This window comes from Hymenobacter sp. UV11, from assembly GCF_004684095.1.
In the GTDB taxonomy this organism is placed as follows: domain Bacteria; phylum Bacteroidota; class Bacteroidia; order Cytophagales; family Hymenobacteraceae; genus Hymenobacter.
In genome coordinates this window covers 1-115,343 of record NZ_SRII01000010.1, presented here as the reverse complement: position 1 = coordinate 115,343, position 115,343 = coordinate 1, and the positions used below count along the sequence as shown (strand labels likewise).

General features: G+C 62.4%; 90 protein-coding genes and 1 other RNA gene (1 of these 91 running past the window's edge). 49 read left to right on the top strand and 42 right to left on the bottom strand.

The features are described 5' to 3' along the window. The 3 genes from E4631_RS18850 to E4631_RS18840 form a co-directional block, all read left to right on the top strand. Nucleotides 1-216, top strand: partial view of an outer membrane beta-barrel protein gene (locus E4631_RS18850; RefSeq protein WP_166648228.1) — the 3' end only. It extends 2,277 nt beyond the left edge of the window; 216 of the gene's 2,493 nt are visible here — the last part of the coding sequence; its start codon lies off the left edge, out of view; the stop codon is at nt 214-216. Between the two features lie 119 nt (nt 217-335). Beyond that, entirely contained in the window at nt 336-1,172 is an 837-nt protein-coding gene (locus E4631_RS18845; protein ID WP_133659435.1) for a hypothetical protein, read from the top strand. 245 nt (nt 1,173-1,417) lie between these two features. After that, the gene (locus E4631_RS18840; protein WP_133659434.1) at nt 1,418-2,749 is read left to right on the top strand and encodes a serine hydrolase; all 1,332 of its coding nucleotides are present in this window, start codon (nt 1,418-1,420) and stop codon (nt 2,747-2,749) included. Nucleotides 2,750-2,788: 39 nt separating this feature from the next. Here E4631_RS18840 and E4631_RS18835 read toward each other — a convergent pair whose 3' ends face one another. Further along, on the bottom strand, nt 2,789-3,655 hold the full coding sequence (locus E4631_RS18835) for a transporter (RefSeq protein WP_133659433.1): 867 nt from the start codon (nt 3,653-3,655) through the stop codon (nt 2,789-2,791). A gap of 312 nt (nt 3,656-3,967) precedes the next feature. Between E4631_RS18835 and hisS the strand changes: the two genes are divergently transcribed. Further along, entirely contained in the window at nt 3,968-5,419 is a 1,452-nt protein-coding gene (gene hisS / locus E4631_RS18830; protein ID WP_133659432.1) for a histidine--tRNA ligase, read from the top strand. A 182-nt stretch (nt 5,420-5,601) separates the two neighbouring features. On the opposite strand, the gene E4631_RS18825 is transcribed toward hisS, so the two are convergent. Beyond that, a complete protein-coding gene (locus E4631_RS18825; protein ID WP_133659431.1) occupies nt 5,602-6,402 on the bottom strand; it encodes a bifunctional 2-polyprenyl-6-hydroxyphenol methylase/3-demethylubiquinol 3-O-methyltransferase UbiG in 801 nt (266 codons plus the stop codon). A gap of 218 nt (nt 6,403-6,620) precedes the next feature. Between E4631_RS18825 and E4631_RS18820 the strand changes: the two genes are divergently transcribed. From E4631_RS18820 to E4631_RS18790, 7 genes are all read left to right on the top strand, one after another. Beyond that, nucleotides 6,621-7,706 carry an aromatic amino acid lyase gene (locus E4631_RS18820; protein WP_133659430.1) on the top strand — a complete coding sequence of 362 codons (1,086 nt, stop codon included), beginning with the start codon at nt 6,621-6,623 and terminating at the stop codon, nt 7,704-7,706. A gap of 20 nt (nt 7,707-7,726) precedes the next feature. Next, nucleotides 7,727-9,742 carry a gliding motility-associated C-terminal domain-containing protein gene (locus tag E4631_RS18815; RefSeq protein WP_133659429.1) on the top strand — a complete coding sequence of 672 codons (2,016 nt, stop codon included), beginning with the start codon at nt 7,727-7,729 and terminating at the stop codon, nt 9,740-9,742. A gap of 145 nt (nt 9,743-9,887) precedes the next feature. Next, nucleotides 9,888-11,603 carry a hypothetical protein gene (locus E4631_RS18810; RefSeq protein ID WP_133659428.1) on the top strand — a complete coding sequence of 572 codons (1,716 nt, stop codon included), beginning with the start codon at nt 9,888-9,890 and terminating at the stop codon, nt 11,601-11,603. 177 nt (nt 11,604-11,780) lie between these two features. Further along, on the top strand, nt 11,781-12,422 hold the full coding sequence (locus E4631_RS18805; protein WP_133659427.1) for a sulfite oxidase-like oxidoreductase: 642 nt from the start codon (nt 11,781-11,783) through the stop codon (nt 12,420-12,422). Next, nucleotides 12,419-13,159 (top strand): ferredoxin reductase, encoded by a 741-nt coding sequence (locus E4631_RS18800; RefSeq protein WP_133659426.1) that lies wholly within the window; start codon nt 12,419-12,421, stop codon nt 13,157-13,159. The genes E4631_RS18805 and E4631_RS18800 overlap by 4 nt, the downstream gene beginning before the upstream one ends. A gap of 188 nt (nt 13,160-13,347) precedes the next feature. After that, nucleotides 13,348-13,686, top strand: coding sequence for a YbaB/EbfC family nucleoid-associated protein (locus E4631_RS18795; RefSeq protein ID WP_133659425.1), 339 nt, complete (start codon nt 13,348-13,350; stop codon nt 13,684-13,686). Between the two features lie 178 nt (nt 13,687-13,864). Next, nucleotides 13,865-14,902: a glycosyltransferase family 2 protein gene (locus tag E4631_RS18790; RefSeq protein ID WP_240735068.1), complete on the top strand. Its 1,038-nt coding sequence runs from the start codon at nt 13,865-13,867 to the stop codon at nt 14,900-14,902. 54 nt (nt 14,903-14,956) lie between these two features. On the opposite strand, the gene E4631_RS18785 is transcribed toward E4631_RS18790, so the two are convergent. After that, the gene (locus tag E4631_RS18785) at nt 14,957-15,175 is read right to left on the bottom strand and encodes a PspC family transcriptional regulator (protein ID WP_133659424.1); all 219 of its coding nucleotides are present in this window, start codon (nt 15,173-15,175) and stop codon (nt 14,957-14,959) included. 143 nt (nt 15,176-15,318) lie between these two features. Here E4631_RS18785 and E4631_RS18780 point away from each other — a divergent pair, with 143 nt between their 5' ends. Both E4631_RS18780 and E4631_RS18775 read left to right on the top strand, forming a co-directional pair. Further along, nucleotides 15,319-17,142, top strand: a complete 1,824-nt coding sequence (locus tag E4631_RS18780; protein ID WP_133659423.1) for a tetratricopeptide repeat protein — start codon at nt 15,319-15,321, stop codon at nt 17,140-17,142. A gap of 109 nt (nt 17,143-17,251) precedes the next feature. After that, on the top strand, nt 17,252-18,235 hold the full coding sequence (locus E4631_RS18775; RefSeq protein WP_133659422.1) for a pyruvate dehydrogenase complex E1 component subunit beta: 984 nt from the start codon (nt 17,252-17,254) through the stop codon (nt 18,233-18,235). 136 nt (nt 18,236-18,371) lie between these two features. Here E4631_RS18775 and E4631_RS18770 read toward each other — a convergent pair whose 3' ends face one another. From E4631_RS18770 to E4631_RS18750, 5 genes are all read right to left on the bottom strand, one after another. Continuing rightward, the gene (locus tag E4631_RS18770; protein ID WP_133659421.1) at nt 18,372-18,782 is read right to left on the bottom strand and encodes a hypothetical protein; all 411 of its coding nucleotides are present in this window, start codon (nt 18,780-18,782) and stop codon (nt 18,372-18,374) included. A 154-nt stretch (nt 18,783-18,936) separates the two neighbouring features. Beyond that, nucleotides 18,937-20,130 (bottom strand): hypothetical protein, encoded by a 1,194-nt coding sequence (locus E4631_RS18765; RefSeq protein ID WP_133659420.1) that lies wholly within the window; start codon nt 20,128-20,130, stop codon nt 18,937-18,939. 128 nt (nt 20,131-20,258) lie between these two features. Further along, on the bottom strand, nt 20,259-21,566 hold the full coding sequence (locus E4631_RS18760) for an aspartyl protease family protein (protein ID WP_133659419.1): 1,308 nt from the start codon (nt 21,564-21,566) through the stop codon (nt 20,259-20,261). A gap of 149 nt (nt 21,567-21,715) precedes the next feature. Continuing rightward, complete coding sequence (locus E4631_RS18755) at nt 21,716-22,786, bottom strand: o-succinylbenzoate synthase (protein ID WP_133659418.1); 1,071 nt, start codon at nt 22,784-22,786, stop codon at nt 21,716-21,718. Nucleotides 22,787-22,811: 25 nt separating this feature from the next. Beyond that, nucleotides 22,812-23,093, bottom strand: coding sequence for a KGG domain-containing protein (locus tag E4631_RS18750; RefSeq protein ID WP_133659417.1), 282 nt, complete (start codon nt 23,091-23,093; stop codon nt 22,812-22,814). 270 nt (nt 23,094-23,363) lie between these two features. On the opposite strand from E4631_RS18750, the gene egtB reads away from it, so the two are divergent. The 4 genes from egtB to E4631_RS18730 all read left to right on the top strand — a co-directional run bounded on the left by egtB (nt 23,364) and on the right by E4631_RS18730 (nt 29,041). After that, nucleotides 23,364-24,710, top strand: coding sequence for an ergothioneine biosynthesis protein EgtB (gene egtB / locus E4631_RS18745; protein WP_166648227.1), 1,347 nt, complete (start codon nt 23,364-23,366; stop codon nt 24,708-24,710). Between the two features lie 163 nt (nt 24,711-24,873). Beyond that, nucleotides 24,874-26,463, top strand: coding sequence for a hypothetical protein (locus E4631_RS18740; protein WP_133659416.1), 1,590 nt, complete (start codon nt 24,874-24,876; stop codon nt 26,461-26,463). 189 nt (nt 26,464-26,652) lie between these two features. After that, nucleotides 26,653-27,717: a purine nucleoside permease gene (locus E4631_RS18735; protein ID WP_133659415.1), complete on the top strand. Its 1,065-nt coding sequence runs from the start codon at nt 26,653-26,655 to the stop codon at nt 27,715-27,717. A 31-nt stretch (nt 27,718-27,748) separates the two neighbouring features. Beyond that, nucleotides 27,749-29,041, top strand: a complete 1,293-nt coding sequence (locus tag E4631_RS18730) for an NCS2 family permease (protein ID WP_133659414.1) — start codon at nt 27,749-27,751, stop codon at nt 29,039-29,041. Between the two features lie 164 nt (nt 29,042-29,205). Here the strand turns inward: E4631_RS18730 and E4631_RS18725 are convergent, their stop codons facing one another. Together E4631_RS18725 and argS are read right to left on the bottom strand one after the other, a co-directional pair. Then, entirely contained in the window at nt 29,206-29,787 is a 582-nt protein-coding gene (locus tag E4631_RS18725) for a TIGR00730 family Rossman fold protein (RefSeq protein WP_133659413.1), read from the bottom strand. A 152-nt stretch (nt 29,788-29,939) separates the two neighbouring features. Then, on the bottom strand, nt 29,940-31,736 hold the full coding sequence (gene argS, locus E4631_RS18720; RefSeq protein WP_133659412.1) for an arginine--tRNA ligase: 1,797 nt from the start codon (nt 31,734-31,736) through the stop codon (nt 29,940-29,942). A 155-nt stretch (nt 31,737-31,891) separates the two neighbouring features. On the opposite strand from argS, the gene E4631_RS18715 reads away from it, so the two are divergent. Beyond that, nucleotides 31,892-34,747 carry a gliding motility-associated C-terminal domain-containing protein gene (locus E4631_RS18715; RefSeq protein ID WP_133659411.1) on the top strand — a complete coding sequence of 952 codons (2,856 nt, stop codon included), beginning with the start codon at nt 31,892-31,894 and terminating at the stop codon, nt 34,745-34,747. Nucleotides 34,748-34,825: 78 nt separating this feature from the next. Further along, nucleotides 34,826-36,034: a S9 family peptidase gene (locus E4631_RS18710; RefSeq protein WP_240735066.1), complete on the top strand. Its 1,209-nt coding sequence runs from the start codon at nt 34,826-34,828 to the stop codon at nt 36,032-36,034. 68 nt (nt 36,035-36,102) lie between these two features. On the opposite strand, the gene E4631_RS18705 is transcribed toward E4631_RS18710, so the two are convergent. Further along, complete coding sequence (locus E4631_RS18705) at nt 36,103-37,077, bottom strand: arginase (protein ID WP_133659486.1); 975 nt, start codon at nt 37,075-37,077, stop codon at nt 36,103-36,105. A gap of 361 nt (nt 37,078-37,438) precedes the next feature. On the opposite strand from E4631_RS18705, the gene E4631_RS18700 reads away from it, so the two are divergent. The 3 genes from E4631_RS18700 to E4631_RS18695 all read left to right on the top strand — a co-directional run bounded on the left by E4631_RS18700 (nt 37,439) and on the right by E4631_RS18695 (nt 40,006). Further along, the gene (locus E4631_RS18700) at nt 37,439-38,860 is read left to right on the top strand and encodes an arginine decarboxylase (RefSeq protein ID WP_133659409.1); all 1,422 of its coding nucleotides are present in this window, start codon (nt 37,439-37,441) and stop codon (nt 38,858-38,860) included. 157 nt (nt 38,861-39,017) lie between these two features. Further along, a complete protein-coding gene (locus tag E4631_RS25995; protein ID WP_166648226.1) occupies nt 39,018-39,164 on the top strand; it encodes a hypothetical protein in 147 nt (48 codons plus the stop codon). 17 nt (nt 39,165-39,181) lie between these two features. Next, a complete protein-coding gene (locus E4631_RS18695) occupies nt 39,182-40,006 on the top strand; it encodes a DUF2625 domain-containing protein (RefSeq protein WP_205704270.1) in 825 nt (274 codons plus the stop codon). A 1-nt stretch (nt 40,007) separates the two neighbouring features. Here the strand turns inward: E4631_RS18695 and E4631_RS18690 are convergent, their stop codons facing one another. From E4631_RS18690 to E4631_RS18655, 8 genes are all read right to left on the bottom strand, one after another. Beyond that, a complete protein-coding gene (locus tag E4631_RS18690; protein ID WP_133659484.1) occupies nt 40,008-42,413 on the bottom strand; it encodes a transglycosylase domain-containing protein in 2,406 nt (801 codons plus the stop codon). A gap of 51 nt (nt 42,414-42,464) precedes the next feature. Further along, nucleotides 42,465-42,926, bottom strand: a complete 462-nt coding sequence (locus tag E4631_RS18685; RefSeq protein ID WP_133659408.1) for a hypothetical protein — start codon at nt 42,924-42,926, stop codon at nt 42,465-42,467. A 6-nt stretch (nt 42,927-42,932) separates the two neighbouring features. Further along, complete coding sequence (locus tag E4631_RS18680) at nt 42,933-43,337, bottom strand: hypothetical protein (RefSeq protein ID WP_133659407.1); 405 nt, start codon at nt 43,335-43,337, stop codon at nt 42,933-42,935. Nucleotides 43,338-43,407: 70 nt separating this feature from the next. After that, complete coding sequence (locus E4631_RS18675; protein WP_133659406.1) at nt 43,408-43,782, bottom strand: hypothetical protein; 375 nt, start codon at nt 43,780-43,782, stop codon at nt 43,408-43,410. Continuing rightward, nucleotides 43,779-44,576, bottom strand: a complete 798-nt coding sequence (locus tag E4631_RS18670) for a hypothetical protein (protein WP_133659405.1) — start codon at nt 44,574-44,576, stop codon at nt 43,779-43,781. The genes E4631_RS18675 and E4631_RS18670 overlap by 4 nt, the downstream gene beginning before the upstream one ends. Nucleotides 44,577-44,655: 79 nt before the next feature. Continuing rightward, a complete protein-coding gene (locus E4631_RS18665) occupies nt 44,656-46,266 on the bottom strand; it encodes a DUF4173 domain-containing protein (RefSeq protein WP_133659404.1) in 1,611 nt (536 codons plus the stop codon). A gap of 83 nt (nt 46,267-46,349) precedes the next feature. Continuing rightward, nucleotides 46,350-46,643, bottom strand: coding sequence for a transcriptional regulator (locus tag E4631_RS18660; protein ID WP_133659403.1), 294 nt, complete (start codon nt 46,641-46,643; stop codon nt 46,350-46,352). After that, nucleotides 46,640-47,320: a hypothetical protein gene (locus E4631_RS18655; protein WP_133659402.1), complete on the bottom strand. Its 681-nt coding sequence runs from the start codon at nt 47,318-47,320 to the stop codon at nt 46,640-46,642. Before E4631_RS18655 ends, E4631_RS18660 begins: the two co-directional genes overlap by 4 nt. A gap of 490 nt (nt 47,321-47,810) precedes the next feature. Between E4631_RS18655 and E4631_RS18650 the strand changes: the two genes are divergently transcribed. The 3 genes from E4631_RS18650 (at nt 47,811) to E4631_RS18640 (ending at nt 50,342) form a co-directional block, all read left to right on the top strand. Beyond that, a complete protein-coding gene (locus E4631_RS18650) occupies nt 47,811-48,578 on the top strand; it encodes a DUF4197 domain-containing protein (protein ID WP_133659401.1) in 768 nt (255 codons plus the stop codon). Between the two features lie 77 nt (nt 48,579-48,655). Continuing rightward, nucleotides 48,656-49,444: a class I SAM-dependent methyltransferase gene (locus tag E4631_RS18645; protein ID WP_133659400.1), complete on the top strand. Its 789-nt coding sequence runs from the start codon at nt 48,656-48,658 to the stop codon at nt 49,442-49,444. 19 nt (nt 49,445-49,463) lie between these two features. After that, on the top strand, nt 49,464-50,342 hold the full coding sequence (locus E4631_RS18640; protein ID WP_133659399.1) for a UbiA family prenyltransferase: 879 nt from the start codon (nt 49,464-49,466) through the stop codon (nt 50,340-50,342). On the opposite strand, the gene E4631_RS18635 is transcribed toward E4631_RS18640, so the two are convergent. Beyond that, a complete protein-coding gene (locus E4631_RS18635) occupies nt 50,339-50,845 on the bottom strand; it encodes a hypothetical protein (protein WP_133659398.1) in 507 nt (168 codons plus the stop codon). The genes E4631_RS18640 and E4631_RS18635 overlap by 4 nt on opposite strands. 101 nt (nt 50,846-50,946) lie before the next feature. Further along, nucleotides 50,947-53,235: a transcription termination factor Rho gene (rho, locus tag E4631_RS18630; RefSeq protein WP_133659397.1), complete on the bottom strand. Its 2,289-nt coding sequence runs from the start codon at nt 53,233-53,235 to the stop codon at nt 50,947-50,949. A gap of 429 nt (nt 53,236-53,664) precedes the next feature. On the opposite strand from rho, the gene serS reads away from it, so the two are divergent. From serS to E4631_RS18615, 3 genes are all read left to right on the top strand, one after another. After that, nucleotides 53,665-54,939 (top strand): serine--tRNA ligase, encoded by a 1,275-nt coding sequence (gene serS, locus E4631_RS18625; protein WP_133659396.1) that lies wholly within the window; start codon nt 53,665-53,667, stop codon nt 54,937-54,939. A 237-nt stretch (nt 54,940-55,176) separates the two neighbouring features. Then, nucleotides 55,177-55,659, top strand: coding sequence for a hypothetical protein (locus E4631_RS18620; RefSeq protein WP_133659395.1), 483 nt, complete (start codon nt 55,177-55,179; stop codon nt 55,657-55,659). A gap of 114 nt (nt 55,660-55,773) precedes the next feature. Then, nucleotides 55,774-56,655 carry a DUF2911 domain-containing protein gene (locus E4631_RS18615; protein WP_133659394.1) on the top strand — a complete coding sequence of 294 codons (882 nt, stop codon included), beginning with the start codon at nt 55,774-55,776 and terminating at the stop codon, nt 56,653-56,655. A 116-nt stretch (nt 56,656-56,771) separates the two neighbouring features. On the opposite strand, the gene E4631_RS18610 is transcribed toward E4631_RS18615, so the two are convergent. The 3 genes from E4631_RS18610 to E4631_RS18600 all read right to left on the bottom strand — a co-directional run bounded on the left by E4631_RS18610 (nt 56,772) and on the right by E4631_RS18600 (nt 63,169). Further along, nucleotides 56,772-58,739 carry a CocE/NonD family hydrolase gene (locus tag E4631_RS18610; RefSeq protein ID WP_133659393.1) on the bottom strand — a complete coding sequence of 656 codons (1,968 nt, stop codon included), beginning with the start codon at nt 58,737-58,739 and terminating at the stop codon, nt 56,772-56,774. Between the two features lie 186 nt (nt 58,740-58,925). Further along, nucleotides 58,926-60,302: an aspartate kinase gene (locus tag E4631_RS18605; protein ID WP_133659392.1), complete on the bottom strand. Its 1,377-nt coding sequence runs from the start codon at nt 60,300-60,302 to the stop codon at nt 58,926-58,928. A 266-nt stretch (nt 60,303-60,568) separates the two neighbouring features. Next, nucleotides 60,569-63,169 carry a PIG-L family deacetylase gene (locus tag E4631_RS18600; RefSeq protein WP_133659391.1) on the bottom strand — a complete coding sequence of 867 codons (2,601 nt, stop codon included), beginning with the start codon at nt 63,167-63,169 and terminating at the stop codon, nt 60,569-60,571. A gap of 623 nt (nt 63,170-63,792) precedes the next feature. Here E4631_RS18600 and E4631_RS18595 point away from each other — a divergent pair. The 3 genes from E4631_RS18595 (at nt 63,793) to E4631_RS18585 (ending at nt 72,889) form a co-directional block, all read left to right on the top strand. Further along, on the top strand, nt 63,793-66,906 hold the full coding sequence (locus E4631_RS18595) for a PD-(D/E)XK nuclease family protein (RefSeq protein ID WP_133659390.1): 3,114 nt from the start codon (nt 63,793-63,795) through the stop codon (nt 66,904-66,906). A gap of 143 nt (nt 66,907-67,049) precedes the next feature. Beyond that, the gene (locus E4631_RS18590) at nt 67,050-68,840 is read left to right on the top strand and encodes a chloride channel protein (RefSeq protein WP_133659389.1); all 1,791 of its coding nucleotides are present in this window, start codon (nt 67,050-67,052) and stop codon (nt 68,838-68,840) included. Nucleotides 68,841-69,214: 374 nt separating this feature from the next. Continuing rightward, on the top strand, nt 69,215-72,889 hold the full coding sequence (locus E4631_RS18585) for a gliding motility-associated C-terminal domain-containing protein (protein ID WP_133659388.1): 3,675 nt from the start codon (nt 69,215-69,217) through the stop codon (nt 72,887-72,889). 278 nt (nt 72,890-73,167) lie between these two features. Here the strand turns inward: E4631_RS18585 and E4631_RS18580 are convergent, their stop codons facing one another. Continuing rightward, the gene (locus tag E4631_RS18580) at nt 73,168-74,370 is read right to left on the bottom strand and encodes a sodium:proton antiporter (RefSeq protein ID WP_133659387.1); all 1,203 of its coding nucleotides are present in this window, start codon (nt 74,368-74,370) and stop codon (nt 73,168-73,170) included. A gap of 121 nt (nt 74,371-74,491) precedes the next feature. Here E4631_RS18580 and E4631_RS18575 point away from each other — a divergent pair, with 121 nt between their 5' ends. Further along, complete coding sequence (locus E4631_RS18575) at nt 74,492-75,733, top strand: TIGR03862 family flavoprotein (protein WP_133659386.1); 1,242 nt, start codon at nt 74,492-74,494, stop codon at nt 75,731-75,733. Between the two features lie 80 nt (nt 75,734-75,813). On the opposite strand, the gene E4631_RS18570 is transcribed toward E4631_RS18575, so the two are convergent. Next, complete coding sequence (locus E4631_RS18570; RefSeq protein WP_133659385.1) at nt 75,814-76,065, bottom strand: hypothetical protein; 252 nt, start codon at nt 76,063-76,065, stop codon at nt 75,814-75,816. 214 nt (nt 76,066-76,279) lie between these two features. On the opposite strand from E4631_RS18570, the gene E4631_RS18565 reads away from it, so the two are divergent. Beyond that, the gene (locus E4631_RS18565; RefSeq protein ID WP_135318622.1) at nt 76,280-77,749 is read left to right on the top strand and encodes a DNA integrity scanning protein DisA nucleotide-binding domain protein; all 1,470 of its coding nucleotides are present in this window, start codon (nt 76,280-76,282) and stop codon (nt 77,747-77,749) included. A 139-nt stretch (nt 77,750-77,888) separates the two neighbouring features. Then, entirely contained in the window at nt 77,889-78,734 is an 846-nt protein-coding gene (locus tag E4631_RS18560; protein WP_133659383.1) for an N-acetylglucosamine kinase, read from the top strand. Between the two features lie 176 nt (nt 78,735-78,910). Here the strand turns inward: E4631_RS18560 and E4631_RS18555 are convergent, their stop codons facing one another. Beyond that, nucleotides 78,911-80,104: an acyltransferase gene (locus tag E4631_RS18555; RefSeq protein WP_133659382.1), complete on the bottom strand. Its 1,194-nt coding sequence runs from the start codon at nt 80,102-80,104 to the stop codon at nt 78,911-78,913. 329 nt (nt 80,105-80,433) lie between these two features. Then, nucleotides 80,434-83,322 (bottom strand): alpha-amylase family glycosyl hydrolase, encoded by a 2,889-nt coding sequence (locus tag E4631_RS18550; protein ID WP_133659381.1) that lies wholly within the window; start codon nt 83,320-83,322, stop codon nt 80,434-80,436. Between the two features lie 255 nt (nt 83,323-83,577). On the opposite strand from E4631_RS18550, the gene E4631_RS18545 reads away from it, so the two are divergent. The 6 genes from E4631_RS18545 (at nt 83,578) to E4631_RS18520 (ending at nt 88,614) form a co-directional block, all read left to right on the top strand. Continuing rightward, entirely contained in the window at nt 83,578-84,780 is a 1,203-nt protein-coding gene (locus E4631_RS18545; RefSeq protein ID WP_133659380.1) for a Smr/MutS family protein, read from the top strand. A 237-nt stretch (nt 84,781-85,017) separates the two neighbouring features. Beyond that, on the top strand, nt 85,018-85,461 hold the full coding sequence (locus E4631_RS18540; protein WP_133659379.1) for a hypothetical protein: 444 nt from the start codon (nt 85,018-85,020) through the stop codon (nt 85,459-85,461). A 72-nt stretch (nt 85,462-85,533) separates the two neighbouring features. Beyond that, a complete protein-coding gene (locus E4631_RS18535) occupies nt 85,534-86,457 on the top strand; it encodes a metallophosphoesterase (protein WP_133659378.1) in 924 nt (307 codons plus the stop codon). 28 nt (nt 86,458-86,485) lie between these two features. Continuing rightward, on the top strand, nt 86,486-86,836 hold the full coding sequence (locus E4631_RS18530; RefSeq protein WP_133659377.1) for a cupin domain-containing protein: 351 nt from the start codon (nt 86,486-86,488) through the stop codon (nt 86,834-86,836). A 17-nt stretch (nt 86,837-86,853) separates the two neighbouring features. Beyond that, nucleotides 86,854-87,331: RNase P RNA component class A (rnpB, locus tag E4631_RS18525), an RNA gene on the top strand. Nucleotides 87,332-87,450: 119 nt separating this feature from the next. Further along, nucleotides 87,451-88,614, top strand: coding sequence for a sigma-54 dependent transcriptional regulator (locus E4631_RS18520; protein ID WP_133659376.1), 1,164 nt, complete (start codon nt 87,451-87,453; stop codon nt 88,612-88,614). Between the two features lie 130 nt (nt 88,615-88,744). Here E4631_RS18520 and E4631_RS18515 read toward each other — a convergent pair whose 3' ends face one another. Beyond that, the gene (locus E4631_RS18515; RefSeq protein WP_240735064.1) at nt 88,745-89,758 is read right to left on the bottom strand and encodes an acyl transferase; all 1,014 of its coding nucleotides are present in this window, start codon (nt 89,756-89,758) and stop codon (nt 88,745-88,747) included. A 153-nt stretch (nt 89,759-89,911) separates the two neighbouring features. Between E4631_RS18515 and E4631_RS18510 the strand changes: the two genes are divergently transcribed. Next, nucleotides 89,912-90,478: a hypothetical protein gene (locus E4631_RS18510; protein ID WP_133659375.1), complete on the top strand. Its 567-nt coding sequence runs from the start codon at nt 89,912-89,914 to the stop codon at nt 90,476-90,478. 125 nt (nt 90,479-90,603) lie between these two features. On the opposite strand, the gene E4631_RS18505 is transcribed toward E4631_RS18510, so the two are convergent. Continuing rightward, nucleotides 90,604-93,045, bottom strand: coding sequence for a thiamine pyrophosphate-dependent enzyme (locus E4631_RS18505; RefSeq protein WP_133659374.1), 2,442 nt, complete (start codon nt 93,043-93,045; stop codon nt 90,604-90,606). Nucleotides 93,046-93,220: 175 nt separating this feature from the next. Here E4631_RS18505 and E4631_RS18500 point away from each other — a divergent pair, with 175 nt between their 5' ends. From E4631_RS18500 to E4631_RS18485, 4 genes are all read left to right on the top strand, one after another. Beyond that, on the top strand, nt 93,221-93,991 hold the full coding sequence (locus tag E4631_RS18500) for a DUF1573 domain-containing protein (protein ID WP_133659373.1): 771 nt from the start codon (nt 93,221-93,223) through the stop codon (nt 93,989-93,991). A 113-nt stretch (nt 93,992-94,104) separates the two neighbouring features. Next, nucleotides 94,105-94,626, top strand: coding sequence for a VOC family protein (locus E4631_RS18495; RefSeq protein WP_133659372.1), 522 nt, complete (start codon nt 94,105-94,107; stop codon nt 94,624-94,626). A 121-nt stretch (nt 94,627-94,747) separates the two neighbouring features. Next, nucleotides 94,748-95,902 carry an alanine dehydrogenase gene (ald, locus tag E4631_RS18490; protein ID WP_133659371.1) on the top strand — a complete coding sequence of 385 codons (1,155 nt, stop codon included), beginning with the start codon at nt 94,748-94,750 and terminating at the stop codon, nt 95,900-95,902. Between the two features lie 122 nt (nt 95,903-96,024). Next, complete coding sequence (locus E4631_RS18485; protein ID WP_133659370.1) at nt 96,025-96,576, top strand: DUF4833 domain-containing protein; 552 nt, start codon at nt 96,025-96,027, stop codon at nt 96,574-96,576. Nucleotides 96,577-96,581: 5 nt separating this feature from the next. On the opposite strand, the gene E4631_RS18480 is transcribed toward E4631_RS18485, so the two are convergent. Beyond that, the gene (locus E4631_RS18480; RefSeq protein ID WP_133659369.1) at nt 96,582-97,070 is read right to left on the bottom strand and encodes a type I restriction enzyme HsdR N-terminal domain-containing protein; all 489 of its coding nucleotides are present in this window, start codon (nt 97,068-97,070) and stop codon (nt 96,582-96,584) included. 238 nt (nt 97,071-97,308) lie between these two features. Between E4631_RS18480 and E4631_RS18475 the strand changes: the two genes are divergently transcribed. Both E4631_RS18475 and E4631_RS18470 read left to right on the top strand, forming a co-directional pair. Further along, nucleotides 97,309-98,079 carry an AMP nucleosidase gene (locus E4631_RS18475; protein WP_133659368.1) on the top strand — a complete coding sequence of 257 codons (771 nt, stop codon included), beginning with the start codon at nt 97,309-97,311 and terminating at the stop codon, nt 98,077-98,079. 134 nt (nt 98,080-98,213) lie between these two features. Beyond that, complete coding sequence (locus tag E4631_RS18470; RefSeq protein ID WP_133659367.1) at nt 98,214-99,875, top strand: amidohydrolase; 1,662 nt, start codon at nt 98,214-98,216, stop codon at nt 99,873-99,875. Between the two features lie 131 nt (nt 99,876-100,006). On the opposite strand, the gene E4631_RS18465 is transcribed toward E4631_RS18470, so the two are convergent. From E4631_RS18465 to E4631_RS18455, 3 genes are all read right to left on the bottom strand, one after another. Then, nucleotides 100,007-100,525 (bottom strand): DinB family protein, encoded by a 519-nt coding sequence (locus E4631_RS18465; protein WP_133659366.1) that lies wholly within the window; start codon nt 100,523-100,525, stop codon nt 100,007-100,009. A 45-nt stretch (nt 100,526-100,570) separates the two neighbouring features. Beyond that, complete coding sequence (locus E4631_RS18460; protein ID WP_240735062.1) at nt 100,571-102,001, bottom strand: MFS transporter; 1,431 nt, start codon at nt 101,999-102,001, stop codon at nt 100,571-100,573. Nucleotides 102,002-102,093: 92 nt separating this feature from the next. Continuing rightward, nucleotides 102,094-103,425 (bottom strand): DUF2254 domain-containing protein, encoded by a 1,332-nt coding sequence (locus E4631_RS18455; protein ID WP_133659365.1) that lies wholly within the window; start codon nt 103,423-103,425, stop codon nt 102,094-102,096. A gap of 161 nt (nt 103,426-103,586) precedes the next feature. Here E4631_RS18455 and E4631_RS18450 point away from each other — a divergent pair, with 161 nt between their 5' ends. Beyond that, nucleotides 103,587-104,477 (top strand): NAD(P)/FAD-dependent oxidoreductase, encoded by an 891-nt coding sequence (locus E4631_RS18450; protein ID WP_133659364.1) that lies wholly within the window; start codon nt 103,587-103,589, stop codon nt 104,475-104,477. Further along, entirely contained in the window at nt 104,477-104,986 is a 510-nt protein-coding gene (locus E4631_RS18445) for a hypothetical protein (RefSeq protein WP_133659363.1), read from the top strand. Before E4631_RS18450 ends, E4631_RS18445 begins: the two co-directional genes overlap by 1 nt. A 63-nt stretch (nt 104,987-105,049) precedes the next feature. Here E4631_RS18445 and E4631_RS18440 read toward each other — a convergent pair whose 3' ends face one another. The 8 genes from E4631_RS18440 to E4631_RS18405 all read right to left on the bottom strand — a co-directional run bounded on the left by E4631_RS18440 (nt 105,050) and on the right by E4631_RS18405 (nt 115,127). Further along, nucleotides 105,050-105,655: an NTP transferase domain-containing protein gene (locus E4631_RS18440; RefSeq protein WP_166648225.1), complete on the bottom strand. Its 606-nt coding sequence runs from the start codon at nt 105,653-105,655 to the stop codon at nt 105,050-105,052. A 323-nt stretch (nt 105,656-105,978) separates the two neighbouring features. Continuing rightward, a complete protein-coding gene (locus tag E4631_RS18435; RefSeq protein WP_133659361.1) occupies nt 105,979-108,300 on the bottom strand; it encodes a xanthine dehydrogenase family protein molybdopterin-binding subunit in 2,322 nt (773 codons plus the stop codon). Between the two features lie 140 nt (nt 108,301-108,440). Beyond that, nucleotides 108,441-109,418, bottom strand: a complete 978-nt coding sequence (locus E4631_RS18430; RefSeq protein ID WP_133659360.1) for a xanthine dehydrogenase family protein subunit M — start codon at nt 109,416-109,418, stop codon at nt 108,441-108,443. Between the two features lie 4 nt (nt 109,419-109,422). After that, nucleotides 109,423-110,070: a 2Fe-2S iron-sulfur cluster-binding protein gene (locus tag E4631_RS18425; protein ID WP_133659359.1), complete on the bottom strand. Its 648-nt coding sequence runs from the start codon at nt 110,068-110,070 to the stop codon at nt 109,423-109,425. A 231-nt stretch (nt 110,071-110,301) separates the two neighbouring features. Next, nucleotides 110,302-110,712, bottom strand: coding sequence for a DUF983 domain-containing protein (locus E4631_RS18420; protein ID WP_240735060.1), 411 nt, complete (start codon nt 110,710-110,712; stop codon nt 110,302-110,304). 87 nt (nt 110,713-110,799) lie between these two features. Continuing rightward, the gene (locus tag E4631_RS18415) at nt 110,800-111,672 is read right to left on the bottom strand and encodes an AraC family transcriptional regulator (RefSeq protein ID WP_166648224.1); all 873 of its coding nucleotides are present in this window, start codon (nt 111,670-111,672) and stop codon (nt 110,800-110,802) included. 285 nt (nt 111,673-111,957) lie between these two features. Further along, nucleotides 111,958-114,384 carry a M1 family metallopeptidase gene (locus tag E4631_RS18410; protein ID WP_133659357.1) on the bottom strand — a complete coding sequence of 809 codons (2,427 nt, stop codon included), beginning with the start codon at nt 114,382-114,384 and terminating at the stop codon, nt 111,958-111,960. A 140-nt stretch (nt 114,385-114,524) separates the two neighbouring features. Beyond that, nucleotides 114,525-115,127: a HupE/UreJ family protein gene (locus E4631_RS18405; protein ID WP_133659356.1), complete on the bottom strand. Its 603-nt coding sequence runs from the start codon at nt 115,125-115,127 to the stop codon at nt 114,525-114,527. Nucleotides 115,128-115,343 lie beyond the last annotated feature (216 nt).

Below are 115,343 nucleotides of genomic sequence, written 5' to 3'. Positions count from 1 at the left end.
GGTGACCGCGCTGCCCTCACGCTGCGCGTCTCCGACCTGCTCAATACCCAGGTGCGCCGCACCGAGCTGGCCACGCCCGAGCTGCAAACCTCGCTCTACAGCAAGTACGAAACCCGCGTGGGCTGGCTGGGCTTCACCTGGTACATCGGCGCCACCAAGGCCAAGGCCGGCCGCATCGACTCGGCCCCCAGCGGTGGCGGCGGCTTCGGGGGGTAGGGCTTCACTTAGCAGCTAGCGGGGAGAAATTATCAATTGGCAACTCGCCAACCGGCTCCCTGTGCCCTGCTGACTACGCACATTCTTTAATCTTTTTCACTGTTTTTCAATTTCTTACCATGAAAACTGTTGCGCTGTTGCTCGCCGTGGCCCTGTTGCCCGCCGCCCCTTCCTTCGCCCAAACGCTAGCCGCCGCGCCGGGCAATGCGCAGGCTGTAAGCCTCCGCGCTACCAGCCTGGCGCCGGCCTACTACACCCGTAGCGTGGCGGGCGGGGGCAGCATCACCTACTTCGGCGCGGTGTGCTCGCACGATGCCGCCGATGCGCAGTTTGCCCAGCTGCGGCAGGCGTTTGCAACCAGCCGGCCCACGGTGGTTTTTTACCAAAACCCCGACGGCGGCCTCGACAGCACCGAAACGGCTACCATTGCCCGGCTCGGGGAGGGCGGCTACGCCCGCTTCCTGGCCCGGCAGTACCAGGTGCCCGCCGAGCGCCTCGATGACCCGCTGGCCGAGTACGCTTACCTGCAAACCAAGCTCGACCCCGAGCGCCTGAAGCTGTATTGCCTGCTGCGCGAAACCCAGCGCTACCGGATGCGCACCGGCGCGTCGGCCGCGCTTACCAAGCAAGCCATGCGGCAGCTCATCGCCAATAGCGCCCACTTTTTGCCCGGCACAGCGCAGGTGATTCGCACTGAGGCCGAGCTGGTAGCCGCCTACCGCCGCTACTGCCCCGCCGGCCCCAAGTGGTGGCAGGCCCCGGCCGACTGGTTTGCGCCCCAGGCCGCTAACTCCGATAATGCCTTTTTGCGCGAGGCGAACGCCGCCGTGCTGGCCTACCGCGAGCAGCAGGTGTATGGCCGGCTGCTGGCCCACGCCCAGGCCGGCGAGCGGGTGCTGGTGGTGATGGGCCGCGCCGAGTTGCCCGCCCCTACCCCCACCCTGGCCCGCAACTAGTCAGTAGCCAGTAGCGCGAACTTTGTAGTTCGCGCTACTGGCTTACTGCTCATAACTTAACACGCAGCATCTTGCTGCTGCCCGCCACCCGGCGCGAGAAATACGGGGCGGCGGGCGGCGGCGGGGTGTTGCGTGTTGCTTTTTAGCGATACTTAAGTATTTAGCTGCACCAGACCGTAATTACTTTGCGGCCTCGGCGATGTACTCGCGGCACGCCCTACCCCCTCCTTTTCTCCCAACTCGCTATGAACACCCGCGCTACGCTCGCTACCACGCTGCTGGCCCTCGGCAGCCTCGCCGCCCCGGCCCAAACCCTGAACACCGCCAAGCTCGACAGCCTGCTCGACGGGTTGGCCAGCCACGATAAGCTGATGGGCAGCCTGGCCCTCTCGCACGACGGCAACGTGGTGTATAGCCACGCCTTCGGCTCAGCGCAAGTAGCCCCGAAGGTGCCACCCACCCCGGCCACGCACTACCGCATTGGTTCCATATCCAAAGTGTTCACGGGGGTGCTAATTTTTCAGTTGATTGAGGAGAAAAAGCTGACGCTGGACACCAAGCTGGCCACGTTTTTTCCGCAGGTGCCGAATGCGAAGGACATCACCATCGACCAGCTGCTGAGCCACCGTAGCGGCATCCACAATTTCACCAATGATGCGGCTTACCTGGGCTACATGACCCAGCCCAAAACCCCGGCCGAACTGCTGGCCATCATCGCCCAGCCCCAGCCCGATTTTGCGCCCGGTGCGAAGTATGAGTACAGCAACTCCAACTTTGTGCTGCTGACTTACATCGTGGAGAAGCTGACTAAAATGCCCTACGCCCAGGCCCTGCAGAAGCGAATTTTTGCCAAAGCCGGCCTCAAAAACACCTACTACGGCGGTAAGATTGACCCAAAAAAGCAAGAGGCTTTCTCTTACGAAACCAGCGGCAGCGGCTGGAAGCTGAGCCCCGAAACCGACATGAGCATTCCGGCCGGCGCGGGCGCGCTGGTCTCGACGCCCACCGACCTCGACCGTTTTCTGGAGGCGCTCTTTGGCGGCAAGCTGGTGTCGGCCAGCAGCCTGGCGGCCATGCAGGACGTGCGCGACGGCTACGGCCGGGCCCTGATGCAAGCGCCATTTGGCAGCAAAAAGGGCTACGGGCACACCGGGGGCATCGACGCGTTTCGCTCGGAGGCGCTCTACTTTCCGGGCGATAAGCTGGCGGTGGCGGTGTGCAGCAACGGCGGCTCCTACGCACCCAATGAGGTGATTGTCGGCGCGCTCAGCCTCTACTTTGGCCGGCCCTACAAGCTGCCCGACTTCACGCCCAGCACCTACGCCCCTACCCCCGCCGACCTCGACCGCTACGTGGGCACCTACGCCAGCCCCGCCATCCCACTCAAAATTGCGGTGACCAAAGACGGAACGACCCTTAAGGCGCAGGCCACGGGTCAGCCCGCTTTCGCGTTGGAGCCGGTGAGCGCGGGCATATTTAAGTTTGACCAGGCCGGTATTAAGATGACGTTTGACGCGGCTAAGCCGACATTCATGCTTCAGCAGGGCGGCAAAGACTATCCCTTTACGAAGGAATAAAAGCACGGCAGCCCTACTTACCCGGCCCCTACCCCCACCCTACCTTCTGAAGCTGATGCCCAGAAAATACTCTCTATCCACGGAGTGCGTGAGGGGCAGGTGAGTGCCAAAATCGAGCTGCACGTTGTCAGAAATATCGATTTGCGGGCCCAGGTTGATGGAGCTGCGCCACGACGCCTGGCGCACGTCCCAGTAGCCCACCAGCTCTACGAAGGCCTGCACCAGCTTGTTGAACTGGTAGTCGGTGGTGAAGGTGGGCGTGAGCTGGAGGTAGTGCTGGGTTTGCTCGCGGTCGTAGAAATAGTTGGCCGCCACCTGCCCCCCGATGCTCCAGTCTTTGGTACACTGGTACACCACGGGCATGACGAGGCCGGGCTCGTAGCCGCCGTCGCCCACGAGGCCGCCGGTAGGCACCTGCACGTAGCCGATGATACCCAGCGCCCAGCGGCTATCGTCGTCGCCCACCAGCGTGTGCTTCACGCGCAGCGTCACGTCGCCTACCCCCCGCGCCACCTGGGTAGCGCCGGGGTCGAGGTCGTCGTAGTTGCGGGTGTCGGTGTACGAGTCGAGGGCCACCTGAAAATCGGTGCGGTTGGTGAGGCCGATTTTAGCCAGAAAATGGTTGCCGTACCAGTCGTGGCCGTAGGCCGTGCCCTCGCGCCGGGTGAGCAGGCGCAGCGCGTCGCTCTCGTACTGAAAGTGGCCCGCATCGACCGAGTAGGGGCTTTCTGTGATGCCGGGGCGGTCGGGCACCAAGGGCCGCATGTACTTGCGGGGGGTAGGGTTAAACAGGTTAAACTGCTCTTTATTAACCTTTATCGTATCGTTGAGGGGGGCTGCCGATTGGGCAGCCGCGGGGCCGGCCAGCGCCAAGGCCAGCCCCAGGCAGGCGTAAAAAAAGCGCATGGTAAGTGAGCAGTGTGAAAGGAATTGCCCCGCATACGCAGGCCGGCCCCGAATAGCTAACCCAAGTTGCGAGGCCTGCTCCCCGGTCCGCCGGCGCGGGCCGGCCGACCGGTTGTCGATGCGTGGGCCGCAGCTGGCAACGATAACCGGTCGGCCGGCTCGCGCCGGCGGACCGGCCAGGCGGCCCCGCCAGCTGAAACTTCCCCCGCAGCAAGCTGGTCTGCAACTTGGGTTAGCCACGCCCCTGGCTGGCCAACCACTTGCGCCTTACTCATTGCTCCTTGTGCATTACTTCCGTCCTTTGCGGCTGTAATGGAAAAACCCAGCATCCCGCAAGGCACCCGCGATTTTGGCCCGGCCCAGGTGGCCCGCCGCCAGCATATTTTTGGCGTTATTCGGCGCACGTTCGAGACGTTTGGCTACGCCCCGCTCGAAACCCCGACGCTGGAGAACCTCTCGGTGCTCACCGGCAAGTACGGCGACGAGGGCGACCAACTGCTGTTTAAAGTCCTGAACTCGGGCAACTTCCTGGTCAAGGAGCGCCGGGGCGAGACTACCCCCCTCGTAACGCCCGAAGACCTCGAAGCCGGCCCCAAAGTAGTGCTGCCCAAGATTGCCGAAAAGGGCCTGCGCTACGACCTCACCGTGCCCTTTGCCCGCTACGTGGCCATGAACCGCGGCACGCTCACCTTCCCCTTCCGCCGCTACCAGATGCAGCCCGTGTGGCGCGCCGACCGCCCGCAGCGGGGCCGCTACCGCGAGTTCTGGCAGTGCGACGCCGACGTGGTGGGCACCACTTCGCTGCTCTGCGAGGCCGAAATCGTGCTCATGATGGCGCAGGTGTTCAACGGCCTGGGGCTGGATGATTTTACCATCAAAATCAACCACCGCGGGGTGCTGCGCAACATTTACCAGGCACTGGGCGGCGAAGGCCAGGAAACGGACCTATTCGTGGCCATCGACAAGCTCGACAAAATCGGGGAAGATGGCGTGCGCAAGGAGCTGCTGGAGAAGGGCTTTGCTGAGCAGACCATCGGCATTCTCTTCGCCCTGCTCAGTGTAGAAGGCGACTATGCCGAGAAGCTGCAACGCCTGCTCGCCGGCTTCGTGACGGCCGGCGTGGAGCCCGACGGCCCCCGCCCCACCGTCGAAACCGACGACGACGACCTCGACCTCACCTACTACCGCGGCCTGCAGGAACTGGCCGAAGTGCGCGACCTGCTGCAAGCCAGCGGCTTCCGGCAGTTTGACCGCCTGGAGTTTGACCCTACCCTGGCGCGGGGCCTGAGCTACTACACGGGCTGCATTTTTGAGGTAAAAATCAACAATGTGGCGATGGGCAGCGTGAGCGGCGGCGGCCGCTACGACAACCTCACCGGCAGCTTCGGCTTGCCGGGCGTGTCGGGGGTAGGCTTCTCGTTTGGGGTCGATAGAATTTACGACTGCCTCGAAAGCCTGGACCTGTTCACCGACACCAGCGAAACACCCACGCGGGTGCTGCTCACGCACTTCGACCCGGCCAGCGGCCGAGCAGCCCTACCCCTGCTGGCCGAGCTGCGCGCCGCCGGCATTCCGGCCGAGTTGTACCCCGACGCCGGCAAGCTGCAAAAGCAGTTCAAGTATGCCGATGCCAAGGGCATTCCGCTGGTGCTCATCCTGGGCCCCGAGGAGCTGGCGGCCGGCGTGGCCAAGATTAAGATTCTGAAAACCGGCGAGGAGAAGGCGCTGCCACTGAGCGAGGTTGTAACGGCGCTGACGGTGTAAGCACGATTTTTTGAGTAAAGAGTCAAAAAGAACGTCATGCTTATCTGGCGTCCGCTTGTCGAAGCATCTCTACCGCGCAACTAACCTCAACCGTTAGGATTACTTACGCGGTAGAGATGCTTCGACAAGCGGACGCCAGATAAGCATAACGTTCTTATCAGTTCTTCACTGCGAAAACCTGCCTAGGGCTGGGGTTTTTGGGCCACGAGCCGCACCAGGCGCAGGTTTTGCTTGGTGAAGTCGGCGGGGGCGACGGGTTCTTCGTAGCGCACGATTTTCAGGCCCGCGCCGCTGTAGAGCCGGGGCAGCTCGTCGTGGTTGAAGAACACGCGGTAGTCGCCGTTAAGCACTTGCAGGTGCTGGGCGGCATCCATGTGAAAGGCTTCGAGCACCACCAGGCCGCCGGGCTTGAGGGCGCGCTGCACCCGCGCGGCATAGTCGCGGCCCCCGGCGTAGCTCAGCACGATGAGGTCCCACTTGTTCTGGCCCCAGTCGTAGGTAGCCATGTCGTGTATCTCGGTGGCGAGGGGCACGTGCAGCTGGTGGGCCCGCGCCTGAGCGAAGGCCAGGGCTTTTTCGGCAATATCCACGCCCGTGACCTGCCAGCCCAGCTGGGCCAGGTAGAGGGCATTGCGGCCTTCGCCCATATCGGCATCGAGGGCCGTGCCGGGGGGGAGGTCGCGCACCGTTTCGACCAGCAGCGCATTGGGTGCGTTGTTGAATACCCTGGTGCGCATGGTGGAGTCAGTGAGCAGGTAGTTCCAGCGCTGCCGGGTGTGCTCGGCCATTTCGCGCTGGTAAGCCGCTTTTTCGGCCGGCGTGGCTCCCGGCCGCAGCACCGGGTCAGGCCCCAGGCCCGGCACGGGGGGTAGGCTCCGCTTACCGGCGGGGGCTGGCTGCTGGGCATGGGCTGGGTGGGCGGCAAGCAGGCTAATCAGTAGCGCAAAGGTGCTGGCGGCCAGTAGTAGTGCAGTAGTTTTCATAGCAGCTGAGAGGTAGGAAAAGAGTGGCTTTTGGGCTGGCTGGGCGGCTAGGTAGCCCAACTAGTAAAAATAACAAAAAAGCGCTTCCTCACCAAAGAAAATTCTTCTGTCAGTCAATTACTTGCGCAGCCAAACTCCGCCCCAACCGCTTGCCACTGAATGTTCACGGGTGGCCTCGCCGCTACTTTTGGGCACTTCCACCTGCTACCCCCTGCCGGATGTCTACTCCTATGCTATCATTCGCGCAGCCCCTGACCCTGGCCGCACTGGCCGCTGCCCTCCGCAGCCACGAGCCGCAACGCCTGCCCGCTGAAACGGAAGCCCAGCTTCGGGCTCCCTACCCCCCCCAAGCCGCGCCAGCGGCCAGCCCGCCGCCGGGCCACTGGTTGCTGGCCCACGCCTGCGGCACCGGCCCCGAGGTGCCCCCAGAGCTGGTGCGCCGCCTGCTGCTGCTGCAAGCCTACGCCCTGAGCCAGGCACCTGCCGGCGCGCCCGTTGCCAAGCGCCTGCTCGACTTCTACAACCGCGAGGTGTGGCCGGTGGTGTATGAGCAGGGCACTGCCGAAACGCCCCTGGCGCACCTAAGCTTGCCGCTGCTGGGGCTGGGCGATGTCAATTACCAGGGCTACCGCCTGGCCGCGGCCGACGTGCTGGAGCTGCTTGGCTGGGCCCATTTAACCTTGCCGGAGCAGGAAGGCCAACAGGTGCTTGGGGGCGCGGCCTTTGCGCTGGCCTATGCCACCGAGGCGCTGGAGCGCGCTACCCACCTACTGCGCGCCAGCCTGATTATCGCTGGACTCAGTGCGGCGGTGGCGGCTGACATCAGCCCCGAGCTGGCCCACGTGGCGCAGGTGGTGGAGGCAGCCTGCAATGCCGGGGCCACTGCGCCGGCCGGGCAGCTGCCCCTGGCCCTCGGCCAATTGGCCCGCGCGGTGGCGGCAGCGGGCCAGGCCTCGGCCCAACGCACGAGCAACCTGCTGGCCACCGGGTCGGCGCCGGCTGGGCTGCTAGCTCTGCCAGGCGTGGCAGCCAGCCTGGCCGATTATAGCCAGCGGCTGAGCGACCCCGCCCCAGCGGCGCCCGACGTGCGCCGCGTGGTCGAAAACACCGAGCAGCTGCTGGGCATCGAGCTGCTGGCGGCGGCGCGGGTGTGGGCGCTGCGGCAGCCCGCGCACAGCAGCCCGGTGCTGGAGGCGATGGTGGCGGCGTTTGGCGGGGTAGTTAACTTCGCGGCTCCCGACCGGCTGCTGGCGCCCGACCTGCACCGCGCCGCCCGCTTTGTGCGGGAATACGAGTGGGCGTAAACTTGTCGTTAGCAGTGGGTATGAAACAGTTTTTTTCCTTGGTGCGGCGGCCCTGGCTGCTGGGGCTATTTATGCTGCTGGCGCTGCCGGGCTTGGTGGTGCCGGCCGCCGCGCAGTGCACCATCACTACGCCGCCCACGGGCTGCCCTACCCCCTTCGTGGCCATCGACGTCATTACCGGGCAGGAGGTGCAGGCGCTGTGCGTGGGCCGGGCCGTGCGCTTCGACCTGGGTTGCGGGCGCTCAGTGGCGACCAACCTGCTGTACTACAATGCGCTGCCGGGCACCAACGTAACGCCCGCCAACTGCGACTTTACGCCGGGCCGGCTGGCCGCCAACACGTTTACGCCCACGGCGGCTGGGGCCCTTACCGTGTCGGAACTGGCTAACCCCAGCGTGGCGGGCGGCACGGGCACGGTGTTCGTGCGCAATTTTCAGGTGTATGACAGCCCGGCGCCCAGCTTTACCCTGACGCCCTGCAACGGCCGGGTGAAGGTCAGCTTTGGCTCGAACCCCTATGACCAGTACTTCATCCGGGTGAATAACGGGGCCGTGGTGGGGCCGTTTGCGGCGGCTACCTCGCCTACCCTCACTGCGGCGGCCGGCAGCAGCGTGACCGTTATCGGGAGCTACCGCGCCAGCCTCATCTGCACGGGCCAGGCTACGCAGGCAGTACCGGCCTTGTCGGCCCAGCCGCTGGTACTGGCGCGGCTCACCGTGCAGGGCACGCTGCCCGGCCCGGTGGTGCTAGCTTTCAGTGGCTTCACCAATTATTATCAGAATTACATGCAAGTGGCTGATGCCGGCAACCCGACCCGGTTTCGGTCGATAGTGGGCCTCACGACTCCTACCAGCTACACGGCTTCGCTGGGGCAGCCGGGGCTGTATCGCATTGCCCGCTACGACGTGTGCGGTACCGATTCGGCCTTCTCGGTGCCGCTGCCGACCATTCAGCTGGCCGGCACCTCGGCCAATAACGTCAACAACCTGAGCTGGCAAACAGCCGGGCCGGTGGCGGGCTACACGCTGCTGCGCAACGGCACCGCGCTCACCACCCTACCCCCCTCGGCCACCACCTACGCCGATGCGGCCGTGGCCTGCGGCACCAGCTACACCTACGCGCTGCAAGCCACCGTGACGGGCGGCGGCCAGTCGATTTCCAACGATGCCGTGGTGCAGGCCGTGTCGGCCCTACCCCCCGCCGCGCCGCTGCTCAATGCCAGCTTCGACCTGCTGGGCCGGCTCACGCTCACGGCTACGACGGCCGCCGGGGCGGCGCTACCGGCGGGTGGGCAGCTGCTGTATAGCCGCCAGGGCGGGCCGGGCGCGCTCGACTTTGCGGCCGTGCCCACCGCTACCGATACCCTGCGCGACCCCGCCACCCTGACCCAGCTGCTGGCCGCGCCGCCCTGCTACACCGTGCGCCTGCAAGACGTGTGCGGCAACGGCTCGGCCCCTACCCCCCCCACCTGCCCCAGCCTGCTGGCGGTGACTGCCGCCGACCCCGACGGCCTCACGGCGCAGTTGAACTGGTCGGCGTTTCGGGGGCCGGGCAGCCCGGCGGTGGGCGCCACCTACCGGGTGCTCACGCTGGCCCCCGATGGCACGGTGCTGGCCACGTCGGCCCCGCTCACCGGCCTGAGCTACCTCGACCCTACCCCCCCTACCGACCGCCAGGTGCTGCGCTACCGCATCGAGGCCAGCGGGGCGGGCCTGCCGGCGGGCACCGTGAGCTACTCGAACGTGGCAACCCTCACGCGACAGCCGCGCTTGGTGGTGCCCAATGCGTTTACGCCCAACGGCGACGGCCTCAACGACGTGCTGGAGCTGAAGGGCCGCTACCTAAATGGCTTTTCCTTCGTAGTAATTGACAAGAATGGCCAGGAAGCCTTCCGCGCCACCGACCGCACCCAAACCTGGGATGGCACCATCCGGGGCCACGCGCCGGTGAACGGGGCCTACGTGTGGCGCCTCACCCTGCGCGACGAGGCGGGCCAGAATTTCAGCCAAACCGGCACCGTCACGATTTTAAAATAAGTATCCCTATTGTCATTGCGAGGAGGAACGACGAAGCAATCTTTCCTAATCGCTCACTTCATTGCGCCAACGACCAGAAAAGATTGCTTCGTCGTTCCTCCTCGCAATGACAAACGACTGTTAACCATCCATTAATCAAAACCCCATGCCCGACAACTCATTTGCTGCCACCTACCACCTGGGGCAGTACCAGGCCGAAATCGACGCCAAAATTCAGGCCCTCAACGACCAGGATTTTACTACCCGCTTCTGGCAGAAAGACGCCACCCTGTGGACTCAGAACGCCGAGGCGCAGCAGAGCATCCGCAGCTTTATGGGCTGGCTCGACAGCCCCGAGGTGCTGACCAAAGCCGTGGGCGAAATTGAGCAGTTTGTGCAGGAAGTGAAAGCGGCGGGCTTTCAGCACGTAGTAGTGATGGGCATGGGCGGCAGCACTATGGCCCCGATTGTGTTCGACCGCTCGTTTGAGCAGCAGGGCCTGCCGCTGTCCATTCTGGACACGACCGACCCCGGCACCGTGGCCGAGCTGGAAAAGTCGCTCCCCCTGGCGCACACGCTGTTTATCGTGGCCAGCAAGTCGGGCACTACGGCTGAGCCGCTGGCCTTCGGCGATTATTTCTATGACAAGCTGAAGGCGATTAAGGGCGACAAGGCGGGCGAGCATTTTGTGGCCATCACCGACCCTGGCTCCAAGTTTGTGGACCAGGCCACCAAGGAAGGCTTCCGCAAGATTTTCCTGAACTTCCCGGAAGTGGGCGGGCGCTTTTCAGCCCTCACGTACTTCGGCCTGGTGCCGGCGGCGCTCTACGGCATCAATATCAGCGCCATGCTGCACAGCGCCGTGGAGATGATGCACAACTGCGGCGCGCAGGGCCCGATGGCCGGCAACCCCGGCCTGGCGCTGGGCGCGGCGCTGGGCGTGCTGGCCCAGCAGGGCCGCGACAAGCTCACGCTCATTACCCCCGACTCGCTGAGCAGCCTGGGCCTGTGGCTGGAGCAGCTGCTGGCCGAAAGCACGGGCAAGGAAGGCAAAGGCATTTTGCCGGTGGCTGGCGAGCCGCTGGGCCGCCCCGATGAGTACGGCCAGGACCGCGTGTTTGTGTACGTGGGCTACGAGAACGTTGCCGACCAGGCAAACCTCGACAAGCTGACGGCGCTGGAGCAGGCCGGCCACCCGGTTATCATCACCCGCCTGCAGGAGGCCACGGACCTGGGCCGCGAGTTTTACCGTTGGGAAATTGCCACGTCCGTAGTAGGCATCGTACTGGGCATCAACCCCTTCGACCAGCCCAACGTGCAGGCCGCCAAAACGGCCACCGACAAGCTGATGAAAGAAGTGACCGAGAAGGGCCAGCTGCCCAGCTCGGGCCAGCCCGCCGCCACCCAGGATGGCGTGAGCTACTACGGCGACGTGACGGGCAAGGACGGCGCCGGCGTGCTGCAAGCATTTTTTCAGCAGGCCAAGCCCGGAGATTTTATGACCCTGCAAGCCTACCTGCACGAAACCGAGCAGCTCAACGGGCAGCTCGCCGATTTCCGCCAGCAGGTGCAGGACAAGCTGCGCATTGCCACTACCTCGGGCTACGGCCCGCGCTTCCTGCACTCGACCGGCCAGTACCACAAAGGCGGCCCCAACACCGGCCTATTCGTGCAGTTCACCGCCGACCACCCGCAGGACCTGCCGCTGCCCGGCCGCACCTACACCTTCGGCACGTTTGAGAATGCCCAGGCCCAGGGCGACCTGGAGGCCCTGCGCGACAACGGCCGCCGCGCCCTGCACATTCACCTGGGCCCCGACCCCGAAAAGAGCCTGCAAACCGTGCTCACGGCCCTCACTGCGGCCCTCAGCCACCTGGGGTAAGCAGTAGGCGGGCCGGCCTCAAATGCCGGCCTACCCCCCTGAACATCCTCAAGCTCAGCTTGGACAGCCGCGCAAACCGGCTGGCCAAGCTGAGCTTTTGGTTGCGGGTTAACTACTTTTAGGCCGCGCTGTTTCCTTATCGTTCAGCCGTTTGTCGGCTGGCTTTTTTCTCTGCTTATGGCTGATTTTTTTGTCAATAAAGGCTTTCGTCCCCGGCGCCAAAGCAACCCCCAGCTGCCGCCGGGCCAGTACGAAACCACCGATTTTCCGGTGCTGACGGCGGGCCCTACCCCCCGCATCGCACTCAGCCAGTGGGAGTTTCGGCTCGAAGGGCTGGTAGAAGAGCCCGTGAAGTGGAGCTGGGACGAGTTCAACAAGCTGCCGATGCAGGACTTCAACCCCGACATTCACTGCGTCACGAAGTGGTCGAAGTTCAACACTCGCTGGCGCGGCGTGAGCGTGGATACGCTGCTGGAGCACGTGCGCCTCAAGCCCGAGGCCCAGTTCGTGACCGAGTTCAGCTACGGCGGCTACACCACCAACCTGCCCCTAGCCGACCTGCGCGGCGGCAAGGGCTTCGTGGGGTTGCAGTTTGAGGGCGAGCCGCTAGCGCCCGAACACGGCGGCCCGGCCCGCCTGGTGGTGCCGCACCTGTATTTCTGGAAAAGCGCTAAATGGGTGCAGGGCCTGCGCTTCACGGCCCAGGACGAGCCCGGCTTCTGGGAGCGCGCCGGCTACAGCATGCGCGGCGACCCGTGGAAAGAGCAGCGCTACCTCGACGACGATGAGGACGCCGGCACCGGCGCTATTCGCCTATGAGCCGGCTCGACTGGCAGCAGGCCACGGTCACGGCCATTCGGCCAGAAACGCCGCGCGTGAAGACCTTCACGCTAGCGCTGCCGGCCTTCACGCCCCACCTGGCCGGCCAGCACTACGACCTGCGCCTCACGGCCGAGGGCGGCTACCAGGCCGAGCGCAGCTACTCCGTGGCCTCGCCGCCCGAGCAAACCGGCGAAATCGAGCTCACCGTGGAGCTGATTGCCGACGGCGAAGTATCGGGCTACTTGTTTGAAGGCGTGGCCGTGGGCGACTTGCTAGCGGTGCGCGGGCCCATCGGGGGCTACTTTGTGTGGCCCGGCGCGGCTGGCGCGGCCCCGCTGCTGCTTGTGGGCGGCGGCTCGGGCGTGGTGCCGCTCATGGCTATGCTGCGCCACCGGCAGCGGGTGGGGCTGCGCGTGCCGGCGCTGCTGCTGCTGGTAGTGCGCACGCCCGAAGACGCTATCTACCACGCCGAGCTAGAGGCGATGGCGCAGGCCGACCCCGCCTTCACGCTGGTGCTCAGCTACACCCGCCAGGCCCCGGCCGGCTGGGCCGGCTACCAGCGCCGCCCCGATGCTCCCATGCTGGCCGAGGTGCTGGCCCGCCTACCCCCCTCCCCGCAGTGCTACGTGTGCGGCCCCACCGGCCTGGTCGAAACCGTGGCCAACACCTTGCAGGCCAGCGGCCTACCCCCCACAGCCATTCTAACGGAGCGCTTTGGACCCACCGGCCGCTGAGCAGCCAGGCACTAACGGCGGTAGTTTTGCGGCGGCAGGTCACTTTTTACCGGTAGTGCTGGTTTAGTATCGGTAGGCTGGCTGCTGCGCTCGCTAGCAGCCTAGCTGCTTCGGGTAGGGCACAGCAAAACCGGCTCGTTATTTTTTATACATTCTTCCAACTACTTGGAAATAAAGACAATAAGATTATGGCATTTGACATGATGGGCATGATGGGTAAGGTGAAAGAGCTGCAAGACAAGATGCAGCAGGCCCAAGGGCAGCTCCAGCACATTACCGCCACCGGCGAGGCGGGCGGCGGCCTGGTAAAAGCTACTGCCAATGGCCACCGCACCCTCGTGAAGCTCGAAATTGACCCGTCGCTGCTCACGCCCGAGGACCGCGAGATGCTGCCCGACCTGGTGGTAGCGGCCGTGAACAAGGCATTGGAAACCGCCGGCGAAATGGCCAAAAGCGAGCTACAGCGCCAAACCAGCGGCCTGCTGCCCAACCTGCCCGGCCTGGACCTGAGTAATTTTGGCGGGTAGAAGTCAGGGCAGAATCGAAAGATAAAATAGAACGTCATGCTGAGCCTGTCGAAGCATCTCTACTACGCCGTTGGATTGGTAACCCCAGCGGCGTGGTAGAGATGCTTCGACAGGCTCAGCATGACGTTCTATTTTTGCACTGACAATCAACAAAAAATACTTACCAACCCACTCACTCTTGACCTGCGCCGACGTGGCCATTGTAATTCTCAATTACAACGGCGAGCATTTTTTGCGACAGTTTTTGCCAGCGGTGCTGGCGCATGCGGCCGGCGCGCGCGTGGTGGTGGCCGACAATGCCTCGACCGACGACTCGGTGCCGCTGCTGCGCCACGGCTTTCCGCAGGTCGAGGTGCTGGTTTTCGGTGAAAACCTGGGTTTTTGCGAGGGCTATAACCACGCCCTGGCCCAGCTCGACAGCCCGTTTTTTGTGCTGTTAAACTCTGATGTGGCCGTGCAGCCAGGCTGGCTGCCGCCGCTGCGGGCGCTGCTGGCTGGCAACCCACGCATTGCGGCGGTACAGCCCAAAATACTGGCCTACAGCGACCCTATCCTCTTCGAGCACGCCGGCGGCGGCGGCGGCTACCTCGACCGGCTGGCCTACCCCTTCTGCCGCGGCCGGCTCTTCGACACGCTCGAAACAGACCGGGGCCAGTACGACGACGCGCGGCCCGTGGCCTGGGCCAGCGGCGCCTGCTGCCTGGTGCGGGCCAGCACTTGGCGCGAGCTGGGTGGCCTGGAGCCCGCTTTTTTTGCTCACATGGAGGAAATCGATTTCTGCTGGCGCGCCCAAAACGCGGGCTACGAAGTGTGGTATGCGGGCGGCGCAAGCATAGTGCACCACGTGGGCGGCGGCACTTTGCCCAAATCGAGCCCGCGTAAAACCTACCTTAATTTTCGCAACGGGCTGGCGCTGCTTTACAAAAATGCCGCGCCGAGTGAGTTGGTGGGCGCTTTTGCCCTGCGTCTGCTGCTCGATTGGGTAGCTGGCCTGCGCTTTTTGCTGGGCCGCAACTGGCCCGAGGCGCAGGCGGTGGGTAGGGCGCACTGGCACTTTTTTCGGCAGCTCAGCTACTGGCGGCAGCGCCGCCGCCTGGCCCGGCCACATTTGCGCGTGAATGAGCGCGCGGGTACCTACGCGGGCAGCTTGGTGTGGGCGTACTTTGCCGGAGGCAAAAGGCACTTCTCCGATTTATACTCAAAAAAAAAGGGATAATACGCGGCACTTTGAGCTGCTTATTATCCCTCTTCAGCAAGAACTAAGCATTGATTATAAATCCCACACGGTGCTGCGCTGCTGGCGCCAGGCACGGCGGATATTTATCCAGAACACCCCGGCGAAATAGAGCACGATGGGTGAGCCAAAGGTGAAGAATGACGCGTACACAAACGAGAGCCGAATGCTGCGCGTACTAAAACCCCAGCGCTGCCCCAGCGCCGAGCACAATCCAAAGGACTGTGATTCGATAAAGTCGGTAAGGCGATGCATACAGGGAGTTTTGAGTGGCGCGTTGCAACTTTGCTGGGCTAATATACAACTTAATTAGCTGCCAACGTTACCCTTCTTCTTACGTTTAGGCACGGGTCGGGTTGCCATCTAACTCATTTTAGCCGCTGCCAATTTTTTTTCATTTGCGCTCATTTTCAATTATTAAGCCGGGGCTGGGGGTAAGCCTGTCGGGTCTGCTACTGGCCCTGCTCACCGGCTGCTCGCCCCTACCCGCCATGCTCAAGGCCGCCGAGGCGGGCCGCCGCGTGCGGGTAGAACCCACGCCGCTCACGGCCGTGGGCGAGTCGGTACCCTTTGAGGCCACGGCCAAAGCAGCCGCCAAACACCTGCACAAAGGGGCCGTGTACGAGGTGCTGCTGACATATCATTACGACCACGACCTGCGCCTCGACACGGTGGGCAGGCTCTCGTTTGCGCAGGGCGAGTTTACCTACGACGACTCGGTGAAGGGCCGGCTGGTGAGCCGCCGCCGCTTCACCATCGCCAACACGCCACAGCGCTCGCCGGGCCAGCTCATGGCCCGCGGCCAGGTGCGCGAGCTGAAGCCTCACGGCAAAGTGCTGACGGCTACTACCGAAACGCTGGTGGCGCGCGGCATTTCGGACCCCGCGCGCCGCGTGGTGCTCGAAGATACCCTGCTGGCGCTGCTGCCCGAGCACGCCAGCAACGTGATGAGCGGTACCCGTATCCTACCCCTGTATTTTGACCAGGGCCAGTGGTTTATCCGCTCGCACCTGGGCACCAACATTGCGGCGCTCGAAGACTTGATTGACGAGAACCAGCACACCCAGCGCGTGCTCATCGCGGCCGGCCACTCGCCCGACTCGACCGATGCCCATCAGCCGGCGCTGGCCAGCAAGCGCGTCAAGATGCTGCTTTACTACTACAAGCAGCGGGTGAAAGGCTTTTCGTATCTTAATAAGGTCGAGGATATTAAGTTCGACACCCTGGCCTACCGCCGCAGCTGGGAGCTGCTGCTCAACCAGGTGCAGCACTCGGTGCTGAAGCCCGCGCAGCAGGATTCGGTGGTGAGTATCATTAACGACACGCGCGGCACGTTTGCCCAGAAGGAAAAGGCGCTGCACAAGCTCAGCTACTTCGACTACCTCGAAGACTACATCTACCCCGTGTTGCGCTGGGGCACCGTGGCTGTGACCTACACCGCACCGCAGCGCTACGACTCGGAGGTGTATATTCTGAGCAAGAAAATTCTGGCCAAGGAAGCTGACCTCGACGCCCTCACGCCCGAGGAGCTGCGCTACTCGGCCACCCTTACCCCCCTGCTGGCCGAGAAGCAGCGCATTTATGAGCTGGCCGCCGCCAGCACGGCCCGCTGGGAGGCGTTTTACAACCTGGGCACGGTGCTGGCCCTGCGCGCCGAAAAGGAATCGAGCCTGCGCGTACAGCAGAACTACTACCACCGGGCGGCCGTCAACTTCACACTGGCGGCCCACCGCCACCCCACGGCCGAGCTGTTTTACCGCGCGGCCTCGGCCCACCACCACGCCCAGGAGCGCCTGGAGGCCTTGCAGGACTACGACTACGCCATTAAGCTGGGCGGCGACCGGGACATTTTGCGCAAGGTTTTTTCGGACAAAGCCGCGCTGGAAATTCAGGTGGGCCAGCCCGAGCAGGCGCTCACCAGCCTGCGCCTGGCCGGCCCCAGCTACCAGAACTACCTGAACCAAGGCCTGCTGCTGGTGCAGCGTGGCGCCTACGATGCGGCGGCGGCCCAGTATCACTTGGCCCTTGACCTGCGCCCGCAGGCAGCCGCCCCGCACTACGGCCTAGCCGTGGCCGCCGCCCGCCGCCACGACGAAGCCACGATGGCCGATGAGCTGCAAAAGGCCGTTCGCCTCGACCACGACCTGGCCACCCAGGCCACCGAGGACCTGGAGTTTCAGGACTATGTGCAACGGCCTGCCTTCCGGGATGCGCTGAAGTAGCGCGGACTTTGTAGTCCGCACCTATGCCATCCGCACTAATCGTTCGGGCGCGGACTACAAAGTCCGCGCTACTACGCCTTAACTTTACCCCGTTAACTTATTCTAACAGATGCGTACTATTCAATTCCGCGAGGCCCTGCGTGAGGCCATGAGCGAAGAAATGCGCCGCGACCCGTCGGTGTTCCTGATGGGCGAGGAAGTGGCCGAGTACAACGGCGCCTACAAGGTGAGCCAGGGAATGCTCGACGAGTTTGGCCCTGAGCGCGTGATTGATACGCCGATTGCCGAGCTGGGCTTTGCTGGCATCGGGGTAGGCGCGGCGGCCAATGGCCTCAAGCCGATTATCGAGTTCATGACCTTCAACTTCTCGTTGGTGGCTATTGACCAGGTGATTAACTCGGCGGCCAAGATTTACTCGATGTCGGGCGGGCAGTACTCGTGCCCTATCGTGTTTCGCGGGCCCACCGGCAACGCGGGCATGCTCTCGTCGCAGCACTCGCAGAACTTTGAGAACTGGTTCGCCAACTGCCCCGGCCTGAAAGTGGTAGTGCCTTCGAACCCCTACGACGCCAAGGGCCTGCTGAAGGCCGCCATTCGCGACCCCGACCCAGTGATTTTCATGGAGTCGGAGCTGATGTACGGCGACAAGGGCGAGGTACCCGAGGAAGAATACATTCTCGAAATTGGCAGGGCCAACGTGGTGCGCGAGGGCAAGGACGTAACGCTAGTGAGCTTCGGCAAAATGATGAAGCTGCTCTACACCGCTGCCGACGAGCTGGCCAAGGAGGGCATCAATGCCGAAGTAATCGACCTGCGCTCGGTGCGCCCCATCGACTACGATACGCTCATCAACTCGGTGAAGAAAACCAACCGCATGGTGGTGATTGAGGAAGCCTGGCCGCTGGCCAGCATCTCGGGCGAGCTGGCCTACATGGTGCAGCGCCGCGCCTTCGACTACCTCGACGCGCCGGTTATCCGCATCACCTGTGCCGACGTGCCGCTGCCCTATGCCCCTACCCTCATCGAAGCGTCGCTGCCCAACGTGGCCCGCATCCTGAAGGCGGTGAAGGAAGTTACTTACGCCAAAGCCTAGTGTAAAACGGAGTGGCACTCCGTTTGTCGCCCGCGCAAATCGGGCAACGACAAACGGAGTACCACTCCGTTTTACAACCTAAAGAGGGTCCTGCTGCACCACGCAGCGGGACCCTTTTTAGTTACTTACTTTTCAGCTACTCAGCCGCCTGGGCGCTGGCTTCGGCTGCTTTTTTAGGGGCAGCTTTTTTGGCCGCACCGGCCTTGGCGGCGGCTTTCTTCACGGTGCCGGCGGCCTGGGCGGTGGCGCTGGTGGCGGGCTTTTTGGCGGCGGCTTTGGCCTTGGCGGGGGGGGTAGGCTTTTTCTTGGCTTCGGGGGTGAGGCCGACGCGGGTTTTCAGGTCTTCGGTGAGGCCTTTGAACTGCTTTTCGAGGTCGGTGCGCTTGGCTTCGCTGCTTTTCAGCAGGTCATCCACGATTTTCTTGCCTTCCTGCTCCGATATCTTGCTCTCTTTCACCAGCTTCTCGATAGCGCTCTGCATGGCTTTATTGCCCTGCGACAGGAAGCCGACGCCGGTATTGATGAATTTCTTAAACAGGTCGTCCATGAGTGAAACGGGGAAATGGATGAGATGAAAAAATAGATTTTAAGGAGCAAAAATGGCGGCCTGGCCTGCCGTCAGCCCCAAACTTACCTACGCTGCTTCAGATACTTAGCGCTTGTACGCAGCTTTCAGTAATTGGTATGGTTGAGGTTGGGCGCTAGCGGCCGGTGGGGGCGGCCCTGTCCCGCGCCAGGCGGCTCAGCTTGTTGTCGCGGTAGCCTTTCATGGCCAGCGGAATCCAGCCCAGCACCGGGATGAAGTAGGCCAGCACCAGCGGATTGCGCCACAGCAGCTTCCAGAACGTGCCGGGCCGGTCGAGGTGCATGTTGAAATCGCGCTCACCGTTTTTCACGTAGCGGCGCTCAAACTCGGTGAAGGCCGCGGGCCAGGCGAAGGGTAGGAAGAACGGAAAATAGCGGCGGTTTTCCTTCATGCGCTGCCACAGCTCGCGCCAGCGGTAGGGGTGCTGGCCGTGGGCGGCCACGGCGGCATCCATCTCCACCTGCATGCGCTGGCGGATTTGCTCCGAAATAGCCAGCAGCTCGTCGCGGCTCAGCTCGTCGTGCTTTTTGGTAGTGAGGTCGGTGGGCCGGATGCGGGTGCCCATCACGTAGGTGAGCTGGGCGGGCAGGGCCAGGTAGAAGGCCCAGGGCTGCACAATGACGAGCAGCAGCAGCAGCGTGAGGGGCAAAAACGGGATGCCGATTTTCTTGGTCAGCCGGTTTATCCACTCAAAGCTGTAGGCGTAGGGGTTGAGGTACTCGGCGTTGATGGTGTAGAAGGGCATGATGTCGGTACCGTGCATCAGGCTCAGCCGCAGCATACTGGTAGCCAGCCGCTGGAGCTGGTACTTGCGGTTGAAGCCCTTGCCGATGCCCGGCACGCCCTCGGGGTAGAGCATGAGGTTGTGCTCCTGGTAGTACATCATGGTTTCGAAATTGAGCGTGGTAGCATCGACGCTGCCGCACTTTTTCCAGAAATCCGTGATGAGGTAGGGGTTCATCAGCTTGGTAGCCGAGAGCATGGGCGCCGACAGCGGCCGGGGCAAATCGCGCAGGTGGCCGCGGGTATTCATCAGGTAGCGCCACAGGTGCGAGAGCGAGATAATGGCGTCCCAGGGGAAGGCCATACCCGAGTGGTTGGAGGCAAAAATCAGCGGCCGGTCCGGGTTGTTGCGCTGGGGGTAGGGCTCGAAGCCCACCAGCCGCGACCGAAACCACACGCGGTCGAGCAGCTGCAGGATGTTCTCGTCCAGGGTCTGGGTGAACTCCTCGTGGAAGTGGTCGCGGTAAATGTGCTGGTTGGCCCGAATGAGCGGCGGGGGTAAGGTATCGGGAGCAACGGCAGACATGGCCGACAAATGTAGGGGTAGGTTGTCATTGCGAGCCTGCGAAGCAATCGCACCGAGGCGATACCCGCACGACTCGTTCGAAAGCGATTGCTTCGCAGGCTCGCCATGACAACCGGCACCGGCTACTGCTAAATCTGGCGCTTGAGCCGGATGCTGGCCGTGTGCAGCTCGCCATCGTGGCGGCGCAGCAGCAGCAGCAGCACCCGGCCATCCTGCGAGTGCAGCATGTGGCTCAGGTCGGTGAGCGAGAAGACATTGATAGGCAGAAAATTGACACTTATCAGCTCCTCGCCCTCGGCAATGCCGGCCGTAGCCGCCGGCGAGCCGGGCACCACGCGCTGCACCAGGTAGCGGCGGTAATTGGGGCCGGTGGCCAGCAGGTCGAGGCCGCACATATCGTGCTCGAAGGGCTCGCGCATGGCGGCCGTGGGGCGCAGCAGCAGCTGGTGGTGGGGGTAGTCGATGACGGTGGTGAAGCGCTTGAGCACCTCGTAGCCCATGCTGCCGTTGCGCAGGCGCTCGGTGCCGCTCAGGCGCTCGTGCACCTGCATCGAATCGGGAAAGGACGTGAGTACCTGGGGCAGGTGGTAGTGGCCCAGTTGCATAGTCGCCACCCGCCCCAATGAGCCGCTGATGAGCCCCGTGAGGCCCCGGCCCAGGTCGGTGCGCAAGCGGGTGGCGGGCAGGTGCAGGCGCAGGTCGGAGGTGGTTTCGAGGCTGAGCGCATGGCCCGCGCCGGTATCGAGCAGCAGGCGCAGCGGCAGCGCCACGGCATCGGGGGTGGCGGGCTGCTGCTGCACCAGCACCGTGATGTAGGCCTTGTCGCGGTCGAGCAGCAGCGGCAGGCGGGCCCAGCGCCGGCCACGGGGCGCGCGGTAGTCGGTGGGGGTAGTGAGCACCAGCTCATGCTGCTCGGGGCGAATAGTGACCACGAAGGAGCGAAAGAGGTCGGCCCCGATAATGCCGTGAATCGGCATACCCACGTAGCCGGATAAGTCGAGCACGTCGCTGCTGAGCAGCAGCCAGGTCAGTCCCGGCGCCTCGGCGCGGCCGGCCAGATTTACGCGCACGTTGTTGACCTCGTAGGCGCGCAGGCCGCTGTCGGTGCCGCCCACGCCCAGCAGCTTGTATTCGGAGCCGCGCGCCAGGTGCAGCGAATCGGCTATGGAAGGGTCGGTGAGCAGGCTGGTGCCCACGCCAGTATCGAGCAGGAAGTTGTAGGGCCCGCGCCCATTGAGGCGGGCCGCCACGATTATCAGGTTGCGCTGCGTGAAAAAAGGCAGCCGCACCTTGTGCCGGCCAGCCCGGCTGATAACAAATGCCACCGACGGGGTTTGGGCCTGCCCTACCCCTACTTGGAGCAGTAGACCCAGCCCCAGCACCAGCCAGCCCACCCGCAGGCCAGCTACCCAACCCAACAACGTAAAAACTTGCATAGCACCCGGCAGCTTTAACCAGTGAAAGGTTAAATATACAACCGGTTAGCGAATTTTCGCAAGGGGTATAGAGTAAGTTTTAGCTTGCCGCCAACGGGTTGAAAGCAGCTAAATTTTTGCCGAATATTTCCCATTCGGCAGGCTAAAGCCTACCCTACGCTGGCCCAGGTGCCGGCGGGGTCGTAGTGCAGCATTCCGGCCTGAATGTGCAGCGGCGCGGCCAGGTTATTATCGTACAGCTGGCCGGTGCCGAGGCCTTGGGCAAAGCCGGCCACATCGTACTCGCCCGTAAGCTGGGCCACGGCATTGAGGCCGATATTGGATTCCAGGGCCGAGGTTATCCACCAGCCGATGCCGCGGGCTTCGGCCAGGGCAATCCAGCGGCGGGTGGCGGCGTGGCCACCCAGCAACGTGGGCTTGAGCACCACGTAGGGCGGGCGCACACGGTCAAGCAACTCCTCCTGCCGGGCGGGGTCGGTGAGGCCAATAAGCTCCTCGTCCAAGGCCACGGGCACCGGCGACTCGCGGCACACCTGCGCCAGCGCCGGCCACTGCCCGGCCGCAATGGGCTGCTCGATGCTGTGCAGGTCGAAACGCGCCAGCGCGGCCAGCTTGACCGGAGCCTCGGCGGGCGAGAAGGCGCCGTTGGCGTCGACGCGCAGCATCAGGCGCGAGGCGTCGGCCTCGGCCCGAATTTCGGCCAGCAACGCCAGCTCGGTTTCAAAATCCAGGCTACCGATTTTCACTTTCAGGCAGGCGTAGCCGGAGGCCAGCTTTTGCCTGATTTGCTCGCGCATAAAGGCCGCGTCGCCCATCCAGACCAGGCCATTTATCGGCAAGCCGGCCCGGCCCTGACTAAAGTCGTTGGCATAGAGCTGGTGCCTACCCCCCCCTCCCAGGTCGAGAGCGGCCGTTTCGAGGGCAAAGCGCAAGGCCGGCAGCGTGGCGGACACCAGTGCCGCCGCAGCCTCGGCCGGCAGCTCCAAGTGCTTCGACTCGTTGAACTGCCGGCAAAAAGCAGCCACTGCGCCTTCAAAATCGGGGCTGTAATCGGGACTGAGGCCCGCCAGCGGTGCCGCTTCGCCCCAGCCCACGAGGTTAGGCTGGCGCGCATCGTGCAGCCGCAGGTAGTAGGCCACGTGCTCGGTAAGCGCCCCGCGCGAGGTACGCGCCGGGAAGTTGAAGTGCAGCGCCCGCCGCTGGTAAGAAAGTGTTAGCATGGGCGCAAAGGTGCTACCCAGGCGCCTATTTAGGGTCCGAGTCGGTTTTTTTGGGACCGCGGCGGCTTATTTGGCCGCCTTTGCGGCCGGCGGCGCGGGCTTCTTCGGCCGAGAAGCGGTGGCCGCGGCCACTCTCGTGCGAGGCGCGGCCGCCTTCGCTGGCAATGCGCCGCTGCTGCTCGGGCGACATGGCCGCGAAGCCGCGACGGCTTTTTTCGCCAATGCGCCGGGCGGGGCGCTTGGGCACGTGGGGGGGGGTAGGCGACACGGAAACTTGCAGGCTTGGGCTTAGGCTACTCGTACTCATTTAAGGGGAGAATTTGTTAGCTAAAAATTTCTGAAAATGGCCTGGCAAATGCGCCAGTGTGTATTGGCAAATGCAAACCCAGTTAGTAAGGGAGAAATTCCACCAGTCCGAAAATTTTCCGCGCTATTTTCGTTAGCCGCCGCCTGCTGCGTTACTGCGCGCTGATGAGCCGACATTTTGCGAAGCGGCCCAAGGGGCCGGCGGCCGCAACCCAGGGCGGCATCTGGCAGTTACATCAGCACTTTAGTGCTTAGCTGATTTTCTTCGTCTATGAATTTTGCGTCCCTACCCTACCCCCCTGCGGCCCCCGCGCTGCAAGCGGCGCTGCCGGCCCACTACCAGGCCGTGCGCGCCCAGTCGGTGGCCCTGGTGCAGCCGCTGCTGCCCGAAGACACGGTGGTGCAGCCCTCGCTCGACGTGAGCCCGCCCAAGTGGCACCTGGCCCACACCACCTGGTTTTGGGAAACGATGCTGCTTCAGCGCTTTGCGCCCGGCTACGAGGTGTACGACCCGCAGTACGCCTACCTATTCAACTCGTACTACAACTCGCTGGGCTCCCGCGTAAACCGGGCCGACCGGGGCACGCTCTCGCGCCCGCCGCTGGCCGATGTGCACCGCTACCGCGCCTACGTGGATGAGCACATGGCTGCGCTGCTGGCCCGCCTGCCCGAGCTGCCCGCCGCCGCCACCGAGCTGGTTGAGCTTGGCCTGCACCACGAGCAGCAGCACCAGGAGCTGCTGGCCACCGATATCAAGTATATTCTGAGCACCAACCCGCTGGCGCCAGGCTACTTAAGCAATGAACAGTTAACAGTGAGCAGTGAGCAATTAGCAGCAGGCAATTGTTCACTGCTCACTGTTAACTATTCACTGAGCGCAGCGTCCTGGCTGGCAGTTCCGGGCGGTATTTATGCCATTGGGCATCAGCAGGAAGGGTTTTCGTTTGATAATGAGCTGCCGGTGCACGAGGTGCTGGTGGCGCCGTTTGAGCTGCAAAATCGGCTCGTGACGAACGGCGATTTTCTGCAGTTTATCGAGGCGGGCGGCTACCAGCAGTTTCAGTTCTGGCTGGGCGAGGGCTGGGATTTGGTAAACCAGCAGGGCTGGAAAATGCCGCTCTATTGGTCGCAAACCGCTGAGGGCCAATGGCAGCGCTACGGCCCTACCGGCCTGGCGCCGCTCAACCTGGCGGCGCCCGCCTCGCACCTCAGCTTTTACGAAGCCGATGCCTACGCGCAATGGGCCGGCGCCCGCCTGCCCACCGAGGCTGAGTGGGAGGTGGCGGCCCGCCACTTCGGCGCCACGCCCACGGGCGGCAACTGGCTCGAAAGCGGCCACTTCGACCCCCTACCCCTGCCCGCCGATGCCGACCCCACCCAGTGCCACCAGCTGCTCGGCGACTGCTGGGAGTGGACCTATTCGGCCTACCATCCCTACCCTGGCTACCAGCGCGCGGCCGGCCCGCTGGGCGAGTACAACGGCAAGTTTATGGTCAACCAACTGGTGCTGCGCGGCGGCTCGTGCGCCACGCCCGAGAGCCATATCCGCCTCACCTACCGCAACTTCTTCCACGCCGATAAGCGCTGGCAGTTCACGGGCTTGCGCCTGGCGCGGTAGGCCCGCGGTGGCCAGTTGAGAGTCCGCCTGGCGGCGCGCGCTGCGGCGGGCAGCGCCGGGCGGACACAATTTGGTAACATGTGAGGCTTGTATTCCTTGGTGGGGCGGTAGTAGGTTGCCGGTTCAACTACTTGCTTACCGCAGCTTTTTTGCGTTTACTTGAATGGACAATTTGCTGCCCACCCAACTATTCGCCAAAGCCAGCCGAGCAGCTAATTTACTCAGCAAAAGCACGATAATCTGGGTACTGACTGGGTTGCTGCTGGGCGGCGCGGTGGGCTGCACGCGGCGCGAGGCGGCCCAGCACCGCCCGCCGGCTACCTACGCGCAGCAGCTGCGCCGCCTGGAGCAGGCCGACAGTGTGCGCAACTTCAGCTCGGGGCTGCGGCTCTCGGCGGCCGAAGCGCGGGCCGACCTGCGCCTGCGGGCCCTGCGCGAGCAGCTGCAGGCGCACTACGACTCCATCCATTTCTTCCCGCCGGCCCGCAATTTTTACCGCTGGCGGCGGCAGATGTACGCCACCCGGCTTTACAGCCTGCTGAAAACCATGCCCAAGGGCGGCGTGCACCACCTGCACCCCAGCGCGGGGGGTAGCCCCTGGTGGATAGTGCAGCGCGCCCTACGCGAGCCGCATTGCTACGTGTACTGGGCGGCTGATAATGGGCGATTCATCAAGGGTGAGCTGCGTTTTTTTCGGCCAGCCGAGGTGCCCGCGGGCTTCCGGCCAGCGGCGGTGCTGGGCCGCACGGTGCCGGGTTTTCCGGCCCAGCTGCACGCGCTGCTGACGTTCAACGAAAGCATCAGCCGCGACTCGGTGAACATCTGGCAGAAGTTTGAGCAGTGCTTCCAGCGGATGAACGGCTTCACGAATTACCAGCCAATATTTGAAGACCTGGCCACCGCTACCCTCGATTCGATGGCCGCCGATGGAGTGCAGCACGTGGAGCTGCGCACCGGCCTCAGCGGCAGCCTCTACGACCTGGCGCACCCGGCGGGCTCGTTTCCAGCCGACTCCATTGTGCGCTACTACCAGCGGGCGGCGCGGCGGGTGCGGGCACACCAGCCAGCCTTCACCTTCCGGCTCATCTATGCCGACCTGCGCTTCAAATCGACGGCCCTGATTGCGCGCAGCATGCGGCAGGCCTTCGCGCTGCACCAGCGCTACCCCGACGTGGTGGCGGCCTTCGACCTGGTGGCCCACGAGGATGCCGGCCACCCCACCCGCTACTTCCAGGAGGTGTGGCAACTGCGCGACTCGCTGGCGGCGGCTACCGGCACGCAGCTACCGCTATGCCTGCACGACGGCGAGAGCACCTGGCAGCACGTGCCCAACGTGTACGACGCGGCGGTGCTGGGCAGCACCCGTATCGGCCACGGCTTCAACCTGGCGTTTTTCCCGGCGGCCGAGGACCTCGTGCGCCAGCAGCATATTTGCATAGAAGTCAGCCCCTTGAGCAACCAGCTGCTCGACTACGTGGGCGACCTGCGCATGCACCCGGCCCACACCTGGATTCGGCGCGGCGTGCAGGTGTCCATCAGCTCCGACGACCCCGGCATCTTCGACTACGTGGGCGTGACGCCCGACTACTGGGCCGTTTTCCTGGCCTGGGAGCTGGACTTGCGCGACTTGAAACAGCTCTCCCTCAATGGGATAAACTACAGCTACCTCACCGCCGCCGAGAAGCAGCGCGCCCTGGCCAGCTGGCAGCCGCAATGGGACGCATTTGTGGCCCGGCTCAATGGGGAGGGGTAGGGAGCTAATAGATTATAGAAGAACGCCTTGAAAAAGAACGTCATGCTGAGCTTGTCGAAGCATCTTGGTCGCCTCGTTGAAAGGCTCATATGAAGCGGTAGAGATGCTTCGACAAGCTCAGCATGACGTTCTTTTAAGTTGATTTGCACGCTCCCCTACCCCCCTCTTTCACCTCAAAAGCCCTCGAATATGACGCACCGTTTTACCTTATTACTACTAACCATCCTGCTGCCGCTGCTGGGCGCGGCGCAGGCCACCAAGCCCATCCCAGTGCGCGTAGTGGTGGTGACGATGTTTGAGCGCGGCGAGGACACGGGCGACACGCCGGGCGAGTTTCAGTACTGGGTCGAGCGCCTACCCCTGGCCCAGACCATTGCCTTCCCGCAGGGCTACCGGGCGCTGCGCTATAACCCCGAAAAGCAGGTGCTGGGCATTTGCACCGGCATGGGCACGGCCCGCTCGGCGGCCTCCATCATGGCCCTGGGCATGGACCCGCGCTTCGACCTGACCAAGGCCTACTGGCTGGTGGCGGGCATTGCGGGCATCGACCCGGCCGATGGCAGCACGGGCTCGGCCGCGTGGGCCGAGTGGCTGGTAGATGGCGACCTGGCCCATGAAATCGACCCCCGCGAGGCGCCCCCGGAATGGACGACCGGCTACCTGCCCCTCAGCAAAACCAAGCCCTATCAGGAGCCTGCCCGCGCCGGCGACTACAACAACGCCCTGCACCTGAACCCCGGCCTGGTGCACTGGGCCTACGGCCTAACCAAGGACCTGCAACTGCTCGATAATGAGAAAATTAAGGCAGCCCGCCAGGCCTACACGCAGTACCCCGCCGCCCGCCAGCCGCCCCGCGTGATGATGGGCGACCACCTGGCCGCCATGACCTACTGGCACGGCGCGCTCCTCAACCAGTGGGCCAACGACTGGGTGAAATACTGGACCCAGGGCCAGGGCAACTTCGTGACCTCGGCCATGGAAGACACCGGCACGGGGCAGTCGCTGCAGTTTCTGGGCCGGGCGGGACGGGTCGATTTCAGCCGGTTTCTGGTGCTGCGGGCGGCCAGCAACTTCACCATGCAGCACCCCGGCAGCACGGCCATTCAGAGCCTGGCCGGCGAGGAGCACGGCCAGGATAAGGGCTACTCGGCCTACCTGCCCGCCCTCGACGCGGCCTACCGCACGGGCGCCACGGTAGTCAATCGCTTGGTGGCCGACTGGCCCACCTACCGCGACAAGCTGCCCGGCAACTGACCGTAGCTTTCCTACCCCCTACTTTTTCGCTATGCCTTCGCTTGCCGGTTTTTTTCGCTTTCAGGAACACCGTACTACCCTGCGCACCGAGCTGGTCGCGGGCCTCACTACCTACCTCACGATGGCCTACATCGTGTTTGTGGTGCCGGCCACGCTGGGAGCGGCCGGCATGGACCAGGGCGCCCTCATTGCCGTGACGTGCCTGGTAGCGGCGCTGTCGTCGGCCCTGATGGGGGTAGGGGCCAACGTGCCGGTGGCCCTGGCGCCGGGCCTGGGCATGAGCGCCTTTTTCACCTACACGCTGGTGCTCACCAAGGGCGTGCCGTGGCCGGTGGCGCTGGGCATCGGGTTTTGGGCGGGCGTGCTGTTTCTGGTACTCAGCCTGCTGGGCGCGCGCGAGAAGCTGGTGGAGGCCATTCCGCCGGCCATTGTCACGGCCATTCCGGTGGGCATTGGGCTGTTTTTGCTGTTTATCGGGCTGCGCAATATGGGCGTGGTGGTGGCCAACCCGGCCACGCTGGTGGGGCTGGGCAAGTTTACGCCGCCGGTGGTTATCAGCGTGGTGGGGCTTTTTGTGACGCTGGCTTTGCTCATTCGGCAGGTGCAGGGAGCCATCCTCATCGGCATTGTGGTGGCCACGGTGCTGGCGGCCGGGGCGGGGCTGGTGGCGGCCCCTACCCAGCTCTTTACCAGCAGCCTGCGGCTGGCGCCGGTGGTCTTCAAGCTCGACCCGCTGGGCGCGCTGAAATGGAGCCTCATCGGGCCGATTTTCGCGCTGTTTTACATCAATATGTTTGACTCGCTGGGCACGTTGGTGGCCTGCGCGGGCGAGGCCGGCCTGCGCCAGCCCGACGGCAAAATCCGGGGCCTGGGCCGCATGCTGAACATCGACGCGGTGGCCGCCATTGTGAGCAGCCTGCTGGGCACCTCGCCCAGCACGGCCTACATCGAGTCGGCCACCGGCATTGCGGCGGGCGGGCGCACGGGCCTCACGGCCGTGACTACGGCGCTGCTCTTTGTGGGCTCGCTGGCCATTATTCCGCTCATCAAAGTGGTGCCGGCCTACGCCACGGCGCCCGCGCTGGTCATCGTGGGCCTGCTGATGATTAGCCAGGTGCGCCACCTCGATTTCAGCAAGTATGAAGACTACGTGCCCGCGCTGTTCACCATGCTACTGATGCCGTTCAGCTTTTCCATTGCCACGGGCATGGCCTGCGGGTTTTTGTCGTGGGGCATCATCCGGCTGCTGTTGCTGCGCTTCCGCGACATCAGCGCCGTGATGTACGTGATACTGGCGCTCTCGCTGGTGAGTTTGCTGCTGTGAGGGGGGGGTAGGCGGTAGCGAAATCGAACAAAAACATCTACTCAAAAGAACGTCATGCTGAGCCTGCGAAGCATCTCGCTCGCGCCACTGGGTTAGTCATCCAACGGTGCGAGCGAGATGCTTCGCAGGCTCAACATGACGTTCTTTTTTATCCTTGCTTCTGGCTAGGTGGTGGCGGGCGTGAGCCACTTTTCGAGGCGCACGGGCTGGTAGTGTTGCATGGCGTCGAGCAGGGCAGCGGCACTGGCGTGCTGCAGCACCTGGCTGCGGTTTTCCTGCCGCAGAAACGCCTCAGCGCTCATGTGGTCGAGCAGGGCCAGCAGCGAGTCGTAGAAGCCTTGCGTGTTGAGCAGGCCCACCGGCTTGCCGTGCAGGCCCAGCTGGCCCCAAGTCAGCACTTCAAACAGCTCTTCGAGGGTGCCGAAGCCACCAGGCATGGCCACGAAACCCTCGGCCAGGTCGGCCATGAGCAGCTTGCGCTGGTGCATGGTTTCGACTACGTGCAGCTCGGTGCATCCCTTGTGCGCCAGCTCCTTATCGGCCAGGAAGCCGGGGATGACGCCAATCACCCTACCCCCCTCGGCCAGCACGGCGTCGGCGATGGTACCCATGAGGCCCACGCAGCCGCCCCCGTACACCAGGGTGAGGTCGCGGCGGGCTAGCTCGCGGCCCATTTCCTGGGCTTGCTGGGTGTAAATCTGCTGGTTGCCGCTGCTGGAGCCGCAGTAGACTGCTACGCTTTTCATGCTAGTACTTGTTCGCTGTCAATAAATTAAGAACGTCATGCTGAGCTTGCCGAAGCATCTCTACCGCTTTCATCGGGGTAGTAACCCCAGCGGCGCGGTAGAGATGCTTCGACAAGTTCAGCATGACGTTCTGCTTTTATTCTTTTGGATAATTACATGCGCTCAGGCACGTCGATGCCGAGCAGGCCGAGGCTGGTTTTGATAGTCTCGGCAGTTTTAGCCGAAAGGGCCACGCGGAAGGCTTTTTTCAGCGGGTCGGCCTCGTTGAAAATGGGCACTTCGGTGTAGAAGCGGTTGTAGCTCTTGGCCACGTCGTAGGCGTACTGGGCCACCACAGCGGGCGAAAGAGAACGCGCAGCTTCGGCCACTACCCCCGCGTAGCCGGCCAGCTGCTGAATCAGCTCCTGCTCCGTGGGTTGCAGCTCGGTGAGCTGGCTGAAATCCGTGAGCTCGACTACCCCCTGCTCCACGGCCTTGCGGCGGATGGACGAGATGCGGGCGTAGCTGTACTGCACGAAGGGCCCGGTGTCGCCTTCCAGTCGCACCGACTCGGCGGGGTTGAAGAGCATCCGCTTCTTGGGGTCCACTTTGAGCAGGTAATACTTGAGCGCGCCCAGGCCCAGCGTGTGGTAGAGCTGGGTCAACTCTTCTTCGCTGAGGCCTTCGGTTTTGCCTTTTTCGAGGGTGGCGGCCTTGGCGGCTTCCTCTACTTCGAGCACCAGCTCGTCGGCATCGACCACGGTGCCTTCGCGGGTTTTCATTTTGGCCCCGTTAGGCAGGTCAACCATGCCGTAGCTGAGGTGATGAATGGCCGCCGCATAAGGTTTGCCGAGTTTTCCGAGCGTGGCTTGCAGCACCTGCATGTGATAATTCTGCTCGTCGGCAATGACGTAGATGCTTGAATCGTAACCGAAGTCTTCGTACTTCAATTCGGCCGTGCCCAAGTCCTGGGTGATGTAAACGCTCGTGCCGTCGGCGCGTAGCAGTAGCTTTTCGTCAAGGCCTTCGGCTTGCAGGTCAACCCAGACCGAGCCATTTTCCTTGTTGAAAAACACGCCTTTACCCAGCCCTTCTTGGACGCGCTCCTTACCTAGCAGATAGGTGCCTGACTCGTAGTAAAACTTATCAAAATCGACGCCAATATTGGCGTAGGTTGAGTTGTGGCCTTTGTACACCCAGCCGTTCATCTGCCGCCACAGCGTTACTACAGCTTCATCACCGGCTTCCCATTGCTGCAACATCTGCTGGGCATCTAGCATCAGCGGAGCTTGGCGCTTGGCAATATCATTGGCAACTCCTTCGGATTCTAGTTGCTTGATTTCTTCGCGGTAATGCTTCTCGAAAAGCACATAATAGTGACCTACCAAATGGTCACCCTTAATGCCGGCGCTATCAGGCGTTTCGCCGTGGCCAAAACGCTGGTAGCCTAGCATCGACTTGCAGATGTGGATGCCGCGGTCGTTCACCAAGTTCACTTTGGAAACCGTAGCGCCGGTGGCTTTCAGAATCTCGGCCACGCTGTAGCCCAGGAAGTTATTGCGCAGGTGGCCCAGGTGCAAGGGCTTGTTGGTATTGGGCGACGAGTACTCGACCACCACGTTGCGGGGGCCGTCGAAGGGCACGGGCGCGCCGGCCGGCTGGCGCGCCAGCTCGCCAAAAAGCTGCAGCCACTCGGCATCGGCGATTTCGAGGTTGAGGAAGCCTTTCACCACGTTGTAGCCGCGCACGGCGGGCGCGTTCGCTTTCAGCCACTCGCCCAGGGCCTGGCCGATTTGCTCGGGGCCTTTGCCGAAGGCTTTGGTGAGCGGAAACGTGACGAGGGTGAAGCTGCCGGCAAAGTCCTTGCGCGTGGGTTGCAGCACGAGGCTGGCGGCGGGGATTTCCTGCCCGAAAGTGGCCTGAGCGGCTGCTTGCAGGGCGGTTTTGAGGGTTTGTTCTAGCTGTTGCACGCCGGCAAAGGTACGGCGGGGCGCCGGGCCCAAATACCTGGCTGCAGCGCAGGCAGCCCCTACCCCCCACGGAGCAGCCAACGGCGCAGCGCGCGCCGGCGCACCCGGTTGCGGTTTTGCGCGCCGTGCTTACCTTTAAAGAAAGTACTTCTTCTATGCGATTCTTTTTACAGCGCGGGGAAAACAGCGGCCGGCCGGCCGGGCTGCTGGTCTTCTTTCTACTAGTCTTGAGCGGGCTGCTACCTGGGCGGGCGCACGCTACCCACCTGCGGGCCGGCGATATTCAGGCCAAAGTGGATACCATTACGGGTAACCCGAACCACATTTTTTTCCGGCTGACGCTGTACCGAAATTCGGGCGGGGCGACGCAGGAATCGGTGACGATTTACTTTGGCGACGGCACGCGCACCGATAATATTCTGAAGGTGAGCGAGGTACCGCTGTCGAGCGACACGAACGTGCTCATTTTCAACTTCGACCACTTTTACTCCGGCGCGGGCAAGTACGTGGTGAGCTTCGTGGGGGAGAACCGGGTGGGGGGCGTGGTTAATATGGCTAATTCGATTGGCCAGACGTTTTACATCAATTCCAGCATCACCATTAACCCCGCCTACGGGCGCAACCACTCGCCGGTGCTGCGCGCGCCGGCCATCGACAAGGCGGCCATTGGGCAGGTGTTTTTGCACAACCCGGCCGGCTATGATGCCGATGGCGACTCGCTGGCCTACCACCTGCGCCCCAGCCAGCAGGTGGCCGGTGGCACCCCCGTCGCCAACGTGAACAACACGCCTAACCCAGTGGAGTGCACGGGCTTTGTGTATCCAAATGACCAAAACCTCCTGCCGCGCGGGGTGCAGGTGCCCTACACCGGCGTGCCGGCGGGCCAGGCGGGGGCAGATGCCATTTTTGTGCAAGACCCCATCACGGGGCAGCTTACCTGGAATGCGCCCAGCCGGGCGGGCGTCTACAACGTGGCGTTCGTGGTGGAAGAGTGGCGGCGCACGGCCAACGGCCGCATCCTGATTGGCACCGTGATTCGGGATATGCAGATTAACGTGACGGCCACTACCAACCTGCCGCCTACCATTACGGTGCCGGCCGATATCTGCGTGGTGGCGGGCACGCCCGTGACGCTGCGCGTGTCGGCCACCGACGGCGTGGGCACCGGCACGCAGGGCACGCCTACCGCCCTCACGCTGTTTGCCTACAGCGGCATTATTCCGCCGGCCACGTTCGTGCAGAATACCACGGGCACATCGGTGACGGGCACGTTTAACTGGACGCCCGATTGCAGCAACGTGTCGAACCAGCCCTACATCGTGGTTTTCAAGGTGCAGGATAGTCCGCCGGCCACCAGCGGGGCGCCGATTCTGATTGATGAAAAGCCGGTGCGCATCACGGTGGTGGGGCCGCCGCCCCAGAACGTGCGCGTGGTGCCGAGCACCGCCACTACCCTCACCGGCCTGGTAAGCTGGGACCGCTACACCTGCCAGAACGCGAGCCAGCTGCTGATTTTCCGGCGCGAAGGCTCCTACCCCTTCACGCCGGGCCCGTGCCAGACGGGCCTGCCCGCGGGCTCGGGCTACGTGCAGGTGGGTAGCGTGCTGCCAGGCGTCACCACCTTCGCCGACGACAACAACGGGCAGGGTCTGAGCCGCGGCAAGCAGTACTGCTACCGGGTGTACGCCGTGTTTCCGCTGCCCTCGGGCGGCGCCAGCATCGTGTCGAACGAGGACTGCCTGACTTTCTCGGGCCGCTCGGCCCGGCTCACCAACGTGGACGTGAATGCGACCAGCCCCACCACCGGCCAGATTACGGTGAAGTGGACCCGCCCGCGGCCCAACACCGGCAATTTTACCGCGCCCTTCGGCTACCGCCTGGGTCGGGCGGTGGGCACGTCCACGGCTTTTGCGCCGATTGCGACCATCACCAGCCTCAGCGACACCACGTATGTGGATAACAACCTGAACACGACGGCCAACCAGTACACGTACCAGCTCACGTTTTTCAGCAGCAATACGTCGTCGGGCGCGCCCGTGGAGCAAACCGAAATCGCTACCCCCGCCAGCAGCGTGCGCACCAGCCTAGTGCCCGATGGCAATAATAACCGCGTGGCGGTGAGCTGGGCGTATAACGTGCCCTGGGATAACACCAAGCAGCCGGCCACCATCTACCGCCAGGACCCCGGCAGCACCACCTACGCGGCCATCGGCACGGCCCCGACCGGCGCGGCGGGCGGCACCTACACCGACGCTGACCCCAGGCTGCAGCGCGGCCAGCAATACTGCTACTACGTGCAGACCAACGGCCAGTACCCCGACCTGAGCTTTCTGAACAACCTCCTGAACAAGAGCCAGCAGGTGTGCACCGTGCTGCAAGCCACGCCGTGCACGCCGGTGCTGAGCATCCGGCCGGTGAACTGCGACAGCCTGGCCGCCCTACCCTCTTTCCCGGCCGACAACCAGCGCTACCAGAACAGCCTGCGCTGGACGGTGAGCGGCACGCCCACGGGCTGCAGCACGGCGGCCGCCTACTACCGCATTCTGCGCAGCAATTCGCAGACTGGCATCTACGTGGCCATCGACTCGACCACGCGCCTGGACTACGCCGACCGCTTTCTGGTGAAGTCGTCGTACTGCTACGTGGTGCAGGCCGTGAGCGCCCAGGGCATCCGCAGCGCGCTCAGCAACGCGGCCTGCCAGGACGAGTGCGCGTTCTTCCTGCTGCCCAACATCTTCACGCCCAACGGCGACGGCAAGAACGACGTGTTCCGGCCCAAAACGGCCAGCACCGTGCTGCGCACCCGCATCCAGATTTTCAACCGCTGGGGCCGCAAGGTGTACGAGAGCGACCAAGACCCCTACATCAACTGGACCGGCGGCGCGGTGGGTGAGGGCAACACCAACGGCCTGGTATCGGGTGGCTTATACTACTACTTGGCCGAGGTGCAGTTTGCCGACGCTAATAATACTCGCCGCACCTTTAAAGGCTGGGTGGAGGTAGTGCGGTAGCTTTCAAACCAGTGGCCGGAACGCCGTCGGCTGCTGCGGGTGTTAGGGGGATGAATTTTTCCCACTATTCCGCCTTACGTGTCGTTATTTCGTTTCCTACCCCTGCTCCGGCGCACAGGCGCGCTATGGCTTTCGGCGGCGCTCCTGGCCGCTCCGGCCTGTCAAAAGGCTACCCCCGACCCTGCTACTGCTACCCCCACCGCAGCCGCTACCGTACTCACGGGCAGCACCCTGATTGGCGAGTACAGCGCAGCCACGCTGGCCAGCCGCGCCCAGGGCGTGCCGCTGGTGGCGGCGCTGGTTAAGTACCCCATCAAAGTATATCGCCTCACCTACCGTACGCTCACGCCCGCCGGCCAGGAGACGACCGCCTCGGGCGCGGTGCTGGTGCCAGTGGCCCCGATGGCGCTGCCGGTGCTTAGCTACCAGCACGGTACGTTGCTGCCGAGCAGCGAGGGCCAGGCGCCTTCGTACTACGCGCAGGGCAGCGACGTGTGGTCATTGGTGTCGCTGCTGGCCTCGACCGGCTACGTGGTGTCGGCGCCCGACTACTTGGGCTACGGCGCCAGCGAGGCCCTACCCCACCCCTATGAGCACGCCGCCTCGCTGGCCTCCACATCGGCCGATATGCTGCGCGCCGCCCGCGAGTTTTGCCAGCAGCAGGGCGTGCAGGTCAATCAAAAGAACTTCCTGCTGGGCTACTCCGAGGGCGGCTACGCCACGATGGCGCTGCATAAGTATTTACAGGAGAAATTTGCCCCTACCCTGCCCGTGACGGCCAGCGCGCCCGGCGCCGGCGCCTACCACAAAACGGCCTTTGCCCGCTACATTTTGCAGAGCACGCAGCCGCTCAGCTTCCTGAGTACCTACGTGTGGGTGCTGCGTACCTACGACCAGGTTTATGCGCTAAACCGGCCGTATTCGTTTTATTACCAGGCACCCTACGCGGCGCAGCTGCAAGCCGACCCCTCCAGCGCGGTGCCCGACCAGCAGAGCCAGCTGTTTGCCGCCAGCTTCCGCCAAGCAGTGCTCAACGACTCCGATGCGCCGCTAAATGCCGCCCTGGCCGATAACGATATCTACGACTGGAAACCCGCCGCCCCGCTGGCTCTCTTCCACGGCACCGCCGACGACTACGTGCCCTTCTTCAACTCGCAGGACGCCTACGATGCCATGCAGAAGCGCGGCGCCACGCAGGTCGAGCTGCACCCCATCCAGGGCGGCGACCACTTCTCGTCGGCCACGGCCTACACGCTGGGCGCTTACGCGTTTATCAGCAGGTTTTAGTGTGTGGTAAGCTTTAGCTTGCCGGCCGTTGGCGACTCTTTCACGGCAAGCTAAAGCTTACCGCACAGTTACCGGCTCACTACCTCGTCCAGGCGCAGGCGGCGCTCAATAGCGTCGGTGGCTTTTTCGAGGATGTTGAAGGCATTTTTGGCCATCGTGTTCTCGTTGTCGAGGGTGGGGTTGATTTCGACCATCTCGAAGCACACCACCCGTTCATTTTCAAGCAGGTCCTGGCATAGATTTTCGGCTTCGGAGAGGTACAAGCCCTTCTCTACGGGCGTGCCGGTGCCTTTGCTGAACTCCGAATCTAGGCTATCGACATCGAACGAAATGTACACGAGGTCGCAGAAGCGCAGATGCTCATAAATCTCGCGGGTAAGCTGCCGCGAGCCTTTAGCCTGAAACTCGTCGAGCTTTATCCACTTGATACCCAGACGTTCAATAACAGCATCTTCCTCGGGCTCGGTATCGCGCACGGCCACGTACACGAGGTGCTCGGGGCGCAGCTTGGGGCCGGGCTCGGCCAGGTTTTGGAGGCGGCGCCAGAAAAACTCGGTGTCGGCGTCGGGCTGGTTGCGCTGGCAGGGCAGGTTGTCTTCGCCCAGGGCGGCGGCCAGCGGCATGCCGTGCACGTTGCCGCTGGGCGTGGTATAGGGCGAGTGAATGTCGGCGTGCGCATCTATCCAGATGACACCCAGCGTTTTGTGGGGGTAAGCCGCCTTAATGCCGGCAATGGTCGCGTTGGCGCTGCTGTGGTCGCCGGCCAGCACTAAGGGGAACTCGCCAAAGCGCAGCGTCTGCTCCACGGCGTTGGCAATGCCCTTCTGCACGGTGTAAATCGCGTCGATGTGCTTGGCAAATCGAAACGGATTTTTGTCGAACAGCACGTGGTTCAAATCCTGGGTCACCACGGCGTTGTAGCGCCGAAAATAGTCGGAGCCTTTGTTGAGGCAGGCCACGCGCAGGGCGTCGGGGCCCAGGCTGGCGCCGCGCGTGCCGGCACCCAGCTCGGAGCGGACTTCAATCAGTTTAATGCGCTTCATCGGGAGAATGGAGGGGGGTAGGGACATGGGGGCACGGCATCGGACCGCCTACCCCCACTTTGGGGGCGGGCGAGCGCTGCCTTGCGGCGCCAGCGCGCCGTAGCCATGTCGCTTCCTTCCATCGGAAACCGATGCGGAGGGGCCAAACTCTTTCCGGCCCCGGCGGTACTTTTGGTACGCCGACTACAAAGGTCGGACTTTTTTTGGATTTTGGCGCGTCAACCGCCTGTCATTGCGAGCCTGCGAAGCAATCGCATCCGAACGAAACCCACGCCGCTTCGTTCTGGCATCGTGCTGGTGCGATTGCTTCGCTTTGCTCGCAATGACAGGCGTTTTTACTAGTCCCCTCTAAACAACCTAAATGGATACCTACCAGGACCTCATTACCCAAACCTTCGATTTCCCAAACGCCGATTTTCAGGTGCGTGACAACGAGCTGTTCTTCCACGACATCGACCTGATGGCCCTGGTCGAAAAGCATGGTACTCCGCTGCGCCTCACGTACTTACCTAAAATAAGCTCCCAGATTCAGCGGGCCAAAAAGTGGTTTGCCGACGGCATTGCCGAAACCGGCTACCAGGGCACGTATTCCTACGCCTACTGCACCAAGTCGTCGCACTTCCGCTTCGTGCTCGAAGAGGCGTTGAAGAACAACGTGCACCTCGAAACCTCGTCGTGGTTCGATATCAGCATCATTCGCTCGCTCTACGAGCAGGGCAAGGTTAGCAAGGATAAGTACATCATTTGCAACGGGTTCAAGACCGACGAGTACAAGCACGACATCACGGCGCTGCTCAACGACGGCTTTGCCAACTGCCTACCCATCCTCGATTCGCCCAACGAAATCGACTACTACACGGCCCACGTCAACGCCGGCACCAAGGTGAAGATGGGCTTGCGCCTGGCCTCAGACGAGGAGCCGCGCTTCCAGTTCTACACCTCGCGCCTAGGCATTCGCTACGCCGACGCAGTGCCGATTTTCGAGCAGAAAATCAAGGATGACCCGCGCTTTGAGCTCACCATGCTGCACTACTTCATCAGCACGGGCATCAAAGACACGTCGTATTACTGGTCGGAGCTGTCGCGCTTTATCCACAAATACTGTGAGCTGCGCAAGATTTGCCCGAGTCTCCAAACCATCGACATCGGCGGCGGCCTGCCCATCCAAACATCGATTCAGCTGGAGTACGATTACCCGTACATGATTGCCGAAATCCTGCGCACCATCCAGCGCATCTGCGCCGAGGAGGGCGTGCCGGAGCCTAATATCTTCACCGAATTCGGCATCTTCACGGTGGGCGAGAGCGGGGCCACAATTTACTCGATTCTGGATGAGAAATTGCAGAACGACAAGGAGTTGTGGTATATGATTGACGGCTCGTTCATCACCAACTTGCCCGATACCTGGGCCCTCAACCAGCGCTTCATCATGCTGGCCCTCAACGGCTGGCAGCGGCCCTACCGCAAGATTCAGCTCGGCGGCCTTACCTGCGACTCGCAGGACTACTACAACTCCGAAAAGCACATCTACCAGACCTTCCTGCCGCAGCTGCAACCCGCTCGCAACCAGCCCGCTACCGATGAGCCCATCTACGTGGGCTTCTTCCACACGGGCGCCTACCAGGAAAGCCTGAGCGGCTACGGCGGCATCAAGCACTGCCTCATTCCGGCACCCAAGCACGTCATCCTCGACCGCGCGCCCGACGGCACGCTCACCGACACCGTTTTCGCCCCCAAGCAGGAGGCCGCCAGCATGTTAAAAATCCTAGGCTATACGGAATAGCGCGTTCGGGCCGTTAGGCGGGGGTAGGAGGCAAAGTAGTTGGCGCGGCACTATTCCCAGAAACGCACCTAACTAGCCACTCACTCAACCACCTAACCGCTCCCTACCCCTATCTTTGGAGCCTAGCCGCGTCATCCTCCATTTTTTACTTTATCGTATGAAAAAGCTTCTTATCCTCGCCGTTGGGGCCGCTACCCTCGGCCTCGGTGCCTGCAACCGCCAGACCTGCCCCGCCTATACCTCGGCCAAGGCCCAGGCTGCGCCCATCACGGCCAGCACCGCCACTTCCATCGAGCGGCAATAGGTTACCCCCGACTTTCAGTGAAAGCGCTCGGTCTGCATTTAGGTGCGGGCCGGGCGCTTTTCATGTGGCAAAAACTCTTTGCTTTTATGCTCAGCTCCAACGTTACCAATCGTGTCTGGAAAGTCATTATTGCTGCATGGGTAAGCCTTAGCTGTCCTACCCCTATCCACGCCCAGCAAATGCCAAACCGCACGCTAACCGAGCTAATTAATAAGCAGGAACCAGGCTGGGATTTGGTAAGAGACTGGATTAAGCAGGCAAAAAACAGCGTACAGGTTCTACCTAAAACTCAGGCCCATGCCGACAGTGCTTTACTAGCTGCGCAAGTAACAACCCGGTCGCCGATGGGCGCCATTGTTTATGAAACGGGCGGCATTTTGGTAGATGGGGGCTGGCTCCGCATTTTGGGCTCGGGCTGCCCGGCCTTAGACCGCGACTTAATGGGCTGGAACGAGGGAAAGCAGCAGGGCTTTTTGCTCGTTGCCGATGATGTAATGGGCGGATTTTACGCTCTCAATGGCGGAGCTTTCGGGCCAGAATCAGTGGGCAAGATATTCTATTTTGCCCCGGACAATCTGCGTTGGGAAGCTACCAATAAAACGTATTCAGAGTTTCTGATTTTTTGTTTTTCCGGTGACTTGGCTAGCTATTACAAGAATCTACGCTGGAAAGGATGGGAACAAGAGGTTAAGGCCTTGAATGGTAATCAAGGCCTAATGTGTATACCCTTTCTTTTTACCACAGAAGGTAAAAACGTTGCCAAAAATGCGCGTAAGCCGGTACCTGTAGCTGAGCTATGGGGTATGAACCAGAATTTTCAGCAGCAGCTAGACGGCCATTGAGCTAGCGCGTGCTATCCCTACCCCCCCGGTTGAGCCGGTCGAGCAGGTTGTCGGTGGCCAGGGTGTCGATGGCTTCGCCGCGGCGTTGACGGGGCTCGTACTCGGTGTAGCACACGTACTTACGCTTGAGGCCGGCGGGCGCTTTGGGGAAGGGGCCGTAGTCGTAGCTCAGGCTTTTGTCCTTGTAGATGCTTTCCATGTAGCGGCCGAAAATGGGCAGGGCCATGCGGCCGCCCTCGCCCTGCTGCGAGCGGAAGAAGTGGATACTGCGGTCTTCGCCGCCCACCCAAATGCCGGAAACCAGGTCTTTGGTGATGCCCATGTACCAGCCGTCGGAGTAGTTGGAGGTGGTGCCGGTTTTGCCGCCAATCTGGTTGTCTTTGCGCCACAGGTCCTGAAAATCCCACAGCCCTTGCGAGGTGCCGCCCGGCTCTTCCATGCCGCCGCGCAGCATGTAGGTCATCAGCCAGGCCGTTTCGGGCGTGATGGCGCGGTGCTGCACGGGGTCGAACTGCTGAATAACGTTGCCGTTGCGGTCCTCGATACGGGTGATGAGGCGCGGCTCGGAGCGGAAGCCGCTGTTGAGGAACGTGGAGTAAGCGTCCACCATCTCGTACACGCTCACATCGCCAGCCGAGCCCAGGCCGATGCTCGGCACCGCCAGCAAGGGGCTGGTAATGCCCACTTTATGGGCGTATTCGGCCACTTTTCCCCAGCCCACTTTTTCGGTAAGCTGGGCCGTGACGGAGTTGACGGAGCGCGCCATGGCCGAGCGCAGCGTCATGTTGATGCCCGTGTATTCGCGGGTTACGTTGTCGGGCTGCCACTCCATGGGCTTGCCGTTTTCGACGTAATTAATCGTCACGCGCTGGTCGCGGATGCGGTCGCAGGGCGAGTAGCCGTTGGCCAGCGCCGTGAGGTACACGAAGGGCTTGAACGTGGAGCCGGCTTGGCGTTTACCCTGCTTCACGTGGTCGTACTGGAAAAAGCGGTAGTCCAGGCCGCCCACCCAGGCCTTAATGGAGCCCGTGAAGGGGTCCATCGTCATCATGCCGGCCTGCAAAAAGTGCTTGTAGTAGGCCAGCGAATCGAGCGGCGACATGACGAGCGTGGTATCGCCATCCGTCTTTTTCCAGGTAAATACCTTCATCGGGCGCTTGGCGTGCAGGGCCGAGTCGAGGCGGGCGGGCTGGCCCTGGTAGCGGGCGGCCAGGCTGTGGTAGCTCTGGGTGCGCTTCATCTGGCTCTCGATAAAGCCGGGAATTTCGTGGCCCTCCTCGTCTACCCAGGGGTTTTCATTGCGGTTGCGCCAGAAGTTATCAAACTGCTGCTGAAGGGCTTTCATGCGCTGGTGCACGGCCTGCTCGGCGTGGTCCTGCATGCGCGAGTCGAGGGTGGTATAGATGCGCAGGCCATCGCGGTACATGTCGTAGCCGTGGGCCTCGCACCAGCGGTTCACCGTCTGGCTAATGGCGCCGCGGAAGTAATTATCCGGGCCATCAACGTGTTTTTCCACTTGGTAGTCAAGCACAATGGGCTCGGCTTGCAGAGCCTTTACCTCGGCGGGCTTGAGGGCGCCGGCCTGGCCCAGGCGCTGGAGCACTACGTTGCGCCGCCGGCGCGAGGCGGCCGGGTGAAATTTGGGGTTGAAGGCCGTGGGATTATTTAGCAGCCCCACCAGCGTGGCCGCCTGCACGGCCGTGAGGCTGTCGGGCGTGGTGCTAAAAAACGTCTTGGCCGCCACCTTAATGCCAAAGGCGTTGGAGCCATACTCGACAGTATTGAGGTACATGCGTAGGATTTCGCGCTTGGTGTAGCGGCGCTCCAGCTCCACGGCCGTCATCCATTCCTTAGTTTTGGCCACCACCGTCCCTACCCCCGGAATGTGGCTCAACGCACCCCGGTTCTCGGCGCGGCGCGTTTTGTATAAGTTCTTGGCCAGCTGCTGGCTGATGGTGGAGCCGCCGCGCTTATCACCGCGCAAGCCGTAGTAGATGGAGGCCGCCAGCGAGGGCGCATCGATGCCCGAATGGTCGTAGTAGCGGGCGTCTTCGGTGGCAATGAGGGCCTTCACCAACCAGGGCGACATCTCGCGGAGGCGCACTGGCGAGCGGTTTTCGCGGAAATAGCGGCCCATGAGCACGCCATCGGCCGTGAAGACCTGCGAGGCCTGCTCCACCTTGGGGTTTTCCAGCTCTTCGAGGCTCGGCGACTTGCCGAAGAGAAACAGAAAGTTGCTGCGCACCAGTAGCGGATAGGCCAGGAAAAAGCCTATCCCGAGGAAGAAGAGCGTCCAGGCCACGCGCACCAGGCGGCGGGTGCCCCGGCCGGGCCGCTTGCGCGCAGCAGCAACGGGGCGGGGGGGCGTGGAATCGGGAACGGCAGGTGGCAGGTTTTCGTCGGCCATGAACGGCAAATCAGGGGCAGGGAATGGCAAAGATACCAGCCAGACCCAACGCTAGGCCACCCGCAACAGTGCCCGGCGCAGGCGGCGCCCCTCGCGGTAGCGCTGGTAGAAGATTTCGCCCAGCGCGGCCAGCGTAAACGTCAGCCCTAGGCCCACGCTCCACTTTAGGTAGCGCAGCTGCCGGTCGGTGGGTTCATCGTAGGCGTGCAGGTACAGGCTGAGGCCCCACAGCTCGTCAATCAGCGTGAATAGCCAGATGCCGGCCGCCGCGCGCCGCCGCATCCGGCCCAGCACCATCACCCAGCGAAACAGGTAGAGCACCACACCCGGCAGCGCCGCCGGGGCCAGCACCGGCTGGGCCAGCAGCAGCGGCACGCCCAGCAGCACAATAGTCAGCGTTTCCTTGGCCAGCTGCAAGCCGGCCAGCACCTGTCCCAGCCGCGACAACTGCTTGGGCTCGTGGCGGGCTTGGGGCCGGGAGCGGGGCGACGGGTGGGGTAGGGTTTGGGTCATAGGTACTTAGGCAGCTAAAGCGGGGGTAGGGCGAACCGCACCACCCGACTGGCTACGCCAGGTTAATACTACGATAAATAAGCCTTTTAGGCTATCGAGCAATAAATTATCCGGCTTCCCAAACACCACAAAGATGCCGATACCAATGCCTATCCACCAACTGCCCAGCAGGTAGCACAGGCCCGCGTAGCCGGCGTGGCGCTGCCGCACCCACATCCAGGCCAATCCCACCGCCAGCGTCACGAAGAGTAAAAACCAGCCCGTGAGGTACGCCAGAAACTTAGTCTCTGGCCCGTAGACTACCCCAAACTGCGCCAGTGTGAACATGGGAGCGAAAAACGCGCCGCCGGTGAGGCCCAGCTCCAGCAGGATAGCAACGGCCAGCACAACGAGGAGAAGGGTTCTGGCCATGGGTGGAAAAAAGAGTGCGAAGGGTTCCCGAAACTACGGCGTAGCCCGCAGATTATCACCACCCTTTCACCTACTTCGGTTGGGGTATCAGCTGGCCGTTCAGCACGCTGTGCAGCCCTATTATTATTATTACCAGCCACAGCAACCCCGCCACACCGGCACCGGCCAAAAACGCCGCCGTAGCCAGGCACCGCAGCAGCGTGGGCCCCTGCCACGCCAGCAGCCAGTGCCAGCCTACCCACAGCAGTTGCGGCAGTGCTGCCACGAAGAGGACCCAAGCCCCCACCAAAAAACAAGCTTCAGCCGCCGGCGTGTGCGGCCACACTTCGCTTCTGCCCAGCACATTGGCCAGGCAAAACACCAGGCCGCCCAGCATCAGCCACAGCCGCCGGGGTAGCACCGGCCAGCCCGGCAGCCGCAGCCACTGCCAAAGCCACCGGCTCACTGGGCGGCGCGCAGTTGCTGGGCGGGCCACTGCCACGCCCCCACCGGGCCGGCCGCTTCCGACGCTACCGGCTGCCCACCCCGCACCGCAATAAGCGCCCCGACGCGCTGCATGCCCTCCACCCGCCGGTACTCGGCCGCGATGGCCGCCAGAAAGCTGAGCAGCCCGTAGCCGCCGGCCCGCAGGGTGGGGCGGCTGGCGGCGTAGGCGGCTAGCGCCGCGCCGGCCATCAGGGCGCGGTAGGCGTGGCGGCGCAGCCATTGGCCTACCCCCCCGCGCCCGGCCGACAGGTGCCGCAGCGTGAAGCATTGGAAGTTGAGGTGCATCTCCTCATCCAGCATAATGCGGCGGCAAAGCTGCTGGAGCAGCCCCGAATACGTGGCGCTGAACAGGGCCCGGTAGTACACGGCCGCCACTACCTCGGCCGTGAGCAGTACCCGCAGAGTGTGCTCTAGACTCAAGACCCGGCGCAGGCCCCGGAACACAGTGTCGAGCCAGTGGCCGCGCAGGCGCGGGATGCCCTGCTGGTCCAGAAAGCGCCCCAGCACGGCGGCGTGGGTCTGCTCCTCCTTGATAAACAGGCGCATGGCGGCCGTGTATTCGTCATCGCCGAGCCGCTTGGCGCGGGCGTAGAGGAAGTGGCCTTCCGAGCTTTCGCCCCGCTGAAAGGTCTGAAGTGAGGCGCGCACGGCGCGCATTTCGGCCGCCGTGAGCTGGTGTGGGTCGTCCCAGGCAAGGTCGGCGTAGTGGCCTTGGTTGGCCTGGAAGTAGGTTTTGAAATCGGTGAAGGTCATGGCTTTTGAGGAAACTAAGGGGGGTAGGGAAGGTTATTTTTTAGCTTAGAAAGGCAGGGGAGGATTTTCAATCAGTTTTTCAGCGCCCGACCAGCTCGGCGTAAGCCTGCTCATTGGCACCGGTGCGGCTTTGCCAGTCTTGCAGGGGGTAGGCGTTGCGAAAGGCCAGCAGCCGCTGGTGCAGCCGGCGGTGGGCCTCGGCGCGCTCGATGGGAACTGTGTAGCCAGCTTCGTCCGCCGCCGCCAGGTAGTTCACCTGGTCGAGGGCGGCCTCGTGGGCGGCCAGCACGGGCAGCACGCGGGGCGGCATGGCCAGCAAAAAGCCGATATCGAGGCGCGGGAAACGGGACTGTAGATTATACTCCGCAATCCAGATTTCCCAGTTGCCGGCCGCCAGCCCCAACACCACCGCGTAGGCCGCCCACGAATTGAGCCGCACCAGACTGAAAGCCGAGCGCCGCTGCCAGATTTTAAGCAGCAGTGTGCCCAGCCCAAATACCGTGAGCAGCAAGAACGCATAGACCCCGATGCGCTTGTAAGCCAGCCCCGTATGCACGATGTAGTAATAATTGCGCAGCCCCACGCTCGCAGCCAGCACCAGGTTTTGCCCGGTCCAGAGCGTGGCGCCCCAGCGCAGCAGGGGTAGGCCGGGCTGGTAGAAATTGAGGTTGCGCCGGAAAAACCACAGCATAATGCCCGCCGCCAGCAGAATACTGAAAATCAGCACGTACGTGCCCTCGTGCACAAACTGCGTGAGGTCGAAATCGGGCGCCGGCACGAAGCCAAACCACAGCCAGCGAATATCCACCACGTTCACCACCAGCAGCAGCGCGTTGAGCAGGCCGAAGCAGGCCACGGCCGCCAGCCACTCCTTGCGCAGGTCGAGCAGGCGGCGGTCGGTGCGCCGGAAGTCGGGCTGCCGCACGCCCAGCGAGGCCACGCCATCGCGCTGCCGCCCGATAAACTCGCCAAATCGCACCTCATAATCGGTTACAACATGCACCGGCACCGCCACCAGCGCGCCCGCCGCCCCTACCCCACACAGCAGCAGAAACAGCACGTGCGGCACCGAAATCGCGTCCAGTAACTGCCCCAGCCAGTCGCCCAGCGCCCCCAAAAACCGCGCGCTCAGCGTCCCATACCGCGGATTAGCCACCGCAAAAAGCGTCTGAAAAACGATGAGCGCCACCAGCGGCAACCCCAGCAGCCGGGCGTAGAACCAGCCCCGCCGCAGCTTGCCACCCACCTGCCGCGGCGCCCGCACGTTGCCCAGCACCGCCCGCACGGCCGGCCCTACCCCCAGCACGGCCGTCAACACGGCCGAGCTTACCAGGCGCAGCGGCGGCTGGTTCACCAAGCCTATTAGCAGCAGGCCCGACGCCAACGCCGCCAGCGCCGCCGCGCCCGAGCCGTACCAGGCCACAAGCCCGCCGCTCAGCAGGCAGCCCGCTAGCGCCACCCAGAAGCCCGCCGTGCGCCGCACTGGCGCGTGGCTCGGCAGCAGCACCAGATGCGCTCCCACCAAAAATACCAGGTAAACCAACACGTTCAGGCCCAGACTTTGGCTCCAAAACAGGTAGTCGCTCAGCCCCGTAGCCAGCACCAGCAGGCTGCCCAGCAGCGTAGAGATGCGGTAAACGGGGGTAGGCACGGCGGCGGCCGGGGCGGCCCAAGAAACGGATGGATTCATTTGTAAAGAACTTTGTTTTTCAAAGTGATTAAACGAAAAAGAAGCCGATTCGCTCGGCCAAAGGGGGGTAGGCGAACGTTTTCCTACCCCCGCAAGAGTTTCTCCAGCGCCGCCAGGTGCGCCTGAAAGGCCGCTTTGCCCTCGGTGGTGGCGACGTAAGTAGTGTTAGGCTTTTTACCGATAAACTGCTTGCTGACCAGCACGTAGCCGGCTTTTTCGAGCGCCGCCACGTGCGAGGCCAGGTTGCCATCAGTGAGGTCGAGGCTTTCTTTTAAGTCGTTGAAGCTCACCAACTCGTTGGCCAACAGCACGGCCATCACGCCGAGGCGCACGCGGTGGTCGAAGGCCTTATTGAGGGTATGGATGGCGTACTTCACGGGGCAAAGTTCGGCTTGCCCGCCTTAGCCCGCACGGGGCGCTCGTAGCGGTTGTACATGAGCAGGCCGTAGCCGATGTGGCCCAGCCCAAAGCCCGCCCCAAACAGCAGCAGGCCGTAGCCGGGCAGCAGCAACGCTATCAGGCCCAGCGCCACCAGCGTGAGGCCCAGGTATTTAATCTCATCGAGCGTGTATTTACCGCCATTGAGCAGGGCCAAGCCGTAGAACACCAGCAGGCCCGGCACCACCAGTTCGGGCGCGCCGCTGAGAAAAAGCTGGAGGCAAAACAGCCCGCCCGCCACCAGCGGCACCAGCAGCGCCAATAGCAGGCGCCGGGCCGGGGCCGTCCAGAGCGAGCGCAGGCCGTCGCGCCGGGTGCGGCGTAGCGTGAAAAACGCCGCCACCAGCAGCGCCGCCAGTATCATGGCCACGGCTAGACCCAGCAAAAACGGCAGCGCCGCTAGTCGCTCGCCCTCCGAGGTTTGAAATAGCCGCTGGTAGCCCTGCGCGCCGTATTGCTGCTCTAGGTAGTAGTGGCCGATGGCGGTGCCGGCCAGCGCCACCACGCCGGCCCCTACCCCACTCAGCCCGCTCAAGGACAGGAAGCGCGAGCTGCGCTCCATGATGGCGCGAATTTCGGTGAGCTGGGCCAGGGGGTCTTGGGCTACGGGCTTCATGCGGCGGGGTGAAGTACTTTGTGTTGCAAAGCTACTGTAAGGATGGCGTATGTTTGCGCTAGCGAATCAATATTTTTTATGCCTTCTGATAAGTACCCAAATTTGTCTTCGTGTTTGCTTACAATAACCCAAGTTGCGGGGCCGCCTGGCCGGTCCGCCGCAGCAAGCTGTTCTGCGACTTGAGTTACAATAGCATTATTATACTCGTCCCTACGTGTGTCTCTACCTGCGCCCGATTTTCGCAACTCACTTCGGGACGAGTACAAACCCGCACGGAAAACACTTCCGAAGGAGCCATTTTCTCTAAACTTATAGAAGCCAGGTCGTCAAAAAACGGGCGTTAGCCGAGTGTAGTTGGCCAATAGCAGAAAATGGTACGTCTTTTGGCTCCTAGTAGGGTGCAGGCACTTTTTGGTGCCGCCCGGCAGTTGCCTTACGAAATGCCCCGCGGCACTGCTAGTCTTTTCAGCTCTCCTTCTTCCATTTCCTTATGAAAAATCGTCTTCTTCTCGCTACCGTAGCTCTCCTTGGTTTTACGCTCACTGCCCACGCCCAGTTCAGCTTGCCCAGCAGCATAGGCGGCTTCAAGCTACCTACAAAAAAAACCACGACTACTACCACCACCACGACTACCGGCGTGGCCGGCCTCACCAACACCGAGGCGGCCAATGGCCTTAAGGAAGCGCTCATTCAGGGCATTTCGAAGGGCGCAGACCAGGCGTCGGCTACGGATGGCTTCAACCTGAATAAGCTCATCCGCATTCCGTTTCCGCCCGATGCGCAGCGCGTGGCCACTACCCTGCGCGGCATCGGGCTGGGCAGCCAGGTCGATAAGTTTGAGCTGTCGCTGAACCGCGGCGCCGAAGATGCGGCCAAGAGTGCCAAGCCCATTTTCCTCAGCGCTATCAAGAGCCTGACCTTCACCGATGTGTGGAATATTCTCACTGGCCAGAAGGACGCCGCTACCCAGTACCTCAAGCGCACTACTACCACGCAGCTGACCACGGCCTTCATGCCCATTATGGAGCAAAGCCTGGCTAAAGTAGACGCTACCAAGTACTACACCAGCCTCACCACCACCTATAACAAGCTGCCGCTGGTGACGCCCGTGCAAACCGACCTCAACCAGTATGCCACCGGCAAGGCCATCGACGGCCTGTTCACGCTCATTGCCCAGGAGGAGGCCGATATTCGGCAGAACCCCGTGGCCCGCACTACCTCGCTGCTGAAAAAAGTATTCGGCATCGGCGGTAATTAAGGGGGTAGGCTGGTTTTAGCTTGCCACCGTTTGGCCGCTCTTTTCCGTAAGCGGCAAGCTAAAGCATACCCTACTTCATGAAGCTTCGCCTGCGCCTGTTCGAGTTTGAGGACCTGCCGTGGTTTCCGGCCATCATTCGGGCCGGGATGATGGATTACCTGCGGTTTATGATTTCGCGGCTGGGCACCTACCGGCCAGTGGCCCCGCTGCTAGCCGAGGGCCTGCGCCGCACCGCCCAAACGCATTTGCTGGAGCTGGGCGCCGGCGCCGGCGGCGGCACCGAAACCGTGCTAGCGGCCCTGCGTGCGCAGGCGGTGTCCACCGCCACCATCACCCTCACCGACCTCTACCCCCAGCCCGCCGCCTGGGCCGACGTGGCGCGCCGCACCCACGGCGCCATTCAGGGCCTCCCTACCCCCATCGATGCGCTCAACGTGCCGGCCGACCAGCCGGGCTTCCGGGTAATTTTTTCGGCGTTTCACCACTTTGCGCCGCCCCAGGCCGAGGCCTTGCTGCGCGATGCCGTGGCCGGGGGGGTAGGCGTGGGCGTGTTTGAGGGCGCGGCCAAGAGCTGGCTCGAAATCGGGCTGGCGCTCACGGTGCTGCCGGTGGCCCAGCTGCTGGCGACGCCCTTTTTCCGGCCTTTTCGGCTTAGCAATCTAGTATTCACCTACTTGCTACCCATCATTCCGCTGGCTACCATCTGGGATGGCACGGTGTCCATCCTGCGCATGTATCCGCCCGAGCAGCTGCTGGCGCTGGCTCACCGCGCCGACCCCACCGGGCGCTATTATTGGCGCGCCGGGCAGCTACGCCACTGGTGGGGGCCGCGCGTGACGTACTTGGTGGGCTGGCCCGCCGCGTAGCCGGGCCTACCTTCGCCCCATGCTGCCGCCCGCCTACCGCCGAGCCTTTGCGCTGCTGCGCCTGCCGTTTTCGTTGTTTTTGATGCCCGTGTTCTGGTTCGGGCTCAGCGCGTTGCGCGAGCCATTTAGCTGGGGCCGGGCGGCGGCGGGGTTCGCCATTCTGCACCTGCTGGTGTACCCGGCATCCAACGGCTACAACTCGTATTACGATAAGGATGAGGGCAGTATCGGGGGGCTGAAAGCGCCGCCGGCCGTCACGCCCGAGCTGCTGCACCTAGTGTGGCTGTTCGAAACGCTGGCGCTGGTGGCTTCGCTGCTACTAAGCTGGCCGTTTGCGGCGATGGTGGTGGTGTACATCCTCATTTCCAGGGCGTATAGCTACGAGGGTATTCGCCTTAAAAAATACCCGCTGCTGAGCACGGTCGTGGTCGTCATTTTTCAAGGCGCCTTCACCTTTTTGATGGCGCAGGTGGGGGTAGGCGCCACTTCTGCGCAGCTTTTTGAGTCCAGCAACTTACAGTTGGCGCTAGTGAGCACGCTGTTTTTGTGCGGCTCCTACCCCCTCACCCAAATCTATCAGCACCAGGAAGATGCGCGGCGCGGCGACCGTACGCTGAGCCTGCGGCTAGGCATTCGAGGCACGTTCGGATTCGCGGCGGGTGGGCTGCTGGCCGGCGCGCTGCTCATGGGCCTCACCTACTGGCAGCGCGGCGAAATGCAAAATCTGCTAATTTTTCTGGTAGCAACCGGGCCGGTAGTGGCGCTGTTTTCGCGTTGGGCCTGGCTGGCATGGCACGACCCCGCGCTGGCCAACTTCGAGTGGACCATGCGCATGAACCAGGTATCGTCGGTGTGCCTGAGCCTGGCATTTTTGGCGATGCTGCTTTGGGGGCGCTAGCGGCGCTTAAGCGGGCTGCCCAATAGGATAACGACGCCATTAGCGCCTCGCGAGCCATAGATTGCCGTGGCCACCGGGCCGCTTAAGAACTCCATACGCTGCACTGGATACGCGGCCATCTTTTGCAGAAAAGCATTTGTTGGAGCTGGGTAGTTCGTGGCTAACGACTCTCCATCAACCACATAAAGCAGCAAGTTGCCCACCGGCCGAGCCGCTTCGGCCTGTTCTCTGGGCTGCTGCGCCTGGTGGTAAGCCGCGCGCTGAGCAGCCGACAAAAGCGTTGTGCAGGCGTATTGCTGGGGGTGACGCAGCACCGTATCGGCCAGCAGCCGAGCGCGCACAGCTGCTACCTGCTGCGGCAGTGGCAGCCGCCGCACACTATCCATCCAGGCATCGGAGCGGGCAGTACTGGGATATTGGAGCGGGGCAGCCTGCCCTGCTGCCAGCCTACTGGCTCCCAGCAGGGCAGCCAGCAAATAGCTGCGGGTAGAAAAGATAGTCATAGCTCCAAGATGCCAGGCGTGGGATAAGTGCATAAAAGTAGCGGCTCTACCAGCAAAATCTGGAGGAGCCGCTACTGAATATCCAAAAGACTCAGAGGTCGTTAGCCATTCATGGCCAGCAGGAATTCTTCGTTATCCTTGGTACCTTTCATGCGGTCCTTCAGGAATTCCATGGCCTCGGTGGCACTCATGTCGGTCATGAATTTACGCAGTACCCACACGCGGCTCAACTCGTCGCGGCTCATCAAGAGGTCTTCGCGGCGGGTGCCGGAAGCCGGAATGTCGATGGCCGGGAACACGCGCTTGTTGGCCAGCTTGCGGTCGAGCTGGAGTTCCATGTTGCCAGTACCTTTGAATTCTTCGAAGATAACCTCGTCCATCTTCGAGCCCGTTTCGATGAGCGCGGTGGCGATAATCGTCAGAGAGCCAGGTCCTTCAATGTTGCGGGCTGCGCCAAAAAAGCGCTTGGGCTTTTGCAATGCCCCGGCATCAATACCACCCGAGAGAATGCGCGAGCTGCTGGGCTGCACCGTGTTGTAGGCCCGCGCCAGGCGGGTAATGGAGTCGAGCAGAATCACCACGTCGTGGCCGCACTCCACGAGGCGGCGTGCCTTGTCGAGGGCCAGCTCCGCGATTTTCACGTGGCGGTCGGCCATCTCGTCGAAGGTCGAAGACAGCACCTCTGCTTTCACCGAGCGGGCCATGTCGGTTACTTCCTCCGGACGCTCATCAATCAGCAGGATAATGAGATACACCTCGGGGTGATTCTCCGAAATGGCATTAGCAATTTCCTGGAGCAGCACCGTTTTGCCAGTCTTGGGCTGCGCCACAATAAGGCCACGCTGGCCCTTGCCGATGGGGGCAAACAGGTCGAGCACGCGGGTGCTTACCTGGGTAGGCTTGGTGCTGAGCTTGAGCTTCTCATCAGCAAAAAGCGGCGTTAAGTGGCTGAAGGGCACGCGGTCGCGTACTTCTTCCACCGTGCGGCCGTTGATGCCTTCCACATTTACGAGCGCAAAATACTTCTCGCTTTCGCGGGGCGGGCGCATGGTGCAGCTCACTGTGTCGCCGGCCTTGAGGCCAAACTGCCGCACCTGCTGCGGCGACACATAAATGTCGTCGGGCGAGGATAAGTAGTTATAGTAAGGCGAGCGCAGGAAGCCGTAGCCACCGTCGGCCATCAGCTCCATCGTGCCCGAGCCGGGTACTACGAGGTCGAGCTCCGGAGCGCGGGCCGGGCGTGGTGCTTGCTGAGGCTGGCGCTGAGCGTCGTCGCGGCGCTCCTGCTGCGCCGGGCGCGGGCTGTCGTCGCGGCGTTCCTGCTGCGGTTGGCCATTCGTATTTTGCTGGTTACCCGCCGGTTGCTCAGATACCACAGGCTGGCCGTCGGCGCCGGTGCGCTGGCGCTCCTCGCGGCGCTGCTGGCGCTGGGCCTCGCGCTGCGCGTAGCGCTCCTCACGGCTGAGGCGGGGCTGGTCGGTGGCCCCTACCCCATTAGTGGGGCGAGGCTGGTCGTTGGTGTAGCGGCCCTGGCCGTTGTTGTCGCGGTTCTCGCGCGGCTCCCGGTTTTCGCGGAACTCATTGCGCGGCTGGTCGTTGCGGCCCAGGCGCGGGGTGCTGTCACGGGTTTCACGGCTATCGCGGCCATCCCGGTTTTCGCGCTCAAAGCGTTGCTCACGGGTTTCGCGGCGGTCAGCGAGGTTATCGGCAACTGCTTCCGGCTCGGGCTGCACCGTATCGGAAGAAGCTACGGGGTCTGACCCATCGGCGGCGGCGGCGGGCTGGCCGGGCTCGCGGCGGGGCAGCGGCCGGCCGGCACGGTCTACGCGCTCGCGCCGCTCGCGGCGGGGCGGGATGCTCTCGTCGGCCGAGTGCGTTTCGGCGGTGGGGTTGGTTTCGGTGGGTGGCGCCGTTGCTTCTTCAGTAGCAATCGACACGTTGGCTAAGGCTTCCTCATCGGCTTCTACCTTTTCGAGGCGGGTAGGCTGCGGGGCTTCTTCAGCCACAACTGCCGCTGGCACAGTAGCTTCAGCGGGCTTGGCCGCGGCGGGCGCCGGGGCCGCCACATCGGAAAAGGGCAATTCGGTGGGCGTTTCGGCGGCGGCGGGGCGCCGGCGGCCGGCACCGCCCCGGCTGCCACGCACGGGGGTAGGCTCGGCGTCGGCGGGGGCTTCGGTAGCCGGCTCGGGCGCAGCCGGGGCTTCGGCCGCCGGAGGGGGGGTAGGCTTTTTACCGGGCTGCTGGTCGGTGGGCAGCGAGGCCTGGTGGTCGAGGATTTTATAAATCAAATCCTGCTTGCTCAGGCGCTTGAAGTTACCGACGTTCAGCTGCTCAGCAACTTCTTTCAGCTCAGACAACAGCCGGTCCTTCAGCTCATTAAGGGTATACATATACTAGGTAGGGAGGGGAAATCAGAACGGGGCCGGCTCGTGGAGCAACCTGGAGGACCCGGCTGCCCGGCCGCGCAGGGCCAAGCCGGCCGCAGGGGTCGGAAACCAACAACACGAAGCGCCAACGCGCCACTTAACCAGCCAGGCAGGGGGCAACAAACAGGAAATGAGTGAGGTGTGAGAAGGATAGCCGGCAGCTCCACCAAAAGCAACCTGATTGAGCCGGCCACGCAGCGGGCCGGCCTGGTAGGCTAGCCCCACCAACCCCGAGGGCCGGCTTGCTGCTGCAATATTAAGCCATTACGGCTAAACTCCAAACGGGTTTAACTAATTTGAAGTTGCATCTGCGGCCAATAAAAGCCAGCGGCTGCCCGGTGGCGGGTCAGGCTTGCCCATTCTCTCTTTCTAAAAAACTACCTTTGCCGCATTATGCTGCAACTTTCTGTTCTTAAAGAGCAAACCGCCCAAGTTTTGGCCGGCCTTGCCAAACGCAACTACAAAACGGCTGAGGTCGATGTGCAGGCTATTCTGACCCTCGACCAGCGCCGGCGGGCTCTGCAAACGCAGCACGACCAGGCCCAAAGCGAGGCCAATGAGCTGGCCCGTCAGATTGGCGGCCTCATGAAAAGCGGCGACCGCGCCGGGGCCGACGCCCTCAAAATCCGCACCGCCGAGCTTAAAACGCAGATTCGTGCCCACTCCGACGAGCTGACGGCCGTGGAGAAGGGGCAAACCGAGCTGCTTTACAAGCTGCCCAACATCCCGCACGAGAGCGTGCCCCCTGGCCGCTCGGCCAACGACAACGAGGTGGTGCGCGAAGGCGGCTCCAAGCCCGAGCTGCCCGCCGGCTCCCTACCCCACTGGGACCTCATCAAGAAGTACGATATCATTGATTTTGAGCTGGGTATCAAAATCACGGGCGCGGGCTTTCCGGTGTACAAGGGCCAGGGCGCGCGCTTGCAGCGGGCGCTGGTCAACTTCTTTCTCGACGAAGCCCGCGACGCGGGCTACACCGAGATACAGCCGCCCATCCTGGTGAACGAGGCCAGCGGCTACGGCACCGGCCAGCTGCCCGACAAGGAGGGCCAGATGTATCACGACGCGGCCGACAACCTCTACTTAATTCCCACGTCGGAAGTGCCGATTACCAATCTGTATCGCGACGAGATTATTCCGGTCGAGAGGCTGCCCGTGCGTAATACCGGCTACACGCCCTGCTTCCGGCGCGAGGCGGGCTCATGGGGCGCCGATGTGCGCGGCCTGAACCGCCTGCATCAGTTTGACAAAGTGGAGATTGTGCAGATTACGCAGCCCGATAATTCCTACGCCGCCCACGCCGATATGGTGGCGCACGTTGAGCGCCTGCTGCAAAAACTGGAGCTGCCCTACCGGGTGCTGCGCCTCTGCGGCGGCGATATGGGCTTTACTTCGGCCCTCACTTACGACCTCGAAGTGTGGAGCGCCGCCCAAGGCCGCTGGCTGGAAGTCTCCTCCGTGTCCAACTTTGAGACGTTCCAGGCCAACCGCCTCAAGTGCCGCTACCGGGCCGAGGGCGGCAAAACGCAGCTGCTGCACACGCTCAATGGCTCGGCGCTGGCCCTACCCCGCATTGTGGCCGCACTGCTCGAAAATAACCAGTCGCCCGAGGGTATTCGGCTGCCAGCGGCGCTGCATAGCTATTGCGGCTTCGAAAAAATAGGTTAGCCTGAGGGTGCGAAAATAGGACTTTTCTTTGCAAGAATAGGTTACTTCTGTTTAATAACGGAAGCAACCTATTCTTTTTTTTGTTCAATTCACCCGGCTTGAACTTGGATAAAAAAATACCCCTTTTCATCTATATCGGGAAAAAATATAAATTTTATTCTTTTTTCAGCTAAAAACATACAAGTAGTTTTAAGGGCATAGTAGTTTGGATTCGTCAACCAATCATCTTTCCTCTATATGGCGGCTATCTTCTACTTTCGGCTCACCTTCTGTGCACTAGTAGCTGCGCTACTTGGCGTTACCAATGCGCAGGCGCAAAGCACCTCGTCGCCTACCAGATTTGATGCGGCAGGCAACTTGCTGTTGGCCAGCAACGCGCAGGGTGAGAATGCGGGGGTAGGCCGCCCGATGCTATACATTCCTCCCACTCGGGTAAGTGCCGCGCCCGACCCCGAAGACATTGCCTATTTCTACGACGACTCGCGCAAGGACCTGAGCCAGGCGCTGGCCTGGATGGTGGAGAGCAATGCGGTGGCGCCTACCTACTGGAACCTGTACCTAGAGTCGCGTATTCGCCTGAAAATGAAGGATTACCCCGGCGCCAAGGAAGCTGCGGAAAAGTCGTACAAGCTGGCGATAAAGTCGATGCCGACCAGCCAGCCATACGTGGAGCTGAGCGCGGCCGTAGTGGCCAAGGCCCACACCCTGGCCAAGCAATAGCGGCGGCGCTGGTTGACCCTACCAGCTGCTGAAAGTAGCAAAGCCCGCCCCACCCGGCGGGCTTTGCTACTTTTGGGGTGGCAAGCAGTTGCTGCCCCTTTTTTTTTGCGCCTTATGAAAAATTTTGCCACCCACCTCGGTGCTACCTTGGTGCTCGCCACTACCCTGCTGGCCGCCTCGGCTGCCCAGGCTCAGATTACTACCCCCCAGCCCAGCCCCAAATCCACGGTGATGCAGCGCGTGGGCCTCACCGACGTCACCATCACCTACTCGCGGCCCAGCGTGAAAGGCCGCACCATTTTTGGGACGGTAGTTCCCTATGGCAAGCGCTGGCGCACCGGTGCCAACGCCACCACGAGCATCAAGTTTTCGGACGATGTGACGATTGAGGGCAAGAAAGTGCCGGCCGGCGAGTACGGCATCTACACCATCCCGAATGCCGCCGAGTGGACAGTGGTACTCAACAAAAACCTCAAGCTAGGGGCTGACGTTGATGGCTTTAAGGATGACCAGGACGTGGCTCGCTTCACCCTTAAGCCCTACAAGCTGGCCACGAAGGTCGAAACCTTTACCATCAGCTTTGCGGAGTTGACGCCAGCCACGGCCAACGTGGATATACTGTGGGATATGACGGGCGCGAAGTTTAAGATAGTGAGCGACGTGGACGGCAAAGTGATGGCCCAGATTGACGAGAAAGTCATCAAGAGCGCCACGCCTGCGGCCAACGACCTGGCCGCCGCCGCCGTGTATTACTACGACAACGGCAAGGACATGAAGCAGGCCCTGACCTGGATTCAGAAGGCCAACGCCACCGAGCCCAAGTTCTGGAACATGAACACGGAGGCCAAAATCCGCCTGAAAATGAAGGACTACAAAGGCGCGATTGTGGCCGCCGAGCAGTCGAAAAAGCTGGCCCTGGCCGCCACGCCCGCGAACACGGACTACGCCAAAATGGACGACGAGCTGGTGATGGAAGCCAAAAAAATGGGTAAATAACGTGCGGTAAGCTTTAGCTTACCGTAAAAAGCCCCGCTGCCGGTCTGGCAACGGGGCTTTTTTTGCGTGTAAGGTAAGCTTTAGCTTGCCGCCCGCCCGGCAAGCTAAAGCTTACCCTACAACACCTTTACCACCAGCTGCGAGGCGTGGGCGGGGTTGTGATAGAGGCGGTGGGTTTGGGTTTTGAAGTCGGTGGCGTCGGCCTCGAAAATGTTGGGCACGTAGGTTTGGGGATTGAGGTCCACGAGCGGAAACCAGGTACTTTGGACCTGCACCATGAGGTGGTGGCCTTTTTTGAAGGTGTGCAGGAGGTCCAGCACAGTGAAGAGCACGGCGGTTACCTCATTGGCCACGAAGGGCTTGGGCGTGGTGAAGCTGTCGCGGAAGCGGCCGCGCATGACCTCGGAGCGCACCAGCTGCTGGTAGCCGCCGAGGTGCACGCCGGGGGTAGCGCGCAGGTTGTCGGGCGTGTCGTCGGGGTAGACGTCGATGATTTTTACGACCCAGTCGGCGTCGGTGCCGGTGGTGGCCACTTGCAGCAGGGCTTCGATGGGGCCGGCCAAGGTCAGGTCTTCGTCGAGGGGCGGGGTTTGGTAGGTGAGCACGTCGGGGCGGCGGCTGGCAAAACGCTGGTCGTCGGTCATGTACTCGCGGGTCATGCTCTGGGCCGTGGCCTCGGTGTAGGGCACGGGGTGCGCGGGGTCACTCACAAACTGGTCAAACTCGAAGTTGACGTCGGCACGGCGGCGCTCGTTGTCGCCGCTGGTAGGCGCGCTAAAGCTCAGATTACCAGCTTGGCGGAAGTACAGCGTTTTTTGCTGCGCCTGCTTGGGTGGCCAGGCGTCGAAGGTGCGCCAGCGGTTGCTACCCCCCTCAAACACGGTGGCCTCGGGCAGGCCCGCAATGGCCGCGCCGGGGTTGGCATCTTTCAGATACGACTTAAAGAACGGGGCCTCAATATTTAGCTGGTACCAAAGCGAGGGCGACGGGCCATAAGCTACATTGCCCACCATTTCGCCGGTAGAGTTTGACCAGCCACCGTGCACCCACGGCCCCCACACAAAGCGGTTGCTGAGGTTGGGGTTCTGCTTTTCGATGGCCTGGTAGGTGTGCAGGGTGCCAAACAGGTCCTCGGCGTCGTTCTGGCCGCCCACTACCAGCACGGCGGCCTTGAGGTCGTGCAGGTGCGGGCGCGGGTCGCGGGCCTGCCAGAAGGCATCGTAGTTGGGGTGCGCCACGATGTCGTTCCAGTGCTTGTAGAGGCCGTGGAAGTACTGCTCGTTCACATTTTTGAGCGGCCCGAGCTGCTGGTAAAAGGCGTAGCCGTCGGGCGTGGCCATTTGGGGGCCGTCGGGGTAGTGGGCCAGCGGCTGTGGGCGGGGCTGGCCAAAATTATTCCAAAAGCCCATCACGCCCGTGAGGAAGTACGCGCCGTTGTGGTGGTCATCGTCCCAAAACCAGTCCGTGACGGGCGCCTGCGGGCTGGCGGCCTTCAGGGCTGGGTGGCGGCTCAGTAGGCCCACCGTGGTGTAGAAGCCGGGGTAGGAAATGCCCAACTGGCCCACGCGGCCGTTATTTTTGGGCCCTTTTTTGGTCAGATACTCGATGGTGTCGAACGTATCGGTGCTTTCGTCCACGTCCTTTTTGCCGGCGTGGCGGTCGGTTTCGGGCCGCACATCCTCAAAGGTGCCCTCCGATAAATAGCGCCCGCGCACGTCCTGAATAGCAAAAATGTAGCCCTCGCGCAGTAGCGCGCCGTTGGGGTTCACGCGTAGCCGGTAATGGCCCGGCCCGTAGGGGCCCGCCGAGTAGGGCGTGCGGGTGAGCAGGATGGGGTAGCGCACGCGGTCGGCATCCTTGGGCACGTAGAGCACGGTGTGGAGCTTCGTGCCGTCGCGCATGGGTATCTGCACCTCGCGCTTGTCGTAGTGCGCGCGGGTGTAGAGCGTGTCGGCCACAGCGCGAGCCCGAAACTGCGCGTCGCTCACGCGCTGGGTATCGGGGGGTAGGGCCAGCGACTGGGCGCGGGCGGCGGGGGCAGCCGCCAGGGCCAGCAGAAAGGCGGCGGCGCAGAGGTGTTTCATAAGCGAAGAGGTTGGTAAATGAAGGCGCTCAGGCAGCACCCGAATTCTTGGCGTAAAAGCAAAAGAACGTCATGCTGAACGAAGTGAAGCATCTCGCTCGAACCGTTCAACGAACCGCTAGAGATGCTTCACTTTGTTCAGCATGACGTTCTAAATTACCTGGCAACTTGGCCAGACGTTATGCTCCTACCCCATCGCTTTATTCAAAGCAACGATGGCCGTTTTATAGTCCTCGCGGGCCAGGATAAACTGGATATTGACCTTGCGCAGCGCGAAGCCCGCGCTCCGGATATTGACGCCCGCCTCGGCCAGCGCGCCGGCGGCCTTAGCCAGCAGGCCAGGCTGGTCGATGTTGGAGCCGATGAGGCACACCATGCAGGCTTGCTCCACGGTCACTTTTTCGTATCGGGCCTCCAGCGTGGGTACCAGCTCAGACTTGAGGTCCTTCTGCCAGATAACCAGCGAGATACTGTTGGCGCTGGTGGCTTTGAAGATGTAGCTCACGCCGAGGTCGAAAAACGCCTGCATCAGCTGCAGGTCGAAGCCGGCCGCACCCACCATCAGCGGGTCGTAGATGTCGATGATGACGACTTTATCGGTGCCAGTGATGACTTCAACGTGCTTCTCGGCCGACACGAAGTCGCGGGTGATGAGCGTACCGGGGTGCTCGGGCTCGAAGGTGTTCTTGATACGCAGGTCGATGGCGTTGATTTCCAGCGGCTTCGAGGCTTTGGGGTGAATGGCCTCCATGCCCACGTCGGCGAGCTGGTCGGCCACGTCGTAGTTGGTGAAGCCCACGGGGTGGCACTGGTCCACGCCCACCAGCATGGGGTCGGCCGAGCAGAGGTGGTATTCCTTGTGAATGATGGCCTCCTGCGGCTTTACGGCCACGGCTATCTTGCTGAACGTCACCTCTGAATAGCCGCGGTCAAACTCGCGCATAATGCCCTCGGTGCCCTTGGTGTAGCCGGTGGCGATGCAGATGGTGGTGGCAAAGTCGATGTGGGCGAAGGCATCGCGGATGCGCTCGTCGATGGTGAGCGGCCGGGAATCGTCGAAGCCGCTGAGGTCCACGAGCGTGGCCCCTACCCCCCTGTTTTGCAGGATATTGACCGAGTTGAAGGCCGAGTGCGCCTCCCCGATGCTGGCCAGGATTTCGCGGGCCGCCTGCAGGATGTTGGGGCCGTTGACGTAGCCCGAGGCCAGCACGTTGGTGAGGCTGGCGAGGTAGGCCTGGGCCTGGTCGATGCGCTGCTGAATGAAGGCATCGGCCACGGCCAGGTCGAGGCCCAGCGGGGCGTAAGTTTTGTTCAGCTCCTTGAGCTTGTCGGCCACTTCCTGCAGTGCCATCCGAAACTCCTGGTGCTGCGTGATGCGGTGATACACGCCGGGCGCGCCGGTTTTCTTGTTCTCCAGCAGCCAGTTGGTGACGTTGGCGTAGGCCGACACCACAAAGATGCGGTTGTAAAGGGCGGCGCCCTCGCGGTTGTGGAAGATGATGTTCTGGAGAACATCGGCGAAGGCGGTCATGGAAGTGCCGCCGATTTTTTCTACTGTGAGCATGTGAGTTATCGCCCTCCGCGTTGACCCCACCCCCCGGCCCCCTCCCCTTCGGGAGAGGGGGGAGCCACGGCGGCACAGTTTTTAGGAAGAGAGCCTTTCTAGGTAATAAAAAGCAAGCCGCCTGCCTTTTAGAAAGACAAACGGCTCGCAAGTTAAAAGTCAAGTCGATGAAAATACGCTGATATCCGCGCCGCCGTGGCTCCCCCTCTCTCGAAGGGGGTGGGGTGAGCGGGGCTGAGTGCCTACTCGCGGACTGAAAGTCCGCGCTACTTCCCGTTCGACTCTACCAAATTGGCCAGAATGCGGAAGGCGCCGGGCACGCCGGCGGGCAGTTCGCGAAATAGCGAGAGGCCGGTGTAGATGTAGCGGCCCTTGCCGTAGGGCGCCACCAGGATGGCGCTCTGCTGGTCGGCCTCGCCGGGGTCGTGGCTGATGATAACGGGCTGGTAGTGTGCATCCCAGCTGGAGGGGTAATAGAGGCCCTGCTCCTGCACCCAGCCCTGGTCGAAGTCCTGCGGGGTGAGCCTATTGGGCTCGGTGAGGACGGGCACGCTGGGCTTGCCGAACGTGACGGGCGTGTTTTCGACGGTGATGCGGTTGTTGGAGAGCGTGAGGGGGTAGGGGCCGATTTGGGGCAGCACAGTACCGCGGTTCACCACGTACTGCACGAGCATGGTGCCGCCGTTTTCGACGTATTTGAGCAGCTCGGGCTGCTGGGTTTTGAGGCGGTCGAGCACGTTGTAGGCGCGCACGCCGAGCACCACGGCGTCGTAGCGGGCGAGGTGCGCGGCGGTGAGGTCGGTGGCGGGGTTGAGCAGGGTCACGGCGTAGCCGAGCTGGCGCAGGGCCTCGGGCACCTCGTCGCCGGCGCCCATGATGTAGCCGATGGTTTTGGTGTGGCCGCGCGCCACGCGCAGGCGCACCAGCGGCGACACGGCCTCGGGAAACAGCGTTTGGGTCGGAATGTGGGGGTAGGCGATGGTCTGGATGCCGCGGCTGTAGGGCTGGCCGCCCACGGTGGCCACGGCGCGCAGCTCACTCTTGCCCTCGGCCGCGCCGGCCAGCGGGCGCAGGGTGAAGTTAATGGTCTGCTCGTCGTCCTTGTTCTTCAGATTAAAAGCCACCGTGGCCGGCTCGGCCTGCCAGCCACTGGGCACCTGCAAGGCCAGCGAGCCAGCTACCCCGGCCTGGCCGGCGCGCAGCGTCACGGGCACTTGCTTGGGCTGCTGGTCGGCAAAGACGTAGGCGCGGGCGGCGGGGATGTTGACCATGACGGGCGGCACTACTACCAGGGGTTCGTAGAGTTCGCCGAGTACGGGGTCGGTGTGCTTGTATTGAACGGGAGCGGCGGCAAAATAATAGAGCGGTTCTCCCTTTACAGCGTACGAGAAGCTTACTGACGCAACCGGCGCATTCTCAGGCATACTACGCACAAAGTGACTGATGCTCGTAAAATCAGACTCTGGCTCCGAGAACTTATACATCCCGACCGAACCTGGCTCACGCAGCCAATAAGGCTGTGAAATCAGGGCATTGGTAAAGCCCGAAATAGGTAGCGTACCAGTTACACGTTTTCCAGGGCTTAATTCGGCAGTTTGCTTAGAGTCTAATTGCGGGTCATCTAAAGTTATGGTAATACGGTCGCCCGGAAAAAAGCTTTTTGTAAGCCTGACTTTGTTCAGCTTTATAGGCAGAGCTGACCGGTTCAGAATCTCATAAGTGACGGAGGCCTCTCCATTACTAGCCAGTGTTGGCTCATTAACGGTTGCCTCCACGTATATCCCTGAGCAAGCTTGCAGCAGAGTAGTAATGGTAGTCAGCTTTTCATCCAGCCAGAATAAATCTTTTGCACCCATTCTCAAGCGAAAAAGTGCTTCGTAGACTTTAGACAAGCCCGCCACGCTGGCGCTAGGGTTGCTCGCGTCATACTTCCGAATAACCTCATCCACCATCTTCCCAATCGCCGCGCCGCCGGGCACGCGGTTCCACGTCTGGTCGATGCCTTCGAATAAATCGGTTTTGGCGGGCGTGCCTTTCACAAACTGGAAGTACTCGATGGCCTCGCCGCGCTGGGCGGCCGAGCCGAAGCCCTGGCTGCGGTGCTGCGAGCGCGAGTGAGCCGCGATTTCGCCGTAGCTCTGGCCCAGCAGGGCGTTGTAGCCGCCGGCGTCGAGATTGAGGTAGCCGTCCATGTTTTCGCCGGGCTTCACGAAGAAGCTACCGGTGTTCCAGTACAGGCGCTTGGGCTGCCAGGGCTGCACGAATTTGAGCTGCTCGGGGAAGCGCTTGGGGTCGCCGGCGGCGTCGAAGGCTTCGGCGGCTAGGATGGCGCTGGCCTGGTGGTGGCCGTGGCCGGCGCGGGCATCGGGCGGGAAGCGGGTGATGAGCACATCGGGCCGCCGCTGCCGGATAACCCACACCACATCGGACAGCACCTGCTCGTGGTCCCAGACGCTGAGCGCCTCGGCCGAGGTTTTGCTGAAGCCAAAGTCGTTGGCGCGGGTGAAAAATTGGTGCGCGCCGTCGATGCGGCGGGCCGCTAGCAGCTCCTGGGTGCGGATAACGCCGAGCTGCTCGCGCAATTCGGGGCCGATGAGATCCTGGCCGCCGTCGCCGCGGGTGAGGCTGAGGTAGCTGGTTTCGAGGTGGCGGCCGTTGGCGAGGTAGGCCAGCAGACGGGTGTTCTCATCGTCGGGGTGGGCGGCGATGTACATCACCGAGCCCAGCACGTCGAGCTTTTGCAGTCCTTGCAGAATTTCTGAGGAAGAGTAGGTCTTGGGCGCCTGGGCGTTGGCAGTGAGCAATGCGCAATGCGCAAGGAGCAGAGTCAGAGCCAGGCGGGCAGTGGCGCGTAAGGAAAGAGGCATAAACAGCAAACCAGTTGAGGCCGTGAAGTTACCGGGCCGGGCCGCCTACCCCCATAAAAAAGGCCGGTGAGCCACCCAGCGGCAGCTCACCGGCCTCGGAATAGCCGTTGAAACAACATGTTACAAAATAGAGCGAAAGCGGGAGTTATCCAAAAGAGCAGCAAACTAGTCGCGGACCCCTTTCGGGTCGGGAGCAGATGAGCGGGGAGCGGCGGAGGGCAGCAGCGGGCAAGCGGGCGGCGGCGTAGGGCTGTTGGGCGAAAAAACGGCGCAGTACCCAGCAGCCCAGCATTTGGTGCATCCGCTGCCCAGTACGAGCAGCTCGGGCACACCTTCTGGAGGGCCCTTGGCGGGTTGGTGGTTCATTTAACAATAGCTAATTGGTGAGCGGAGGCAGTAGAAGAGCAGGATTTGCGAGGGGACGCAAAGTAGAATAATTTAAAGGTCAGACCCGGTTGCTAATTAAAAAGTTGCATTATGTGAATAGCCGTTTTTGCTAGCGGAGCTTCGGGATTAACTCTTTGGAGGAAAGAGCAGCCAATTGCCGAGGTAAAACGGCGGTGAATTGCGGCCTGAAACGCAGCCAGCCGGGCCAGGGTTGTGGGGGCCGTACCTTTGGGTAGATGCTGCCTTCCCCAACCCTGGCCGCGCCGCTGACCTCAGCCCCGGCCCCTACCCCCTCCTTTTTGGCCGAAGTGGCTGCCGAGCTGCTGGCCACCCACGACGCCGACGCCCTGGCTGACCTGGTGGTGATAGTGCCCACGCGCCGGGCCGTGGTGTACCTCAAAAATGAGCTGGCCCTGGCCACGCCGCTGGGCCAGGCGCTGTGGGCGCCGCGCATCGCGGCCATGGAAGACTATATAATAGAGCGCGCCGGTGTGCAGGTGGAGGAGCCGATTGCGCTGCAGCTGCGGCTATTCGATATTTTTAAGGAGATTGACCCTGAGCTGCGCTTCGACCACTTCGTGGGCTGGGGCGGGCTGCTGCTGCAGGATTTTTCGAGCCTCGACCAGAACCTGACCGACACCAAGGGCGTGTTTGCGTACCTGGCCGAAGCCAAGGCGCTGGAGCGCTGGCAGCTCGACCCCGAGCTGAAAACCACCGGGCTCGACCGATACTTTGGCTTCTGGGGGCAGCTGCACCGGGTGTATCTGCGCTTTAAGAAGCTGCTCAAAAAGGACCACCTCGCCTACCCCGGCCTGGCCTACCGGCGCGCCGTGCAGCACCTGCGCGCCGAGCTGGCCGACCCCAAGCGCGCCCTACCCCCCCTGCACTACTTCGTGGGCCTGGGCGGGCTCAGCAAGGCTGAGGAAACGTTTATCGACCGGCTGCACCGGGTGGGCCGGGCCGAGCTGCGCTTCGACGCCGACCCGTTTTACCTCGACGCCGACTCGCCCAACCGCGCCGGCCAGGCCCTGCGCCGCTACTGGCAAAAGTGGGACCTGCCCCGCGACACCTACACCCGCCAGGAGCACCTGCGCGAGCGCCCCCACCACGTGCGCCTGCTGGGCGTGGCCAACGCCAGCATGCAGGGCAAGCTGGCCGGCCAGCTGCTGGCCGAGGCCCGCCAGCTAAACCCGCAGGCCACCGTGGCCGTGGTGCTGCCCGACGAAACCTTGCTGCTGCCCGTGCTGCACGGCCTACCCCCCGCCGAGCTGGTACCTGACTTCAACGTGACGATGGGCCTGAGCTTCCAGAGCACGGCGCTCTTTAACCTGGTCGATTTGCTGTTTGAGGTGCACCTGACGGGCATTCGGGAGGGCGCGGAGGGCACCGATTTTGGGGTGCCCAAGTACCACCACCAGGCGGTGACCAAGCTGCTGGCGCACCCATTTTTGCGCCGCTACCAGCAGTGGCTCGATGCGCAAGCGGACGCGCCGCAGTTTCACAATCTGCTGGACAACATTTGCCGGCAGATAGTGCAGCGGCACCTGGTGCTGCTACCCGCCCCCACGCTGCTGAAGCTGGGCCTGGGCCACCCGCTCATCGAGGCGCTGTTCCGACCCTGGAACAATTGCGACAATATTATCCGGGCCTGCTACGTGCTGATTGACTTGCTGAAGCAGGTGTACCTGCACGAGCACGGGGCCATTGAGGCGGAATATTTATACCTGTTTTACACGCTGGTGCGGCAGCTGGATTCGGCCTTCGACTGCCGCGAGCAGCGGCTGAGCGTGCGCTCGTTCCGGCGATTTTTGTACGAGCAGATGCGCGGCACGCGGCTGCCCTTCGCGGGCGAGCCGCTGGCCCAGGTGCAGATAATGGGCCTGCTCGAAACGCGCGCGCTGGATTTTGACCACGTCATTATCCTGAGCTGCAACGAGAACGCCCTACCCGCCCCCAAGCGCCAAACGTCGCTCTTCCCCTACGATGTGCTGGCCGAGTTCAAGCTGCCTACCTACGCCGACGCCGAGGCCACGGCGGCCTACAATTTCTGGCGGCTGCTGCAGCGCGCTGGCCGCGTGGATTTGGTGCACGTGCTGCCGGGGGCGGAGGGGGTAAGGACTGGGGAACGCAGCCGGTTTTTGCGGCAATTGGAGTTCGACCTGGCCCCGCAGAACTCGCAACTGGCGCTGGAAGACCGCACGGTGGAGGTGGTAACGCCCTCCGCGCTGACCTCACCCCCTAGCCCCCTCTCCCGTGGAGAGGGGGGACTAGTTTCTACTTCTAGTCTAGAGCTAGAGGCTAGTTCCGCCTCTCCACGGGAGAGGGGGCTAGGGGGTGAGGTCAGCGCGGAGGGCGCGCTCCTCGGCGACCTCACCCTCGCTAAAGACGGCCCCATGCTGGCCGGCCTGCGCGGGGTGCTGGAGCGCGGCCTGTCGCCCTCGGCGCTGAACGAGTACCTGGCTTGCTCGCTCAAATTTTACTTTTCGCGGCTGGCGCGCTTTCAGGAAAATGAGGAGGTAGAAGAGGCGCTGGGCGCAGATGGCTTCGGCACGGTGGTGCACGACGCGCTGGAAATGCTGCTCAAACCCTTCGAGCTGGAGCAGCGCGAGCTGACGGCCGCCGACCTGCCGGCCATCTTGCAGCGGGTGCCGGCCGAGGTGACGCGCCAGCTGCGCCAGGAAGAAGCCGACCGCCAGGCCCGGCCCGACGATGGCCTCAACCACGTGCTGGGGCAGGTGGCCACGCGCCTCATTCGCAAGTACTTGGAGAGCTTGCCGGGGCAGCCGGGCGTGCTACCGCTGCGCATAGTGGGGCAGGAAAAGCCGATGGCCGCCACCGTCTTTGCCGACCTGCCGGGCGAGGCCGCGCCGCTGGCGGTGCGCCTATTTGGGCGGGCCGACCGCATCGACGCGCTGCCCGACGGCCGCCGCCGGGTGGTGGACTACAAAACCGGCCTCGTGGAGCGCCGCGAGCTGAACCTGCGCGGCACCCAAAAGCCCCTACCCCCCGCCGAAACCATCGAGAAGCTGCTCAACGAGTCAAGCAGCGGGGCCGATAAGGTGCGGCAGCTTTGGCTTTACCGCTTCATGCTTGAGAGCGACGAGCTGAACCCCGCGCCGCCCGGCTCGGAGGCGGCAATTATGTCCTTGCGTAAAATTGACGAAGGCCTGCTGAGCGCGCCGCTCGATTTCATCACCGAAGGCACCGGCGAGCCCGACTTTCTGCGGGCCAGCGCCGAGCTGGTGGGGCGCCTGGCGCGGCGCATCCTGGACCCCGCCGAGCCCATCCGCAAGACCGACGACCTGGCCAAGTGTGAATATTGCCCCTACCGCGGCATTTGCGCGCGGTAAGGTTTTTGCAGGCGGCGCCTTAAATTCCGGTTAAGGTTTCGCTTAATCTGGGGGGAAGGTCGGCTAAGTTTAGCTGAGCAACGTAGGTTTTACGAGCCTACCCCCCCAGCAGGAGCCTAAGCCGGCAACCAGCGCCTTCAAAGATGCCCCAAAAAACAGTCTACCGCCTGCTCAACCCCCTGCTGCTTTGGCGCTTGCGCCACGTGAGCGAGCGGGTGTACGTGGTGTGGCTGGCGGGGCTGGTGGGCGTGCTGGCGGGCCTGGCGGCGGTGGCCCTCAAAACGGCCGTGCACTGGCAGCAAGACCGCCTGGCCGCCGCCGTGACGGAGCCCAACCGGGTGTTTGCGCTCTCGCTCTACCCCATCATTGGCATTACGCTCACGGTGCTGGTAACCAAATACTTGCTACACGGCAACCTGGGCCGGGGCATTGGTGCCATCATTTATAACACGGCCCGCGAAAACGCACTGGTGCCGGTTTCCAAGCTGTATTCGCAGCTCATCACGGCTTTTCTCACGGTGTCGTTTGGCGGCTCGGCGGGTATGGAGGCGCCGATTTCGGTGACAGGCGCGGCCATTGGCTCCAACGCGGCGCGGGTGCTGCGGGCGGGCCGGCGGCGGCGGCGGCTGCTGACGGGCTGCGGGGCGGCGGCGGGCATTGCGGCCATCTTTAATGCGCCCATCGCGGGTGTGCTGTTTGCGGTGGAAAGCATTTTGCTGGAGCTGCCGGCGCAGTATTTTATTCCGCTGCTCATCTCATCGGCCACGGCCACGGTGGTGTCGAAGGCGCTGTACGCGGGCCAGCCGTTTGCGCTCATCACTCACTCGTGGGTGGTGAACACGGTGCCGTTTTACTTGGTGCTGGGTTTGCTGATGGCCCTGCTGTCGGTGTATATGATTCGGGTGTACAACTGGTTTGACCACTTTTGGGCGCGCTGGCCGGGGCTGCGCTGGCAGAAAATCCTATTGGGCGGCACGGCGCTGGGCGCGCTCATTTTCCTGTTTCCACCGCTCTACGGCGAGGGCTACACCACGGTGGTAGAGAAGCTGCTGGCCGGCCACGCCCAGGAGCTGACCGACGGCAGCCTGTTTTCGGTGTATGGCGACAACAACGTGTGGCTGCTCATTCTGCTGGTTTTTTTCACGATGCTGATGAAGGTGGTGGCCACCAGCATTACGGTGGGCGCGGGCGGCAACGGCGGCATGTTTGGCTCGTCGCTGGTGGCGGGGGCGCTGGGCGGGTTCCTGTTTGCGCGGCTCGTGAATATGACGGGGCTGGTGGCCATTCCGGAGGTGCACTTTGTGGTGCTGGGTATGGCGGGCGTGCTGGCGGGGGTAGTGCACGCGCCGCTCACGGCCATTTTTTTGATTGCCGAAATCACGGGCGGCTACGCGCTGTTTGTGCCGCTGATGTTCGTCACCAGCCTTTCGTACCTCATTACCAAGCACTTCGAGCCCTACTCGGTGTACACGGGCAAGCTCATGCTGAAGGGCGTGGACGTGTACGCCAACCGCGACCGCGACCTGCTTTCGCGCCTCGACCTGCACCGCCTCATCGACACCGATTTTGTGGCGCTGAGCCCCGGCACTACCCTCGGCGAGTTGGTTGACGTGTTTCGGCACGCGCACCGCAACGTGTTTCCGGTGGTGAGCCGCACCGGGCTGCTGCGCGGCATCGTGACGCTGGATATGGTGCGCGACACGCTTTTCGACGGCGAGCACTACACCACCATCAAGGTGGGCGAGCTGATGCAGCCGCCACCCATGACCATCCTCGACACCGACCGCGTGGAGCACGCCCTCGACCTACTGGAGCGCACCGCTAGCACCGCCCTACCCGTGTGCGACGACGATGGCAACTACCTGGGGTTTATCGTGAAGGCCGCCATCCTGGCCCGCTACCGCCGCGAGCTGATTGAGGAAGGGCAGGTGTAGGCCGAAGGCGGCGCGGGGCAGGTTTGCACTGCGCCGTTTTTTTATAGAATTTTACCGGATAATAGTTTGGTGAAAGTGAGGTGTGCACAAGTATCTTTGGAGCGCAACCTTTTTTACTTGCGGCGAATGAATAATTCAGTACTTGGTTATTCTAACCGAGGGCCAAGGCCCTTGGCCGCGGAGCCCGCGCACGGGCCTAGCTGGCCGGTGGTTGCCGCTACGGCCACGCCACCTTATTCTCTTGTATTTCTGCACGATGGGTATCCCAGCCCAGCACTGCCTGGTAACCAGGCAGTACTGGTGCGCTGCCTCCTGCCGGGCAGGTAGCGGCCACGGCCGAAATCCTAATAGTTCTGCTCCTTCTTTTTTCTGCTATGATTTCAAACTTACTAAGCCGCCTGGGGCTACTGCCGGGCCTATTGTTGCTGGGGTTGCTGCTGGGGGTAGTGCGCCCGGCCGGGGCGACGCACCTGCTGGGCGGCGAGATGACCTACCGCTACCTCGACGCCACTGGCCCGGTGGGGGCTCCCCTGCGCTATGAGCTAACCGTGATGGTTTACAATAACTGCGGCAGTTCTGGTATTACTGCGCCGCGCCCCTCGGCCAGCGTGGGTATATACGAACAGGCCACCGGGAAGCGGCTGGTGCTGACGACTATTAACTACTCTTACACCACAACGTTTACGAACCAGACGGGGATGATGAGCATTCCGCAAACGTCGCTCACGGCCTGCATCTCGCCCACTATTCCGCCCGGCTGCACCATATCGGGCGTGTCGCAGCCCTACCAGCTCCAGAAATTTGTGGGGGTTGTCAACCTGCCCATGACGACCACCGGCTACTACGCCCTGTTTACGGACGGCGCCCGCAATGTTGACATCACCAACCTCTACGACCCCGGCAACCAGGCCCTGACGCTGTATACCGCGCTAACCCCTCCGCAGCTGCCCAATCACTCACCCGTGTTTTCGGATGAAGCCGTGGCCATCGTGTGCGCCAACGACACCACCTACCTGCTTAATAATGCCGTGGACGCCGACGGCGACCGACTGGTGTACTCGTTTGGGCAGCCTTATGCCATGACGTCGTCGCTACCTGTTACCAGCTTTAGCCCGCTCCCATCCTTGGCGCAGTACACCTCCGGGGCCGGCTACGCGCCTGCTACGCCGTTTGGTACGGGTGCGGGCAATTTTGCGCTGCTCAACCCCTCAACGGGCCTGGCCAAGTACGGCGCGGCTACTGTGGGCCGCAAATACGTGGTGGCCGTGGATGTGAAGGAGTACCGCACGATTAACGGCCAGGAAGTACTCATTGGCACTACCCGGCGCGACCTGCAGCTGGTAGTGGCTTCCTGCCCACCTACCAAAACCCCGGTGCTGCCGCCTATCACCACGATGCCGCGCACCTACACGATGGAAGCCGGCAGCACGCTGACCATTCCAATAACGGCCACCCAGTCCGATGGGCACCCCTTGACGATGACGCTGAACAGCGTGCTGCTCGATGGGCCTGGCGGCTATAATGCCATGCTCAACAGCGACCCCGGCACCGTGGCTCCGGGCAACCCCACGGGCGTGGCAACGGTGCGCGGCCCCAGTGGCACCGTCACGGGCACGCTGGTGTTTGTGGCGGGCTGCGGCTATGCCCGCCCCAAGTCCTTCGACGTGGCCCTTACGGTGAAAGATACCGGCTGCGCCGGCAAAACGGTGGCCGATGTGCTGCACATTACCGTAACCCAGCCCCCAGGCCCCCAGGCCATCAGCGGCAACCTGCAAGTATGCAGCCTCGATATGCCCTACAGCTACTCGGCCACCGGGGGCACCGCGCCCAAAATCAGTTGGCGCGTGGTAGGAGGCACTTTTGTGGGAAGTAATACTACCAACCCAGTGCAGGTGAAGTGGACGACGGCCGGCACCGGCACCCTCGTAGCCCGCGGCCTGACCCAGTACGGCTGCCCCACCGACTCGGTAACGCAGCGCGTGCTGATAGCTCCCGTGCCATCGCTGGTGGTAACGGGCAAGCTCACCACCTGCCAGGGTACCAGCACCACCCTAACGGTGACGGGCGGCACGGCCCCCTATACCCTCACGGGTGGCCCTACCCCCCTGACCGGGGCCGGCCCGTTTGTGCTGAGCCCGAACCAGACGACCACCTACACCTTCGCGGGCATGCCCAATGCGGCCGGCTGTAGCAGCACCGCCCAGGCTACCATCACCGTAAACCCGTTGCCACAGGCCTTGGCCGGGGCGGCGGCAACGCTGTGCGCGGGCGGCACGGCCCAGCTGGGCGCCGCCCCGGTGGCCGGCCTCACCTATAGCTGGAGCCCGGCCACCGGCCTGAGCAGCGCTACCGCAGCTAACCCCACCGTCTCGCTACCCAACACCACCAGCGCGCCTATTACTCAGATTTATACCCTGACCACGACCAGCGCGACCGGCTGCGCGGCCACCGCTACGGTGGCTGTTACGGTGAACCCGTTGCCACCGGCCCTGGCCGGAGCGGCAGCAACGCTGTGCACGGGCGGCACGGCCCAGCTGGGCGCTGCCCCGGTGGCCGGCCTCACCTACAGCTGGAGCCCGGCCACCGGCCTGAGCAGCGCTACCGCAGCTAACCCTACCGTCTCGCTGCCCAACACCACCAGCGCGCCTATTACTCAGATTTATACCCTGACCACGACCAGCGCGGCCGGCTGCGCGGCCACCGCTACGGTGGCCGTTCTGGTGAACCCGGCCGTGCAGCCGGGCAGCCTTGGCGCCGACCAGACGGTGTGTCCGGGCACCGCGCCGGGCGCGCTCACCAGCACGGCGGGCGCGAGCGGGGGCGCCGGCACGTATGCCTACCAGTGGGAGTCCTCGCCCGACAACGCGACCTGGGCGGCCATTGGGGGCGCTACCGGCCCCGGCTACGCGCCCGGCCCAGCAACGAGCACCATGTACTACCGGCGGCGGGTGGCATCGGGCGGATGCAGCACCGCCGTGACCAGCGCGGTGGCGGTGCGGCTACAGCCAGTGCTGACGGTGGGGGTAGCGCTAGCCACTCCGCCTACCCAGTGCGCTGGTACGGCGCTCACATTCAGCCCAGTGCCTACCAACGCCGGGGCGGCCCCTACCTACCGCTGGTTTGTCAATAATACGCTGGTCGCGACCAGCCCCACCTACACCAGCACCACCCTGGGCAACGCCGACCAGGTGCGGGTGGAGCTGACCGCGACGCCCGGAAGCTGCGTCAGCGGCCCGGCTGTGGCCACCGTGGCAGTGAGCCTGACCCCGGTGGCGCTCCCCACCGTAACCATCAGCAGGCCCAATGCCCTGCCGGTGTGCGTGGGCACGCCGGTGGTTTTTACGCTCGACCAGGCCACCAACCAGGGGGCCAGCCCGCAGTATCAGTGGCAGGTAGATGGCGTGGCCGTGGCCGGCGCCCAGGGCCCAACGTTTAGCAGCACCACGCTGCGCGATGGGCAAACCGTGACGCTGGCCCTGCGCGCGCCCACGGTCTGCGGACCGGTTACGGTGGTTTCAAATGGGGTGCGCGCACTCATCAGCCCGGCCGTGGATGTGGAGGCCGGGCCGGATAAGGTCATCACCGAGGGCGACCAGGTGGTGCTCGAAGGCCAGGCCAACGGCAGCTACCCGGTGGTATGGACGCCGGCCCAGAGCCTGACCATTGGGACGGCAAACCCCCTGCGGCCCGTGGCCGCCCCCACGGTAACGACCACTTACACGCTATCGGCGGGGGTAGGCAACTGCGCCGACCGCAGCTCGGTTACGGTGACGGTGCTGCCGCGCCTGCGCATTCCCAACGCGTTCAGCCCCAACGGCGATGGCCGCGACGACACCTGGCAGATTGACCACATCAACGACTACTCGACCAATCGGGTGCTGGTCTTTAACCGCTGGGGCAACAAGATATTCGAGGCCTCCGGCTACCACTCCGGCGGCGAATGGAATGGCACCATCGGCGGGCAGCCGGTGCCGGTTGGCACCTATTACTACGTCATTACCCTGAGCAGCGGCAAGTCTTACAGCGGCGCACTAACGGTGGTGTATTGAGGGCTTGCCTGTTGGCTGAATGACAGAACAGCTGCGGTTAAAGCAGATTCCAAGTCCGTGTGCAGATTGGCTGGTGCAGGCCACCCGCCCCGTACATGGGCCGGGAAACTGTTCTAACGTAATGGGTGGCTGCTTCTGGCCAGTTAGTTAAAGAGTGGAAGTGAACAGTTTGCGTGTTCCATTGAAGGCAGCTACGCCTAAAACAAGAATGACGGGTTATAAATTTGACTATCAGATTTATAACCCGTCATTCTTGGTTTACAATTCTCCTACCCCCCTCAAAACTCGATGGCGGCCGTGGGGCGCTGGTGGCTGGCAATCAGGCCCACCATCATCAGCACGCTGGTGAGGAGAATGACCATAAAGAGGATATTCTCGCTCACGTCGCCGAGCAGGTGCTGGGTCGGAATGCTGTAGAAGAGCAGCACCGTGATGAGGCCTTTGGGCGCGATAAACAGCTCGGGCATGAGGTCGGTGCGGGCCACGAAGCGCAAGTAGCCGTAGCGAATGGCGGTGAGCACGCCCACTATCAGCAGCCCCTGGCCCAGCAGCTGCCAGCTGATGAGGTTGGCCAGGGTGATGGAATAGCCAAAGAGCAGGAAAAAAAACGTGCGAATGAGAAAGGCCGACTCGGCCGTGATGTTCTTGAGCTGGTGCAGGTCGGGGGCCAGGTCCTCCACCGTGAGGCCGCGCCAGCCGGTGCGCAGGCGCACCCAGCCCAGCAGCAGGTCGGCGTTGTTGACGGCCAGGCCGAAGGCCAGCACCAGCAGCAGCGACGAGAGGTGCAGCTGCTTGGCCAGGCTATAAATGAGAATAAGGAACGCGAAGAGCAGGAAAAACTTGACGTGCTCGCGCAGGCGGCCCAGCAAAAAGCTGAGCAACACGGTGCTGAGCACGGCCACCACCACAATCAGCACTACCCCCCTGGCGAAGGTGAAGAGCCCGTGGCCCTGGTAAAAGTCTTCCTGGTCGACGAAATTGAATAGCATAATGCCCAGAATGTCGGAAAACGTGCTTTCGTAGACGATAAACTCCTGCTTGTCGCCCGTGAGGTTGGCCACGCTTGGGATGGCGATGGCGCTGCTGATGACCACCAGCGGCACGGCATTGAGCAGGCAGGTTTGCCAGCTGGCGCCCAGCCACAGGTGCAGCAAGCCGCCGATGGCGGCGGCCTGGCCTACCAGCATGAGCGCCGCCGCGAAGAACGAGCGCCGGATGAGCGGCACCTTGTCGCGGCTCAGGCGCAGGTCGAGGGCGCCCTCCAACACTATCATTATCAAGCCAATAATGCCGAATATTTCGAGCAGTGTTTTGGGAATGTGGAAGTTTACCCCCTGGTACTCGGCCCATTGCCGCAGGCCAATGCCCGTGAGCAGCAGCAGCAGCACCGACGGCACCCGCGTAGCCCGCGAGGCCAGGTTGAAAAGGTAGGAGAGAATTACGGCCAGGCTCAGGCCAATCAGGATACTATAAGAACTCATGCGGCGTACACGTACGGGCGGCGGCGGTGGGCTGTTACCAAGCCGGGGCGCGAACTTTGCAGCGCGCTACTCCGCGCCCGGCGCGCGGCGCGCATCGTATCGCCTTATTACGTCTCCCTTCATGTTTCCTACTGCTGCTCCTACCACCGGCCCTACCCCCCCGCTGGTGGCCGTAGTGGGCGGTGGCCCGGCGGGCTTGCTGGCCGCCCAGCGCCTGGCCGAGGCCGGCTTTCGGGTGCGGGTTTTTGAGCAAAAAGCCACTGTGGGGCGCAAGTTTTTGGTAGCCGGCCACGGCGGCTTCAACCTGACCAATGGCGAGGGGGTAGGGCCAATGGCGGCGCACTATGGCGCGCAGGCGGCTTTTTTCGGCAAGCTGCTAGCCCATTTTTCGCCCACCGATTTGCGGTCCTGGGCGGCCGACCTGGGCATTGCCACCTTCGTGGGCAGCAGCGGGCGCGTGTTTCCCGAAAGCCAGCACAAGCCCGCCGACCTGCTGCGCGCCTGGCTGCGCCGGCTGCGCGAGCTGGGCGTTGAAGTCCACACCCGCCACCGCTGGCTGGGCTTTGCGGGCGCAAGCGGCCTGCGCTTTTTGGCGGAGACGACCGGCGAGAACTTTACCCTTACGCCCGCCGCCACCGTGCTGGCGCTGGGCGGCGCAAGCTGGCCCCAAACCGGCTCCGATGGCCACTGGACGCAGTTTTTACAGGAAATAGGCGTGCCGTGCCAGCCCTGGCAGCCCGCCAACTGCGGGGCTGAGGTGGCGTGGTCGGCGTTTTTTAAGGAGAAAGTGGGCCGCGCCCCGCTCAAAAATATTGCCTTGAGCTGCGGCGGCCACACCGTGCGCGGCGAGATTCTGCTCACCGACTACGGCCTGGAGGGCACGCCGGTGTACGCCCTCACGCCGCAGGTGCGGGCGGCGCTGGCGGCGGGCAGCCCTGCCCAGCTGCACCTGAACCTGAAGCCCGACCTGCCGCCGGCCGAGGTGGCGCGGCGGCTAGCGCAGCGCCGGGCTGGCACTTCGCTGCCCGCTTTTTTGGGCAGCATGTTCAGCCTGCGGCCGCCGGTGCCCACGCTGCTACGCGAGCTGGCGGGCCCTACCCCCTCCGATTTGGCCGAAGCTATTACGGCGCTGCCAATTACGGTGGTAGGCCTGCGGCCGCTAGCCGAGGCCATTTCATCGGCGGGCGGGGTGCCGTTTGCCGAAGTCGATGAGTACCTAATGCTGCACCGCCGCCCCGGCACTTTCGTGGCCGGCGAAATGCTCGATTGGGAGGCGCCCACCGGCGGCTACCTGTTGCAAGGCTGCTTCAGCACCGGCGCCTGGGTGGCAGCGGGCGTGGCGCGTTGGCAGCAAGGAGCTTGACTAGTGGCTTGGGGCTGTAAGCCAGAACCCACCTTTGTGCGCGCCCTACCCCACCTACCTGAACCAAGCGACGCCGCGGGCTAGCGCTCTACTTTCTTCCCCTCCGATTCTTTTAGAATCTGGCGGGCTTCGCGCAGCAGCTGGCGGCCGGGGTCAAGCTCGTCGCGGGCGATGAGGGCGAACAGCAGCAGAAACGATACAATGGGCAGCAGCCAGCCCAAGGCAAACCACAGCCAGAACGAGCGCCCGCGCGAGGCGGCGCAGTAGCCGGTCATGATGGGAATAAAGGACAGCGCGACCACCATCACCAGGAGCATGTCGACGAAGAGCATAGGCAGGCAGGAAGAAAGTGAGGGGCTGGTGAACCGCACCGGGCGGTTGCCCGAAGATACGTCTTTTACGAGTAAAAAGTGCGGCTTCGGGGGCCGCGCATTACTATTTGCCCAAATTTTACGTATGCGCAAAAAGCCAGTGCTGCCCCGCCTTCGCGGGCGGCCCTTCCGGCCCTGGCGGCCATCGCCCCATCGCCCCCACCCGACTACCCCTATGTGGGAACACCAAAGCTTGTTTCGCGTTTCGGCTCAGCTGTTTGCCGAAGGAATTTTTAATTTGCTCGACCGCAACCTGCGGCCGGAGGTTTTTCTGCTGGGCCTGGCTTCGGGCCGCGAGGAAGACGACCCCGAGAGCGTAGTGGTGGAGCCCACCAGCCTGCGCTACGGCCCGGCCGATTTTGGGGGCATCAAAACGCTGGCCAGCTCGTTTGAGGCGGCCGACCTGAGCCCGCGCGACAACGTGTACCACCTGCACCCGCAGGACCACGACCGCATGGAAAAGCAGCACTGGTACGAGCTGGTGTGCAAGGCCACCGACCAAACCCTGAAGGAGCTGGTGGAGTGCCGCACCGAGAACCGGCGCTGTTTCTGCTCTATCCCGCTCAGCCTCAATGGCTACCTGGTGGTGGTGGTGTTGCAGCTGGCGGCCGACACCTATAATTCCTACTATACCCTACCCGGCAAGCCGGGGCCCAACCGGCCCAGCTCGCTGCCCCACGCGGCGGTGCTGGAGTTTTTGCACGAGTGCACCCGCGCCCTGCGCGAGGCCGACACCGCCGACAACGAGCAGCCGGTGCTGGACCGCGACTACAACGAGGTGCTGCGCGGGGCGGGCCGCCGCCTCATGCTGCGCATCTCGCCCGGCAATGCCCACGGCCTGTATGATGCCTGCCTGGGCGTGGCCGCCCTGCGCCACGAGGGCGACGAGGGCCGCGGCACTATGCTGCTGGGCCGCCGCCAGCACGCGGCCATCACGCCGGTACTGACCCTGGAAACGCCGGTGCCGCTGCGCGACCACCGCTCCATCCGGAAGCTGCTGGAGCTGACGGAGGGCTCGACGGGCCTGGTGTCGGACGCGGCGCACGTGTTTGGGCTGGGCCACGCCGTGGCCGAAACCGACGCCCGCTACGAGCCCCTGGCCACCGTGCATTTCACTAATCACTACGGCTGGGAGCTGCGCCACGCCGGCCACACCCTCATGCGGGTGGTGAGCAACACGCCGCGCCTGCCCCAGGGCAAGGTGCAGGCCGACAACTTCGACCGCGTGATTCGGCAGGTATTTCCGGCCGTGGACGACGTGCGCGTGGACTACCTCTGGGAGCTGGCCCTGGAGGCCTCCAACCAGAGCCACGGCACCATGCTCTGCATCACGGCCGGGGCCAAGCCCGAGGCCGAGCGCCTGCGCCGCCAGTGCTTTCGGGTGGTGCCGCGGCCCATGACGGCCCCAGTGCTGCGCCAAGCCAGCAGCATCGACGGCGCGGTGCTCATCGAGCCCGACGGGGTGTGCCACGCCATCGGGGTAATACTGGACGGGCAGGCCACGGAAAAGGGCGACAGCAGCCGTGGGGCGCGCTACAACTCGGCCGTGCGCTACGTCAGCTCCTCGCCCTACCCCTGCCTGGCCATTGTGGTGAGCGAAGACGGCTGGATTGACCTGCTGCCTTCGGTAATCGGCACTAAGTAACGCGTAATAGCTGGTGCAGCGCGGGCGCAAAGTGTGGCAAGCTGGTCTACTTGCTGCTATTTATAAGCTAAAAAGACGAACTAGCCTTTTCTTTACGGGTGAATTTACTACCACCTACTTCCCAATTACCTGATTGCCCATGATTCTTATTGCCGACGGTGGCTCGACCAAAACCAATTGGTGCCAGCTTTCTGATACGGGCCAGCGCGTGTATTTCAACACGGAAGGCTATAATCCTGATTTTGTAGATACGGCCACCATCGTGGCTTCGCTCGACAAAAACCTGCCCGATACGCTGCCCCGCACCGAAGTCCGCGAAATTTATTTTTACGGCGCGGGTGTGTCGAGCCCGGCCAAGGCCGAGGTGATTGCCGCCGCCATGCGCCAGGTTTTTACCGGCGCCAACAAAGTAGAGGTGACCGAAGACCTGCTGGCCGCCGCCCGCGCCCTGCTGGGCCACGAGGCGGGCTTTGCGGCCATTCTGGGCACGGGCACCAACTCGTGCATCTACGACGGCGAAAAAATCACGCACAACGTGGACTCGCTGGGGTACTTTTTGGGTGATGAGGGCAGCGGCTCGTTTCTGGGCAAGCGCCTGCTACGTGACTACCTGCGCGACCTGCTGCCCGACGGCTTGCAGGAGGCTTTGAAGGAGGAATACCAGCTCGGCACCCGCAACGACATCATCGACCAGCTCTACAACCAGCCGCTGCCCAACCGCTTCCTGGCCAGCTTCGCCAAGTTTGCCTACGACCACAACAACGTGAGCTACTGCCGCCAGATTGTGGTGGAGGCGTTCGAGGCGTTCTTCCAGAATATTGTACTGCACTACCCTGGCTACCAGAACCTCACGTTCAACTGCATTGGCTCGGTGGGCTATAACTTCCGCGATGCCCTTACGCAGGTGGCCAACGGCCACGGCATGCAGGTAGGCAAGATTATCCGCTCGCCCATCGACGACCTGGTAAGCTTCCACGAGGGGTAGGGCGGTGGCCCCAGTCGGTGTACGAAGCGGGCTGCTGTGCACAGTTAGTTAGTTGCCAGCTGCCAGTTGCACTTCAAGCCATTGATTCACAACTGACTTTGAATTGAAAAAGGACGTCATGCTTAGCACGACGTCCTTTTTTTTGCGGGTTGTTCGGCTGTGCCATAGGCCGCTCGTCAGCCAATGGGATTGCTGAGGCTTGTGGCCTTCTCCTTTTCAAGCTCAAACCGGTCGGTGTATTGCTGCGGAGGCGGCGCGGGCGTTAAGCGCAGCAGCAACTCCTGCACCACCTGCTTTAGCACTTTACTAAGCTTGCGCTCTACCAGTACGTGAATGAGGTAGGCCAGGCCCAGCATGCTGCCAACCAGCAGCAGTAGCAGCGGCCAGCGGCCCACAAAAGGCGCCAGCCGCTGATAAGCCACGTAGCCAATATTACTGTGAATGAGATACAAAGGGTAGGTCAGCGACCCCAGCAGCACGAGCCAGGGCGATGGAGCCAGCACGAAGACGCGCTGAATCATGAGCCAGAATAACAGGAAAAAGCCCGTGGTAATGCTGGCTACTACCGCGTAGGAATAAGCGTTCGGATTATGAAAAATCTGATTCAGGGCTTTCATTTCGTGATGCGCCGTGTAGAGGGCCAGCACCCAGGCCCCCAGTAGCAGGGCGTAGAGCCGGCCGGCGGGTGCCATGCGGTGCTGCAACAGGTAGAACAGCATGCCCGCCGCAAAATAGGGGCTGTACCTCGGGATAAAGAGGTAGGTTACCGGTGCGTGGCTACCGGAGCCCAGCACCAGGTAGCAGCCCAGCGTGAGCAGCAGCCAACCGGCAATAACGGGCGGGATGTTGGTCAGTAAGTTGTAGCTAATGAGCAGGGTGATAAGGAAATAAAAGGAAATTTCGTAAGTCAGTGACCAGTAGGCCGTATCCAGGTTCAGGTAGCCGAAATAATCAAACAGCATCGTCATGTTGACGGCGTATTGCTTGAAGTACACCACCAGGTAGGGTGAATAGTGGGCATCGGTGGGGGCGAGCCGGGGGCCCAGCAGCCGCACGAATACGAACGTGGCCGTGCAGGCCGCCCAAAAGGCTGGGTACAAGCGCGTAACGCGCGACAGAAAAAACTGCTTCACCGTCTTGCCATAGGCCGACAGCAGCACGACGTAGCCACTAATGAGAAAGAACAGCTCTACCCCCAGGTAGCCGTACCGCGTAACGCCATCGATGGCCGGGTAGCTGACCGGGCTGAGGTTGTCGGCCGCAAAACCGCGGTAGGTGTAGTGGTACAGCACCACCGCCAGCGCCGCCAGAAAGCGCATTAGGTCCAACTCGTATGAGCGAACGGGCTGCAGGTGAGGTTGTGGTTCCATTGCGTGTGGCCAGAAGAGATGAGCGGGCCAATATACTATCGCCTTTGCCAACTCATTGATTATGAATCAATAAAAAATGAAACATTCTATATTTATACGCCAATGAGCTTGGGAGCCAGTTTTTGCCAGGCCTTCTGGCCGGCGTGCGCCTACAAGCCGCAGGCCAGACCCAGACGGCCCGCCTGCTGGTGCAGTAGCCGCCTACCCCCCTCACCGGACCAGAACGCAAAAAAAGGGTCCCGCTGCCTGCGCAGCGGGACCCTTTTTTTGCCTAAAAAACCAGCCGGCCGGTTGCCACGGGCTTGGGCCACCGCGAGGGGGGTAGGCGGCTACTGCACCAGCAGGCGGGCCGTCTGGGTCTGGCCTGCGGCCTGCAGGCGCACCAGGTACACGCCGGGCGCCAGGCCTTGCAGCGGCAGCGCCTGGGTTTGCGGGCCGGCGGCCTGGCGGGCCGGGGCCAGCTGCCGGATGGTCTGGCCCAGCAGGTTTTGCACCGCGATGGTGGTGGTGGCCGCCGCGGGCAGCGCGTAGGTGATGGCCGTGGTGCCCGCGGCCGGGTTGGGAGCCACGCTGAGCTGGAACACGGCGGTTTGCTGCGGCGTGGTGGCCAGGGTGGTGCCGGTGGGCGCCGTGATTTTACGGCTCGTGTACACGGCGTATTGGCCGGGCTGCAAGCTCATGGTCATGGGCGTGGTGGCCACGGCCAGCTGCGTGCCGTCGAGGTAGTTATACCAGGTGCCGATGGTTGGGAAGGTGATGGCCGCCGAGTTGGCTACTACGTCGAAATTGCCAAATGACACCACGCTCAAGTCAGTGCCCGTGACGTACGTGGCCTTAACCGGCCCGCTCAGGTTTTGGGTGTAGGCGGTGGGGGCGGCAAATACCGGCTGCTTTTTCAGGGCAATGAGGGCGCGGTAGGTGTCGAAAAGGTGGCGGCGGTTGGGCTCATTGTAGTAGTTCCAGAGAATCGGCTTGGTGCCGGTGCGCCCGTTCTGGTCAATGCTGATGTCGTAGCCTACCTCGCCAAACTGCCACACCAGGCGCGGGCCGGGCTGGGTAAAGAACAGGGTAGCCGCCAGCTCATCGCGCTGGAGGCCGGTGGCCGGGTCTTTGGTGGTGTAGGCGCCGCTGCTGTTGCCGTAGGTGATGTTTTTGAATTGCATCCGCTCCTCGTCGTGGCTCTCCATGTAGGTTACCGTGTTGGGCTGGTTCCAGCCCCTACCCCCCTGGTTGCCATAGTAGCCGTAGCTCAGGTCCCAGCCGCTGCTGTAGCCCATGGCAGCCTGCGTATAGTTAGGGTTCAGGTTATCCCAGAGCATCATGCCGTAGTCGGCCAGTACCTTGCCTTCGTCCTTGGTGGGGTCCGAGTTGTAGTTGGGAAAGTGCTCCAGAATGGGGTAAGAGGCATTATCCACGCTCATTTGGTAGGCGTAGTAGTCCTTCCAGATGTCGATGCGCGTCTGGTCGTAGTCGCTGTAGTTGGCCTCCGTTTTGGGCGCCTGGCTAAAGCCACCCGCCAGGTCGAAGCGATAGCCATCCACGTGGTACTCCTGGAGCCAGAACTTGATGACGTTCTTGGAGAAAAGCCGGGTGTATGGACTCTCGTGGTTGAGGTCATTGTACACGCTGTAGGGGTGCGGGGCCGCGGTGTTAAACCACGGGTTGTCGGCCGTGGGGCCGGTAGTAACGTCGCCGTAGAGCTGCACCATCGGGCTGTTGCCACTCGAATGATTGAGCACCATATCCAGCACCACCGCAATGCCGCGGCGGTGGCACTCGTCAATAAAGGCCTTCAGCGCGTCCTGGGTGCCGTAGTATTTGTCGGGCGCGAAGTAGAAGCTCGGGTTGTAGCCCCAGCTTTCGTTGTTATCAAACTCGTTAATCGGCAGCAGCTCAATCACATTAACGCCGAGGCGCTGCATGTAGCTGAGCGTGTCGCGCAGGGTTTTGTAGTCGTGGGCGGCCACGAAGTCGCGCACCAGCAGCTCATATATCACCATGTTGGTGCGGGCCGGACGCTGGAAGTTGGTGGTCGTCCAGGTATAAGCGGCCTTGCCAGGCTGCAGCACCGAAACTATGCCCGTGGCCTTGGTGGTGGGGTAGGCGGCCACCAGGCCGGGGTAGGTGCTGGTCGGAATGTCCTTATCGCTGCCAGGGTCCAGAATTTTGGCGCAGTACGGGTCGGCCACGCGCAGCTGGCCATCTACCAGAAACTGGTAGGCGTACTCGGTGCCGGGCGTGAGGCCATCAACCTGCACCCACCAGCGGGCGCTGGCCGCGTCGGTGGCCGAGGCCGCATCACTGAGCAAGGCGGGGCTGCTGGCAGTGGTGCGCTTCATAAAGCCGGCGGCCGTGGGCTGCCAGTTGTTGAAATCGCCCACCACGTACACAAACTGCTTGCGCGGGGCCGTGAGGGTGAGAATAGCCGAGATGCCGCCGTTGATATAGGTAATGCCATCGACGTTGGCGCCGGCCGGCAACGCCGCTACCGTCACGGGGGGGTAGGACTGCACCGCCGCCTGAATGGTGGCCGTGCTGGTGCCGTTGGTGGCCGTAGCCTTGAGCGTGCCCGCCGCCGCCGCTAGGGTAATGGGGGCCGTGAGGCTCGTCACGTTGGCCTGCTGCGCTACCTGCACATCATTGAGAAACAGCGTAATGGTGGCCGCCGCGTTGGTCGTCACGGTTACGTTGGTGGCCGTGTTCTGCGGCAGGTAGTAGGGCGCCGCGCCGCCGGGGCTGGTAAAGCGCAGGTTGAAGGCATCCTGCGCCACATCCACGAAAATATCGCTGCCGGTGGTGGTGCGGCCCACCTTAGTACCAGCCGCATCCTTGAAAATCATGCCCAGCCGGTAGATGGGCGTGCCGCTCGGCACCCCGTAAAACGTGCGGGGCGTGAAGGTGATGGTGTAGAGGTTGGGGTTGGTGGCGCTGCGCGTCATCTTGGCCGCCGGGTCGGCCTGGCCGAAGGTGGGGCTCTTAACAAGGGTCCAGCCCGTGCCGGCGGCGCTGCTTGTGACTACGCCGGTCCAGATGTAGACATCGTCCGCAAAGTTGTTGAGGGCCGCGTTGCCCTGGGTGGCATCGTAGGTGAGGGTCACGGGCGTATCGGCCGTGAAGGAGGCCGGGCTGGCCGTGACCTGCGCCTGGGCCGCCGAGGCCCAGCCCAGTGCCACTAGCAAGGCCAGCAGCCACTGCCCGTGGAGTTGAGGTTTTTTCATATAATGGGTGGGAAAAGCTGCAAAAACGAGCGTTGAGTTTCGTTTTTTGCGGGTGTTTAGCTAAGATAGTGCTGCTACAGACGCATTTTGGGTAAGATTCCTGGATTTTTTTGGATAGCTACCACAAACGTTTGCGCTCACCAATGGCCTGTTTTCACGCTGTTTCGGCGCTTCCTCAACGCCCGTATTAACCGCCACCACGACCTTTCCCGGCTGCAACGCGTACTTTGTACGATTCGCTAAAAGCTGTAGATTATGAACGTAGGAGATAGAGTACGCCTGCTCACGGGCACTGAAGAAGGAATTATCACCCGCGTGCTCGACAGCGAGCTCGTGGAAGTGGCCATCGACAACGACTTCACCATTCCGGTGCTGCTGCGCGAGCTCGTGCCCGTAGCCGCCGAAGAGGGCCAGGCTTTCCGCCGCGCCGCCCCCGAGATTGCCCGCCCCACCACCGGCAGCAAAAAGAACAAGCCCCAGGGCGGCCAGCCCAAGGCCCAGCGCCCCGGCGCGCCCGCCCCGGCGGCCCCTACCCCCCCGGGCGCGCCCCAGGCCAGCGGCCCCAGCGCCGCCATGCCGCCGCGCCCGGCCGCCGCTACCCCCCCGCCGCCCGCCGCCAAAGGCCTGTACCTGGCGCTGGTGCACCAGGCCCCCGAGCTGCTGGCCCTGCACCTGCTCAACAATACCGAGGCCGAGGTCGTCTTCACCTACGGCGAGGAGCGCGCGGGCAAGTACCGCGCCCTGGCCACCGGCCAGCTCAAGGCCAAGGCCGCCAGCGCCCCACTGGCCCACCTGCACCTCAAGGACTTCGAGCAGTGGCCAGCTGTGGTGTTTCAGCTGCTGAATTTTAAGCTGAACAGCGACTCGGCCTACGACTTGCTCACCAAGCGCCAGTCGTTCAAGGCCACCACGTTTTACACCAGCCGCCGGCCCGCGCCGGTTATTGGCAAGGAGGCGTATCTGTTTCAGCTCGATGAGCGCCCCGCCCCGGCCCTCAACCCCGAGAAGCTGGCCCAGGCCGAAGCCGCCCTCGAAGCCGCCGCTACCCCCCCGCCCGTGCTCAATAGCCAGCAGGCCACCAAGCTGCAGCAGGCGCTGGGCGGCGACAAGCCTGCCCCCACGCCGGCCGTGCTGGCCCCTACCCCCCCCAAGCCGGCCGCGGCCCTGGTGGCCCCGCCCCACGAGTTCGACCTGCACATCGAAGCCCTGCGCCCCGAAGGCACCGCCGACCTCAGCAATACGGCCCTGCTGCGCCTCCAGCTCGATGCGTTTGAGGATGCGCTGAGCCGCGCCCTGGCCACTAATATGCACGAAATCATCTTCATCCACGGCGCCGGCAACGGTGTGCTGCGCAAGGAGATTCACCGCCAGCTGAGCCGCAACAAGGACATTAAATTCTTCGAAGAAGCCCAGAAAGAGAAGTTTGGCTACGGCGCCACGCTGGTACGGCTGAAGTAGCGGCTTTTGCATCTCGCAAGTCGTTTTTTGGGATAGCTGTCTGCCTGCGCACGCGTAGGCAGACAGCCGGGGGGTAGGGCCAACGCGGCTACGAAGTGGCCACCCGATTTTTGGGTTACCGCACCGCTGACCAGTTAGTTAGCAGGCTGCCGTGGCGCGGCGGCGCGCTACCACATCGGGCGGAAATATTTTGCGTATAAAAACAGTACATACGCTTCCTACCCCCCCACCCAACTCATGTTTACCTTCCCCTATTTGCTGGCGGCCTTTGTGGCTGCCACGGCGGCCACGCCGCCCGATACGCCCCTGCGGCCCGGCGTTTATTTTAGCAGCACGGAAGTGCTGCGCAACGCCCCCGCCCACCCGGGCCGCGTCGAACATTTGCGGCCGGCCAGCGGCCACCTGGTGGTAGTGGCGGCGGGCACTTACACCGTGCATCAGGTGCCGGTGGCCCACGTATGGGGCTATGCCAACGCGGAGCACCAGGTGTTTCGGCTGGTCAACCACCAGGCCTACCTGGTAACGTACCAGGATAGCGTGGTGCTGTACAGCCGCCCGCGCACGGTGCAGTATGGCCGCAACGCCACCACCTTCACCGAACATTTCTTTAGTATCGGCCTCGACGGCGACTTGCACCCGCTTAGCCGGCGGCAGCTTCGCAAGCAGCTGACCGCTAACTAGCGGCCGCAGGAGCGTTGGGCCCGGCCCAACGCCATTGGCTGAGGCTGCCCAATCAGTAGACTACTACATAAGATGTACGACCTCATCGGCGACATTCACGGCCACGCCGACGAGCTGCGGGCCTTGCTCCACCACCTGGATTACCGGCCCGACGCGGCCGGCGTGCTGCGCCACGCGGGGGGTAGGCAGGTCATTTTTTTAGGTGACTACGTGGACCGCGGCCCCAAAATCAGGGAAACCCTGCAGCTGGTGCGTGGCATGGTGGAGGGCGGCGCGGCGCTGGCCATCCTGGGCAACCACGAGTACAATGCGCTGGCTTTCTGGCAAAAAGACCCGGCCGGCGGCTACCTGCGCCCGCACCGGCCCTGGCACATCAAGCAGCATTGGGCTACCATTCAGGAGTTTAGCACGCCCGAGCTGTACCGCGAGTGGCTCGATTATCTGGCTTGGTTTCAAACCCTACCCCTGCTGCTGGAGCTGCCCGGCCTGCGGGCGGTGCACGCCTGCTGGGAGCCGCGCCACGTGGCCTACCTACGCCACGAGCTGCCCGGCCTGCGCCTCACGCCCGACTATATGCTGCGGGCCAGCCGGCGCGGCAGCCCCGAGTACGAGGCAGTAGAAGTCACGCTCAAGGGCCGCGAGGTACGGCTGCCCACCGGCCTGTCCTTCGCCGATAAAGACGGCCACCGCCGCGAGTTGATGCGCGTGCGCTGGTGGCAAAACCCCACCACCGCCGCCACCTACCGCGACTACTACCTCGAAGACCTGCCCGAGCTGCGCGGCCAACCCGTCGAAATAAATAAGTTAGACCCCTGGCACTACCAGGACGAAAAACCCGTTTTCTTCGGGCACTACTGGCTGCGCGGCACGCCCCGGCTTTTGCAGCCCTACGCCGTGTGCCTCGACTACAGCGTGGCTCGTGGCGGCCAGCTCATCGGCTACCGTTGGGAAGGCGAGCAAACCCTGAGCGCCAATCACTTGACCTGGGTGCCGTAGTGCAGTCCTACCCCTCTTATCCTTTTCCATGACTCGTTCGACCCCCGCTTTTCGACCCGCTACCGACCTTACCTGGGAGAAGACAGCACCCGGCGTTCGCCGCACCTTGATAGCCTACAACGACGACCTGCTACTGGTGAAAATTGAGTTTGAAGCTGGCGCGGTGGGCACGCTGCACCACCACGCCCACAGCCAGATTTCGTACGTCGAAAGCGGTGAGTTTACCGTAACGGTGGGCGAGGAAACCCGCATTCTGCACGCCGGCGACTCGTTCTACGCCGCCCCCAACGTGCCGCACAGCGTGATGGCCCGGCAAGCGGGCACGCTGCTCGACTCGTTCAGCCCGCTGCGCGAAGATTTCCTACCCCCCAGCAAATAACCCCTACCTTTGTCCCCGCAGTGAGCCACCCCACCGCCGCGCCCAACGCAAATGCGGGCGGGGAGGAAAGTCCGGGCTACGCAGGGCGCCCTGCTACCTAACGGGTAGGACTGGCCAATCGGGCCAGGACAGCCAGTGCCACAGAAAATAACCGCCGAACGGTAAGTGAGTAAGTGAGTAATTGAGTAGCGTGTTTACCTGAACACCTTACTCAATTACTCACTTACCCATTTACCGAACTGGTAAGGGTGAAAAGGTGCGGTAAGAGCGCACCAGCGGCTGGGTGACCACGCCGGCTGGGTAAACCTCAGGGGTTGCAAGACCAAATAAGCGAACACGCAGGCGGCCTTCGGGCGGCCGGCACCGGGCGGCCCGTCCGGGTTCGCGGGTAGGTCGCTGGAGCCCGTCGGCGACGACGGGCCTAGATAAATGGTGGGGCCGCGCCGGGGGAAACCTTGGGGCGGACAGAACCCGGCTTATCGGCTCATTGCGTAATTTCGGCGGCTGCTTTCGCAAGAAGGCAGCCGCTTTTTTGTAGGGTAAGCTTTAGCTTGCCGTACTACCGCATTTTACGCCGGCGCTCGGCCGGCAAGCTAAAGCTTACCCTACACGCTATGCCCCGCATTCTCATCATCGACGACGAAAAGGCCATCCGCAACACCCTCAAGGAAATTCTGGAGTTTGAAGACTACCAGGTAGACCAGGCCGAGGATGGGCCAGCGGGGCTCGATTTATTGATTCAGCAGAAGTACGACGTGGTACTTTGCGACATCAAAATGCCCAAGATGGATGGCCTCGAAGTGCTGGAGCGCGCCCGCACGCTGGCCCCCGACGCGACGTTCATCATGGTGTCGGCCCACGGCAACATCGAAACCGCCGTGGACGCCACCAAGAAGGGCGCGTTTGACTTCATCGCCAAGCCGCTCGACCTCAACCGCCTGCTCGTGACGGTGCGCAACGCCTTGGAACGCACCAAGCTAACCTCCGAAACCAAGACGCTCAAGAAGAAGCTCGCCACCACCAAAGGCAACGAGATGATTGGTGGCTCGGCCGGGCTGGGCGCGGTGCGCAAAGCCATTGAAAAAGTTGCGCCCACCGATGCCCGTGTGCTCATCACCGGCCCCAACGGGGCGGGCAAGGAAATGGTGGCCCGGCAGCTGCACCAGCTCAGCCCGCGCGCCAACGGCCCGCTGGTAGAAGTTAACTGCGCCGCCATCCCGAGCGAGCTGATTGAGAGCGAGCTATTTGGCCACGAAAAAGGCTCATTCACTTCGGCCGTGAAGCAGCGCATCGGCAAGTTTGAGCAGGCCGACGGCGGCACGCTCTTTCTGGACGAAATCGGCGATATGAGCCTTTCGGCCCAGGCCAAGGTGCTGCGCGCCCTGCAAGAGCAGAAAATTACCCGCGTGGGCGGCGAAAAAGAGATTTCGGTGAACGTGCGCGTGCTGGCCGCCACCAACAAAGACTTGCTCCAGGAAATCGCCGATAAGAACTTCCGCGAAGACCTCTACCACCGCCTCTCGGTGATTCTCATCCAGGTGCCTTCCCTCAACGAGCGCCGCGAGGACATCCCCGAGCTGGTGCAGAAATTCCTGCAGGATATCGCCGCCGACTACGGCAACAAGCCCAAGAAAATCTCGGCCGACGCGCTCACCTATCTGCAAGGCCTCGACTGGCGCGGCAACATCCGCGAGCTGCGCAACGTGGTCGAGCGCTTGGTTATCATGAGCGACGCTACCATTGAGGAGGCTGATGCTAAGGCTTTTGCGGGCAAGTAGAATCCCGTTTGTCATTGCCAGGGCAACGAAGTGGAGCGCGGCAATCTTTTCTAATCGTTGGATTACTAGCCCCAACGTGAAGGAAGGATTGCCGCGCTTCACTTCGTTACGCTCGCAATGACAAACAGCCTTACACCAGCTGGCTGCACCCTCTTATATCGGAGTTATCCATCCGCCCCAACACCTCGAAGGCGCCGCCGTGATGCCGGCGGGCCAGGTCCTTGGTTTCAATGAAGGCGCAGCTGTCCACGTTGGCCAAGTCGATGACGTTGATGGCGCCCTCGGGGCGGTCGGCGGCTACGGAAAAGGGGTCGGCGGGGTCACGCAGCAGCACTTGCATCTGGGGCGGGCAGTAGAAGAGGCCGTGGCCGGGCGAGTAGGCCTGGCTCAGCAGCTCGGTCATGCCGTATTCGGAGTGGATGGGCGCGGGGCCGAAGGCGGTCTGCAATTCCTGGTGCAGCTCCTCGCGAATCATCTCGCGGCGGCGGCCCTTCATACCGCCGGTTTCGAGCACCACCACGTCTTGCAGCTCGTCCCTACCCCCGTACTCGGAGGCCAGGTCGAGCAGGGCGTAGGTGACGCCGAAGAGCATGACGCGGCGGCCGGGCTGCTGCTTGGCTTCGGCCAGCGCCCGCACCAGGCCGGCGTGGTCGCGCAGGAAAAAAGACGGCTGCGCCTGCCCCGACCGCTCAGCAAAATCGGCCACCATCGCCACCAACGACGACTCACCTTGCTCTAAATAGGAGGGCAGCAGGGCCAGAAACGTCCAGCCCGTGAGTGGGCCGTAGGCCGCCTCGAAGATGGCCGCCGCATTGGCGCGGTACAGGGCGGGGTCGCGCACGAGGTGGCGGCTGCGCTGCTGCAAGGTGGTGCCGCTGCTGCGAAATACCTCTTGCGGCTGCCAGGCGGCCGGCTCGGTGCGCACCTCCTGGGTTTTGAAAAACTCGATGGGCAGAAACGGAATATCCCCTACCCCCCGCACGGCGGCCGGGTCGCGGCCCAGGCCGGCCAGGTAGGCCGCGTAGGGCGGGCAGTGCGCCGCTTGGTGCTGAAACAAATGCAGCGCGGCGGCATCAAAATCGGCGGTAACTAGCTGGGTAAGGGCCTGGTAGTTGGGGCCCAGAAAAGAAGTGCGGAAACTCATAGCGAGCAACAAGGGTTAGGCAAAATACGCAGCCGGAGCTACTGGCAGCGGGCGGCTTACATTTACACCGGCACAACAAACCCCGGCCCCCTACGTTGGCAAGGCGGGCGGAAATAGGCGGGCCGGGCTTCCAATTTTTGACTGCGTTTGCGTATGAAATCGTTTCGACTTGTACTCTCATTGGGCGGGCTGGCGCTGCTAGCCACGGGGCTGGGCAGTTGCCTGAAGGCACCCGAATATTCTACTACCCCCTCCATCAGCAACAATAATGTGCGGGTGAAGCGTTACAAATATGCTGACCCCAAGCAGCAGCCCATCGACTCGGTTTTCATTACCATCAATTTTCAGGATGGCGACGGCGACCTGGGCCTGACGGCCGCCGAGAGCCAGGTGGCGCCCTACGCCTACCCCAGCATTTTCAACAATAACTACTTCGTCGAGCCTTTTCTGAAGGACCCCAAGACGGGTAAGTTCGTCTCAACGGTATCGCTGGGGCTGACGACTACGGGCGCCTATAATGGTCGTTTTGAGCACATTACGGGCCTCACCGATAGCAAAACGGCGCCTATTAAAGGGACCCTGACCCGTACCATTGCCCTTGGCTACGGCGACTTATTCACGGCCGGCCAGGTGGTGCGCTTCGACGTGCACATCGCCGACCGCGCCCTGCACCTGAGCAATACCATCCGCACCGACAGCATCGTGATTGCGCAGCTGTAGGGGGTAAGAGAAATTTTGAATAGAATCTTGTCATTGCGAGCGCAGCGTGGCAATCGCATCAGAACGAGTCGTTTGGGCATCGTTCTGATGCGATTGCCGCGCTGCGCTCGCAATGACAAACGAGGCTAATAAATGGCCGGAAACTTAGCCGGGTCCGACTCGCGCAGCATGTCGTAGGCCAGGTCGAAAACGTCCTCCGCGTTGGGCTTGGAGAAGTAGTCGCCGTCGGAGCCGTAGGGCGGGCGGTGGGCGTGGGCGGCCAGGCAGCGCGGCGGCGAGTCGAGCAGCTGGTAGGCACTTTGGCCATCGAGCACTTGCTGCATCATGTAGGCCGTAGCGCCGCCGGGCACGTCCTCATCGGCGAAGATGACGCGGCCGGTTTTGCGCAGGCTGTCGGCAATGAGCTGGTCGGTATCGAAGGGCAGGAGCGTCTGCACGTCAATTACTTCTACTGAGATATCGGCGTCGGCCAGCTGCTTGGCGGCGTCCATAACGATGCGGCACATCGAGCCGTAGGTGACGATGGTGAGGTCGGTGCCGGCGCGCAGCACCTCGGGCCGGCCGAGGGGTAGGGTAAACTCACCGATGTTGGCCGCCAGCTTTTCCTTGAGGCGGTAGCCGTTGAGGCACTCAATGACGATGGCCGGCTCGTCGGAGCGCAGCAGCGTGTTGTAGAAGCCCGCCGCCTGGGTCATGTCGCGCGGCACGCAGAGGTGAATGCCCCGAATGGCGCCGAGTATCATTTGGATGGGCGAGCCCGAGTGCCAGATGCCCTCCAGCCGGTGCCCACGGGTGCGCACGATGAGCGGCGCCTTCTGGCCACCCTTGGTGCGGTATTGCAGACAGGCCACGTCGTCGCTCAGCACCTGAATGGCATAGAGCAGGTAATCAAGGTATTGAATCTCGGTGATAGGCCGCAGCCCGCGCAACGACGCCCCGATGCCCTGGCCGATAATGGTTGCCTCACGGATGCCGGTATCGGTCACGCGCAGCTTGCCAAACTTCTCCTGCAAGCCCGCGAAGGCCTGGTTCACGTCGCCAATCTGACCCACGTCTTCGCCGATGGCGAAGATGCGCGGGTCGCGCTCAAAGTTGGCCGTGAAGCAGGCTTGCAGCACCTCGCGGCCATCGACCATGGGCGCGTCGGCGGCAAACTCCACCGGCACTTCGTCGATGTTGCCCACGGCCTCCTCGCTCTGGCTGAAGAGGTAGGAATTGTAGCGGTCGGCATTTTCGGCCTCGCACTGCTCCAGCAGGCGCTGGGCGGCGCGGCGGCCGGCGCTGGGCCGGTTGCCCCGAATCTGACGCAGGGCCCGCCGCAGCGTGCGCACAATGTCGGCCCGGATGGGCGTGACGTTGGTTTTCAGCGACTTGACCAGCTCGGCCAGCTCATTCTCGGCGCCGGCTTCGGCCACCATTTTGTCCAGAATTACCAGCGCTTCTTCGCGCTCCTGCTGAATGGGGTCGAAAAAGGCCGACCACGCGGTGGTGCGCGCCTGCTTGATAACGGCGGCGGCCGTTTTCTCGATTTGCGCCAGCTCGTCTTCCGTCCCTACCCCCTCCGTGAGCAGGTATTCGCGGAAGTGGGTCAGGCAATCGTGCTGCTCTTCCCAGCTCAGGCGCTCCTTGGGCTTGTAGCGCTCGTGCGAGCCGCTGGTGCTGTGGCCCTGCGGCTGCGTCACCTCGGTCACGTGGATGAGCACCGGCACGTGCTGGGCGCGGCACACGGCGGCGGCGCGCTGGTAGGTATCCACCAGGGTGGGGTAGTCCCAGCCACGCACCACAAAAATCTCGAAGCCGTCCTGGCCCTCGCCTTCGCGCTGGAAGCCGGCCAGGATGGCCGAAATGCTTTGCTTGGTAGTCTGATACTCAGCGGGTACCGAAATACCGTAGTGGTCGTCCCATACCGACATCAGCAGCGGAATCTGAAGCACGCCGGCCGCATTTATCGCCTCAAAAAACACGCCCTCCGAAGTGCTGGCGTTGCCGATGGTGCCGAACGCCACCTCGTTGCCATTCACCGAAAAGTCGGTAAACTGGTGCAGCTCGGGGTTTTGGCGATAAAGCTTGCTGGCGTAGGCCAGGCCCACGAGGCGCGGCATCTGGCCGCCGGTGGGCGAGATATCGGCCGAGGAATTCTTGGTCGAAGTCTGGGGCTTAAACTGGCCGTCGTCGTCGAGCAGGCGGGTGCCGAAGTGGCCGTTCATGGCGCGGCCGGCGGTGCTGGGGTCGGCCTCGGGGTCGGCGTGGGCGTAGAGCTGGGCAAAGTATTGCTGCCAGGTCAGCTCCCCGATGGCCACCATAAAAGTCTGGTCGCGGTAGTAGCCGGCCCGGAAATCGCCGTTCTGGAAGGCGCGGGCCATGGCCAGCTGCGGCAGCTCCTTGCCATCGCCAAAGATGCCAAATTTGGCCTTGCCCATAAACACCTCGCGGCGGCCGGCCAGCGAAGCGTGGCGGCTTTCCCAGCCGAGGCGGTAATCATCCAGCAGCTCGGCGCGGGAGAGGGACTGGTGCAGGGGGGCGGTGCCAGGAAGGGCTTCGGCCGGGGCGAGCAGCGTCTCAGACATAATTGAGGGTAATAAAGAAGTGGGTGGGTGGGAAAGGGGTAGGGCGGTGACACAAATTTACGAAATCGCGTGGGGGTGGGCCGTATATTTGTCTAGCTGGCTTCACTGGATGGAGTTAAGTATTTGTTACCCCGCATAATGGCTCCTTTCAGGGCCGGTTTTTTCACCTTCTCCCATGCGTATCGCTTCTACTCTCGTGCTGTGTATGCTGGCGCTGGCCGCCCGTGCGCAAGGCGTTATTACATTCGAAAGCACCGACCACGACTTCGGCAAAGTGCCCGAAGGCACGATGGCTACTTACGAGTTTCGGTTTAAAAACACCGGTAATCAACCTATTGTGATTGCCAATGCCCAGGCTAGCTGCGGCTGCACCACCCCGGAGTGGACCAAGGCACCGGTGCTGCCCGGCAAGTCGGGCGTCATCAAGGCGGTGTACAACAGCGCCGGCCGGCCCGGCGTGTTTGCCAAGACCGTGACCGTGATGAGCAACGCCAGCGAGGCCAGCAAAGTCCTCAGCCTCAAGGGCACCGTGCTTACCAAGGAGGAGCTGCGGGCCACCCTCACGCCCGCCCAGCTGGCCAGCTCGCCCAAGCTGGTGCTGGAGCGCGGCACCTACGATTTTGGCCGCATTGAGGCGGGTACGCAGCCGGTGGCGCGCATCGGAGTGCGCAACACCGGGCCCAAAGACCTGGTGCTGACCACCGTGTCGTCGCCGTGCTACTGCGTGGGCTACCGCGCGGTGCCCGCGCCCATCAAGCCCGGCCAGAGCGCCGTGGTGGAGCTGGTGTACTCGCAGCGCGCCGTAGGAGCGGCTACGGAAGTCGTCACGCTGGACTCGAACGATATGCACGGCGACACCAAGCTAACCCTCAAGGCCAACGTGGTGAAGGACTTAGTGCCCACTAGCCTGGTGAAAGAAAGCGGCTCATCGGTGCCGTTTAAGTAGCCTACCCCTCCTTATTGAACGTAAGCTCTGCCAAACCAGCAGAGCTTTTTTTCTGGGTTCATTATTGAATAATGTAGGTACATTACTTTTGCTCTTTCTCACTGCTTTTCTTTATGAACCCTACCCCCTCCCCCGGTGCCGAAGCCTACGTGGTGCCCGCTGGCACCAGCATTGGCCACATCCACTTGCAGGTTACGGACATGAAGCGCGCGCTGGCTTTTTACCACGACCTGCTGGGCTTTGAGGTGATGCTGGACATGGGCACGGCCGCGTTTTTGTCGGCCGATGGCTACCACCACCACATCGGGCTCAATATCTGGCACAGCCAGGGCGGGCGCCCGGCCCAGCGCCAGGGGGTAGCGGGCCTCTACCACGCGGCTATTTTATACCGCGACCGGGCCGGGCTAGCGGCCGTGGTGCGGCGGCTGATGCAGGCGGGCTACCCCCTGCTCGGCGCCTCGGACCACGGCGTGAGCGAGGCCATTTACCTCGATGACCCCGATGGTAACGGCCTGGAGCTCTACTGGGACCGCCCACGCGCCGAGTGGCCCACCACGCCCAACGGCAAGCTGACCATGTACACGCACCCGCTCGATATGCCGGGCCTGCTTAAATCAGTGAGCAATGAGCAGTGAACAAGGAGCAATTATGCTATGGCGGTAATTGCTCCTTGTTCACTGCTCACTGTTCATTGCCTAAGCGGCGGCCGTATCTTTACGGCACGTTTTACCCCTCCCTTTTCCCCTCCCCTGCCCCATGATTATCGGTGTTCCGAAGGAAATTAAGAATAATGAAAACCGCGTGGGCCTGACGCCCGCCGGTGTTGCCGAATTGCGCAAGCATGGCCACTCGGTGCTGGTGCAAGCAAGCGCCGGCGAAGGCTCGGGCTTTGCCGATGCCGAGTATGAGCAGGCCGGCGCCAAGCTGCTGCCGACCATTGCCGAGGTGTATGGGCAGGCCGAGATGATTATCAAGGTGAAGGAGCCGATTGCGGAGGAGTATCCGCTCATCAAGGAGAACCAGCTGCTGTTCACGTACTTCCACTTTGCCAGCGGCGAGGAGCTGACCCACGCCATGATTGAGCGCAAGGCCGTGTGCCTCGCTTACGAAACGGTGGAGCTGCCTTCGCGGGCCCTACCCCTGCTCATTCCGATGAGCGAGGTGGCTGGCCGCATGGCTCCGCAGGAAGGCGCCAAGTACCTGGAGAAGCCGCTCAAAGGCCGTGGCATTTTGCTGGGTGGCGTGCCCGGCGTGAAGCCCGCGCACGTGCTCGTGCTGGGCGCCGGCATCGTGGGCACGCAGGCTGCCAAGGTGGCCGCCGGCCTCGGCGCGCAGGTGACCATCATGGACATCAACCTGAATCGCTTGCGTGAGCTCGACGACTTCATGCCCAAGAACGTGGTGACGCAGTACTCGAACGAGTACAACATCCGCGAAGCTATCAAAACCGCCGACCTAGTAGTGGGCGCCGTGCTGATTCCGGGTGCCAAGGCTCCGCACCTCATCACCCGCGACATGCTCAAGACCATGCGCCCCGGCACGGTGCTCGTGGACGTGGCCGTGGACCAGGGCGGCTGCATCGAAACCTGCGAGCCGACGACCCACGAAAACCCGACCTTCATCATCGACGACGTGGTGCACTACTGCGTGGCCAACATGCCTGGCGCGGTGCCTTACACCTCGACCCTGGCCCTCACCAACGCTACCCTGCCCTACGCCGTGAAGCTGGCCAACCAGGGCTGGCGCGTGGCCTGCCTGCTCAACGAGGACCTGCGCAAGGGCCTCAACGTGGTGCACGGCGAAGTGGTGTACCAGGGCGTAGCCGACGCCTGGAACCTGCCGCTGGTGCCCGTAGAGTCGGTGCTGGAAGAGCGCTACGTGCTGGCTGGCAAGCAAGTCGCCATCTCATAAAGTAGCACCTGTGGCTGCCAGGAAGCCCCCCGAACGCATGTTCGGGGGGCTTTTTTAGGTAGCTGGGGCCGGGGCTAAACAAATCGGCCCGGCCCGGTGTACTCTTCCACCGCTTCAAGCTTATGCTATTTTCTTTTCTCCCTACCCTGCTCCTGCTGCTGGGGTGGCTTGGCCCCTACCCCACCGCGCAGCCGGGCCAGCCCATGCTCACGTATCCGGTGCCGGCCGGGGTGGCCAACCAGCTGTTTTACCTGCAGCGCGACCCCAATACCAATACCATCATCTACCAGCTCAACCTAAATGGCGGGGGCCAGTTGAATGAGGAAGAACCGATTAGCGTATTCTGGCTGCGCTACGACGAGCAGGGCCAGCGCAAGGACCTCAACTTTATTCAGCGCAAGTTTGCCTACGGCCTCACGGCCAAAAAGCTGGCCGCTGATAAGTACGAGCTAAAATTTGCCGCTTACGACAAGGTGCCCTTCTACCTCATGAAATCGAGTGTAGACAAGGCATATCACGTATTCACAGTGATTGGCAACAAGCAGATTGTACTCACCCGCGTGTACCTGCGCATTGAGGGCGGCACGTTTTGGGTGCCCAACGTGCGCTACATCGAGTTTAAGGGCTGGAACGCCGCCACTCACGAGCCAGTCGTGATGCGCGTCAACGTCTGAGAGCCCTACCCCCCCTGGGGCCGCTCACCGTCGGCCAAGGCGGCGGCCTGCGCATAGGTCGGGATTTCGGCCAGGCGCTCATTCCGCCCCTGCGCAAAGTCGACGCGCCAGCAGTAGTGCACCAAGCCGTTGCTGAGCAGCAGGTAGGGCGCGCGCATGGTCTGGTTGTAGGTGGCGGCCTGCTGGGCCACGGCGGGCGTAATGGCCACGCTGGGCCGCTTGCACTCCACCAGCAGCAGCGGCTGGCCGGTGGGGCCCAGGGCCACAAGGTCGGTGCGCTTCTGGCGCTGGTTGTAGCGGTGGCCGCGCTCCAGGCTCAGCAGGCCGCGCGGGTAGCCCAGGTGGGCCATCAGGTAGTGCGCCACGTGCTGCCGCACCCACTCTTCGGGGGTCAGCACCACGTACTTGCGGCGCAGCTCATCCCAGATTTCGGGAAGATTCGCTAAATTTTGCCTAATTTTGTGGTCGAAAGGCGGCAGGTCGAGCACTTGCATCACCTCCAAAGGTATGGGTTTGGTTGTCGCATTTCGTTGGGCTTTCTGCTCGTTGCGCCGCCGTACCCTACCGGGTAGGCGGCTTTTTTGTTTCTGACTGTCAATTGCCGTGGCTGTCATTGCGAGCCTGCGAAGCAATCGCACCAAAACGACGCCCAGACGAGTCGTGTGGGTGCGATTGCTTCGCAGGCTCGCAATGACAGACAAAAAATAACTTAATTCAACCCAAACACCCTCCATGAAGACCAAAGAAGACATTGTAAACAACTGGCTGCCACGCTACACGGGCGTAGCCCTCGGCGATTTTGGACAGTACATTCTGCTCACCAATTTCAGCAACTACGTGAGCATGTTTGCCGAGCAGTTTGGGGTGAAAGTGCACGGGCTCGACAAGCCGATGCAGTCGGCCACGGCCAACGGCATCACCATCATCAACTTCGGTATGGGCTCGCCGATGGCGGCCACGGTCATGGATTTGCTCTCGGCCATCAAGCCCAAGGCGGCCCTGTTTTTGGGCAAGTGCGGGGGCCTGAAAAAGACCAAGCTCGGCGACCTCGTGCTGCCCATCGCGGCCATTCGCGGCGAGGGAACTTCCGACGATTATTTGCCAAAGGAGATTCCGGCCCTACCCTCTTTCCGGCTGCAACGCGCTGTTTCTTCTATGATTAAGAAGCACGAGATGGACTACTACACCGGCACCGTGTACACCACCAACCGCCGCGTGTGGGAGCACGACGAGGAGTTTAAAGACTACCTCAAGCGCGTGCGCGCCCTAGCCGTAGACATGGAAACGGCCACCATTTTCGTGTGCGGCTTCATGAACGACATCCCGCACGGCGCGCTACTGCTGGTAAGCGATAACCCCATGACGCCCGAGGGCGTGAAAACGGCCGAGTCGGACTCGAAAGTGACGACCAATTTTGTGAAGCAGCACCTGGCCATCGGTATCGATTCGCTGCTGGAATTGAAGAATTCGGGCGAGTCGGTGAAGCACATGCGCTTCGAATAGGACCACTGATTAGCACGGATTTGACCGGATTTCACGGATTTTGTGGACGGTTTTAGGCAGCCCGTTCTCTGGCGAGAACGGGCTTAGCTTTGCCCATTGGTTTCGGGTTGGAACTTCGCATACTATTTTGTGCCATGCGCCTTATTTTTAAACTTGGTAGTACCCTGGCTTTTGGTCTTTCGGTTGGGCTAGGCGGCTGTCAGTCTCAGCGTGAGGCGGTTGACTTGTTGGTGACCAATGCCACGGTGTACACCGTGGACTCTACGTTTAGCAAGGCGCAGGCTTTTGCCGTGCGCGATGGGCACTTTGTGGCCGTGGGCACGGCGGCCGACCTGCAAGGCCGCTACCGAGCGGCGCAGACGGTGGATGCGCATGGGCAGTTTATCTATCCTGGCTTTTACGATGCGCACTGCCACTTTTACCGCTACGCGCTGGGCCTGCGCTCGGCCAATCTGGTGGGCGCCACCTCGTGGGCCGAAACGGTGGGCCGCCTTACTACGCACCGGCAGCAGCAGCCCACAGCGGCCTGGCTCACCGGCCGTGGCTGGGACCAGAATGACTGGCCCGGCCAGCGCTACCCCACCAAAGACACCCTGGACCGGCTGTTTCCGGATGTGCCGGTGCTCCTCGTGCGCGTAGATGGCCACGCGGCGCTCGTCAACCAGAAAGCACTTGACCTGGCGGGTGTTACGGCTGCCACCCCCATCAGCGGCGGCGTAATCGGGCGCGATGCGCAAGGCCACCTCACCGGCTTGCTCGTGGATAATGCCGTGAAGCTCGTGGCCGCTAAAATCCCCGAGCCCAGCCCGGCCGAGGCCGACGCGGCCCTGCTGGCTGGCCAGCAAAACTGCCTGGCCGTGGGCCTCACCAGCCTCGCCGACGCCGGCCTCAACAAGGAAGACATCGACCGCATGGCCGCGCTGCAACAGGCCCGCAAGCTGCACCTGCGCCTCTACGCCATGCTCAACCCTACCCCCTCCAACAAGGCGTATTACCTGCCGAAGGGGCCGTTTTTCAGTGATAACCTGACCATTAGCTCGTTCAAAGTATATGCCGATGGGGCGCTGGGCTCGCGCGGGGCGGCGCTGCTGGCCCCCTACACCGACCGGCCGCACGAGACGGGCTTTTTGCTGCAACACCCCGAGTACTACCGCGACCTGGCTAAGGAGCTGGCTGCCACGAAGTTTCAGATGAATACCCACGCCATCGGCGACTCCAGCAACCGGCTGCTGCTCGACATATACGGGGCGGCACTGGCGGGGCAAACCGACCGGCGCTGGCGCATCGAGCACGCGCAGGTGGTGAGCCCGCAGGACGTATCTAAGTTTGGGCAGTACCACATTGTGCCCTCGGTGCAGCCTACTCATGCCACTTCCGACATGTACTGGGCCGGCGAGCGCCTGGGTGCGCAGCGCCTCAAAACCGCTTACGTGTACCAGGATTTGCTGAAGCAATATGGCCAGCTGGCGTTGGGCTCTGATTTTCCGGTCGAGGATATTAATCCGCTCTACGGCTTCCACGCGGCTGTGGCGCGGCAAGATGCCAAGAACTTCCCGGCCGGCGGCTTCCAGATGGAAAACGCCCTTACCCGCCAGCAGGCCCTGCGCGGCATGACCACCTGGGCCGCCCACGCTGCCTTCGAAGACAAACGCAAAGGCCAGATAAAGGCTGGCATGCTGGCCGATTTTGTGGTGCTGGACACCGATTTATTGACCGCGCCCAACGAGAAGCTGCATGATTTGAAAGTGCAGCAAACTTGGATTGGCGGCAAGAATTTTTTTACGCGCAAGGATTAAAAAAAGAACGTCATACTGAGCTTGTCGAAGCATCTCTACTGCGTAAGTAATCTCAACGTTCGAGGTTAGCTACGTGGCAGAGATGCTTCGACAAGCTCAGCATGACGTTCTTTTTTTACTGTTTGTTTGGCCTAAAACCCGCCGGGCTCGTCGGCGCTGGGGCCGTATACGCCGGGCAGCGGGATGTCGAGCAAGCGCAGATATACCGTGAGCTGGCCGCGGTGGTGAATGCTGTGGTTGAGGCCCATGATGCGCAGCGCGGCACCTTTGGGGCGCTCCATGAGCACCTGCTCACCGCGCCGCAGCTGGAAGTTTTCGGTCAGCTTTTCATCGTCTGACTCGTGCAGGGCCTGGCGCAGACTGGCGCTGAATTTATCGAACCGCTCCAACAACTCTTCGGTGGTAGTGGGGCTGGGCGGCGGCTTGGGGGCATTCTGGTCAAGAAAATCGCGCTCGTTAGCCTGAACAAACAACTGTTTGAACATCAGCAAATTAACGATATGCGAGGCCAGCGTGCCCATTTTCATCGACTTGGGGTGGGGCTGGTAATCAAACTTATCGGTGGGCACGCGCTCTAATACGAGGCGCGTCACGGCCAGCTCGCGGTCGAGCTCTTCGAGGATATTTTGCTGAATGGAGGACGTGTGCATGGGCAAAGGGGGGGTAGGGAAAACGGTTACTCAACCGCCGATAAGCTAAACAGTTTGGGGGCGGCCCATATCGACCGAGGCCGAGGCCGGCGGGGGGGGTAGGAAGCCGTCGGTATCGGTGGGGTCTTCGCGCAGCTTCTTGCCACGCAACGTGAGCAAAAAGCCCAGGCCGAAGATGAAGAAGACAATGAGCGAGAGAATGCTGTTGCGCATGTTGCCCGTGATTTGCCCAATCAACCCAAACGAGAGTGTACCAATGACAATGCCCAGCTTCTCAACCACATCGAAAAAGCTAAAGAAGGCCGCCGAATTGGGCGTGTTTTCGGGGATTATCTTGGAGTAGGTGCTGCGCGACAGGCTCTGCACCGCGCCCATGGTGAGGCCGATAACGCTGGCCAGCAAGTAGAAACTCCAGCCGGCCTGCACGTAGTAGCCGGCAATGCAGATGAGCATCCAGATAAATACGGCCCAGCTTAAGGCGCGCGTGTTACCGATGCGCTCGGAGAGCTTGGCAAACAGCCAGGCTCCCAGAATACCCACTATCTGGAGCAGCAGAATGGTAACGATGAGCGACGTGCTATCGAGTTTCAGCACCTTGTCGCCGAAGATGGTGGCCACGTACATCACCGTTTGCACGCCCATATTATAGGTGAAGTAGGCCAGCAAAAACCGCTTGAGATTGGGCAATTGCTTAAGCTGGTCCCAGACCTTGCCCAGCTCGCGGAAGCCATTGAGCAGCCAGCCGTCGGAGCTGGCGGGCGCGCCGGCGGGGCGGCCGGTATCGGGGGGTAGGGTGAAAAAAGGAATCTGGGCGAAGCCCACCCACCACAGACCCGTGAGCAAAAAGCTGAGCCGCGTGGCCTGGCCGGTGCTCATGCCAAACAGCGCTACGCCCTCGGGCCCGCCCGCGATGTGCGGCCCCATGATGATGCCCAGGCAGATGATGAGTAGCAGCACCGACCCGATGTAGCCCATCGAAAAGCCCCGCGCCGAGAGCGAGTCGAACTTCTCTTCGGAGCTGATTTCGGGCAGGTAGGAATTGTAAAACACGATGCTGCCCGAAAAGCCCACCGTGGCCGCAATGAACACGAACGTGCTCAGCGTGAGGTTGTCTTCGGTGAAGAAGTAGAGCCCCGCGCACGCGGCCGCCCCTATGTAGCAGAATATTTGCAGAAACAGCTTTTTACGCCCTGAATAATCGGCCAGCGACGTGAGAAACGGGCTAACCAGCGCAATAATGAGAAAAGCCGCCGAAATAGCATAAGTCAGCAGCGACGAGCCTGGCACTTTAAAACCCAGAAAATCAACTACGTCGGTAGGGTTGATGGCCTTGGTAACGGAGCCCCAGTAAATCGGAAAAATCGAGCTGGTGATAACGAGTGGGTACACCGAGTTGGCCCAGTCGTAGAACGTCCAGCCGGTGGTAATGCGCTTGTTGTCTTTTTCGACGGCCGGCGCGGGGGCGGTGGGAGCCATAAGCTGCAAAGTGAGTGAGCGCCCAAGATACTAGGTTTTGGGGGTGGCCGCCCGCCGCGTAACTCAACCGTAACGCCCGGCCAGGCTGGGCCCTACCCCTCCCAGGCGGCGCTGAGCTCAGCATAAAGCACCTGCACTTCCTGGCGCTCGTAGTCGGTGCGCAGGCTGGCCTGAGCGCAGGCCATTAACAACGCCACCTGCTCGCGCAGGGGGGGTAGGCGGGTGGGGTCGCGCACTTGCCGGGCAGCCAGCGCCAGCGCGCGCAGCATACGGCGCAGCACGGCCGGGTTGCCGCGCGCATTCTCGCGCACCAGGTCGAAGGCCAGCCGCACGTATTCTTCAAACGTGTACACGCGCACCAGCACGCGCAGGTGCTGGCCATCGGAGCGCAGCGCGCCCGGAAACTCGCGCCGGGCCAGCCGACCCGTTAGCTCGCCCAGGTAGTCGATGGCCATAATGGCGGTAGTCGTGTCGTTTACGGCCGGCGACAGCGCTTTGAGAGCAATATCAACCAGCTGCTGCAAGCCGAAGGCCATATCCTGCTCGGGGTTGCGGTGCCGGCCGATGCTCACGTGAGCCAGCAGGTCGGCGGGCCAGTCGGCCTGCGGGGTAGCAGCGCGCTCCATGCCCGCCCGCACGCTGAACAACGGCTGGCCGGTGCCCACAAAATCGCCGATGTGCACCTCCAGGCGCAGCACCGTGCGGTGGCGCACCGTCCAGGCCAGCAGCCCCGGCTTGTCAATGTATTGCAGGTAGCCCGCCTCAGTGGCCAGCACTGGAAACCAGCCGGCGGGCGCGGCGGCCCAAGCCTCGGCGGCAGCGCGGGCATCGGGGTGCAGCTCCTGGCCGAAGTGCAACGGAAAAAGCCGGTCGATTTCGCGCTCGGTTTCGGCCGTTATGCGGTGCACCAGGGTGCCGGTTTGCAGCGACTCGGCCACGTGATGAATAAAGAAAATAAGCGCCCCTACCCCCCCCAGCGCCAGCAAGAGCCCCATCAGCACCGCCGTAGTGGGCACAAAATGCACCGCCCGCGCCGCTCGAATGGTACCCTGCACCACCAGGCAATACGTGAACACGCTCACGAAGTAGCCCATCACGAACTGGTTCACGAGGTCGCGCATGAAATTGCGCAGCGCCCGCGGCGAGTATTGGTTGCTGACCTGCGCAATGGCCGCCAGCAGCAGCGAAAACGTAAGCGCCGCCACCGTCAGCATCGAGCCCGCAATGGCGTTGAGCATGCCGCCCGCCCCACCCGCGTCGATGCCAAACAGCAGGGGTAGGCGGCGAGTGCCAGTGGCACTGGTGGCCTGGTCAAACTGCACCAGCCCGTAGGCCAGGCCCAGCGCGACCAGCACCATTAGCAGCGGCACAAACCACAGCGACTCGCGCAGGGGCTGCCAGAGTTGGCGCAGGCGGAAAGGCATAGCGAATAGAAGTTTCAGGAGGATACGTAGCTGCCCTGCATTTGGCTTAACCAGCGTGCTTGCAGGAAAAAGTTGAGGACGATTAAATGCAACATTGTTTCATTTACGGAAAAGTCTGTTATTTTTGCGCAGAACCCCTACCCTGCTTATTACCCTTCACTATGTTTGACGTACTTATCATTGGCGGCAGCTACGCCGGCCTCAGCGCCGCACTGGCCCTCGGCCGCGCCCGCCGCCAGGTGCTAGTAATCGACGCGGGCCGGCCGCGCAACCGCTTCACGCCCCATGCCCACAACCTGCTGCTGCACGACGGCGATGCCCCCGCCGACCTCGCCGCCCGCGCCCGCCAGCAGGTAGCCGCCTACCCCACCGTGCGGCTGCTCACCACCAAAGCCACCGCCGCCACCCGCCTGCCCACCGGCGAGTTTGAGGTGAGTACCAGCCACGGCACGTACCAGGCCGGCCGGCTGCTGCTGGCCACCGGCATGCGCGATGAGCTGCCGCCCGTGCCCGGCTTTGCCGAATGCTGGGGCAAATCGGTGATTCACTGTCCCTTCTGCCACGGCTACGAGGTGGCCGACCTGCCCACCGGCATCTGGAACAATGGCGACGAGGTAGGTCTTCAGGTGCGCATGTTGCTAAACTGGACCCGCGAGCTAACGGTGTTCACCAACGGCCCCGCTACCTTCGGCCCCGAGGTGCGCCAGCTGCTGCAAGCCCACGCAATACCGCTCGAAGAAACACCCGTGGCCGCGCTGCTGCATACCGGCGGGCAGCTAGCCGCCCTGCGCCTGGCCGATGGCCGCGAGCTCCCACTGCCGGTGCTCTACGCCCGCCCCCCCGCGCAGCAAGCCAGCATGCTACCCCAACAGCTTGGCTGTGAGCTAACCAGCCAGGGCTTTATCCAACTTACTGAAAACCAGTTGACAACCGTGCCCGGCGTGTGGGCGGCCGGCGACTGCTGCTCGCCCATGCCGCAACTGGCGCTGGCCATCGCGGCGGGCAACCTGGTAGGTGGAACTTTGAGTAGAGAACTTATTTTTAGCTCTTAATGAACTTCTTTAGTAACCTGATTTTCGCGGCATTTGCCGGCTTCATACTTTTGGCTACGCCGGCCCTGGCCCAGAAAGCGCCCAAAGAGCCGCCTACCCTGCTGGGCCGCTGGCAAACCCGCCAAATCGCCTTCACCGCCACGGCCGCTACCCCCGACTCGGTGCGCGACCAGCTCGACGACCCCGAAATCGCTGACCTCAACCAGGCTATTTTCATGGGCGAAGCGCAGCTAATAGTCGATTTTCGAGCCGATGGCAGCTACCAGTTCACCATCAACCGCGATGGGAGGCAACTGCGCCTCGAAACCGGCACCTACTCCCTGGCCAACGGCCACCTGCAAGCCAGCAGCCCCGGCAGCGCCGACGGTTCCTCCTTCTCCGACCAGCAGGTACTCAAGCTGGCGCGCCGCACGCTGGTGCTGGTTTTTCCAGTCGGCCCCGAGTTGCCGGGCGTGGATGAGGAGATAGAATACCGCCGGGTAGGGCCGTATCCATTGGCCGAAAAATAACCGGCCCACCGAAGTTCGGCGGGCCGGTAAAAGCGTGGCAGTAACACGAAGCATGCCATGTCCCTACCCCCCCAGCGCGGCGTATTGCGCCTCGGTGTCCACATCAGTGGCGCCGCCGGGGAAGTTTACGGTGGGCAGATGGTTGTATTGCTGCAGCAGCTCGCGGGCGCCGCTGGCCCCGCGCAACGTTAGCAGCTGCGGAAACACCTCGCGGCTGAACAGCGCCGGCACACCCTGGGTGCCCGCGTAGGCCGAGGCTACTACGGGCTGGTTGGTAGCCTGAAACTGCACGATAAGCCGGCCAATAACTTCTTCGGTGAGCAGCGGCTGGTCGCAGAGGATAACCACTACGGCATCCACTTTGGGGGCTTCGGCGGCGGTTTCCAGCTCGGCGAGACCGGCGGCGATGCTGCCACCCATACCATCGGCCCAGGCATCGTTGCGCACTACGTGGAAGGGTAGGCCGTCGATTTCGGGCAGCAGCTCGTCGTGGAGCGCGCCGGTCACGAGCACGAGCGGGCGGCAGGGCGAGGCCACGGCTACTTCGGCGGCGTGGCGCAGCAGCGTGTGGCCCTGGTAGGGCAGCAATTGCTTGGGCCGCGCCAGGCGCGAAGACGAGCCGGCGGCGAGCAGCAGCAGGCCCACGGTGGCAGTAGGGTCGTTGTGCATGAGAATAATATGGTTGCTGGTTAGTGGGTACAAAAGAACGTCATGCTGAGCTTGTCGAAGCATCTCTCCTGCATCGTTGAACGGCGCGGTAGAGATGCTTCGACAAGCGCAGCATGACGTTCCCTGTTTCTTGGCGCAGTCAGCTTAGCTAACCCAAGTTGCAGACCAGCTGGCTGCGGGGCAAAGTTTCAACTGGAAGGACCGGCTCCCCGGTCCGCCGGCGCGAGCCGGCCGACCGGTTATCGTTGACAGCTGCGGCCCACGCCACGACAACCGGTCGGCCAGCTCGCCGGCGGACCGGGGAGCATGCCTCGCAACTTGGGTTAGCTATTCATCCCGCTCATCAGCACCTTGTCGGGCGTGAGGGGCAGGTCGCGCAGGCGCTTGCCGGTGGCGTGAAAAACCGCGTTGCCCACGGCGGCGGCCACGCCCACCATCGAAATTTCGCCGATGCCCTTAACGCCCATCGCGTTGATAAACGGGTCGTGCTCCTCCACAAACTCGACGGTTATATTCGGGATGTCGGCGTTTACCGGCACGTGGTAGCTAGCCAGGTCGGCGTTGGTATAGCGCGAGAAGTTCTGGTCGCGCACCGTTTCCTCCATCAGCGCCGAGCCGATGCCGAAAATGGCGCCGCCGATAATTTGCGAGCGGGCAGTTTGGGCATTCAGTATGCGGCCGGCGCCCATCACGCTCACCCACTTCGATACCCGAATGGTACCCAGGTCCATATCGACCCGCACCTCGCAGAAGTGCGCGCCAAAGGAGTGCATGGCGTGCTGGGCAGCCTCGTCCTTGTGGGCCGGGTCGGCGTTGGCGGCCGCGCTGGCGGCCTCGTAGCCCGCGCCGTACTTACCCTGCGCCATGCCTTCGATATCCGTCATGTCGGCGCGCTTCATCAGGTCGCCGAAGGCTTCGCCTTTTTTCGGGTCTTTCTTCAGGAAAAGCCGACCTTTTTCGGTGGCTACGTCCTCGGGCTTGGCTTTATAAAGCGGTGATTTTTTATCAACCACGGCCATCTTTATCAGCTTCTGCCACACGTCCTGCGCCGCCAAGTACACCGACGACGACACCGTGCCCGCCGCCACCGAACCGCCCGAATTGGGGGCCGTAGGCAACTGCGTATCACCGAGCTCGAAGCGCACTTTTTCGAGGGGTAGGCCCAGCGCGTCAGCGGCTACCTGCGTCATTACGGTGTAGGTACCGGTGCCGAGGTCGGTGGCACCGCTCTGCACCACGGCGTGGCCGTCGGCGTAGAGGCGGGCGCGGGCCGTGCCCTGCGAGTTGTGCACCGGATAGCTGGCCGATGCCATGCCCATGCCCACCAAAAAGCGGCCGTCGCGGGTGGCGCCGGGGGTAGGGTTGCGCTTGCTCCAGCCAAAGAGCTCGGCGCCGCGGGCGTAGCACTGCTTCAGGCTCTTGCTGCTCCAGGGGTGGCCGGTGCTGTAGTCGTGGTCGGCGTGGTTGCGCAGGCGGATTTCAATGGGGTCTACCCCCACTTTATACGCCAGGTCGTCCATAGAACACTCAATGGCGAACGAGCCTGGGGCCTCACCCGGCGCACGCATAAAGGTAGACGTCATCACATTGGCCCGCGCCAACTCGTACGACGCCTCAAAGTTGGGCGTGGCGTACAGCATGTCGAGAATCTTGGAGTTCGACTCGGCGTAGTTATCCCAGGGCGAGGTGGTCGAGGTTTTAGTGTGCACGATGGACGTGATTTTACCCTCGGCCGTGGCCCCCAGCTGCACGGTCTGGGCCTGGTCCTCGCGGTGGCCCATGCTCGTAAACATCTGAGGCCGGGTCAGCATTAGTTTCACCGGGCGGCCCACTGCCTTGGCGGCCTGCACCGTGAGGATGGTGTGCGGCCACATCGAACCCTTGCAGCCGAAGCCACCACCTAGGTACTTGGTAATCACGCGCACCTGCTCGCGCGGCAGGCCTAGCATGGCCGACAGCGTGGATTGCGTGCGCGTTACACCCTGCGTCGATTCGTACACCGTGAGGCGGTCGGGCGCGTCCCACACGGCCGTGGTCGAGCCGGGCTCCATCGGGTTGTGGTTGTACACCGGATGGTTGTAAGTGGCAGTCAGCTGGATGGCCGAGCTGGCAAACGCACCCTTCGCGTCGCCGCGCTTGGTATGGGCATCAGCCTTGCCATCCTGAATTTTCTGCGGGTCAAATAGCTCCGCCTTGGGGTCGTGGAAGCTGGCAATGGGCTCCTGCTTTTGGTAAGTCACCTTCACCAGCTTCGCGGCGTGGATAGCGTGGTCCAAGGTATCGGCTACCACGAGGGCCACGGGCTGGGCGGCGTAAAAAATCTCGTCGCTGGTGAGGGGCATAAAACCCATTTGCGAGCCCGTGTCCTTTTTGCCCTCGGGCGTATTAGGCGTTTTAACCAGCTTGGGCAGGTTTTGGTGGGTGAGCACGGCAATCACGCCCGGCTCGCGGGCGGCGGCGGCCGTTTCAATGCTCATAATCTTCCCCTTCGCAATGGTGCTGGTAGTGAGCACACCATAGGTAAGGCCAGGTAGCGGAAACTCGGCCGAATACTTGGCCTTGCCGGTTACTTTTTCGCGGCCCTCAACGCGCACAATGGGCTGGCCAACGAAACCGCCGGGCTGGTCAAAAAATTGGGGTTCCATAAGTCAATTACCAATTATAAATTAACAGTTATCAATTACCAGTTCACGATTATCAGCTATCGGCATCCGTTTAATTACTGGCTGCTCAGCCGTACTGGCTATCGCACCTGATAACTGATGATTGATAACTGACAATTGAATTAAGCTACCTCGAGCAAAGCGCGCACGATGGTGCGCTGCGCCAGCTCCAGCTTGAATTTATTGTGCTCGTAGGGCTTAGCATCACGCACGGCCAGGGCGGCGGCAGCGCGGAAATTGTCTTCCGTGGCGGGCTTGCCCACCAGGTATTTCTCCACGGCGGGCACGCGCCACGGCACGGTCCCTACCCCCCCCAGCGCCACCCGTGCCGAGCGGATGGTGCCACCCTGCACATCCAAGCCTACCGCCGCCGATACCAGCGCGTAGGCGTACGACGCGCGGTCGCGCACCTTGAGGTAGTGCGACTTGCGGGCATGCGCCGCGGCTGGCACCGTAATGGCGGTAATCAATTCGCCGGGCGCCAGGTGGTTTTCGATGTTGGGCGTCGAGCCGGGCAGCTTATAAAAATCAGCCAGCGGCACAGTGCGGGTCGTGCCCTTAGGGCTTTCCAGCGTCAGCTTAGCCTCAAGGGCCACCAGCGCCACGGCCAGGTCGGAGGCGTGGGTGGCGATGCAGCTAGTGCTGCCGCCCAGGATGGCAAGCGTGCGGTTATCGCCGGTTTGGGCGGGGCACCCCGAGCCGGGCACCCGCTTGTTGCACGGAAACGCAGTGTCGCGGAAGTAGCCGCAGCGGGTGCGTTGCAGCAGATTGCCGCCCATACTGGCCATGTTGCGCAGCTGCGGCGAGGCCGAGGCCAGCAGCGACTGCGAAATAACGGGGTAGTTCTGCACCACCAGCGGGTGCTCGCCCACATCGCTCATGCGCTCCAGCGCGCCGATGCGCAAGCCGGTAGCCGGGTTTTCGATGCCTAGCATCGAGAGCCTGTTGATATCAATAAGCAGCGAGTGCTCCTCAATATCCGACTTCATCAGGTCGATAAGCGTGGTGCCGCCGCCGATGAATGCGGCCTGCTTGTCGGCCGCCTTGGCAGCCGTGGCCTCCTTGGTGGAAGCGGCCTGGGTATAGCTAAAATTGTTCATCGGACTAACCTTTTGCTTGTTGGGCAGCCACTTCGCGCACGGCGGCCAGAATGTTGGGGTAGGCGCCGCAGCGGCAGAGGTTACCGCTCATCCACTCGCGAGCCTGGTCGTCGGTGGTGGCGTGGCCTTCTTTCACGCAGGCTACACCGCTCATGATTTGGCCCGGCGTGCAATAGCCGCACTGGAAGCCATCGTGCTTGAGGAAGGCCTCCTGCATCGGGTGCAGCTCGTCGCCCTTCGCCAATCCTTCGATGGTGGTAATGGGCTTGCCCTGAGCCATCACGGCCAGCGTGAGGCACGAGTTCACACGCTTACCATCCACGAGTACGGTACAAGCGCCGCACTGGCCGTGGTCGCAGCCTTTTTTGGTACCCGTCAGGTCAAGGTTTTCGCGCAGGGCGTCGAGCAACGTGGTGCGGGGCTCAATGCGCAGGTTCTTAGCCTGGCCATTGATATTCAGGCTGATATTAGTCTGGCCCGAGAGAATCGGACTGGCCGGGGCCATCTTATCCGCAATGGCCTCAGCCTGGCTCGCGATGGGTGGGGCCAGCGCCACGCCCAGCAGGCCCCCCGTCTGCTTCAGGAATGTGCGGCGCGAAGGGCCAGTTGGCGCGGGGGTAGCCGGGTTGGGGACTTGGTCGTCGGGCTGCATAAGTAGTTAATAGTAGGGAGACAATCGACTGGTCAGTACGTTTTGCCCTGGCTTATTGTTCATGTTTATTCTGCTTTTTCTACTATTCCGGCAACCAGCTCTTAAGCTAATCTTAAGCGTAGAACATATTCAACTCACTCAGCTGCAATGCACAGCAGCTGCACCCGCTTTACCCAAAAAAGGTCCGCTAATTACTTAGCAGACCTTATACCGTGCATTCCGTTGCTACCACTAATGCGAGTGGCGTGCACGCCACTGCGGGTTGTAGCGGGTACCGCCAAACAGGTACAGCATGATGGCACGGGAGTAGCGAAAAATGAGCGGGGTAAGGGCTATGCTGATGATGGCTACTGTGCTCACATACACCCACGATTCGGGGTCGTTGGCCAGGTAATAGAGCGCGATACCACAGAACAGAAAGATAGCCAGCGCGAAGCCAAAGCTGATATACATGGCCCCGAAGTAGAAGCCCGGCTCGGGTTCGTAGGTTTGCCCGCACACGGGGCACTCGGCGGGCATGTCCGTAAACTTGGTGAGGTTGGTGGCGGGGTACAAAAACAGCTCGCCCTGATGGCAGCGCGGGCAACGCAGCGCCAACAAGGCGAGCGCAGAAGATTCGATGGGAGCGGCCGAAGTGGACATAGGAAACGAACTACTGAAATGACCTGGCAAAGGTACCGGCCGCCCTACCCCCCTGCCAGAGCCGCATGCGGGCAAAAACCGCACAAATCAACGCTGCCGACGGAAAGCATCGGGAGTAACTCCTACGTGTTTTTTGAAGGCCCGGCTGAAGTACGAGGCATCGTCGTAGCCCAGGGCAGCAGCTACTTCGGCCACCGGGCCAGCCGAATGGCGCAATAGGCGCTGAGCTTCGGCCATCACGCGGGCCATAATGAGGTCGCGCGCCGGGTGGCCCACCACGCGCTGGCAGATGGCTGTGAGGTGATTGGGCGTAACGTTCAGCTTATCAGCATAGAAACCTACCGTCTTCGCCTCCCGAAAATTCTCATTGAGCAATGCGCTGAAGGCCCGCACCTGCTGGCTGCCCAGCGCCGCCTCGGGCGCGGCCGCAGCCGGGTAGTGGCGCGCCGCCAGCTCCAGCACCAAAAACAGGTAGGCCGCTACCACGTCGTCGTCGGGGGTAGCGGGCGGGCCTGCTTCTTGCCACATTTGGCCCAGCAGCGGCGCCAGGGCGTTGTCGGGCGCGGGCAGGTAGCGCACCGGCGGGTGGCGGGCATCAAAAAACGGGTAGCCCTGCAAGCGCCCGGCCGGGTAGCGCCGCTGGTAAAACTCGGCCTCAAAAAAAACGATGTAGCCGGCCGCGTCGTCGCTCAGCTCCCAACCGTGCACCTGCCCCGGCGCCAGAAAAAACAGCGCGCCCGGCCGTAGCTCATATACCTGCAAATCAATAGTATGCCCGCCGCTGCCCCGGGTAATGTAGAGCAGCAGGTAGAAGTCGTGGCTGTGCGGCGCGCTCACGCCCGGAAACCGCGCGGCGTGAGTTTCCAGCCGCTGCACATAATAGGGCCGGCGCCCGGCGGGGGCCGTAGGCGGCGGCGGAAAAGACGCTAATGGCAACACAGGCAAGGTAAGGGGCTTCATACAGGCTGCAAGAAAGCGGCTGGCTGGCAATAGGCGCTGTTTCAGCAGTGCTTCTAGTAGCTTTGTTTTACTACCCCCTACCCCCCTTCCCCTGCTCGAACGCCGCCGCATCCAAAACGTCAAGTACTGGCAGCATACCGGCGACATGGCCTTCGGCAACCTCAGCACCAACTCGTCGGTTATGACCAGCATCCGGCAATTTTTACCGAATAACCCGCCCGCGCCGCTAATTCTCTCGCAGAGAATTGAAAAGGGCCAGCCGAATTCGGCTGGCCCTTTTGGCTTTTAGCGGTTGCCGGTGGCCGGGCGGCCACCGGGGTTGGGCTTGTCCTCCTTGCGCTGCATGGGCGAGGGCGGGGCCGGCTTGTCGGTGGTGCCGGGCGTGGCGCGGGCGGCTTGCTGCATAGGGTTGAGCGGCTGCTGAGCGTTGTTGCCCAACTGCCCGGTCTGGAACATCTCGAAGCGCGAAGCCACCGGCTGGCGGGGGTAGGCGTTGTTGCTCAGGTCGGTGTCGGCGGTCTGCTGATAAGGGTCGAGCACGAACGACACCACGTTTTTGGGCGATACGATGAGCTTGGTTACCTGTTCGTTGTTCTTACGCCAGATTTCGGCCGGAATATTCACAATATCCTGCGTACCATCGTCATAGGTCATCTGAATGACAACCGGCATCACCAGCCCGCCCACGTTGTGCAGGCTCAGCTCGTAGAGGTTCAGGTTGCCGTTGAGGCGCGTTTGCTGCTGCGGGTTGAGGGTGCTCAGGTACTGGAAATAGCGCTGTTTATCGGCCTCCGTCACGGTCAGCGGGTCGTAGCCGTTGTAAAAGTCCTTGAGGTCGGGCTTGTCATCCACGGCTGTGGTCTTGAGGTCGGTGGCATTGCGCTGCGCCGAGAGGGTAGGCACCTGGCCCTGGCGCTCGTTCTGCATGCGGGCGTTTTCGAGGCCGGGGTTCTTGGTGTTGGGGCGGAAATACTTCACGCCGTCGAGCGAGATGTCGCAACGGTCGGTACCGTAGAACCAACCGCGCCAGAACCAGTCGAGGTCTACCGCCGAGGCATCTTCCATGGTACGGAAAAAGTCGGCCGGCTGTGGGTGCTTATAGGCCCAGCGCGTGGCGTAGGTCTTAAAAGCGTAGTCGAACAGCTCACGGCCCATCACCGTCTCACGCAGGATATTGAGGGCCGTGGCGGGCTTGCCGTAAGCATTGTTACCAAACTGCAATACCGACTCCGAGTTGGTCATAATCGGCGATTGCAGGCTCTTATCGGTGCGCATGTAGTCCACAATATTTTTGGGCTCACCACGGCGGCTGGGGTAATTGCGCTCCCATTCCTGCTCGGTTAGGTACTGGCAAAAGGTGTTCAGGCCTTCGTCCATCCAGGTCCACTGGCGCTCATCCGAGTTCACAATCATCGGGAAGAAGTTGTGGCCCACTTCGTGGATAATCACCGAAATCATCCCGTATTTCCGGTCAGCCGAGTATGTACCGTCCTTCTCAGGTCGGCCGCCATTGAAGCAAATCATCGGGTATTCCATGCCGCCCACCGGCCCGTGCACCGAAATGGCTACCGGGTAGGCGTAAGGAATGGTAAATTTCGAATACGTCTTGATGGTATGCGCCACCACCTCGGTCGAGTACTGACCCCACAGCGGGTTGCCTTCCTTGGGGTAGTAGCTCATGCACAGAACCGGCTTGCCACTCTGCGTAATCCCCATGGCATCCCAAATGAATTTACGCGAGCTGGCCCAGGCAAAGTCACGCACGTTTTTGGCGGCGAAGGTCCAGGTTTTGGTGCCCGTGGCGTGGCTGCTTTCGTTGCGCGTGGCTTCGTCTTGCGTCACGATAAGCACCGGCTTCTTAGCGTTGCGGGCTTGGGCCAAGCGCTGGCGCTGGGCAGCGGTAAGCACCTGCTCAGGGTTCTGGAGTGTGCCGGTAGCACCTACTACGTGGTCAGCCGGAGCCGTAATGCTTACCCGGTAGTCACCAAAAGGCAGCGTAAACTCGCCATTACCCAAAAACTGCTTGTTTTGCCAGCCCGTCGCGTCCGAATACACCGCCATGCGGGGATAAAACTGCGCAATTTCGTACAAGTAGTTCTTATCGGCCGGAAAGTACTCGTAGCCGCTGCGCTCATTAATTTTGAGCTGGTCGCTCACGTTATAGCTCCACTTCACCCGAAACGACACCGCTTGCTTGGGCCGCAGGGGGGTAGGCAGGTCAATACGCATCATAGTGTGGTTGATGACGTAGTGCAACGGCTTGCCGCTAGCATCAGTCACCGCCCCAATCTTGTAGCCTCCGTCAAATTCAGCCGTAGAAAGCTGATTGTCCAATTCCTGAAACGAGAGCCGGCCGTTGGTCACCTGCCCCACGTTGGTAGCCGTAGTTATCGAGTTCTTGGCTAGGATATTTTGGTCGAGTTGCACCCACAGGTAAGGCAGCACATCGGGCGACAAGTTCGTATACGTTATTGTTTCAGAGCCCGTAACTGCCTGTTTCTGGTCATCAAGACTAACGCGGATGTTGTAGTCGGCGCGCTGCTGCCAGTACTCCGGGCCGGGCGCGCCACTGGCGGTACGGTACGAGTTGGGGGTAGGCAGCATCGTTTCGAGCTGCGCGAATTTATCAGTTCCGGAGTTGGTGGTCTGGGCCCGGCCAAGCGCCGGAGCCAGCAGCAGCCCCAGCCCCAAGGCCAGTAGCGAGATACGCATAAAGTGAAAGTAAAAAAGAGTCAAGTCCTAAAGTCGGCGAAGATACACAGCGGGTTGCTGGATAACCAGCCTATATCAATTGCATTTCTGATTTTGATTGCCAGCCATTGTTTCAACCTGCGCTACCTACCCTAAAATAGCTATCTATGTAGTTGTAACAGCAACAGTGTAGCTACTCCCAGCGCCGCGCCGCTAGTAGTCAGTATCCAATCACGACGAACTACCCCCACTATTCGCAATACCACGAACCCTACCAGTAGCACCATGCTGACAACTAGCAGCTGCCCCAACTCCACGCCTAGGTTAAACGACAGCAATTCAGTCACCGGACGGCTTTGCTGCCCCAATAAGGTGCGCAGATAGCTTGAAAAGCCAAGCCCATGAATAAGCCCAAAAGCTGCCGCCAGCGCGTTAGGGGCCGTCCACCAAATGGGCACTTCGCGGCGCGGCCGGCGTACCAATGCAGGACCAGCCTTATACATATTTACTAACGCCGTCACCATTATCGTAACTGGAATCAGCGTTTCCACTAACGTAGTATTCACCCCTACCACGCTTAAGGTAGCCAGTGCCAGCGTGATAGAGTGGCCCACAGTAAAACTTGTAACTAGCGCTACCACGCGCTGCCAATCGGCCAGCACGTAAGGTGCACACAGCGCCAACAGGAAAGTCAAATGGTCAGTGGCTTGCCAGCTACAAATATGCAGAAACCCTAGTTGCAGGTATGCGATAAAGACAGACATTAATCGCAAATTTCAGCATAATTCCGCAAAATCATCCTATCATATAAAAGCAATTACAATGAGACTTGAAAGATGCATTAATCCCTTCTGGCTAAGGCAATATAAACGCAAAGAGCCCCCGGCCGGGCGCTGATAAAAGCGCTTGGCCGGGGGCTCTGGTGCAGAAATTGGCGGCGACCGACTCTCCCACCGGTGAAGGCAGTACCATAGGCGCAC

Bases quoted from the DNA above. Each gene is read 5' to 3' on its own strand.
- E4631_RS18840 (WP_133659434.1), top strand. From the start codon at position 1,418: ATGAACACCCGCGCTACGCTCGCTACCACGCTGCTGGCCCTCGGCAGC.
- E4631_RS18730 (WP_133659414.1), top strand. From the start codon at position 27,749: ATGCCTTCGCTTGCCGGTTTTTTTCGCTTTCAGGAACACCGTACTACC.
- ald (WP_133659371.1), top strand. From the start codon at position 94,748: ATGATTATCGGTGTTCCGAAGGAAATTAAGAATAATGAAAACCGCGTG.
- E4631_RS18670 (WP_133659405.1), bottom strand. From the start codon at position 44,576: ATGACCTTCACCGATTTCAAAACCTACTTCCAGGCCAACCAAGGCCAC.
- E4631_RS18545 (WP_133659380.1), top strand. From the start codon at position 83,578: ATGAACGTAGGAGATAGAGTACGCCTGCTCACGGGCACTGAAGAAGGA.
- E4631_RS18485 (WP_133659370.1), top strand. From the start codon at position 96,025: ATGCTATTTTCTTTTCTCCCTACCCTGCTCCTGCTGCTGGGGTGGCTT.
- E4631_RS18600 (WP_133659391.1), bottom strand. From the start codon at position 63,169: ATGCCTCTTTCCTTACGCGCCACTGCCCGCCTGGCTCTGACTCTGCTC.
- E4631_RS18535 (WP_133659378.1), top strand. From the start codon at position 85,534: ATGTACGACCTCATCGGCGACATTCACGGCCACGCCGACGAGCTGCGG.
- E4631_RS18820 (WP_133659430.1), top strand. From the start codon at position 6,621: ATGTCTACTCCTATGCTATCATTCGCGCAGCCCCTGACCCTGGCCGCA.
- E4631_RS18770 (WP_133659421.1), bottom strand. From the start codon at position 18,782: ATGGACGACCTGTTTAAGAAATTCATCAATACCGGCGTCGGCTTCCTG.
- E4631_RS18575 (WP_133659386.1), top strand. From the start codon at position 74,492: ATGTTTCCTACTGCTGCTCCTACCACCGGCCCTACCCCCCCGCTGGTG.
- E4631_RS18495 (WP_133659372.1), top strand. From the start codon at position 94,105: ATGAACCCTACCCCCTCCCCCGGTGCCGAAGCCTACGTGGTGCCCGCT.
- E4631_RS18715 (WP_133659411.1), top strand. From the start codon at position 31,892: ATGCGATTCTTTTTACAGCGCGGGGAAAACAGCGGCCGGCCGGCCGGG.
- E4631_RS18570 (WP_133659385.1), bottom strand. From the start codon at position 76,065: ATGCTCTTCGTCGACATGCTCCTGGTGATGGTGGTCGCGCTGTCCTTT.
- E4631_RS18470 (WP_133659367.1), top strand. From the start codon at position 98,214: ATGCGCCTTATTTTTAAACTTGGTAGTACCCTGGCTTTTGGTCTTTCG.
- E4631_RS18620 (WP_133659395.1), top strand. From the start codon at position 55,177: ATGGCGGCTATCTTCTACTTTCGGCTCACCTTCTGTGCACTAGTAGCT.
- E4631_RS18700 (WP_133659409.1), top strand. From the start codon at position 37,439: ATGGATACCTACCAGGACCTCATTACCCAAACCTTCGATTTCCCAAAC.
- E4631_RS18645 (WP_133659400.1), top strand. From the start codon at position 48,656: ATGAAGCTTCGCCTGCGCCTGTTCGAGTTTGAGGACCTGCCGTGGTTT.
- E4631_RS18415 (WP_166648224.1), bottom strand. From the start codon at position 111,672: ATGAAGCCCCTTACCTTGCCTGTGTTGCCATTAGCGTCTTTTCCGCCG.
- E4631_RS18750 (WP_133659417.1), bottom strand. From the start codon at position 23,093: ATGAGTACGAGTAGCCTAAGCCCAAGCCTGCAAGTTTCCGTGTCGCCT.
- E4631_RS18635 (WP_133659398.1), bottom strand. From the start codon at position 50,845: ATGACTATCTTTTCTACCCGCAGCTATTTGCTGGCTGCCCTGCTGGGA.
- rho (WP_133659397.1), bottom strand. From the start codon at position 53,235: ATGTATACCCTTAATGAGCTGAAGGACCGGCTGTTGTCTGAGCTGAAA.
- E4631_RS18460 (WP_240735062.1), bottom strand. From the start codon at position 102,001: ATGGCTCCCACCGCCCCCGCGCCGGCCGTCGAAAAAGACAACAAGCGC.
- E4631_RS18480 (WP_133659369.1), bottom strand. From the start codon at position 97,070: ATGCAAGTGCTCGACCTGCCGCCTTTCGACCACAAAATTAGGCAAAAT.
- E4631_RS18845 (WP_133659435.1), top strand. From the start codon at position 336: ATGAAAACTGTTGCGCTGTTGCTCGCCGTGGCCCTGTTGCCCGCCGCC.
- E4631_RS18760 (WP_133659419.1), bottom strand. From the start codon at position 21,566: ATGCAAGTTTTTACGTTGTTGGGTTGGGTAGCTGGCCTGCGGGTGGGC.
- E4631_RS18705 (WP_133659486.1), bottom strand. From the start codon at position 37,077: ATGAAGCGCATTAAACTGATTGAAGTCCGCTCCGAGCTGGGTGCCGGC.
- E4631_RS18825 (WP_133659431.1), bottom strand. From the start codon at position 6,402: ATGAAAACTACTGCACTACTACTGGCCGCCAGCACCTTTGCGCTACTG.
- E4631_RS18755 (WP_133659418.1), bottom strand. From the start codon at position 22,786: ATGCTAACACTTTCTTACCAGCGGCGGGCGCTGCACTTCAACTTCCCG.
- serS (WP_133659396.1), top strand. From the start codon at position 53,665: ATGCTGCAACTTTCTGTTCTTAAAGAGCAAACCGCCCAAGTTTTGGCC.
- E4631_RS18550 (WP_133659381.1), bottom strand. From the start codon at position 83,322: ATGAAAAAACCTCAACTCCACGGGCAGTGGCTGCTGGCCTTGCTAGTG.
- E4631_RS18595 (WP_133659390.1), top strand. From the start codon at position 63,793: ATGCTGCCTTCCCCAACCCTGGCCGCGCCGCTGACCTCAGCCCCGGCC.
- E4631_RS18450 (WP_133659364.1), top strand. From the start codon at position 103,587: ATGTTTGACGTACTTATCATTGGCGGCAGCTACGCCGGCCTCAGCGCC.
- E4631_RS18735 (WP_133659415.1), top strand. From the start codon at position 26,653: ATGACGCACCGTTTTACCTTATTACTACTAACCATCCTGCTGCCGCTG.
- E4631_RS18540 (WP_133659379.1), top strand. From the start codon at position 85,018: ATGTTTACCTTCCCCTATTTGCTGGCGGCCTTTGTGGCTGCCACGGCG.
- E4631_RS18665 (WP_133659404.1), bottom strand. From the start codon at position 46,266: ATGAATCCATCCGTTTCTTGGGCCGCCCCGGCCGCCGCCGTGCCTACC.
- E4631_RS18580 (WP_133659387.1), bottom strand. From the start codon at position 74,370: ATGAGTTCTTATAGTATCCTGATTGGCCTGAGCCTGGCCGTAATTCTC.
- E4631_RS18605 (WP_133659392.1), bottom strand. From the start codon at position 60,302: ATGCTCACAGTAGAAAAAATCGGCGGCACTTCCATGACCGCCTTCGCC.
- E4631_RS18465 (WP_133659366.1), bottom strand. From the start codon at position 100,525: ATGCACACGTCCTCCATTCAGCAAAATATCCTCGAAGAGCTCGACCGC.
- E4631_RS18835 (WP_133659433.1), bottom strand. From the start codon at position 3,655: ATGCGCTTTTTTTACGCCTGCCTGGGGCTGGCCTTGGCGCTGGCCGGC.
- hisS (WP_133659432.1), top strand. From the start codon at position 3,968: ATGGAAAAACCCAGCATCCCGCAAGGCACCCGCGATTTTGGCCCGGCC.
- E4631_RS18565 (WP_135318622.1), top strand. From the start codon at position 76,280: ATGTGGGAACACCAAAGCTTGTTTCGCGTTTCGGCTCAGCTGTTTGCC.
- E4631_RS18815 (WP_133659429.1), top strand. From the start codon at position 7,727: ATGAAACAGTTTTTTTCCTTGGTGCGGCGGCCCTGGCTGCTGGGGCTA.
- E4631_RS18410 (WP_133659357.1), bottom strand. From the start codon at position 114,384: ATGCGTATCTCGCTACTGGCCTTGGGGCTGGGGCTGCTGCTGGCTCCG.
- E4631_RS18685 (WP_133659408.1), bottom strand. From the start codon at position 42,926: ATGACCCAAACCCTACCCCACCCGTCGCCCCGCTCCCGGCCCCAAGCC.
- E4631_RS18430 (WP_133659360.1), bottom strand. From the start codon at position 109,418: ATGAACAATTTTAGCTATACCCAGGCCGCTTCCACCAAGGAGGCCACG.
- E4631_RS18520 (WP_133659376.1), top strand. From the start codon at position 87,451: ATGCCCCGCATTCTCATCATCGACGACGAAAAGGCCATCCGCAACACC.
- E4631_RS18505 (WP_133659374.1), bottom strand. From the start codon at position 93,045: ATGTCTGAGACGCTGCTCGCCCCGGCCGAAGCCCTTCCTGGCACCGCC.
- E4631_RS18455 (WP_133659365.1), bottom strand. From the start codon at position 103,425: ATGCCTTTCCGCCTGCGCCAACTCTGGCAGCCCCTGCGCGAGTCGCTG.
- E4631_RS18585 (WP_133659388.1), top strand. From the start codon at position 69,215: ATGATTTCAAACTTACTAAGCCGCCTGGGGCTACTGCCGGGCCTATTG.
- E4631_RS18435 (WP_133659361.1), bottom strand. From the start codon at position 108,300: ATGGAACCCCAATTTTTTGACCAGCCCGGCGGTTTCGTTGGCCAGCCC.
- E4631_RS18530 (WP_133659377.1), top strand. From the start codon at position 86,486: ATGACTCGTTCGACCCCCGCTTTTCGACCCGCTACCGACCTTACCTGG.
- E4631_RS18765 (WP_133659420.1), bottom strand. From the start codon at position 20,130: ATGTCTGCCGTTGCTCCCGATACCTTACCCCCGCCGCTCATTCGGGCC.
- E4631_RS18725 (WP_133659413.1), bottom strand. From the start codon at position 29,787: ATGAAAAGCGTAGCAGTCTACTGCGGCTCCAGCAGCGGCAACCAGCAG.
- E4631_RS18405 (WP_133659356.1), bottom strand. From the start codon at position 115,127: ATGTCTGTCTTTATCGCATACCTGCAACTAGGGTTTCTGCATATTTGT.
- E4631_RS18590 (WP_133659389.1), top strand. From the start codon at position 67,050: ATGCCCCAAAAAACAGTCTACCGCCTGCTCAACCCCCTGCTGCTTTGG.
- E4631_RS18445 (WP_133659363.1), top strand. From the start codon at position 104,477: ATGAACTTCTTTAGTAACCTGATTTTCGCGGCATTTGCCGGCTTCATA.
- egtB (WP_166648227.1), top strand. From the start codon at position 23,364: ATGAATTTTGCGTCCCTACCCTACCCCCCTGCGGCCCCCGCGCTGCAA.
- E4631_RS18615 (WP_133659394.1), top strand. From the start codon at position 55,774: ATGAAAAATTTTGCCACCCACCTCGGTGCTACCTTGGTGCTCGCCACT.
- E4631_RS18775 (WP_133659422.1), top strand. From the start codon at position 17,252: ATGCGTACTATTCAATTCCGCGAGGCCCTGCGTGAGGCCATGAGCGAA.
- E4631_RS18610 (WP_133659393.1), bottom strand. From the start codon at position 58,739: ATGAAACACCTCTGCGCCGCCGCCTTTCTGCTGGCCCTGGCGGCTGCC.
- E4631_RS18655 (WP_133659402.1), bottom strand. From the start codon at position 47,320: ATGAAGCCCGTAGCCCAAGACCCCCTGGCCCAGCTCACCGAAATTCGC.
- E4631_RS18555 (WP_133659382.1), bottom strand. From the start codon at position 80,104: ATGGAACCACAACCTCACCTGCAGCCCGTTCGCTCATACGAGTTGGAC.
- E4631_RS18425 (WP_133659359.1), bottom strand. From the start codon at position 110,070: ATGCAGCCCGACGACCAAGTCCCCAACCCGGCTACCCCCGCGCCAACT.
- E4631_RS25995 (WP_166648226.1), top strand. From the start codon at position 39,018: ATGAAAAAGCTTCTTATCCTCGCCGTTGGGGCCGCTACCCTCGGCCTC.
- E4631_RS18650 (WP_133659401.1), top strand. From the start codon at position 47,811: ATGAAAAATCGTCTTCTTCTCGCTACCGTAGCTCTCCTTGGTTTTACG.
- E4631_RS18420 (WP_240735060.1), bottom strand. From the start codon at position 110,712: ATGTCCACTTCGGCCGCTCCCATCGAATCTTCTGCGCTCGCCTTGTTG.
- E4631_RS18510 (WP_133659375.1), top strand. From the start codon at position 89,912: ATGAAATCGTTTCGACTTGTACTCTCATTGGGCGGGCTGGCGCTGCTA.
- E4631_RS18640 (WP_133659399.1), top strand. From the start codon at position 49,464: ATGCTGCCGCCCGCCTACCGCCGAGCCTTTGCGCTGCTGCGCCTGCCG.
- E4631_RS18785 (WP_133659424.1), bottom strand. From the start codon at position 15,175: ATGCATCGCCTTACCGACTTTATCGAATCACAGTCCTTTGGATTGTGC.
- E4631_RS18740 (WP_133659416.1), top strand. From the start codon at position 24,874: ATGGACAATTTGCTGCCCACCCAACTATTCGCCAAAGCCAGCCGAGCA.
- E4631_RS18500 (WP_133659373.1), top strand. From the start codon at position 93,221: ATGCGTATCGCTTCTACTCTCGTGCTGTGTATGCTGGCGCTGGCCGCC.
- E4631_RS18800 (WP_133659426.1), top strand. From the start codon at position 12,419: ATGAGCCGGCTCGACTGGCAGCAGGCCACGGTCACGGCCATTCGGCCA.
- E4631_RS18560 (WP_133659383.1), top strand. From the start codon at position 77,889: ATGATTCTTATTGCCGACGGTGGCTCGACCAAAACCAATTGGTGCCAG.
- E4631_RS18475 (WP_133659368.1), top strand. From the start codon at position 97,309: ATGAAGACCAAAGAAGACATTGTAAACAACTGGCTGCCACGCTACACG.
- E4631_RS18680 (WP_133659407.1), bottom strand. From the start codon at position 43,337: ATGGCCAGAACCCTTCTCCTCGTTGTGCTGGCCGTTGCTATCCTGCTG.
- E4631_RS18440 (WP_166648225.1), bottom strand. From the start codon at position 105,655: ATGCACAACGACCCTACTGCCACCGTGGGCCTGCTGCTGCTCGCCGCC.
- E4631_RS18810 (WP_133659428.1), top strand. From the start codon at position 9,888: ATGCCCGACAACTCATTTGCTGCCACCTACCACCTGGGGCAGTACCAG.
- E4631_RS18515 (WP_240735064.1), bottom strand. From the start codon at position 89,758: ATGAGTTTCCGCACTTCTTTTCTGGGCCCCAACTACCAGGCCCTTACC.
- E4631_RS18795 (WP_133659425.1), top strand. From the start codon at position 13,348: ATGGCATTTGACATGATGGGCATGATGGGTAAGGTGAAAGAGCTGCAA.
- E4631_RS18805 (WP_133659427.1), top strand. From the start codon at position 11,781: ATGGCTGATTTTTTTGTCAATAAAGGCTTTCGTCCCCGGCGCCAAAGC.
- E4631_RS18690 (WP_133659484.1), bottom strand. From the start codon at position 42,413: ATGGCCGACGAAAACCTGCCACCTGCCGTTCCCGATTCCACGCCCCCC.